Genomic DNA, 115,343 nt, shown 5'->3' on the forward strand with positions numbered 1-115,343 from the left:
ATGCTAAAGGGCAAGTCTCAAAATTTTCATATGATAAGCTGGGAAGATTGACGGCGCGCAATCAGTTTGATTTGATTTCTTCGTGGGTCTATGATAGTTGTGAGAAGGGCATCGGGAAGTTGTGCAAGGTTTCGGCAGATAATGGATATGCTGAAACTTTTTCTTATGACAGATTCGGCCGAGATAGTAGTAATGTCGTCAATGTTGATGCAGCATATACAACGTCGGCGACGTATGATGCCAACGGTAGGTTGTCTAAAAAAACATTTCCTGCCGGACTAGGCTTGAATTATGTATATACTCAAACAGGATACCTGAAGGAAGTGCGCGATTCTGATAGTCAAGCCTTGTATTGGGCGGCACAGGAAATGGATGCTGATGAAAGTATGCTTAAGCAGGTATATGGGAATGGCATTGTTACGACAAGGGAATACTATGATGGCAATAGACTTATTAAAAAGATCTATGCTGGCACTGGGAATGGTGTGCAAAATATCGCTTACGATTTTGACCCCATTGGGAATTTGCGCTCTCGGATAGATTATGTACAAGGTCTGACGGAATCTTTCTTGTATGATAATCTCAATCGTGTACAGACCTCCACTGTGAATTCTGGTGCAGCTGGTTTGGTAACGCAGACCTATAAGTACGATCAAATAGGGAATATTGATTCGCGCTCTGGTATCGGGATATATAAATACGATACTTCTCCCAAGGTGCTGCCGCATGCCGTGGGAACTATTCAGCTTGGCAATGGAGGGAGTCGTCGATTTGAATATGATGCTAACGGCAATCTATCGAAAGATTTTACAAGAAATGCAGCTGGAATCAATATCTCTGGTGCGGAGCGCATAATTTCTTATACCAGTTTTGATATGCCATCACGAATTTCAATGGCAGGTAAAAACTTGGATTTTTTATATGATGCGAGTCATGCAAGGATTAAGGAAGTCGGTCCGGATTCTACTACTTTCTATGTGCATCCAAATAATATCGGTGACCTGAATTATGAAAAGGAAATTAGGCGCGACGGAAGTGTGGAACATCGTCAATTTGTGTCAATAGGTGGCGAGATAATTGCTGTTGTTAAACAAAAATCAGGTGTCAAGTCTATTCAATACTTTCACCGAGACCATCTTGGATCTACCGTTGCAATCAGTAATGAGGCGGGGGCGGTGGTTGAAAGGCTTGCTTATGAGCCATTTGGAAAGCGTCAGTATGCTAACGGGGTTCAGGATGCTACTGATTCAATCAAAGGCGTTAACTCCGACAGAGGATTTACCAATCATCAGCATTTGGAGGAGGTTGGCTTAATCCACATGAACGGCCGGGTATATGATCCCGTGATTGCACGCTTCTTGTCCGCAGATCCAACGGTTTCTGATCCGGGAGATCTGCAGTCATTTAACCGCTACGCTTATGCTTATGGAAATCCATTGGCATTTGTTGATCCAAGTGGTTATGCAAATGAGCCGACAATGCCTAACGTAACAGTAACTGAAAGTCAGTGGCGTTATGATCCCATGACCTATGATTATTTCAATGGGCGGTATTGGTCCTATCAAGGCGGGGCTGCTATGACGCCCAATGGCCAAATAGTCAGTATGCGTGGTAGAAAAATAGAATCGGCAGTCAATGGCAGTTATGTCAACGCTAAGTCTGCTGCTCCACGTGCACCTCTTGCTATGACACAGGCGACACAGGCTAAAGAGGAAGGTTTTGTTGAGAAGCATGTCAATAATAGCCTCTGCGCTTTCCGCCAGTGCAACATTTGGGAACAGGCGCAATCTGCTTTCCTGGGAATGTTTGGGATGGTTGGAGATGCTGGTGCAAAGGTTACTATCACCGTTGCAACGGTGCTTCCAGTCGGGCAGGTAGGTTTGGAGGTTGGAACTGCACGACAATTGGCAAAGAATAAAGTTTTTGCGACAAAGAATGCCGGTGAGCTGAAGAATATTTATAATTGGGGAAATGGTCCGGAAGGGGTCGCAGCTGCGAGACAGTCCCTAGATGCAGCGGCGATGGCTAGGATTCAGGCGTCTGTCAGTCGAGCTGAAGTGGAGGCTACACACAAAATGTACATTAAGGTTGCTGAAGAGGGTAGGGGCGGTGTCGTTGCCCCTGAACGCGCAGCTTACATGGAAGATATTCTCAATCTTTGGAAATAGGTGATATATGTCGAATGCGCACTTGATGCTGCCACTACAAAACGAATGTTCTAGTGCTATGAAGATTCTCTTGGAGCCACTTTCGGAGTACTTTATTTTGAAACCTGGCGAAAAAGTTGAGATTCATGCAACATTTGATGAGCGTACAATCCATAATTCTTTTACTGTTGCGCCAAATGATTCATTTTTGACAGTGTATGCGCCTGGTGATATTGCGGGGTTTATTGACTGCTATATGATGCGTGATGGAATTCGGTTAACTCCGGATGGGAATTAAATTTTTCATTGGAAATTTTTAGAAAACTGCGGCTCGGCTATTTAGGGAAAGATTTCGAATTTCTTTGAATAGGCGAGCCGATATAGTAGATGGCATTGCTGATGTCGCGTTTATGTCGAATTATTTCTTGCGGGCAATATTTAAATTGTCTGACCACCCCGTTGTATTTTCTGAAGTATCAAATTGTCAGTCTCTAATATGAAATTCCGTAAAGTTGTATCTGCCACTGTTACTTTGCTCCTGCTGTCAGCCTGCGCCGGCGAACGCGAACATCGTTCGGGCCTGAATTTGCTTGCCGAGGGCAAGACGGAGGATGGGCTGAGCAATCTGGAAAGCGCCGTGGCGCAGGCGCCTGATAATTCGCAGTATCGGCTGGACCTGCTGAGTCGCAGGGCGGAGCAGGTTGGGCGCTTGCTGGCCTCTGCCGAGGTCGAGCGCGGTGCCGGGCGCTTCGATGAGGCGCAGTCGCTGTATGAACGCGTGCTGAAGATCGAAAAGGCCAACAGTCGGGCGTCGCATGGCATCGAGCTGCTGGCGCGCGAGCGTTTGCATGGACCGCTGATCGTGGAGGCGCGCGAGTCGTTCAAGCGGGGCGACCTGGATCGCGCGTTGGGGCTGTTGCGTCCAGTCTTGTCCGAGAGTCCTTCGGATGTCGAGGCGCAGGCGCTGAAACGCCAGATCGAGAGCAAGCAGACGCAGGACAGGACGGTCGAGCCGCTCTTGCAGATGGGGCAGCGCAAGCCGATCAACCTGGAGTTCCGCGATGCCAGCGTGCGCATGGTGTTTGAAGCGCTGGCGCGTACCAGCGGCGTCAATTTTATTCTGGACAAGGATGTCCGTCCCGATTTGCGCACCACCGTATTCTTGCGGCAGGCAACATTGGAAGACGCGATCGAGTTCATTCTGCAGACGAGCCGCCTGGAAAAGAAGGTCTTGAACAGCAGCACGATTTTGATTTATCCGAATACCACGGAGAAATTGAAGGATTACCAGGAATTGGTGGTCAAAGGCTTTTACTTGGCCAATGCCGATGCCAAGCAGACCCAGGCGATGCTGAAGGCTTTGCTGAAATCGAAGGATACGTTTATCGATGAAAAGCTCAACCTGCTGGTCATGCGCGATACCCCGGATGCGGTGCGCCTGGCGGAAAAGCTGATCGCCATGCATGACCTGTACGAGCCGGAAGTGATGCTGGAAGTCGAAGTGCTGGAAATCAAGCGTTCGCGCTTGCTGGAAATGGGGATCCAATGGCCGAGCCAGCTGGTGCTGGCGCCGATCGGCAGCATCGGCGGCACCACGCTGAGCGACTTGAAGGGGCTGAACGCTGACCGCATCACGGCCAGCATCGGTCCCACCACGGTGAATCTGCGCCGCGCCGTCGGCGACGCGAATATCCTCGCCAATCCCCGCATCCGCGCGCGCAACCGGGAAAAAGCCAAGATCATGATCGGCGACAAGGTCCCTGTGTCGACCTCGACGACGACGGCGACGGGCGTCATTTCCGAGAGCGTGCAGTATCTCGACGTCGGTATCAAGCTCGATGTGGAACCGACGATTTACCTGGGCGATGAAGTCGCCATCAAGATCGGCCTGGAAGTGAGCTCCATCAGCAACGAGGTGCGCACGCCCGGCGGTTCGCTGGCTTACCAGATCGGTTCGCGTTCGGCGTCGACCGTCCTGCGCCTGAAGGATGGCGAGACGCAGGTGCTTGCCGGCCTGATCAATGACGAAGACCGCATGGCCGCCAACCGCGTACCGGGCGTCGGCGATATTCCTGTGCTGGGCCGCTTGTTTTCCAGCCAGAAGGATGACCGCAACAAGACGGAAATCGTGCTGTCCATCACGCCACGCCTGGTGCGCAACATCAACCGTCCTGACGCCGCCGCCAGCGAATTCTGGTCCGGCACCGAGTCGGCCTTGCGCACGCGTCCATTGACGATGCAGGTCGCCAATGAAAAGCAGGGCCTGGACCCCGCTGCGCCTGGTGCGGGACAAGGCGTCATGGCGCGCGGCGCGTCTCCGATGGCTGGCCAGGAAGAGGGGCCAGGAGCGCCACGCAAGGATATCGAGCCGGTGGCGGTCAGTTTGCAGTTGCAGGCGCCCGAGCAGGTGAAGGCGGGGCAGCAATTCAAGCTTGCCGTGCGCATCAAAAGCGATGGCGACTTGCGCAACCTGCCGCTGCAGATCGCCTATGACACGACGGCCTTCCAGGTAATGGGCGTGGAAGAGGGCGGCTTCTTCAAGCAAAATGGCGGACAAAGCACGCTGTCGAGCAATGTGGATGCGACGACGGGCCGCATCTTCGCCAGTGTGCTGCGTTCAGGTACGGCGGGCGCGCGCGGCGAGGATGTGGCGGCCGTCATTACCTTGAAGGCCTTGAAGGCCAATCCGAAGGCGGAAGTCAGAATCCTGTCGTCGACACCGATTACCGTCAATAACAGGACGATTGAGCCCGTGATGCCGGCGCCGCTGGCGATCAAAGTTGTCGACGGCAAGTAGTTCGACTGCGGGGCTGTGGGTAGCCGATGGTGCTTGAACGGGACCTGCGCGGGAAGAGGCATGCTGCGCAGGGGCCGCGTATCGCCGGGTAATCACGGCGATTTGCGGCAGGTTCTTCCCGCGTTCTTTTGATGCGATGAGTGTAAATCATTGCTGAGGGATGTGATACGGCGTTGTATATGATGAATGACTTACCAGGAATTGGATGCTGATGAAATATCGTTCGAAAATAGCCAAATTGGCCGTGTGTCTTTTTTTATCGGCATTGAGCGGCAGTGCTGCAGCCGGCTGGACGGTTGCCAAGATATCCTCGATTGTCGTCTATGAGGATGGCGATGTCGTCTATGTGTTTCCAGAGGGTGGAGTCAAGGACGCACCTGCGTGTCATGGTAGCAATGGCGATTATTTATCGTTTTCCTTGAAGCGTCGGTATGCCAGGGAATATTATGCTGGCATGCTTGCCGCATATACCGCTGGGAAAACTGTCAGGTTTCGCGGGCTTGACGCGTGCAAGGATCAATCGATGTCAGAGACACTGATGTACTTCGAGCTGATGTAAGTTTTGATGGGCATGCCTATGTAGATGCCATCATTGATATGCGAGGGTGACCAGTATCTCATCAAATGCCTACTCCGAGGAGTAGGCATTTTTCATTAGAGGTGGCCGGTATCACAGCGCCTGGCCCTGCGTCGGGGCGTCAAGGCATGCCCGTGGCCCCACCGCAATCGCTTGCCGCCGACGCACACACTTCCCAGCCGCCGCCCAGTGCCTTGTAGATGCCGACGATGGCCAGCCGCTGCCCGGTGCGGGCGGCGGCCAGTGCGCGCCGGCTAGCGAAGTCGGCGCGCTCGGCGTCGAGCACATCCAGGTAAACGCCTGCGCCTTGCGCGAAGCGCAAGCGGGCAAGGCGGGCCGCTTCGCGCTGTGCCGCCGACTCTTGCAGGCGCAAGCCCAGCGTGTCGCCTGCGGCGGCATAGGCCAGGAAGGCGTCGTCCGTTTCCTGCAGCGCGCGCAGGATGGTCTGGTCGTAGACGAGCAGGGCTTCCCTGGCGCGGGCCTCGCTGGCGGCGATGCGGGCGCGCACGCGGCCCGTATCGAGAAAGGACCAGCGCAGCACGGGGCCGAGGAAGCCGGACAGGGCGCCCGCGTCGCCCATCGCGTCGAGACTGCCCGCCACGAAGCCGATCGAGCCTTGCACCTGCATTTCCGGGTAGAGTCCGGCCGTTTCCACGCCGATGCGCGCCGTCGCCGCGGCGAGACCGCGTTCGGCCGCCGCGATGTCGCTGCGCCGCGCCAGCAGGGCGGCGGGATCGCCCACGGCGAGCGGGCGCACCGCCAGCGTCGCAGCGGCGGGCGCGGCGGCCGGCAAGCTGAACAGTTGTGGTGTTTCGCCCACGAGGATGGCCAGCGCGTTGATGGCGGCCGCGCGGCGCCGCTCCAGTGCCGGCGCTTCCACCTCGACCTGGCGCAGCAGGGCGACGGCGCGCAGCCGGTCGACTTCGCTGGCGGAACCGGCGCCGACCTGCCGTTCGACCAGCGCCAGGCTGTCGCGCTGGCTGAGTCGCAGGTCGGCGACGACAGCCAGTTCGGCCTCGATGCCGCCCAGCTCGAACCAGGTGGCGGCCACCGCGGCGGCCACGCTGGCCTGCACGCCGCGCAGCAGCGCCTGGCGCGAACCGGCTTGTGCCTCGGCCGCTTCCACGGAGCGCCGCACGCGGCCAAACAGGTCGATTTCCCAGCTCGCATCGATGGCGCCGCGATAGCTGTCCGTGCGGCGCGGCTGGCCGGACGGCATTTCGGCGTCGCTGCGCCGGCGCTGCTCGACGCCGAGCGCGGCACCGCCGCGCGGCAGGAAGCCCTGGCCGCTTTCGCGCAGCATGGCTCGGGATTCGTCGAGCCGCGCGGCGGCGATGCCGATGTCGTGGTTGGCCGTCAGCGCGCGCCCGACCAGCGTGCTCAGCGCCGCATCGTCGAAGGCGCGCCACCACTCGGCCTCGACGGTTCCGACGCCGAGGCCGGCAACCGGCTGGCCGAAGCTGGCGGGCAGCCGCGACGCGGGCAGGGTTGGCGCGGCATAGTCGGGCCCGGCCGCGCATCCGGCCAGCAGGGCGAGGGCGCCCAGTGGCAATACAACTGTTTGATATAGATTTCTCATGACGTGCTTTCCTCCAGGTGCGGTTGGGGGGCGGGCTGGCGCCGCTCGAAACGGGCCGCCAGGCCGCGCATCGCCACATAAAACACCGGCGTCAGGAACAAGCCGAACAGGGTCACGCCGAGCATGCCCGCGAAGACCGCGATGCCCATGGCCTGGCGCATCTCGGCGCCGGCGCCGCTGGCCAGCACCAGCGGTACGACGCCGGCGATGAAGGCGAGCGAAGTCATGACGATGGGCCGCAGCCGCAGCCGGCACGCCTCGATGACGGCTTCCAGCGCGCTGGCGCCCTGCATTTCCAGGCTGCGCGCGAATTCGACGATCAGGATCGCGTTCTTCGCGGCCAGGCCGACCAGCACGACGAGGCCGATCTGCACGAAGACGTTGTTGTCGCCGCCCGTCAGCCAGACGCCGGCGATGGCGCTCAGCAGACACATCGGCACGATCAGCAGCACGGCCAGCGGCAGCAGCCAGCTGTTGTATTGCGCCGCGAGGATGAGATAGGCGAGCAGCACGCACAGCGGGAAGATGAACAGCGCCGCATCGCCGGCCAGTTTTTGCTGGTAGGTGAGGTCCGTCCACTCGAAGCTCATGCCTTCAGGCAAGACTTCCTTTGCCAGCCGTTCCATCACGGCCACAGCCTGTCCCGAGCTGACGCCCGGCATCGCGCCGCCCGACAGGTCGGCCGATGGATAGCCGTTGTAGTGCATCACGCGGTCCGGGCCGGAAGCGGGCGTGACGGTGATGAACGAGGACAGCGGCAGCATGGCGCTGGCCGCGTTGCGCACCTGCAGGCGGCCGATGGCTTCGGCCTGCATGCGGTGCTGCGCGTCGGCCTGGGCCGTCACCTTGTAGGTGCGGCCGAAGCGGTTGAAGTCGTTGACGTACAGCGAGCCGAGATACACCTGCAGCGACTCGAACACGTCGGCCAGGTGCACGCCCTGGCTCTTGGCCTGGGTGCGGTCGATGGCGACATCGAGCTGCGGTGCATTGATGTCCAGGCTCGTGAGCAGGCCGGCCACCTGGCCCGATTCGCCGGCTTTCGTCATCAGGACCTGGGTGTGCCGCGCCAGGGCGTCGAGCCCGGCGCCGCCGCGGTCCTCGACCTGCATCTTGAAGCCGCCGGTGGCGCCCAGTCCGGGCACCGGTGGCGGCGGGAATACGCCGAGGTAGCCGTCGGGGATGCTGGCGAATTTCGCCTGCAGGCGGGCGGCGATGGCCGTCGCGCCAAGCTCCTGCGTGGTGCGGTCCTTGAACGGGTCGAGCATGACGAACATGACGGCCGCGTTCGGCACATTGACGAAGCCGTTGATCGACAGGCCGGGGAAGGCGACGACGCTTTCCACGCCCGGCTCGGCCAGCGCGATCTTCGACATCTGCCTGACGACGGCGTCGGTGCGGTCCAGCGATGCCGAGTTCGGCAACTGGGCGATGCCGACCAGATAGTATTTATCCTGCATGGGCACGAAGCCGGGCGGCACGGCCTTGAAGCCGAAGAAGGTCAGCGCGAGCAGGCCGCCATACACGAGCAGCGCCACGCCGCTTACGCCCACGACCTTGCGCACCGTATTGCCATATGCGCCAGGCGCGCGCTGGAACGGCTTGCCCAGCAGGTGCAGCAGATGGTCGGCGCGTCCGCGCAGGCTGCGAGGATCGCGTGGCGGACGGGCGCTGCCTGTCTTGCGCGGGCGCAACAACAAGCCGGCCAGCGCCGGGCTGAGCGTGAGGGAGTTGACGGCCGAGAGGATGGTCGAGATGGCGATGGTCAGCGCGAACTGGCGGTAGAACTCGCCTTGCAGGCCGCTGAGGAAGGCGGTCGGGATGAAGACGGCGGCCAGCACCGAGGTGATCGCGATGATGGGGCCCGTGACCTCGTCCATGGCGCGCCTGGCCGCCTGCGCGGGTTCCTCGCCGTTTTCGATGTGGCGCTCGACATTCTCGACGACGACGATAGCGTCGTCGACGACGATGCCGATCGATAGCACCAGGCCGAACAGGGACAGGGTGTTGAGCGAAAAGCCCATCAGGTGCATGACGGCGAAGGTGCCGACCAGCGATACGGGCACGGCCATGAGGGGTATCAGCGAGGCGCGCCAGTTGCGCAGGAACAGCACCACCACCAGCACGACGAGCAGGGTCGCCTCGAGCAGGGTGGTGGCCACCGATTCGAGCGAGGCGCGCACAAACACGGTCGGATCATAGGCGATGCGCGAACTGAGGCCGGCCGGGAAGTTCGCTTCCAGGCGCTGCATGGTGGCGCGCACGGCTTGCGCCACATCGAGCGCATTGGCGCCGGGACTCTGTATGATTTGCAGGGCGACGGCCGGTTCGCCGTCAAGCAGGCTGCGCAGTGCATAGGCGTCGGCCCCCATCTCGATGCGGGCCACGTCGCGCAGGCGCGTCACCTGGCCATCACCGCCCGTGCGGATGATGATGTCGCCGAACTGTTCCTCGTCCGTCAATCGCCCCAGCGTATTGACCGTCACCTGGAAGGCGGCCGTCGAATCGGGCGCCTGGCCGACGGACCCGGCCGCCACCTGCACGTTCTGCTCGCGCACGGCGGCAATCACGTCGCGTGCCGTCAGGCCGCGCGCGGCGACCAGGTCCGGGTCCAGCCACAGCCGCATGCTGTATTCGCCGGCGCCCCATACGAGCACATCGCTGATGCCGGGGATGCGCGACAGCTCGTCGCGCACCTGCAGGTAGGCGTAATTCGAGATGTACAGCGGGTCATAGCGCTTGTCCGGCGACAGCAGGTGCACCACCATCAGGATGTCCGGCGAGGTCTTTTGTGTGACGACGCCCTGGCGCTGCACTTCTTCAGGCAGGCGCGGCAGGGCGCGCGCCACCCGGTTCTGCACCTGGACTTGCGCCATGTCGGCGTTCGTTCCCTGCGCGAAAGTGACGCTGAGTATCATCCTGCCATCGGTCGCCGATTGCGACGACATATACAGCATGCCTTCGACGCCGGTGATCGCCTGTTCGAGCGGCGCGGCCACTGTTTCGGCGATGACCTTGGGATTGGCGCCCGGATAGGACGCCGTCACCTGCACGGTGGGCGGCGTGACGGCCGGATATTCGCTGAGTGGCATCTGGAAGAAGGCGACGATGCCGGCCAGTACCATCAGCACCGACAGGACGATGGCAAAGATGGGGCGGTCGATGAAGAAACGCGGGAAGGACATCATGCGCCTCCCGAGGCGTGCGGCGCCGCGATGGGCGTGCCGTCGATGGCGGCCGGCTGCGGCGTCACCTGCATGCCCGGGCGCACGAGGCCCTTGACGACGATGCGCTCGCCCGCCTGCAAGCCTTGCTCGATCACGCGCAGGCCGTCGACCACGGGGCCCAGCTCGACCGGCCGGAATTCCGTCCTGTCGTCCTTGCCGACGACGAGCACGTAGCGGTGCCCCTGGTCCGTGCCGATCGACAGCTCGGAAATGAGCACCCGCGCTTGCGGCGCGCCCGTCTCCAGCTTGACCCTGGCAAACAGGCCGGGCGTCAATTTCCCATCGGCATTGTCGACGACGGCGCGGATGCGCACCGTGCCCGTGCCGCGCTCGGCGCTGTTGGCGAGGAAATCGACGCGGCCCGAGCGCGCATACGTCTTGTCGGTGGCGAGGGCCAGCCGCACCGTGGCCGCTTGCCTGCCTTGCAAGCTGGGCTTGTCGCGCTCCGCCGCGAGCGAGCGCAGGTAGGTGCGCTCGTCGACGTCGAAATACACGTGCAGGGGATGGGTCGAGACGATCGTCGTCAGCGGCGTCACGCCGCTGGCCACGTAATTGCCTTCGGTGACGAGGGTTTGGCCGACCCTGCCGCTGATGGGCGCCGTCACGCGGGTAAAACCCAGCTCCAGCCGCGCGGCATCGAGCGCCGCCTGCGCGGCATCGACCTGGGCCTTGCCTGCCTGCAGCGCGGCCGTTGCCGTATCGAGGCGGTCTCGCGCGACGATCTTTTGCGCGAACAGCTGTTCGGCGCGCGCATGTTCGGCCTGGGCCAGCAGCGACGCCGCTTGCGCCGCGCGCAGGCGCGCCGTGGCCGCATCGAGCGCGGCCTGGAAGACGCGCGGGTCGATACGGAAGAGTTCGCTTCCTTTCTCGACGTAGCGTCCTTCGGGCACGCTCACCTGCCGGATATAGCCGGCCACCTGCGGGCGCAGCTCCACGCGTTTGACGGCCGTCAGTGCGCCGGTGAATTCGGTAAACGGCGTCACGGGACGCACGATGACCTCGGCCACGGGAACGCCGGGCGGTGTTGCTGCGGCCGGTGGGGGCGCCGCCTGCCGGCAGGCGGAGAGGGTGAGGGCGGCGCCGAGCGCCGCCGTAATCACGCTGATGCGTTTGATTGTCATTTGTTGCCTTTCGCGACGGTTGTCGACCTGGTTTTGTCGAGCTAAAAACAGCTCCCATGGCCTTTATCCGACTTGCCACGCCGGGAAAGTCAAGTCTTATTGCCCGTGTCCGCAATTTTTCCGGGCGCTGCCGGCCGAGGCGAGACCGTGATGCCGATGCCGGGCGAGGCGGTACAGTGGAGGGACGGGGAAGGGGGATGGGCGGCAGGCACTGGTGAAAAACAATGCCTTTTTGATATAATTCCGTCTCGTCATCCGGTGCTCCGTTTTGCGATGCAAAACCAAACGGCGCCGGAGTTTACACAAATAGCGGCAGGACAGTCTAAAATAGATGGTTAGGCTAAGGCAGGCCCCAGGGCCGATACACGAGCCGTCCAGGGCAGGGTCAACCACCATGTGTTTGGAACGAAGTAAGTTAACCACCTGAACCACAGGCATCACCGCATACAAGGGAATGAACATGGCAACACAAAAATCCAAAATCATCTACACGCTGACTGACGAGGCGCCGCTGCTGGCGACGTATTCCCTGCTGCCAATCATCAAAAAATTCACCGCGCCGGCCGGCGTCGACGTGGTTTCCAGCGATATCTCGGTGGCGGCACGTGTCTTGGCAGAATTTCCCGAATTCCTGACGGACGAGCAAAAAGTCCCGAACACCCTGGCTGAACTGGGCAAGCTGACCCAGAATCCGGACACCAACATCATCAAATTGCCGAACATCAGCGCCTCGCAAGGCCAGCTGATCACGTGCGTGCGCGAACTGCAAGCCCGTGGCTACAAGCTGCCGGACTACCCGGAAGAGGCGAAGACGGACGAAGACAAGGCCCTGAAGGCACGCTACGGCAAGTGCATCGGCAGCTCCGTCAACCCGGTCCTGCGTGAAGGCAATTCCGACCGCCGCGCGCCGAAGGCCGTCAAAGAGTACGCACGCAAGCACCCGCATTCGATGGGCGAGTGGAGCCAGGCTTCGCAAACCCACGTCTCGCACATGCACCACGGCGACTTCTACCATGGCGAAAAATCGCTGACCCTGACCCAGGCGCGCGACGTCAAGATGGAACTGGTCACCGCCTCGGGCAAGACCATCGTGCTGAAACCGAAGGTATCGCTGCAAGCGGGCGAAATCATCGACAGCATGTTCATGAGCAAGAAAGCGCTGCTGGAGTTCTACGAGAAGGAAATCGACGACGCCTTCAAGACGGGCGTGATGTTCTCGCTGCACGTCAAGGCCACCATGATGAAGGTGTCGCACCCGATCGTCTTCGGCCACTGCGTGCGCATTTTCTACAAGGACGCGTTCGCCAAGCACGCCGAGCTGTTCGACAAGCTGGGCGTGAATGTCAACAATGGCATGAGCAACCTGTACGACAAGATCGAAACCCTGCCAGCGTCGCAAAAAGATGAAATCCTGAAAGATTTGCACGCTTGCCACGCCAACCGTCCGGAACTGGCCATGGTCGACTCGGCCAAGGGCATCACCAACTTCCATTCGCCGAACGATATCATCGTCGACGCGTCGATGCCAGCCATGATCCGTATCGGCGGCAAGATGTGGGGCGCCGACGGCCGTCCGAAGGATGTCAAGGCAGTCATGCCGGAATCGACCTTTGCGCGCATCTACCAGGAAATGATCGGCTTCTGCAAATGGCATGGCAACTTCGATCCGAAGACCATGGGCACCGTGCCGAACGTGGGCCTGATGGCGCAGCAGGCGGAAGAATACGGTTCGCACGACAAGACCTTCGAAGTGCCGGAAGGCGGCATCGCCAACATCACCGACCTGGCAACGGGCGAAGTGCTGCTGACGCAAACGGTGGAAGAGGGCGATATCTGGCGCATGTGCCAGGTCAAGGACGCGCCGATCCGCGACTGGGTCAAGCTGGCCGTCACGCGCGCGCGCAACTCGGGCATGCCTGCCGTGTTCTGGCTCGATACCTACCGTCCGCACGAGAACGAAGTCATCAAGAAGGTGCAAACCTACCTGAAAGACCACGACACCAAGGGCCTGGACATCCAGATCATGTCGCAGACGCGCGCCATGCGCTACACGCTGGAACGCGCGTTCCGCGGCCTGGACACCATTTCCGTGACCGGCAACATCCTGCGCGACTACCTGACCGACCTGTTCCCGATCCTGGAACTGGGCACCAGCGCCAAGATGCTGTCGATCGTGCCGCTGATGGCCGGTGGCGGCATGTACGAGACGGGCGCCGGCGGTTCGGCTCCGAAACACGTCAAGCAGCTGGTGGAAGAAAACCACCTGCGCTGGGATTCCCTGGGCGAGTTCCTGGCCCTGGCCGTGTCGCTGGAAGACATGGGCATCAAGACGGGCAATGCGAAGGCCAAGATCCTCGCCAAGACCCTGGACGAAGCCACCGGCAAGCTGCTGGACAACAACAAGTCGCCATCGCCACGCACTGGCGAGCTGGACAATCGCGGCAGCCACTTCTACCTGGCCCTGTACTGGGCGCAGGCGTTGGCAGCGCAGGCGGAAGATGCGGAACTGGCGGCGCACTTCGCGCCACTGGCGAAGGCCCTGGCGGCAAACGAAGCGAAGATCGTCGACGAGCTGAAGGAAGTGCAAGGCAAGCCGATGGATATCGGCGGCTACTACCTGCTGGATCCGGCGAAAGCGGACGCCGTCATGCGCCCGAGCGCCAGCCTGAATGCGGCCCTGGCCAGCATCTGATGCAGTCTTGATGTAGAGCAAAGCCAGCTTGCGCTGGCTTGCTTGCGGTAAATCAGTTTACTGCAGAAAAAACGCCGCCGGGAGCGATCCCGGCGGCGTTTTTTATGGCTTCACAGCTTTATTGATAGTGCTTGTAGACGCTGGTGCTGCCATTGTTTTTCACCAGCAAGACGTCGTACGGGTCCTTGCGCGGTCCTTCCATGCCAGGTGAACCCATCGGCATAGCGGGCACGGCCAGGCCTTTCGCCTTCGGTTTTTCGCGCAGCAGCTGCTTGATTTCGCTGGCCGGCACGTGGCCCTCGATGGCGTAGCCGTTGACGAGGCCCGTGTGGCAGGAGCCCAGCTGCTCAGGAATGCCGGCGAGCTTGCGGTACTGCGCCGGCATTTCCACGTTTTTCGCGCGCACGCTAAAACCGTTCGCTTCCAGGTGCTTGATCCATTCGGAACAGCAGCCACACGCGGCGCTTTTATACACTTCGATGACGGGCGCGGCCGCCATGGCGAACAGGGGCAGGCCCAGCATGCCGGCGCAGGCGCCGCGCAATAACAGATTCTTGATCATGGATAGGTCTTTCAAATAAGGAATGCAGATGGTGTAGCCGCCAGCATGGCTCCACGGTGACGGTGGCAATGCTGGTGGTTGAATGGAGTGCAGCCGCTTCGAGACGGCTTGAGCTTATGCGGCGCGCGTTTGCCGGGGTGGGCGGCGCGGGCCGTCGGGAATGTATCCCGCAGCCAGCGTGGCGGCGGCAATGCTGACGCTTTCCGAGGTCGCGCCATCTGGAACGGCGAGGCGGGCAGGCGGCGCCATGAGCGCACCCATGCAAAAGGCGGAGCAGGCATCGCAGGCGGAATGGCGGGCGGTGGCGTCGTCGCCGGCTGGCGCATCATCGGCCGTCAAGGGGGCGGCACGCTGGTGGCAAGGATGGACAGCTACTTCACTGGACGTGACTGGCGGCGCGTGTTGCTGGGCTGGCGCGCATGCCATGCCGATGCTGGCGGCCGCCGCGTGCAGCGGCAGCGCCGTGACCAGTATCAGCATCAGCCATGTTGTGAAGAGTCGTATCATGCCCGCAAAGTATAACATGCGGTGCAGGGGCGCCTGTCGCGATGGCAAAATGAAAAACTTTCATGCTTCACAATGCTCATGATTTGACTATACATGCCGTTATAGATGTGTCCGCTTCAGGTGTGCACCATCTCAGGTGGATCAAAAGTGCTCTTCAACTTAGTTTTCGTTTAGCAAGGCATAGCGACCATGACCTCTGTATCTTCCCTTTCCCCGGCGGCGGGCTGGACTCCGTCCGCGACCCGTGCAGCGGACAGCGCGTCCTACAAAACGCCAGCCGCCTCCGCCCCGGCAAGTACGCCATCGACCATCGTCGCCCTGAGCGGACAGGACGCCGCCGTCGATCCCACCCGCTCCACCATGAAGGGTTCGCCCATCGTGTGGGAAAGCGGCGCGCGCGACGGCGTCAGCGACCAGATCGCAACAAATTTCTCGGCGCGTTCGTTCGGCGGACGTTTCAGCGGCCTGGGCGCGGTCCTGCTCGACCAGCTCAAGGACGGCGTGCGCAACGTGTCGCAAGCCGTGCAGCAGCCGTCGCTGCGCGTGCAGCGCGATACCTACGCCGAACTGGCCGGCGTCGCGCCGGCCGGCCTGCATGGCAATGGCGAAGACCAGGTGACCCTCAGCGTGACCACCAAGAGCGGGGTCGAGGTCAAGCTGTCGCTCGACAGCCAGGGCGATGGCCTGGCCGTGCGCATGATGACCAGCGGTGAACTCAGCGATGCTGAAGCGAGCGCGCTGGGCGACCTGTCGGAAGCGTTCCAGGACGCCATCGACGGCATGGCGCAACAGCCGCCGAAGGCCAGGCTGGCCGGCTTGATGCAGTTCGACCAGGACGTGCTGGCATCGGTGAACCTGCATGCGGAAGTGCGCGTGCGCGGGGAGCAGGAAAGGTCGGAAACCCTCGACTTCCAGGCTGACGGCGCGCAGCGCAAGGTCAGCTTCAGCGGCGTGTCGGGCAGCCTTGACGTGAAGGTCGATACGAGCCAGCTGAGCGCCCTGGGCAGCCCGGAACGGCAGGCCAAGGCGCTGGGCAGCTACATGAAGCAGTTCGACCAGGCCGCCTCGCGCGGCCATGGCGATGCCGCGCTGATGGGCATGTTCAAGGAGGCGTTCACCGCCATGAGCAGCAATGCGGCCGCGCCCCCGGCCCCTGGCGCGCCGCCGGCGGACAAGTGGCGGCTGGCGGCCGAGGACCGCGCCATGCTGACGGGCCTGCCCGACTTCAGCGCATCCATCTCGCAAACGGCGAAATTCAGCAATCCCATGCGCTCGTCGGAACGCGATGGCTTCCAGTACGAAGTGTCGCAGAGCACGACCCAGACCGGCGCCAGCCAGGACGACCGCTCGGTGCGGCAGAAACAGCAATCCAGGCTCAGCGCCAGTTTCCACGAGACGCTGGTGCCGGGCGTACCCCTGCGCCTGACGGAAAAAGTGGAGTCGCAAAACTACACGTATCACCAGATCGAGGATACGGCCAGCAGCGATGCGCAAATGGCGTACAGGGAAGGCAAGCTGGTGAAGGCCAGCCTGCAGCAGGCGGCCAGCCAGTCCACGCACATCACGAAATTCATGATGGGCAAGGTCGAATCGGACGTCACGACGCCGACCAATCACGCGCTGATGCGCGACCTGCTGTCGGTGCTGGGACCGTACAAGACGGGCGAACTGGGCATGACGCCGGAGAAAAAGGCGGAGCAGCGCCAACAGTTGCTGCTGGGACTGAGCGACGACGTGCTGCTGCAATCGTATCCGGGCCAGATGATCAGCCTGTGGCAGGCCGACGTGCAGCCGAAAGTAGCGGACGCGGTCGCCGCCGGCTAGCCGCCCGCGCGGCGCCAGCTGTAAAAAAAGCCCGTCTTCCTGCGAGGACGGGCTTTTTGTTGGTGCTTGATGCGGCGCAAGGCGCGATCAGGCCCTGGCCTTGTTTTGCTTGATCCAGTAGCCGACGCCCAGCGCGGCCAGCCACACGGGTATCAGGTAGACGGAGATGCGCAGGCCCGGCGTCAGGTACATGATCACCAGGATGCCGGCCAGGAAGACCAGGCACAGGTAGTTGGTGAACGGGTAGCCGAGGCTCTGGAACAAGGTCGTCTTGCCTTCGATTTTCTTTTGCGCGCGGAAGCGCAGGTGGATCCAGCTGATCATGGCCCAGTTGATGATCAGCGCCGACACCACGAGGCCCATCAGCACTTCGAACGCTTCGCCCGGCATGAAGTAATTGACCACCACGCAGGCGCCCGTGGCCAGGGCCGACACGCCCAGGGCCACCAGCGGCACGCCGCGGCGGTTCAGGTGCAGCAGCGCGCGCGGCGCATTGCCCTGCTTGGCCAGGCCGAACAGCATGCGCGTGTTGCAGTACACGCCGCTGTTGTAGACGGAGAGGGCGGCCGTCAGCACCACCACGTTCAGGGCCGTGGCCACCAGGTTGCTGTCGAGCGCATGGAAGATCAGCACGAAGGGGCTGCCGCCGGTGACGACGTTCTGCCACGGGTACAGCGACAGCAAAATGCCCAGCGCGCCGATGTAGAAGATCAGGATGCGGTAGATGGCCTGGTTGGTGGCGCGCGGAATCGTCGTGCTCGGGTCATCCGCCTCGGCCGCCGTGATGCCCACCAGTTCCAGGCCGCCGAACGAGAACATGATGACGGCCATGGCCATCACCAGCCCTTGCCAGCCATTCGGGAAGAAGCCGCCGTGCTGCCACAGGTTGGCGACGGACGCCTGCGGGCCCGCGTCGCCGGAAGCGAGCAGCCAGGCGCCGAAGACGATCATGCCGATGATGGCGACCACCTTGATGATGGCGAACCAGAATTCCATTTCGCCGAAGGCCTTGACATTCAGCAGGCTGATGGCGTTAATCACGCAAAAGAAGATCAGTGCCGACACCCAGGTGGGCACGCCGGGCCACCAGTACTGCACGTAGATGCCGACGGCCGTCAGTTCGGCCATGCTGACCAGGACATACAGCACCCAGTAGTTCCAGCCCGACAGGAAGCCGGGCAGGTGGCCGCAGTATTTGTCGGCGAAATAGCTGAAGGAACCGGCCACCGGTTCGTCGACCACCATCTCGCCCAGCTGGCGCATGATCAGGAAGGCGATCACGCCGGCGATGCCATAGCCCAGCAGCACCGAGGGGCCAGCCATCTTGATGGTTTGTGCGATGCCCAGAAACAGGCCGGTGCCAATGGCGCCGCCCAGGGCGATGAGCTGGATGTGGCGGCTTTTCAGTCCGCGCTTGAGCTCTTGTGGTTCGGTAGTCCCGACTGCCGTCATAGTGTTTTATCCTGTTTTTACGGGCTGAGGTCGCTGATTCTAAAGCATGCACGCGCAAATCAGGAGCGAAATGCATGTTGCACTGCGGAGGCGCAAGAAAAGCCATGCATCTTCGTCGAACGGCGCGCAAAACCACTGCCGCCGGCGACGGCGGCGCGGTATCATGATGGCAAATTTTTGAGGAGCGTGTATGAATCTGGCGCAGCGCAGCCGCATGCAAGGCATCAGCCTGGGTTTTTTGGCCGGCTATGTTGACACCCTGGGCTTTGTCGCCCTGTTTGGACTCTTTACCGCCCACGTGACGGGCAACTTCGTGCTGATCGGCGCCGCGCTGGCGAATGCCACGCATGCGTCGATCGCCCTCAAGCTGCTGGCGTTTCCCGCCTTTATCCTGGGCGTGGCAGCGGCGCGCCTGTTGAGCGTGGCGGCGGAACGCCGTGGCGGCCCGGCGCTGCGCCTGGCACTGGTGCTGGAACTGGCGCTGCTGCTCGGCTTCATGGTGTGCGGCATGCTGGCCGAGCCGCTGACGGCCGAACCGGGCGCGCTGGCCATGGCGGCGGGCCTGTTCGGCGCGGCCGGCATGGGCGCGCACAGCGCCATCAGCCGGTTGCTGCTGGCGCACCTGGCGCCCACGTCGATGATGACGGGGAATGTCACGCAAGTGGTGATCGACACGGTCGACGTGCTGCGCGGCGCGGCGGACGGTGCCACGCGCGAGCGCTGCGTCAAGTTCTTCTGGCCGCTGCTGGGCTTTGCCGTGGGCGCCATCCTGGCCGCTTTCGCCTACCTGGCCGTGGGCTTTGCCGCGCTGGCCGTGCCGCTGGCGATCCTGCTGGTGCTGATCGCGCTGGAACCGGCGCGGCTGCCGGCCTAGTCCCGCACTAGCTGACCTAGTCCCGCACTTGCCGACCTAGTCCTGCGCTGGCCGGCGCGCCGCGACGATGGCCGGTTCGTACACGGCCAGGAATTCGGGCGGCAGGCGGCGCGCGCGGCCGCTGCTCAATTCGATGCAGATCAATTCCCAGCGTCCGCGCACGACGGTGGCGCCGTCGCTGTCGCGCACCAGCTGGAAGCGCCGCTCCATGCTGGAACGGCCGTCGCTGGCGCACAGCCAGGTGGCCAGGGTCAGCGCCTCGCCGGCCCGCGTCGGCAACAGGTAATCGTATTCGCCGCGGCGTATCGCCATGGCCCGGTCCAGGCGCCGGTAATCGTCGAGGTCCAGTCCCAGCGCGGCCGAGTGGTGCCAGGCGATATGCTCGCACCAGCGCACATACACGGCGTTGTTCGTGTGCTGCAAGCCGTCGATGTCGGCCGCTTCTGGCGCGACGGGCAGGGTATGGGCGTGCGGATAATCCCAGTTCAAGTGACTTCCTTTCAAGGCAATGGCGGCGATTGTACTTTCCCGCCGCATTTCGTGCTGGCGCCGCACACGCCATAAAACAGCGTTTTTTCTATTGATGTATGATGCATCATAATTTTTGAAGATACTCAAACGCGCATGAATCACCAATTCGACCACCTGGCGCACGTCAACCTGGGCAAGTCCGTGTATGCGATGCTGCGCGAGGCACTGGCGGCTGGCCGCTTCCAGCCGAACGACCGCCTGCGCATCCGCGACCTGGCGCTGCAGCTGGGCACCAGCGTCACGCCCGTGCGCGACGCCATGCTGCAACTGGTGCAGGAAGAAGCGCTGGTGCTGCGTTCACCGCGCGACTTCCGCGTACCCGTGCTGAGCGTGGCGCGCTACCTGGAAATCCGCGCGCTGCGGCTGGAACTGGAAGGGCTGGGCGCGTTTGAAGCGGCGCAGCGCATCGATGCGGCCACCCTGGCCGACCTGGAACGGCTGCTGCAGGCAAACGAAGACGCCATCGCGCGGCACGACCTGGCGGCGGCACTGCAATGCAACCAGGCGTTTCACCTGGGATTGGCGCAGGCGGCCGGCATGCCGACCCTGAAGCGCTTCGTCGATCACCTGTGGATGCAGACGGCGCCATTGATCGCCGCCGGCTATGCCGCATTTACGCCCGACATGCGGGTCGGTCACCACCGCGCCGTCATCGGCGCGCTGCGCCAGCGCGACGGCGCGGCGGCGCGGCGCGCCATCGAACAGGACATCCTCGACGGCGGCGCGCAGATGCTGGCGTACGTGATGCGCATGGAGCGCAGCCACGCCGTCCTAACGCAAGCAGACAAGGAAGAGCATGCACAAGACTGAACATCCAATCGAACAGAAAACCGAACAGAAAACCGCCATCGTCACGGGCGCCAGCCGCGGCATCGGCCACGCCGTGGCCGAACGCTTCCGCAGCCTGGGCTGGCGCGTCATCACCGTCTCGCGCAGCCCGATTCCCGGCGGCTGCCCGCGCAGCCAGGAACACAACACGCATGTCTGCATGGATCTGTCGGACCTGAGCCAGATCGGCCAGATGGTCGAGACGCTGCGTCCCATGCTGGGCGACTCGAAACTGCACGCGCTGGTCAACAATGCGGGCGTGTCGCCGAAGGGGCCGGGCGGCTCGCGTGTCAATTCGCTGACGACGGACATGCAGACGTGGCAAGCCATGTACAACACGAATTTCTTTGCGCCGCTGGCGCTGACGCGCGGCTTCGCGCAGGAATTGTCGAACGCGCGCGGCGCCGTCGTGAACCTGTGCTCGATCGCCGGCTACCGCGTGCATCCGTTTGCCGGCTCCGCCTACGCCAGCTCGAAGGCGGCGCTGGCGTCGCTGACGCGCGAGATGGCCAACGACATGGCGCCGCTGAACGTGCGCGTCAACGCCATCGCGCCCGGCGAGATTGACACGGCCATCCTGTCGCCCGGCACCTCGCACATCGTCGACACGCAGATTCCCTTGCGCCGCCTGGGCACGACGGCCGAAGTGGCCGACCTGGTGGAGTTTTTATGCAGCGAGCGCGCCTCGTACATCACGGGCGCCGAAATCCCCATCGACGGCGGCCAGCGCATCTGATACAGATCAATACACCACTTGTGGAGACATCGCCATGACCCTGCATATCGGCATCGTCGGCTGTTCCGCCGAAGGTGCGGCCCTGTGCTACCGCACCATCTGCGAGGAGGGCGCGCACGCGCTGGGGCCGTATGCGCACCCGGAGGTATCGCTGCATACGCCGTCGCTGGCGCGCTACGTCGCCTGCCTGAACGCGGGCGACCTGGCCGGCGTGGCCGAGCTGATGCTGGCCTCGGCGCACAGGCTGGCGGCCGCCGGCGCCGATTTCCTGATTTGCCCCGACAACACCATCCACCAGGCGTTTTCCCTGGTGGCGCCCCGTTCGCCGCTGCCCTGGCTGCACATCGCCGAGGTGGTGGCCGGCGAAGCGGCCGCGCGCGGTTTTCGCCGCGTCGGCCTGACGGGCACGCGCTGGCTGGTCGACAGCGCCGTGTATCCGGACATGCTGGCCGCGCGCGGCATCGATTGCGTGCGGCCCGGCGAGGACGAGCGCGCCGACATCAACCGCATCATCATGGAAGAACTGGTGCCGGGCGCGGTCAAGCGGGAAAGCGTGGCCCGCTTCCAGGCCATCATCGGCCGCTTGCGGGAACAGGGCTGCGACGCCGTCATCCTCGGCTGCACGGAAATCCCGCTGATCATCGGCGACGCCAACTCGCCGTTGCCGACGCTCGATTCCACGCGCCTGCTGGCGCGCGCCGCCTTGCGCAAGGCGCTGGCCGGCTGACCGCCCCGGTTATCTGGCCAGCTGTGCCTGCAGGGCGGCCACCACCAGCGCATGGTCGTCGGCCTGTGCCAGGCCCGACACGGTCACGGTGCCGACCGGTCCCACGCCGCGGATGATCAGGGGGAAGGCGCCGCCATGGCCCGCATATTCGACGTCGTCGAGGTAGGCCACGTCTTCGAAGGTGCTGCCGCGGCTTTTATACGAGATGCCCATGTAGTACGAGCTGCGGCCGAAACGCTGCACGGTGTTGTTCTTGCGGCGTATCCAGTCGGCCTGGTCCGGGGTGGCGCCCGCCATGGCGTGATGGAACAGGACCTGGCCGTTGCGCGTGATATTCACGGTGACGGCCTTGCCCCGCTTGCGCACTTCCTCGACGAGCCACAGGCCGACGGCCAGCGCGGCATCGTTGTCGAAACGTTCGAATTGCAGGGACTCTTCCTGTTGCGCCAGGGTTTGCAGCAAATCCGCGTAGTGATCCATCGTCGGTGAGTGTCGTAGTGGCAGGAAACGCTACTGTAGCGCACCGCGGCCGCGCCGCGCGCATTTTTTGCGCATCGCGCCGGCCCGATCAAGGCCGTTTACAATAGGCGGCATGAATCTGTCCCTGTTCGCCGACGAAGACCTGGCGCCGTCCGGCCCCGTGCCGCTGGTGCCCGGCACGCTCGCCTCCATGCTCTTGCGCGGCTTCGCGCTGCCCCATGTCGCGCAGCTGCTGCCGGCGCTCGACGCCGTCGTGCGGGCCGCGCCGCCGCGCCACATGGCCACGCCGGGCGGCTTGCGCATGTCGGTTGCGATGAGCAATTGCGGGCAGCTGGGCTGGGTCACGGACGGGCGCGGCTACCGCTACGCGCGCCTGGACCCGGCCAGCGGCCAGCCGTGGCCGCCGATGCCGCCCGTGTTCCTGCGCCTGGCGCAGGAGGCGGCGCTGGCGACCGGCTATGCGGATTTCATGCCCGACGCCTGCCTGGTCAACCGCTACGCGCCCGGCGCGCGCATGGCGCTGCACCAGGACCGCGACGAGTGCGACTTCACGGCGCCCATCGTCTCCGTGTCGCTCGGCTTGCCCGCCGTGTTCCTGTTCGGCGGCGCCGCGCGGGCCGACAAGGTGGCCCGTATTCCTCTCCTGCATGGCGACGTGGTGGTCTGGGGCGGCGCCGACCGCCTGCGCTTCCACGGCGTGGCCGCCCTGAAAGAGGGCGAGCATGCGCAGCTGGGCGCGCAGCGCATCAACCTGACCTTCCGCAAGGCCGGCTAGCTGGCGGGCGGCGGCACGGCATGGTCCATGGCGCCGGCCTCGGGGTGGGGCGCGTGGCGGCGTCCCCGGCGGGAGCGCGGCGTGCCTCAATACGCAATTGACTTGCAAATGCGATGAAAACTCTTCATGATATGCAATTGACTTGCATATTAAGGATGCCGTTCCATGAAGCGCGATCACCATCATTCTCCCTTGCCCGACGTGGCCCTGGGCGGCAACGCCGGCAGTCAGCTGCCGCTGGACTGGGTCGGCATGCAGGGCATCGCCTTGCCCTTGTGGCTGGAAGAGGGCGGGCAGGCGCAGCAAGTCCATGCCTGGGCCGACGTGCACGTGGATCTGCCCGATGCGCGCGTCAAGGGCATCCACATGTCGCGCCTGTACCTGCTGCTCGATGCATTTGCCGCCGCGCAGCCGCTGGAGGCCACGGCGCTGGCGGCCCTGCTGCGGAATATGGTTGCCAGCCACGCCGACTGCGCCAGCACCAAAGCGCGCGTGGCGCTGGCCTTTCCCGTGCTGCGGCGCCAGGCGGCGCTGCTGACGGCGGGGCTGTCGGGCTGGCGGTCGTACCCTGTGCGGTTGCAGGCGACATCCTCATCGGAAGGTTTTGCGCTGGCCCTGACGGTGGACGTCGCCTATTCGTCGACCTGTCCGTGTTCGGCGGCACTGGCGCGGCAATTGATCGCCGACGGTTTCGCGGCGCGCTTCGGGGAGGGGCCGATCGACGGCGCGGCCGCCCGCGCCTGGCTGCAGGAACACGCGAGCCTGGCCACGCCGCACAGCCAGCGCAGCATCGCGACGGTGACGGTGCAGCTGGCGCCAGACGCGGAGCTGGAACTGTTCCCCCTGATCGACCTGGTGGAGGGCGCGCTGGCGACGCCGCTGCAGACGGCCGTCAAGCGGGCCGACGAACAGGCGTTCGCGCGCTTGAATGGTGCTAATCTGATGTACGTGGAAGACGCGGCCCGCCGCGTGCAGGCCGCGCTGGCGCTGCGTTACGCGCAGGCGAATGTGACTGTACGGCATGTGGAAAGCCTGCATCCGCACGACGCCGTGGCGCAGGCCGGCAACGCCGCCTGAGGCGGCGCGCTGGCGTGCGGCGGCATTCGCCCGAAGCGCCTACACTTTTCAGTCACCCACCGCGAAGGAGCGCAGCATGCCGGAGAAAACCGTACGGGACGCCATTGATGACGACGTGGAAGAGGAATTGCAGCGCGAACGGCGCGAGCATGCGCTGATCGACGAGGAAAAACTGGGGATGGATGAGCTGGAGGAGGAACGGCTGAGGCGCGAGCGGGAGCCACAGCCTTTAAGTAAGCTCCAGGGGTAGTCAGGCTGGCCTGCGCAACTGGTGGCTAGGATTGCTTTTCTGAAGTAGATGGCATATTAATTGTTTCCCATGAAACTTAAAAAAATGATATCGTTACGGATAGGGGCGATATGCAATTATTTAAATGATCTTCAATATGGGAGAGTGTATGTCAGGAATTTTCAGCGGTATGCAGGATAGGGCTAAGCTGCATACCAAAAAAAATAATGCAAGCGGGAAATTATTATTGCTTTCTTCTTTATGCCTGGCCAGTTTGAATGTCGGCGCAACGCCATTTTCAATTTCTCCGCAACACCCGCGCATATTAACAACGCAGCTGGCAATAGATAATTTGAAGGGGCGATTGCCTTTGGGGCCAGCGGTTTTTCCTGGCGCGGCCGGCACCATCGCATTTGATTTTACCGCATCGAAAAGAAATCCGGCGGATGCGGTCGAGCAGTTCATTTTTGGCGAAATGAACGTCAATAATGGTAAGAACGGCATATTCATACGGCATATTGATGGCGATACGCCGGGAATTTCCAGAATTCAACTTGGCATGCTGCAAAAAGCAATCGGCGCCAAGCCTGCGCGTTACATTGCTTATAAGACGATCGAGATGCCTATCGGCGTGGCGACGCGGATTGAGTTCAGCTGGAATAGCAGTATGAAAACCACCAGCCTGAAAATCGGTGGCGCCAGTGTAGCGATGGGATTGGAATGGCTGAGTGAGGGTTCCGCCGGCAAGGTCGATTTTTCACCAGACCAGACCGCTTTTCAATTTCCTGGCAGGGTAAATGAACCTATCAGTAATTTCGTGTTGAAGGATGGTCAGGGAAATATCCTCGTCAACTATCCGGGTAGCCTCGATATGGCACTGGCCACCGCCTGGTTTGATTTTACACGGCTGGTCAAATCGGACGTGGTATCGTTGAATATGTGCCCAACCGCTGCCTCGCCCTGGACGCAGCCGAAAGTGTGCAATACCGCCAGCGGACATCGCAATGGCATTGTCGAGTCTGCACAGCAACTGGCACTGGCCTATAAGATCACGCAAGATCCCGCCTATTATTCGGCAATATTAAGTTATATCGACAAGTTGCGCATCGTTCCCTTGAATGCGGGCGGTGACATGTCCATGGGCGGACGCGTGATTGCGCTGGGCATCCTGTATGACTGGCTATATGCGGAACTGGGTGCCAGCGCGGTGCCGAATGATAATACACAGGCCAGCTATCGGACGGCCATGGCTGCCACCATCCGCAATACCATTGCGGCGCAGGCGGCACCGGGCGGCACCAACCTGTTAAGTGAAATTTGTGGCCCGCAAGGCATGGCACCCTCCTCGTTCGACTGCGCTGCCAAGCCCATTTTCAGTAACTGGAATCGCTATGCTTCGCCGCCCCAGCCATCCATCGCTACCGCTTATATGGCTGGCATGAATTTCAGCAGCGTATATGGTGCTGCGGTCGGCCTGCTGGCCATCGCCGGACCGCAAAATGACGACGTATTGCCGATGATAGAAACGGCGTATAGCCATTTTAACGAGGGGTTTCTGGCGGTGCGGCGTGATATCTCCATCGATGGCGGATACCATTCCGGATTTTCCTATAGCCTGACAGACTTGCCGTCCCGCCTACTGCTATGGAATACCGCTGTGCAAAATGCAGGCGACATGGGGCAAGCCTCGCAGTGGATGCCAAAAACCATCTACCCCTATATATATGGCCAGCGTGACGATAAAAGTTATCCAGCCAGTGGCGACAACTTCGTGACATTGTCAAATTTCCCGCTGGTGGGCAGCATTGCGCTATGGGCCGCCGCCCATGCAGGCGATGGCAATGCCTGGGATTATTACCAGAAACAGGTGCATGGCCAGCGCTATGCGCCGAATCGCTACCCGTACATCCTGGAACAATTGTTTTGGCCCGTCGATCAGGCAAGCTTGAATCAGCCTGTCGATCTGGATTTGTCGCGCCACTTCCGCCGTTCGGGCCAGGTGCTGATGCGCGACCGTTGGAATTACGCGGACGCGACCTTGCTGGAGTTCAAGTCCACGTCATTCATCACGGATAACCACCATCACCTGGATCAGAACAGTATTTCGCTCAATTACAAGGGACCGTTGCTGGTCGACTCCGGCAGGTATGACAGCTATGGCAGCGCCCATTGGGCCAATTACTACACGCGCAGCATTGCCCACAATACGGTGGTTGCGTTTGATGCCAATGAGCGTTTCCAGCGGGCTGGCAGCGGGACGAGCAAGCTGGAGTTCAGCAATGACGGCGGACAATGGGTGGGCGGTACGCGTGCGGCGTACCCAACCCTGGAAGAAATCCAGCCCGGCGCGATGAACGCCCTGGGGGGTATCGTCAATTATGAATATGCGCCTGGCTATACGTATGTTCGCGGCAATGCGAGCAAGGCTTATGCCGCATCCAAACTGGATCAGGCGAATGGTTTCTTGCGCAGTGTCGTCTACCTGCCGGCGCCAGCGACGGGTTCCCTGCCCATCGTCCTGACGTTTGACAGTGTGCGTACAAATGCCGCGCCTGCTACATTCTTGCTGCATACGGTCAACGAACCCGCCGCCGCAGTGTCGGCCACCGCACTTGGTAATGGGCAATACCGATTTACCCATGCGGCCACCGATGCGCGTAGCATTACCATTCGCAATGGCGGCGGTATGCTGATCGCTCAAACCTTGCTGCCCGAGAAGGCCGTAATTACCAAGGTCGGAGGCTTGAACGCGGGCGGGCTATGCGACCAGGTCAGCGCCGATTCCGCCTTCGGTCCTGGCACCTTGCTGCCTGGCGGGCCTACCGGCGATTGCCGCTACACGGTCCGGGTTTTGCAGGCGGATAATAGCTATAAATGGCGCAATTATCCACCCAGGGCCGTGGCCGATGCCACTGATACCAGCGTCACGGGCGATATCGGTGCATGGCGCCTGGAGGTGCAGGCCGAGGTGGCCGCTCCTGTCGGTACCCCCCAGTATTTCCTCCATGTCTTGCATGTGGCGGACAATGACTATGGCAGCGGCAGCGCTGGCAGCGGTAACGCGCGTCGCCTGGTGGCCGACAGCCATACGGAGGCTGTGCTGATCGGTACCCAGACGATGGTGGCTTTTAACCGCGACACGGCGCCATCGACGCGCATGAGCTGGAATGCGCCCGCATCGGCGACGAATGTGCTGGCTACAGGCTTGTTGCCGGATACAGACTTCCTGCTGAACCGGGTGGCGACGCCCGATGGCGATCAACTGGTACTGGCGCAGGCGGCAGCCAGTAGTGCAACTTATCGCAGCTCGGCTGAGGGTGTGGTCAATATCGGCATGTAGAATGGCGGTAGGCGATCTGTATCGCCTACCGGCTCCCGGCGGGTTTTGACTGGGCAACTGTCGACTACCTTTTATTAAAACGCATGAATCTATATTTGCATGGCGCGTTGTTGGCCGCATTGTCGGCCTTATCCATTACCACGGCCCAGGCCGCCACTATCTGCACCGCCATGGCCGACGCCAAAGCGGGCATCGTTTTGTTGCAAGAAGGCAATTGTTTTGACCGGGTCACGCCCGCGTCCACGTTCAAGATCGCCCTCAGCCTGATGGGCTATGACGCCGGCTTCCTCAAGGACGAGCACAAGCCCAGCCTGCCGTACCGCCAGGGCTATGTGGACTGGGGCGGCGACGCCTGGCGCCAGGAGACGGACCCGTCGCGCTGGATGCAGTACTCGGTGGTCTGGTATTCGCAGCAGATCACGCAGGCGCTGGGCGCCGAACGCTTCCAGAAGTATGCGAAGGCATTGCGCTATGGCAATGCGGATGTCTCTGGCGATCCAGGCAAGGAAAACAGCCTCGAGCGTTCGTGGATCAGTTCCTCGCTGAAGATTTCGCCGCTGGAACAACTGGGCTTCCTGCGCAAGCTGGTCAACGATCAATTGCCCGTCAGCAAGCAGGCGATGGAGCAGACGCGGCGCCTGACGCGCCTGGCGGACGTGGGCGGCTGGCAAGTGCATGGCAAGACGGGCGCGGCCTATCCGCGCAAGGCTGACGGCAGCTTCGACGAAGAGCACGGTTATGGCTGGTTCGTGGGCTGGGCCAGCAAGGGCGAGCGCACGATCGTCTTCGCGCGCCTCGTGCAGGATGAACGCAAGGGCCAGCAGTCGGCGGGCCTGCGCACGCGCGAGGCCATGCTGAAGGAATTGCCGGCCCTGCTGGAGCAGGCGCAGAAGTGACGCCGTCTGTCGTCACGGCCACCTTTCTCTGCACCGAAGGCGACTACCTGGAAGCCATCATCGAGGCCGATGGCCAGCGCCTGCATGTGATGGACGAGTTTGGCGGGGCGCAACTGGCCGCCGGCACGCAAATCCGGCTCGAGCTGTGGCCGCAGGCGAGCGAGGGCGGCGACTGGGACGCGATGTTCACGGCCAACCCCGGCCGGGAAAAGGGCCTGCGCCGGCTCGATGGCTGGCGCTACCTGGCGCTGGGCGTCGTGACCCAGGTCGATCCCGTCATCTGCGACTGCGGCTTGCTGCAGGTGGAGGACGCGTTTCACACGCGCGACGTGCGCTGCGTGGGCGCCTATGTCGGCGTCACCTTGTCCCGCCTCGATGCTTGCCTGCCGTAAATTCCAGCCCGCTTTGTTGCCCGCCCTATATACTTGCTGAAACGGATCATCCGGCATCAGACAAGGTACAGGCATGGCATCAGGCATGGAGCAGTTTCAGGAAAAAGCACGGCAGGCATGGACATGGGCGCGCGCGCAGGCCTTGCGCGTGGCGGGCATGGCGTGGGTGAGGGCAGTGGCGCTGTACCGGCGCGGCCACGCGCACTTGATGACCTTGCCGCCCGTGCGGCGCGCGCTGGTGCTGGGCCTGTGGTCGTTTCTGGCCCTGCTGGCGCTGCTGGTCCTGTACATGCTGCTGCTGATTCCCCTGACGCCCAGCATCCACGACTTGCGCCAGGCGCGCGCGGCCGCGCCGAGCACCATGGTCAGCGCGGACGGCAAGGAGCTGGCCCGTTTCGACCAGGGCTTGCAGGAACGCGTGACGCTGCAGCAGATTTCGCCGAACGTGATCAGCGCCCTGATCTCGACGGAAGACCACCGTTTCTACGAACATCACGGCGTCGATTTCACGCGCACGGCCGGCGCCATCGTGCATACGGCGGGAGGCAACCCCCAGGGCGGTTCCACCATCACGCAGCAGCTGGCGCGCAATATGTTTCCCGAAGAAATTGGCCGTTCGCGCAGCCTGAACCGCAAGCTGAAGGAGTTGATCACGGCCCTGAAGATCGAAGCCACCTACAGCAAGACGGAAATCCTCGAAGCCTACCTGAACACGGTGCCTTTCCTCTACAACACCTATGGCATCGAGATGGCGGCCCGCACGTATTTCGACAAACCCGCCGCGCGCCTCGATATCCTGGAAAGCGCCACCCTGGTCGGCATGCTCAAGGGCACGAATTACTACAATCCGGTCGGCAATCCCGAACGTTCCTTGCAGCGGCGCAATGTGGTGCTGGGCCAGATGCGCAAGCATGAGGTCATCGACGAGGCGCGCTACCGGCAGCTGGTGAAGCGTCCGCTGCGCCTGCATTTCGAGCGCCAGAGCGAACGGGCGCAGTCGGACAGCCACTTCACGGCCTATGTGCGCAAATGGCTGATCGACTGGGCCGATGAAAACGACTACAACCTGGAGCTCGACGGCCTGGTGGTGCACACGACGCTTGATTACGACTTGCAGCAGGCGGCCGAGCGGGCCGTCGAGCGCCAGGCGAATGCCTTGCAGGCGATTGCCGACGTGGAATGGAGCCGCGCCGGCGTGCCGTCGTCCACTTCGACGGGCATGTATGCGGGCATGCAGGCCGGCAGCGTGCCGTTCGACTATTTCTGGAAATCGCATCCGGGCTTGCTGGACGCCTTCGTGCGCGAGTCCGGCGACTACCGCAAGCTGACGGCGGCGGGCAGCGCGCCCGACGAGGCGCTGGAAAAACTCAAGGGCGACCGCGCCTTCATGGCGGGCCTGCGCAAGTCGAAGACGCGCCTGGAGGCGGGCTTTACGGCCATGGACCCGGCCACGGGCGCCGTGCGGGCCTGGGTGGGCAGCCGCGACTTTGCGCGCGAACAATTCGATCACGTGTCGCAGGCGGCGCGCCAGCCCGGCTCCACCTTCAAGCCCATCGTATATGGCGCGGCGCTGGAAAAAGGCCTGAGTCCCGACCACGTCTACCGCGACGCCGTGATGGATATCAAGGCGGCCGACGGCACGAAATGGCGGCCGACCGACATGAGCGGCACCACGGGGCGCGACATGACCATGCGCGACGGCCTCGTGTATTCGAAGAACACGATCACGGCGCAAGTGATGCAGGACGTGGGCTTGTCGCCGATTATCAAGCTGGCGCGCGCGCTCGGCATCCGCGACAGCAAGCTGGAAAAAGTGCCATCCCTGGCGCTGGGTACCAGTCCCGTCACCTTGCTGGAAATGGTCAACGCCTACGCCAGCATCGCGGCGCAGGGCGAGGCCCGTTTGCCGTTCGTCGTCACGCACATCACCGACCGCGACGGCAAGACCATCGCCCGCTTCGGCGAAGACAAGCCCAAGCGCGCCATGAAGGAAGAATCGGCGGCCACCCTGACGGACATGATGCGCGGCGTCATCGACCGCGGCACGGGCACGGCCATCCGCAGCCGCTTCGGCATCCGTTCCGACGTGGCCGGCAAGAGCGGCACCACGCAAAACAATGCGGACGGCTGGTTTATCCTAATGCACCCGGAACTGGTGGGCGGCGCCTGGGTGGGCTTCAATGACGCCCGGGTCACCATGCGCAGCAATTACTGGGGCCAGGGCGGCCACAACGCCGTGCTGGTGGTGGGCGACTTCTTCAAGACGGCGCTCGACACGGGAAAACTGTCGCGCGACGCCATCTTCCCCGGCGGCAAGCCACCACCGCCGCTGCGCCATGTGGAGCCGGTCGAGGAACCGCAGGATGAGCCGGTGGAAGAGCCGGGCGACCTGGTGCCGGAAGGCGCGCCAGCCGCGCCGCTGGCCATGCCGGCCGAAGGCGACGGCGGGCAGGAAGCGCATGGCAAGGCGGTGCCGGAGGCAGCACCTGAGCCGCAGACTGCGCCAGTGCCTGTACCGCAAGGCTGAATGGCCGGTCCGGCGCGGTCTTCTGATCGGCTGCATGATTGGCCAAGCCGACCTTGATGGCCTTCCATGGACAGGCCATCCATGCAGATTCGACGGCACCGTTGTTGCCGCGTTCTGGCCATGTGCTCAGGGCGTCATGGCCCGATCCGGCGGCGTGAAATCGGACTTTGCCACGGCGAGCATCCTGAGAGAGGGATGGGGTGCCCAATATCGGCGGGGGCAACAAGTCTGGGCTCGTCGCATCGATCAGTTATGCGTATGGCATTTTGCAGATCCAATTTATCGGAACGCAGCGGCAATATGACGCCATAGATGCACGGACAATCCAGGACAATATGATGCGCATCAAACCTCCCCATACTGACGACGGCTACGGCGCCGCATTGCGGGAGCCGAGTCCTTGATGTCCGCCGAATTCGGCGCGCCTGCAGGCGACCGCCTGGACGGACTGACCAGCTCGTCGATGCCTATGAACGCGGTAGATGCGCCGGGGATTCCGGCGGAAGTGCTGATACGGCAGGCGGTGGCTCAGGCATAGCTGCGCGGCCTGGCGTTTTACACCGTATTGCGCATCAACCCCGCCTGCCGCACGAACACTTGCAGCGCCGCCTGCGTCTGCTGGTGCAGCGTCTTCAATTCCTCTCTCAGCGTGGGCGTGATGGCCAGGCTGCCGTCCGCCTGGTGGTGCAGGGGCAGACCCAGCGCTTGCGCCATTTCTACTGGGTAATTCGTAAAGTTGCCATACGGTCGCTTGCCGTCCACGGCTGGCGTGGGCCAATAGCCTTCGGCCAGGTAGTCCTCGGCCGCGCCCATGCCCAGCATTTCCAGCGGCAGCCACGATTGCTGGCGCAGCAATTGCAGATGCCGGGTGGTAAACGTGAACGGCGTCTTGCCGTTCGCATAGCTGCCCGGCTTCAGGTTGGCCATTTGCACGAAGTGGGGCAGCAGTTGCGCCGCCTCCATCAGGCGCTGGGCGGCCAGGGCGGCATCCTTGCCGCCGATCGCCTGCATGGCCAGGGCCAGGGTATCGCCATCGCCGAGCGGGTGCGCGGGATTGAGCATGGGCGCACCGCTTTCCACGGGCGACCAGCCGATGTTGAAACGCTGTATCAGCGCCAGGTGGTGCACATTGAGCACCTTGGGCAGCGGTGCGTCGAGCGTGGCCAGGACGCGCCGGCGCACGGCGCCGGGCAGGCTGCGTTCGGCCGCGCGCGCCAGCATGGGCGAGCACAGCAGGGTGCCGGCCAGGCGCAGCAGCTGGCGCCGCATGGGATGGATCAGCCGCTGCATCATGGCGTCGTCAGGGATTGACGCTGGAATTCGATGCGGTTTTCCTGGTAGTCCCATTTGGTGTAGGGCCCGAACACGCGCCGGTTTTCCTTGCTGTCGGCATTCGACAGTTCGCGCTTCATGCGCCGTACCAGGGCGGGATCAACGAGCGGCGCGCTCGTCGCGGCGAAGACGTCGTGGCGTACGCTGGCCTTGGCGTCGGCGCCGCGCGAAATGATGGTGAGCTTGCGCGACGCCGGATCGAAATACAGGCGCATGGCGAAGGTATTCATGTCCTGCAGGTACAGGCCGTCATCGCGCTGCTGGGCATAGAAGTAATCGCCGCAGACGGCCTTCGGTTCGCGTTTCCATTCGCACGACAGGACGATCAGCAGGTGCTGGTCGTCGAGTTGCTTGACCGAAATGCGTCCCTTGGAATAGCCCCAGCTGCTGGCCGGCACGGTTGCCGACGAGGCGAGATTGTAGTCGCCCACCAGCGTGGACATGGGCGCTTGCGCCGAGGCGCTGGTGCAGAGCGTAAAGGCGGCTGCCGCTGCGGCGCCGAGCCTCTTGGAAAATGGTGTCATGATGGCCATCAAAAAAAATTTGTCATATTATAAGTGGCAACTTTCTTTGAGGAACGCGCGATTGAACGCGCCCGTGGCCGTTACTTCAGCTTGCTCAATTCCGCCACGTCGATCTTGACGACCTTGCCATCGGTGGCGGCCACCAGGGCATGGAAGTGGGGCGTCGCGTAGTGGGCCGTCAGGTGGGCCTTGTCGCTCCATTCTTCCAGCATGATGAAGCGCGTGGGAATGCTGTTGTCGAGGTGTAATTCATAGCGCAGGCAGCCGCTTTCAGCGCGGCTGGGCGGCACGACGGTTTCCAGCGCGGCGCGCACGGCGTCGATATGTTGCGGTTGGGCATCGATGGTGGCGACGACGATCAGTGTCATGGTAATCCTTGTGTATGGGGTGGAGCGCTATGCGTTGGGCGCATGCAGCTTAGCGCATCTTGCCCTTTCTTGCCCACCAGTACACTCTGGCTACGCCGAAACAGTTTCCGCCGCAGCCAGAAAATCCGCCGTGATTACGCCGCCTGCAGCATTCCGATCTGTTCGAACGCGGCGTCCAAGGCTTGCGCCCTGGCTTCGTCGCTGACCTTGACGCCTTCGGCGCGCACGATTTCGGGCTCGGTGATGCCGAGGAAGCCGAGGAAGCTGCGCAGATGGCTTTCCTGGTGTTCCAGGCTGGCCATCGGCGTGTCGGCGCCGTAGTAGCCGCCGCGCGACGAGGCGATGATTACGCGCTTGGCGCCCAGCAAGCCTTCCGGGCCGTTGGCGCCGTACTGGAACGTCTTGCCCGGTACGGCCAGCGCGTCCAGCCACGATTTGAGCTGGCTGGGGATGGCGAAGTTGTACATGGGGGCGCCGATGACGATGACGTCGGCGGCCAGCACTTGTTCGAGCGCAGCGGCAAGGACGACGCCATCGGCGTCGCTGGGGGCGGCCGTGAACTGCGGCAGCGGCTGCGCGGCCAGGTCGCGGTAATGGACGGCGGCGCCCGGCGCGGCCGCCTGCAGGTGGGCCACGATGGCGGCGGACAACTGGCGGCTGACGGAATAGTCGCCGAGGACGCTCGAATCGATATGCAGGATGTTCATGTGAGCCTTCTTGGGTGGTATGATCGGGTGGTATGGATTTGTTACCGAGGCTAATATAGTGACTATAAAATGAACGCACAAGAAGGCACTTTTTCCACACTGGGGCACACGGATGTGACTATTGGAGACGCGGCCGCGCAAAGGGCCGAGCTGGAGCGGCGCATGCGCGACGAGGGCGGCCATGCTGGCGTGGCAGATTCGTGCCGCCCCATCACGGATATCCTCACGCGCGTGGGCGACAAATGGAGCGTGATGGTGGTGATGTTGCTCGGTAATGGCACCAAGCGCTTCAACGAGATGCGCCGCGTGATCGGCGGCATTTCGCAGCGCATGCTGACCTTGACCCTGCGCGGGCTCGAGCGCGACGGCCTGGTGACGCGCACCGTGTTTGCCACCGTGCCGCCGCGCGTCGATTACGCGCTGACGGACCTCGGGCGCTCGCTCCTGATCCCCATCAGCGCGCTGGGCGCCTGGGCCTACGGCCACCGCGACGCCATCGATGCGGCGCGGCTGGCGTTTGATGCCCAGTTGCCGCCGGTCGGTGATGCAGGGAAACTGTCTTCACCGCAGGCATTGAGGCGTTAAGGCAGTTCGAGATCGACGGCTTGCTGGCTTTTTTTCAGGCTATCCTGCCACCAGCCATTGGCATAGGGGTTAGTCTGGCCGTTGGCATTGGCCTGGGCATAGATGTAGCGTATCCATTTGCTTTGCAGCACATCTTTTTCTTCGCGCTGCTTGCGTTCCTCCGCCAACCAGGCGCCTATCATGGGCGCCTTGCTCGCTTCCAGGGCAGCGTAGACGGCCGCGGAAACTTGCTTCATGGCTTGTTCGCGCTGTTCGCTGATGTCCTTGCCGGCCTGTGTCTTGGCCAGCTCCAGATCCCGCGTGCCCGCGACCAGTTCCCGTTTCGTCTTTTCCAGCTCTGTCATGGCATTGAACAGGAAGGTTGCCAACACAATGCCGAGCGCGCCCAGCACGGCGGCGACCGTCACGGTGATGTGCCACTTGTTTTGCAGTGCATGTACGGCTGTGTGCAGCGCGCTGTGCTGCTGTTGCAAGGCGACGATGTCCGGATCCATATTGTCCTCTCTGCGTGGATGGCCTTGGCAAGCGGAGGCAGGGCTGTGCGTGCCTGCCTGACGCCACCAAACCATTGGATCCGTGTCGAAGCCCGTGGTTCCTGCCAAGGACGGCCCGCTGGCGGCAATATGGCGCGGTATTGGGCCGCATCAACGCTGCTCCCTGCCGCCGTTGACGCGGATCAGGTTATCGCTTGACTGATCGCCGCCAGCATGGCGGGCCGGTCGCCAGGCTGGCCGCCCAAAACGCACCAGCGACCTCACCTTGCGCGGCGTGCGCCTGACGTATCCCTGTTCATGGGCGCGGTCGCTGTGGCGCCGGGCGCCGGCGGCGCGGTGGCCGCAGTCCAAATGGCGTGATGGCATATCCGCGCCAGCTCTTTCCCGTTCTTTTAACTGCTTTGCACGTCGTTGCGGTAGCGCGCGGGCGGCAGCTCGAACTGCGTCTTGAAGAAGCGCGTGAACGCGCTTTGCGAGGAAAAGCCCAGGCGGTCGCCGATTTCCGCCACGCTCATGCTCGTTTCACGCAGCAGCCGGCGCGATTCGCGGCTCTTGGCGCGCAATTCCAGGGCGCGGAACGATGTTTGCTCCTGCTGCAGCTGGCGCTGCAAGGTCCAGCGGTTCATCGCCAGGCCGTCGCACAGGGCCGGCAGCAGCGAGGCGCCGTCGGCGTCGCCCGCACCTTGCCGGCCCAGTAAATCGATGATGGCTTGCTCCACGCGCGCCGAAAACAGCTGCGCGCCGTGCAGCTTCTGCAGCTGCGCCTGGGCGTGGCGCAGCGCGTGCGGCGCCAGCATGGCGTTGAACTGGGCGAAGGGCCGGTCCATGCCCGGCGCGTCAAAGGTCAATGTATTGCGCCCCTGGCCATAGGTGGCCGCGGCGCCGAAGCATTCGGAGACGGCCGGCGCGAACCACGGCGCCTTGCCCTGGAAGCTCGCCTGGAAGGCTGTCGGCGCGCCCGTGTCGTAGGCGCGCGTGACCAGCGACAGCATGCGGAAATTGGCCAGCGCCTGCATGGCGCCGCCGACCGGGCAAAACTCGGACAGGTATTCGATCTCGATGCGCGTGCCGCTTTCGCTCATCAGCATGAAATCGAATTCGCCGATCAGGCCCCGCAAATGCAGCATCTCGTGCAGGGCGTTGCGCAGGGTGGGGCGGTTGAAGCAGACGTGGGCGACGCCGGAAAAATGCGCGAACCAGTGCGTGACGTCGAGATCGAGGATGCCGCGGTGCGCCGGCAACTGCTGGGCGTAGGCCGTCATGCGCCGGTGCCGGTCGGCGTTGATGCGGCCGCCAGGCTCGCTCAGCTGCGCCGGCGTGATGCCCGTCTGGCGGAAAAAATCGGCGGGATCGTGGCCATCGGCCTGCATGGCCCGCGCGTATTGCTGCGCAATGCGGTTCGAGACCGTGCGCGTATCGGCTTTGTGCAAGGGTGTCTCCTGCTTGTTGTAGTAATTTTTCACAAATATTAGCACTTTGTAGGAAATTGTTGGTTGTCGCGCCGTCTAACCAAAAATTGTTTTCGCCGGTATAAAACGCGTGCTGCGCGGTCAAGAAACTCACGGATTCTCACGCTATATTGGATCCGGGCTGCCCTGAAGCGGCCCGGATACCTACAAAAACAGTCTTGGAGATAATGATGAATTGCACATTGAAACCGATGGCCCGCGTGGTCGCCGGCTGCATCGCCACGCTTGCCCTGGCCGCCTGCGGCAACGACACCGTCAGCGAGGAATACACGCAGCCCGAGTTCGGCGCCACCACCTTCAATCTGGTCAAGGTTGACGGCTATACCTTCAAGGACATGAACCGCAGCGGCAAGATCGAGCCGTACGAGGACTGGCGCCTGTCGGCCGAGGCGCGCGCCGACGACCTGCTGTCGCGCATGACGCTCGATGAAAAGGCGGGCCTGATGATGCATGGCACGGCGCCCACGGCGTCCGATCCGTCCGGCATCGGCCTTGGTGGCGCGTATGACCTGGCGGCCTTGCAAGACCTGATCGTCAAGCAGTACGTCAACACGTTTATTACGCGCATGGCGGGCGATTCTGCCAACATGGCGGCGCAATACAACAAGCTGCAAGCCCTGAGCGAAACGTCGCGTCTGGGTATTCCCGTCTCCATCAGCACCGACCCGCGTCACCATTTCCAGTACACGGTGGGCGCCAGCGCCGGCACCAAGGGTTTTTCGCAGTGGCCGGAAACCCTGGGCCTGGCGGCCATCGGCGACGATGCGCTGGTGCGCCGCTTCGGCGACATCGCGCGCCAGGAATACCTGGCCGTCGGCATCACGCAGGCGCTGTCGCCGCAGGCCGATCTGGCCACCGAGCCGCGCTGGTCGCGCATCAACGGCACCTTCGGCGAGGATGCCGACCTGGCCAAGCGCATGGTGCAGCACTATATCGAGGGCTTCCAGGATGGCAACACGGGCTTGCATGACGGCAGCGTGGTAGCCGTCGTCAAGCACTGGGTCGGCTATGGCGCGACGAAAGAGGGCTTCGACGGCCACAATTACTATGGCCGCTACATGACCTATCCAGGTAATAATTTTGCGTATCACGTGAAGCCGTTCGAAGGGGCGTTCACGGCCAAGGCGGCATCCGTCATGCCCACGTATGCGCTGCCGGACGGCAATATCACGATCGACGGCATCACGCTGGAACAGGTGGCGGCCGGTTTCAGCAAGACCATGCTGACGGACTTGCTGCGCGGAAAATATGGCTTCGAGGGCGTGATCCTGTCCGACTGGGGCATCACTTCCGACTGCGACGCCAACTGCCGCAATGGCACGGCGCCGGGCGTGGCGCCGTCGTTCATCGGCTTCGGCACGCCATGGGGCATGGAAGACGCCACCAAGGCCGAACGCTACGTGAAGGCCGTGACGGCCGGAATGGACCAGTTTGGGGGCGTGACGGAAGCGCCGTACCTGACGCAAGCCGTGCAGCGCGGCCAATTGACGGAAGCGCGCATCAACGCTTCGGCGCGCCGCATCCTGGTGCAGAAATTCAAGCAGGGCTTGTTCGAGCATCCGTTCGTCGATGCGGCCAAGGCGGCGGCCACCGTGGGCAAGGCGGACTTCGTCGAGGCGGGCGTTGACGCCCAGCGCCGTTCGCTGGTCTTGCTGGAAAACAAGGACAAGGTCTTGCCGCTGGCCGCCGCCGTCAAGAAGGTGTATTTATATGGCATCGACGCGGCCGTGGCGCAAAAGTACGGCTACACGGTGGTCGCCACGCCGCAGGAAGCGGACGTGGCCCTGCTGCGCGTGGCCGCGCCATATGAAATCCTGCACCCGAACTACATCTTCGGCAGCATGCAGCACGAAGGGCGCCTGAACTATGTCGATGGCGACGCCGACTACGAGGCGATCAAGAATGCGGCGAAATTCGCGCCGAAGACGGTGGTCACCGTCTACCTGGACCGCCCGGCCATCCTCGGCAACGTGCAGGACAAGGCCAGCGCCATCGTCGCCAACTTCGGCGTCAGCGACGGCGCGCTGTTCGATGTCTTGACGGGCAAGGCCAAGCCGCAAGGCAAGCTGCCGTTCGAGCTGCCGTCGTCGATGGCCGAAGTGCAGGTGCAGAAGTCGGACGTGCCGTATGACACGGCCCATCCGCTGTACAAGTTCGGCTACGGCCTGGCGTACTGATAACGCCTAACAAAACCGTAGCGAGCGGAAGGGATGCTCGGCGCCCCCGTTGCTTCGGGACGCGCAACTGCACGATAGTGCAGTGAGCCTCGGAGGCCGTAAATCACGGCGCGCAGCAGGTTTTGATAGGCGTTCAGCACAGGGTGATCCAGCTGCGCTCCTGCACGGAGCGCAGCGCCCCCTCGATCACCCGGTCCACCTCGTAGCCATCGCGGAAGGTGGGCCAGACCGCTTCGCCGCCGGCAATCGCCTGCAAAAAATCGCGCGCCTCGATGACGATCTGCTCGTTGTAGCCGGTGCCGTGCCCCGCGCCCTGGGAAAATGCCAGGTAGTCGGGGTGGGCTGGGCCCATCAGCAGGCGCTGGAAGCCCTGGCGCTGCGCCGGGCGGCTGGCGTCGTACAGCCACAGTGCATTCTGGTCTTCCTGGTCGAAGGCAATCGCGCCTTTCGTCCCCGTGATGCGGTAGGTGTAGCCCATCTTGCGTCCGGCCGCCACGCGGCTGAAGGTCAGCGCGCCGAGGGCGCCGCTGGCGAAGCGCAGCATCAGGTTCCCCTGGTCGTCGTTTTCCACCGCTTCCATGCCCTGCGGGCTCTGGCGCTGCGCGTGCACGGTATTCATGTCCGCCACCAGCGCGTCGACGGGACCACCGAGGCGCAGGGCCAGGTTGATCAGGTGCGAGCCGACGTCGGCCAGCGCGCCGGCCCGCGTCGCCGTCGCCGCGCGCGTGCGCCATGAGGCGGGCGCGCGCGGGTCGTGCAGATAGTCTTCCACGTGTTCCGCGGCGATGTGGATGATCTCGCCGATTTCTCCCGACGCGATGATCTGCCGCGCCAGCTGGCTGGCCGGCGTGCGGATGTAGTTATAGCCGACCATGTTGGCCACGCCCGCCTGTTCGGCCGCCTGCGCCAGCTGCAGGGACTCGGCGGCGGAATAGCCCAGCGGCTTTTCGCAGAACACGGGTTTGCCCAGGGCCAGCGCGGCCAGCACGATGTCCTTGTGCGTGGCCGGCGGCGTGGCGACGACGATGGCGTCGATGGCGGGATCGTTGACGAGTGCGCGCCAGTCGCCCGTGGCGCGGTTCCAGCCCAGTTCCCGCGCGCTGCGGGCCGCGCTTTCTTCGCTGCTGGTGGCGATGCATTCGCACACGGGATGGCGTGCCGTGGGGAAGATGCTGCGCACGGCCTTGTAGGCGATGGTGTGGGCCTTGCCCATGTAGCCGGCGCCGATGAGGCCGATGTGGATGTTGTGCATGCGGGGAGTCTCCAGTGTGATGGCGGTGTCGGATTCAGGCTTGCTGGCGCCAGGCGTGGCTGTCCAGCGCATCGCGGAAGCGCGCCGGCGGCCAATCCTGCGCCAGCGCCTCGTGCATGAGCTGCTGCTGCGTGGGCGGCGCCATGCCGCCGATCGGCTGGTCGCGATCGAGGTTGCTGGGAAAGGCATAGCCTTCGGCGCAGGCGGCAATCGCGTGGGCGATGCCATCGGCGGACAGGCCGCCCTGCGCGCGCAGCGCCTGCAGGGCCGGATACAGGGTGGCGCTCATGGCCTTGCGGTCCAGCGCTTCCATCGCGCGGCCGAATGGCGACGACACTTGCAGCAGGTTGGCCATGCGCCGGATGTCGGGCGAGCGGTTATGCCCGGCCGCATGGAACAGGGCTGGGTTGAAGAACACGGCGTCGCCTTTGGACAGCGGCAGCTGCACGCAATGCTGCGCGAAATAATCACGGAAAGCGCTCTGCTGCCAGGCGAGAAAGCCTTCCCGATACGTCTGCGAATAGGGCAGGTACAGCGTCGGTCCCGATGCCAGCGGCATGTCGCCATGGGCGACGGCGCCCTGCAGGGTCAGGAGGGCGGACATCTGGTGCACGGGTGCGGGATACGCGGCGCAGGCGGCGGCGCTCTGGAAGCCCAGGTGGTAGTCGCGGTGCGGCGCTTGCGCGGCCCCGCCAGGGTTGACGACGTTCACCTGCGCCGTCATCTGGTAGGCCGGCCCCAGCCAGGCCTGCGATATCCAGGCAAAGACGGGATTGGCGTAATAGCGGGCGAAGGCGTCGGGCGCCCGCAAGCACAGCTTTTGCTGGGCGTTCCAGATGCGGTCGTTCGCGCCCGGCCTGGCGAAATGGTCGCCCGCCGCCTGGCCGCTGGCCTGCTGTTCGGCGATCAGGTCGCGAAACACGCCGCTCACCCGGTCCAGCGTATCGAGATCGTCGACGGCGCCTTGCAGCACCACCACGCCAGGCCCCTCCATCAGGGCCCGGCCCCATTCCGCCTGCAGCGCGCGCAGCGCGGAGGGACCGGCGGCCAGCGCGCGCACGGCATCGCAGTCGTAGACGAGGATATTCGCTTCCACCGCGGCGGCGTGCGGATAGTCGGCCAGCGCCGTGCGCCGTTCGACGGCGCGGATGAAATCCTCCAGCCGGCAGTCTTGCGGCGACAGCCAGCAGGGGGAGGGCGCGGAAGGCGACTCCGCGCCGGCGTCGGTAGTGTGCATGTTTTGTCTCCATTGTTTAAGTTGTAGAATCAGTATAGGGATGAAAAGCTGCATTTTTCATCAAGAAATCCATCAAAAAACCATCAATTCGAATTGGACATCGCATGACCCATCCTTTCCCCGTCAAGGTCGTGGCGCTGCAGGCCGGCGTCAGCGTGGCCACCGTCGACCGCGTGCTCAAACAGCGCGGCGGCGTGCACGCGACCACCGTGCGCCGCGTGATGCAGGCGCTCGACGAACTGGCGCGGCAAAGCACGCAGGTGGGGCTGGCGGGGAAAAAATTCATGCTCGACGTGGTGATGGTGGCGCCGCAGCGCTTTACCGATGCCGTGCGCGCGGCGCTGGAAGCCGAACTGCCGTCGCTGCACCCGGCCGTGCTGCGTTCGCGTTTTCACCTGCATGAAACGCTGGAAGTGGAAAAAATCGTCGCGCTGCTCGAACGCATCCGCAAAAATGGCAGCCACGGCGTGCTGCTCAAGGCGCCGGACTTGCCGTCGGTGGCCGAAGCCGTGAACCGGCTGGCGGCGGCCGGCATCCCCGTGGTGACCCTGGTGACGGACGTGCCGGGCTCCGCGCGTCGCGGCTACGTGGGCATGGACAACCGTGCGGCGGGGGAGACGGCCGCCTACCTGATCGGCCAGTGGCTGGGGGAGGAGAAAAAGCGCCAGAAGCAGCAGGTGCTGGTGACTCTCAGCAGCAACCGCTTTCACGGCGAGGAAGAGCGCGAGATCGGCTTTCGCCGCGCGCTGCGCGAGCGGCACCGCCATCTGAGCATCGTCGAAGTGAGCGAGGGCCACGGCATCGACGGCGCCACGGGCGCGCTGGTGCGCCAGGCCCTGGTCGGGCATACAGGCATCGCCGCCGTGTATTCGATCGGCGGCGGCAATGCCGCCATCGTGCAGGCGTTCGCGCAGGCGGGCCGGCCATGCCGGGTCTTCATCGGCCACGACCTCGATGCCGACAATGTGGCGCTGCTGCGCTCGGGCGCGATCCAGGCCGTGCTGCACCACGACCTGGGCCAGGACATGCGCCGCGCCTGCCAGGAAATCCTGCGCGCGCAGGGCGCGCTGCCGGCCCTGGCGCGGCCGCAGCCGCTATCCGCCATCCAGGTGGTCACGCCGTGGAACCTGCCGGCCCTGGGCGCGGTGAATTGACAGTCGTCCGGGCCTGGCCGATACTCGCCGCTTCGCTCATCGCTCACCCCTGGAAGGAATCCCCGATGTCCGTCATTCCGACTTTGCATCAGACCGTGCTTGCCGCGGCACTCTCCATCGCGTTCGCCATGCCCGCGCTGGCCGCCGCTCCCGCAGTGGCCAGCGCGTCGTCGGCCTGGGTCGATGCCAGCAACCGCAACGCCGCCATCGTGCTGGCGGCGCAGGCGCAGTTTTCGCCCGAAGACGCCTCCGACACGGGCCTGGCGCAATACGACGGCCTGGCGGCCGACCTGGGGCCGAACATCACGGAGCGCCATGTGGCGGCCATGCAGCAGGCGCGCGCGCAGCTGCAGCAAAAGCTGGAACTGGAGCGCGACGAACGCATTCGCCAGGATCTGGAAATTTTGATCGGCGCCGTCGACCAGGAAATCGCCGGCGTCCAGCTCGACGCCCAACACAGCTTGCCGTGGGTCGACGTGCCGCAAATGGTCTTTGGCAGCATGCAAAGCCTGCTGCAGGAGCAGCGTCCGGCCGCGCGCCGCGCCAAGGCGCTCGAACGGCTGCAGCGCTACGTGGGCCAGTATCCGGGCAACACGCCGATCACGGCGCAGGCGCAAGCGCGCTTCACGGAAAAGATCGGCCAGACGGGACTGGCAGGCCCAGTGCGCCGGCAGGTGGAGCAGTCGCTGGAAAACGTGCCGACGTATATCGCCGGCATCCGCAAGCTGTTCGCCGACATGCAGATTGGCGGCGCGGAGGGCGCGCTGGCGGCCATGGAACAGCAACTGAACGAGTATGCGGCATGGGAAAGGCAAGTGGTGCTGCCGCTGGCGCGCACGGATTTCCGCATGGCGCCCGAGCTGTACGCGTTCCGCCTGAAGCAGGTGGGCATCGACATCGAACCGCGCGCGCTGGTCGAGCGGGCGGAAGTGGCCTACCTGGAAACGCGCGCGGCCATGCAGGCGCTGGCGCCCGTGGTGGCGGCCAGGCTGGCCTTGAAGGGCGTCGACGGCGCGGATTACCGCCAGGTGCTGCGCGCGCTGAAAAGCGATTCCATTCCCAACGAGCGGCTCGAAGCGCACTACAAGGGCGTCAATACGCAGCTCGAGGAGCGCATCCGCGCCCAGCGCGTGGTCGACCTGCCGCAGCGCGCCATGACCATGCGCCTGGCGTCGGCGGCGGAATCGGCGGCCCAGCCGGCGCCGCACATGCGTCCGCCTCCGCTGATCGGCAATACGGGGGAACACGGCCAGTTCGTCCTGCCTGTCAGCAATCCGGCTGCCAGCGGCAAGGGCGAGGCCTATGACGATTTCAATTTTGCCGGCGCCGCCTGGACCTTGAGCGCGCACGAAGGCCGCCCCGGCCACGAGCTGCAGTTCAGCGCCATGGTGGAGCGCGGCGTGTCGCAGGCGCGCAGCCTGTACGCGTTCAACAGCGTCAACGTGGAGGGCTGGGCCCTGTACGCGGAAGCGGAAATGATCCCGTACGAACCGGCCGAGGGCCAGTTCATCGCGCTGCAGTTCCGCATGCTGCGCGCGGCGCGCGCCATGCTCGACCCGATGCTGAACCTGGGGCAGGTGACGCGCGAAGAGGCGGGCCGCATCCTGACGGAGGAAGTGATGCTGTCGGCGCCGATGGCGCGCCAGGAACTCGACCGCTACACCTTCAATGCGCCGGGCCAGGCGGGCAGCTATTTCTATGGCTATACGCGCATCCTGCAGCTGCGCGCGGAAACGGAGCTGGCGCTGGGCGCGCAATTCGACCGCCTGGCCTTCAACAACTTCCTACTGGGCCAGGGCTTGCTGCCGCCGGACCTGCTGGCCAAGGCCGTGCGCGAGCACTTCATCCCCGCGCAGCGCAAGGCCAAGGGCTGACGGCAGCCTGCGCCGCATGCCATACTGGCGTCCTTGAAATGATGACGTGAGTGGCGGGCATGTGGCGTGGGATCGTATTTGGTTTGCTGGCGGGCGCCTTCTGGGGCGCCGTTTTCATCGTGCCGGCCCTGCTGCCCGATTTTTCGCCGTTCGAGCTGATGGTCGGCCGCTACGTCTGCTATGGCGCGCTGGCGGCCGGCCTGATGCTGCCGCGCCTGTTGCCGCTGCTGCGGCGCTTGCGGCGCGGCGACTGGCTGGCCATGCTGCGCCAGGCCCTGGCCGGCAACGTCGTGTATTACCTGTTGCTGGCGTACGGCGTCAAGCTGGCCGGCGTGGCGGCCACCTCGCTGATCATCGGCCTGCTGCCCCTGAGCGTCACCATCCTGGGCCGCAAGGACCACGGCGCGCTGCCGCTGCGCCGCCTGGCCTGGCCGCTGCTGGTGGTGGCCCTGGGCATCGCCTGCATCAATCTCGATGTCTTCAGCCATGACGTGGGCGTGGCGGCGGGCGGCGCCAGCCTGGCGCACAAGCTGCTCGGCGTGCTGTGCGCCGCCTGCGCGCTTGCCTGCTGGACCTGGTATGCGCTCGACAATGCCCGTTTTCTCAAGCGCCACGCGCATTTCAGTTCCGTGGAATGGTCGATGCTGTATGGCCTGGCCAGCGGCGTCATCGCCCTGGCCGCCGGCGCCGTGGCGCTGGCCCTGCAGCAGGCGGGCGAGGCGGGCGGTCAGGCGGTCCCCGGCCGCGACTGGCCCGTCTTCTGGCTCGTGTGCCTGCTGCTGGCGCTGGGCGCTTCCGTGATCGGCAACTACCTGTGGAACATGGCCTCGCGCCTGGTGCCGGTGACGCTGTCGGGCCAGCTGATCCTGTCCGAAACCCTGTTCGCGCTGCTGTATGGCTTCGTCTACGCGCAGCGCATGCCACGTCCGCTGGAATGGGCGGCGATGCTCTTGCTGACGGCGGGCGTGCTGTGGTCCGTGCAGCGGCATGCGCAGCAGGAGCCGGAGCGCGGGGAAGGGCGGACATAGCGAAAAATACATGGTTGCCAGCCTGCCGTTTGCACTGGCCGGGCCGTATAATTACGACAATGATGCTTGCCTTCCATGGGAGTTCCGCTTGCAATTACCGATCCGTTATCCGAACATGCCGCAACTGCTGCTGAAGGCGCGCGACAGCCTGCTGCAGCACTTCCGTCCCATCCTCAATCACTTCGGCGTGACGGAGCAGCAGTGGCGCATCATGCGCGCGCTGAATGAAAGCCCGACCCTGGAGCCGCGCGAGCTGTGCGACATCTGCCAGATTTCCAGCCCCAGCATGAGCGGCATCCTGGCCCGCATGGAAGAAATCGGCTTGATCGGACGCAGCAAGTTCGAAGGCGACCAGCGCCGCCGCAAGGTGCACCTGTCGGAAGCGGGCGCCAGCCTGCTGCTGCAGATGGGCAAGCTGATCGACTTGCAATACGAAAACCTGGAAGCGGCCTACGGCAAGCAGGTGTTCGAGGACATGCGCCGCACCCTGGAAGCCTTCATTGCGCTGGAAACCCTGCCGGTGGCGCCCGCCATCCTGCGCTGAACGGCCGCACCCGCTACCTCTCTCCTTCCTCCTGAAGCACCAACCGGCGCATGTTTTCTGCATGCGCCGCCGCTGCTTTGTCCACGCCTGTCGTCATCATTTTCGGCATATGCCGGGCTTGCGGCCCCGTTTTTGTCTGTTTTGCTATAAGACACAAGAAAGTTTTGCTATAAGACTATGCCTTATAGTCAATCACTTACATGTGAGTAAATAAGCGTATAATTTGCCTCACTTGATCCAAATCAAGAAGAACAGCGGGCGCGCCGGTCAACGGATCGGGCGGCAACGCGGCGTCGAGGCCGGTACTGCGCCATCGCGGCGGCACTACTTGCCAGGCGTACAATAAATCAGGAAAGTCAGGAAAAATAATGAAGAATACTTGCATGCGCGCTACGGCGCTGGCCGCCTTTTCACTGCTTGGCGCAAACGTTTGCGCCCAAAGCAACGTCAGCATCTATGGCGTTGTCGACGCGGCCACCGCATACGCGAGCAACCAGGGCGGCAATTCGAACACGTATATGCGCAGCGGCAGTTTGTCTGCCAGCAAGATCGGTTTCCAGGGCGTGGAAGACCTGGGCGGCGACCTGAAGGCGCTGTTCCTGCTGGAAAACGGCTTTGAAAGCGATACGGGCGCGCAAAGTTCGGCCGACTCCCTGTTCAACCGCCAGGCCTACGTGGGCCTGCAATCGACGGCCTACGGCACCCTGACGGCCGGCCGCCAGTACACGCCGTACTACCTGCTGGTGGGATCTTTGGCATCGAGCAATGTCCTGACGGGCGCCACCGGTGCCCACCCTGGCGATATCGACGGCCTCGACACCACCGTGCGCATCAGCAATTCCCTGAGCTACAGCATGCCGGCGTGGCGCGGCCTGCAGGCCAGCGCGCAATACGGCTTTGGCGAAGCGGCCGACGGCAATGCCGTGGGCAGCAGCTTCAGCGCCGCCGTCAAGTACAGCACGTCGCCGGCCGAATTCGCGCTCGGCTATTTGAAACTGAAAAATGGCCGGAACGCGGCCAGCAGCATGGCCATGAGCGGCCAGGCCGGCTGGAACAGCAACGCCTCCGGCAGCTTCGGCGTGTCGGCCCTCAACCAGGGCTATGTTTCGGCCGACAGCATCGAATTCATCGCCGCCAGCGCGCGCTACACGATGGGCAAGTGGATGGTGGGTGCGAATGCCAGCAACGTGCAGTACCAGGCGGGCAGCCATTCCACCTTCCGCGACACGGCCATCTTCAACACGGCCGGCCTGATCTCGAGCTACCAGCTGACGCCGCGGTGGTTCCTGGCGGCCGGCTACAGCGATACCTTCGCCAGCCACGCCAACGGCATCGCCGACCGCGCGCGCTACCGCCAGCTGTCGTTCGAACAGACGTATGCGCTGTCGAAGCGCACCGCGATCTACCTGATCGAAGCGCGCCAGCTGGCGCGCGGCCAGACCCTGGGCCAGAACGGCGATATCGTCAACGCCGTCGCCTCGGTCGGCGATTCGCAGAACGGCACGCCGTCGTCGAACGGCGGCCAGACGGTGGTCATGGTCGGTCTCAAGCATTCTTTCTGAACGGTTGCTGAACTCACGGGAGCTTCAATTGGACGCTACACACAATAAGGAGGGCCGCGGCCCTCTCAATCCCGGCCGCCGCATGGTGCTGGCCGGTTTGCTGTCGGCTTCGGCCGCGGCGCTGATACCCTGGGCGCTGGCCGAACCGGTCGCCGACGTGGAGCAGGGCGCCTTCCTGGGCGTGTCGGCCATGCTGGTGGGGCGCCAGGTGCTCGATCCCGTGCTGGCCAGGCGCCTGTATGACGCGCTGGTGGCGCAGGACGCCGCCTTCCCCGCGAATGTGCGCGCATTGCTGGCCCTGATCAATGCGCAGGGCTTGCAGGCAGGCGGCCTGCAGGAAGCGCTCGATGCGCTCGATCCGGCGCAGTCGCCGCTGGCGGCCCTGCCGCGCCAGATCGCCAGCGCCTGGTACCTGGGCATCGTCGGCACGGGCGAGGCGGCCGTCTGCGTCGCCTACGAGCAGGCACTGAACGCGGCCGTCGTGGCCGACGTCCTGAAGCCTCCCACGTATTCCTACGGCGCCTACGGCAGCTGGGCCAGAAAACCAATTTAAGGAGCCATCATGGCTGAACAACTGACCGCCGATTACCTCGTGATCGGCTCCGGCATCATCGGCTCGCTGGCCGCGCGCAAGCTGGCGCTGGCCGGCGCCTCGGTGCTGATCCTGGAAGCGGGGCCGCGCGTGTCGCGCGGCGAAATCGTCGCGCGCTTCCGCAACACGACGCGCCGCAGCGACTGGATGTCGCCGTATCCATCGGTGGCCACGGCGCCGCACCCGATCTACCAGCCGAAGGATAACGGCTACCTGGTGCAGGCCGGCCCGTATCCGTATCCGGCCGAGTACATCCGCCAGTTCGGCGGCACCTCGTGGCACTGGGCCGCGCAGGCCTGGCGCAACGTGCCGAACGACTTCCGCATCCACACCCTGTATGGCGTCGGCGTCGACTGGCCGATCAGCTATGCAGACCTGGAGCCGTTTTACCAGGAAGCGGAAGAGATCATGGGCGTCTCGGGCGCCGACAATACCGGCTCGCCGCGCAAGCAGGCCTTCCCGATGGACCCCGTGACGGAGCCGTACGCGATGCGCCGCATCCGCGAGCGCCTCGACCCCTCGTTCAAGGTGGTCGGCAACACGGTGGCGCGCAACAGCGTCGGCTACGATGGCCGCCCGGCCTGCTGCGGCAACAACAGCTGCCAGCCGATCTGCCCCATCGACGCGCAATACCACGGCGGCATCGCCGCGCAGCAGGCGGAAGACGCGGGCGTGAAGATCGTCTGCAATGCCAACGTCTACAAGCTGGAACACGATGCGCAGGGCCGCATCACGGCCGCGCTGTACTACGACGTCGACAGGAAGAGCCACCGCGTCACGGCCAAGACTTTCATTTTGGCCGCCAACGGCATCGAAAGCCCCCGCTTGCTGCTCGTTTCCGCCTCGGACAAATACCCGAACGGCCTGGCCAACAGCAGCGACATGGTGGGCCGCAACCTGATGGACCATCCGAGCACCTCGATCACTTTCGACGCCGATGAAGACCTGTGGCTGGGCCGGGGCCCGCAAAGCCCCAATTCCATCAACACCATGCGCGACGGCGACTTCCGCAGCCAGCATTCGCCATACCGCCTGGACTTCACGAACATCTCGCGCGTCGATGGCGCCTCGAAGGAACTGATCGGCAAGGGCGTGTTTGGCGAAGCATTCGAACAGCAGCTGCGTTTCCGCTCGGCGCGCGAAATGAGCCTGAAAAACGTGCTGGAAGTGCTGCCGAACCCGGAAAACCGCATCGCCCTGAGCAGCGAAAAGGATGCCATGGGCATTCCCAAGCCGCAGGCGCACTATGCGATCGACGACTACACGAAGCGCGGCCATGAACGCTCGAAGCAGGATTTCGAGCAGATCGCGAAACTGATGGGCGGCACCAATCTGCGCCACAGCAAGGAAGGCGTGTTCGCCAACAACCAGCACATCTGCGGCACCCTGTCGATGGGTTCCGACCCCGCCAAGGCCGTGTGCGACCAGTGGGGCCGCACCTTCGACCACGCCAACCTGTTCCTGTGCAGTACCGGCGTGCTGCCGACGTCCGGCACCTGCAATTCGACGGAAAACGGCCTGGCCGTCGCACTGCGCACCGTCAAGCACATCCTCGACGAACAACAGGGAGGAACGGCATGATGGCGGCCTTCAGACTGGCGGCGGGCGCCGCCTTGCTGTCCCTGGCCTTGCCCGTGCTGGCTGCCGGCGCATCCAGTCCGGATGCGGCGGCGATCGAGCGTGGCCGCTACCTGGCCACGGCCGGCGACTGCATCGCCTGCCATAGCGTGCCCGGCGGCAAGCCGATGGCGGGCGGCCTGGCCCTGGCCACGCCGCTGGGCGCCGTCTATGCCACCAACATCACGCCGTCCAAAACGCACGGCATCGGCAACTACACGCTCAAGCAGTTTTCCGACGCCGTGCGCCATGGCGTGCGGGCCGACGGCGCCAACCTTTATCCGGCGATGCCCTACACGGCCTACGCCAAGGTGACGGACGAGGACACGGCGGCCCTGTACGATTACTTCATGCATGGCGTGGCGGCCGTGGACGCGGCGCCGGCGCAAACGACGGATCTGCCATTCCCGTTCAACATCCGCCTGTCGATGGCGGGCTGGAATTGGCTGTTCCTCGACAAGAAACCGTTCGTGGCCGATACGGCCAAGAGCATGGAGTGGAACCGCGGCGCCTACCTGGCGCAGGGCCTGGCGCACTGCACCACCTGCCATACGCCGCGCAATGCGCTGATGGCCGAGCAGTTGTCGAAAGAGCTGGGCGGCGCCGACCTGGGCACCTGGCATGCGCCGAATATCACCTCGGACGTCAACAGCGGCGTCGGCAGCTGGAGCCAGCAAGACCTGGTCGACTACCTGCGCACGGGCCGCGCTGCCAACAAGGCGCAGGCGGCCGGACCGATGGCCGAAGCCATCGACCATAGCCTGAAGCACCTGAGCGATGCGGACTTGAACGCCATCGCGCACTACGTCAAGAGCGTGCCCGCCATCCGCGACAAGGCCGACACGCAAGCGGTGACGCAATGGGGGCAGGCGGGCGACGCGCTCAATGCGATCCGGGGCGTGCCGCTGCCGCAAAACCTGAACAAGATGTCGGGTGCGCAGTTGTACGATGCGCAGTGCGCCAGCTGCCACCAGGCCAGGGGTGAGGGCAGTTTCGACGGCAGCCTGCCGCCGCTGTTCCACAACTCGGTGACGGGCCGCAGCAACAGCAACAACCTGGTGATGGCGATACTCGATGGCGTGGAGCGCCAGGATGGCAAAGGCAGTCATGCCGCGGGCCACCTGATGCCGGCCTTCCGCCAGACCCTGTCGGACGAGCAGATCGTCACCCTCGGCAATTACGTGCAGCAGATGTACGGCAATCCCGCCGTCAAGGTGACGGCGGAACAGGTGACGACCCTGCGCAACGGCGGCGCGCCGTCCAACCTGATCGGCCTGGCCCGCGCCGGCATCATCGTCGGCGTGCTGGTGCTGCTGGCGCTGCTGCTGTGGTGGCGCGGACGCCGGCGCAAGCAAGCGTAAACGCCGAAGCATACGCTGGGGCCAGGCTGGAAAGCCTGGCCCTTTTTTTATGCGGCAAAACCGCCGTCGATCTTCAGTCCTGCGCCCGTGACGAATGCCGCTTCTTCGCTGGCCAGGTAGGCCACCATGCCGGCGATTTCATCGGCGCTGCCGTGGCGCGGCAGGGCCATCAGGCCGTGCATCAGGTCGGCGAAGTCGCCCGTCGGCGGATTCATGTCGGTGGCGACGGGGCCCGGTTCCACGTTGTTGATGGTGATGCCGCGCGGGCCCAGGTCGCGCGACAGGCCTTGCGTCAGGCCGCTCAGCGCCGATTTGCTCATGGCGTAGGCGGCCGCGCCGCCGAACGGCATGCGGTGCGCATTCGTGCTGCCGATGTTGATGATGCGTCCGCCCGTCTGCATGTGCGCCACGGCCGCCTTGATGGCGACGAAGACGGCGCGCACGTTGACGGCCACGGTCTTGTCGAAGTCCGCCAGCGAAAAATCGTCGATGGCGCCGGGCAGGAAGACGCCGGCGTTGTTGACGAGGATATCGACGCGGCCGAACTGCGCCGCCACCTGGTCGATGGCCGCCGTCAGGGCTGCCGCGTCGGCCGCATCGGCCTGCACGGCCAGCGCCTTGCCGCCGGCCGCTTCCACCTTGCCTGCCAGCGCCTGCGCTTCGGACGCGGAACTCTGGTAAGTGAAGACGACGGTGGCGCCCTGCAGGGCCAGGCGGCGCACGATGGCGGCGCCGATGCCGCGCGAGCCGCCCGTGACGAAGGCGATCTTGTTCAGCAGTGATGGGGAAGTGGTGTTGGCTTGGGTGTGCATGATGTAACTTTCTGTGTGGGGAGTCGAGGAGTTCAGTATCTGCCTTTCATTCCTGGCGCGCTAGCCATGAATCGCTACAATCACTTTCAACCATTGCTATCAAATGAGCGGGTAGAATAGGCGCATGGACGCCCTCAATCATTTGCAATCATTCGTGCTGTCGGCCGAGGCGGGCAGCTTTTCCGCGGCCGCGCGCCGCCTGGGGCTGACGCCGGCTGCCGTCAGCAAGAACGTGGCGCGCCTGGAAGCGAGCCTCGGGCTGCGCCTGTTCCAGCGCAGCACGCGGCGCCTGACCCTGACGGAAGGGGGCGAACGCTTCCTGCAGCAGATCGGCGGCGCCCTGGCCACCCTGCGCGAAGCCATCGCCGACGTGGCCGAGGAGGGCGGCCAGCCGGCCGGCGTGCTGAAGATCAGCATGGCGCCGTCGTTCGGGCGCAGCTACGTGGTGCCGCTGCTCGGCGAATTCATCGCGCGCTACCCGGGCGTGATCCCCGACTGCCATTTCGACAACCGCCAGGTGGACCTCGTGGGCGAAGGCTTCGATGTCGCCATCGGCGGCGGCATCGAACTGACGCCGGGCGTGGTGGCGCGCGAATTGGGGCATGCGCACATCGTGGCCACGGCGTCGCCCGCCTTCATGCAGGGTAAGACCATGCCCGTGCATCCGTCGGACCTGGCGCCATTCGACGGCGTGGCGCGCCGTTCGGCCGGCAGCGGGCGCCTGCGCAGCTGGATACTGCGCGATGGCCGGGGCGGCGAGGGCGTGGCCGAATGCCGGCCGCGCGCCATCTTCGACGATCCGGAAGCGATGGCGCAGGCGGCCATCATGGGCGTCGGCGTGGCGCTGCTGCCCATGCCGCATGCGCTGCCCCATTTGCGCAGCGGCGCCCTGCTGCGGCTGCTGCCCGGCTGGCATGCCGATTCCGGGCCCCTGTCGATATACTATCCGAGCAAGAAGCTGCTGCCGGCGAAGACGCGCGTGTTCGTCGATTTCTTGCTGGAGCAGTTCCGCCAGCGCGATTTCGCCGCCCAGATGCGGCCCGACTAACGAAGAGAAAGCACGCATGCCTGCTAATTACAGCCTGTTTTACACCTTTGACGGCGATCAGCCGGCCCGCTTCCGCGAGGTGCGCGTGTTCGGCACGACGGTCTGGACGGCCGGCGGCGCCGCCATGACCTGGGGCGAGGAAACGCGCAGCGACTATGCCAGCGCGGCGCAGGCGCGCGCCGCGTACGCCGTCCATTGCCAGGCGGCGCTGGCCGATGGCCATGCGCTGGCGCGTGAAAGCTTGATCGACCCCGCCGCATTCGATGTCGCGCTGCTGCAAAGCCTGGTGGCGGACGCCGCGCGCCTGGCCTTCGATGCCGTGCGCGCCGCCCATCCCGGACAGCACATCAACGCGTTCGCGCTGGTCAGCGACGACAGTGCCATGACCATCGGCCCCATGGCGAATAGCCGCGAAGCGCTGGCGGCCTCGGAGTATGGCGACGAGATGCTGTGGAACCCTGCCGAATGGGCGTTTGACGATGGCGGCGCGTATTTCGACAGCGCCTACCGCCTGCTGTTGCAGGCCCACCGCGACTTGCCGTTCGACGTGGATTTCGCGACCTTCCGCACGGGCGTGTTCGAGGCCTGCATCGCGGCGCTGGCGCAGCTCGATGCCGAAGGCGCGTTCGGCGCCGGCGCGCAGCGCGACGATAGCGTGCTGCTGTTCGAGGTCAGCGACAGCGAAGCGGTGGAAGGCGCCATGGCGCGCTTGAATCCGCCGGCGGTGCTGGCACGTTTCGAGGCGTGGATGGCCAGCTGGGCCGACTAGGCTTCATGCCGCCACCAGCCTCAGTCTCGTGATCTCGGCCGGCGCGCCGATGCGCTTGGGCGGGCCCCAGTAGCCGGTGCCGCGGCTGACGTAAATCCACAGGCGGCCGCGCCGGTGCAGGCCGGCCACATACGGCTGCTGCAGCGGCACGAACAGATTCCACGGCCAGAACTGTCCGCCGTGCGTGTGGCCCGACAATTGCAGGTCGTAGCCGGCCAGCTCCGCTTCCGGCACGCTGCGTGGCTGGTGCGCCAGCAGGATGCGCGGGATGGCGGCCGGCGCGCCGGCGATGGCGGCCCGCGGGTCGCTCTTCTGGGCTGGATCGAAACCGGCCGCATTGAAGTCGGTCACGCCGGCCAGCGCCAGGCGCGCGCCGTCGTGCTCGAGGATCGCGTGCTCGTTCATCAGCACGCGCAAGCCCAGGCGGCGAAATTCCGCGACCCACGGGCCGGCGCCCGAATAGTATTCGTGGTTGCCCGTCACCAGAAACACGCCATGGCGCGCGCGCAGCTCGCCCAGCGGCGCCGTGTGCGCCCCCAGCTGCGCCACCGTGCCGTCGACGACGTCGCCCGTGATGGCGATGGCATCCGCCTGCAGGCCGTTGGCGCGCGCCACGATGGCCTCGACGTAGGCGCGCTTGATGGTGGCGCCGACGTGGATGTCGCTCAGCTGCACGATGGTGAAGTTGTGCAGCGCCGGCGGCAGGCCGGCAATCGGCACGTCGACATCGCGCACCCTGGCCACCCGGCGCGCGTTGACGAAGCCGGCGATGGTGGCCAGCAGCGCCAGGAGCAGGACGGCGATGGCGGACGCCTGCGCATGCGGGCGCGCGGCGGGAATGAACATCAGCAGTGCGCGCAGCAGCGTGAGCACGAACAGCGAGGAAAAAAAGCCCATGCACAGAGAACCAGCCCAGCTGAGGCGGTCGGCCAGGCGCGCATCGCCGGTGACGGCGCGGGCGAAGATCGTCATCGGCATCAGCATGGTCGAGGCCAGCAAGACGGCGCCGCCCAGCAGCCAGCCGGCCAGGCCGATGGGCAGCGCCGGCAGCAGCAGCCAGCCCAGCAGGGCGTGCAGGGCGCCCAGTATCATGGTGATGCGCAGCAGCGGCGTGCGGGTTTTCATGTCATGGTTCCAGAAATGGGGGCCGGGATAGGCGCGGGCGGTGCGCACGGGCTGCCGTCCGGGCGGCGGCGCGCATCGCTGGCCGCCGCCGCTGCCGCATCGCGGCAAGGCCGAGACCGTCGCGTTTCGCACGCGCCGATTATAGCCGAAGCGTTATGCGGGCGGGCCGCCGCTCCCGGGGCGGGGTGATGGCGCTCACTGGCCGATATGCAGTCCCAGCGTGGCCAGCTTGCCGAAATCGACAGGCTTGGCAAAATGCTCGTTGAAACCGGCCTGCATGGCGGCTTGCCTGTCGTGTTCCTGGCCGTAGCCGGTCAGCGCCACCAGCAGGAATTGCTGCGGGATCGGCAGCTTGCGCAGGGCGACGGCGACTTCATAGCCGTTCATGTCGGGCAGGCCGATGTCGAGGAAGACGATGTCGGGCCTGAATTCCAGCGTGCGCTCGGTGGCCTGGGCACCCGTGTAGGCCGTGCGCACCGTGTGGCCGTACATTTCCAGCAATTCGGCCAAGGTGTCGGCCGCATCGCAGTTGTCGTCGACGACGAGGATGCGCTGGCTGCCGCCAGCATCGGCTGGCGCCGCGGGTGGCGCCGGCAGCGGCACGTTGGCGTCGAGCGGCAGATGGACTTCAAAGGTGCTGCCCAGGCCCACGCCCGGACTGTGCACGCTGACCTGGCCGCCGTGCAGCTCGACCAGGTTGCGCACCAGCGACAGGCCGATGCCCAGGCCGTCCTGCACGCGGTCGGGCGAATGGCCGCTCTGGGCGAACAGGCCGAAGATGCTGTCGATGCTGGCGGCGGCGATGCCGATGCCGTTGTCGCTGAGGCGGATGGCCACGTTGTCGCCTTCGCGCGCGGCGCAAATGGCGATGCGCCCGCCCGGCGCCGTGAACTTGGCCGCGTTGAGCAGCAGGTTGGCGACGATCTGCGACAGCCGCACGGCGTCGCCGCAGACCCACAGTTCTTCCGAGGGCAGCTTGACGTCCAGCGCGTGGCCGCGCGCCTCGATGCTGTGCGAACTGGTCTCCAGCGCGCTGCGGATCACGCTGGCCAGGCTGACGCTTTCCCACTGCAGCGAGATCTTGCCCTGCGAAATGCGCGACACGTCGAGCAGGTCGTCCACCAGGCGCACCAGGTGGTCCGTATGGCGGGCGATGGTGCGGCGCGCATTGTCCTGCATGGCCGGCACGACGGGATCGAGCTTGCACAGCAGGGCCAGCGCCGTGCGGATCGGTCCCAGCGGATTGCGCAGTTCATGCGCGAGGGTGGCCAGGAATTCATCCTTGCGGCGGTCGACGTCGCGCAGTTCGCGCTCGACCTGGCCCAGGCGCAGCAGCGCCCGGACGTTGGCGATCAGTTCATCGGCTTCGATCGGTTCGACCAGGTAGTTGTCGGCGCCGCCGTCGAGGGCGCGGATCTTGTCGGCCGTGCCGATGCACGAGGCGGACGTCTGCAGCACCAGGATGGTGTTGGTGTCGGCGCCACCTTTCAGCTGGCGGCACACTTCCAGGCCGTTGATGTCGGGCAGCTTGACGTCGAGCAGGATCAGGTTGGGGCGGTCCTGGCGCGCGCGCAGCAGCGCGTCGCCACCGTTCGACGCTTCGATCACCTTGAAGCCGGCGCGGGTGAGGATGCGCGATTTGGCGTAGCGTGCGCCGTCGCTGTCATCCACGTTCAGGATCAGTGCATCGCTGTTTTTATCCGGTAGCATGCGCATTGTTCCAGGTGGTTGTGCCTTGCGGCGGGGCCGGTTCTTGCCGGTGGTGTGGATTGCCGATCAGGGCGCGCAGGGTGGACAGCAGCTGCTGGCGCAGCAGGGGCTTGACGTAATAGGCGTCGGCGCCCAGCGCCAGGCCCTTGCGCTGGTCCTCGATTTCGGTGGCAACGATGATCGGCACCTGGCGCCGCAGCGGGTCGTTTTTCAATTCCGCCAGCCAGTGCCAGGCGCTTTCGCCGTGCAGCAGGATGTCGAGGATGACGGCGGCGGGCCGCTGCTGTTCCCAGCGTTCCTCCGCTTCGCGCACGCTGCGCGCGGCCACCACGCGAAATTCGCTGCCGGCCAAAAATTTTTCATACAGCAGGCGGATGGGGGGATTGTCTTCCACCACCAGCACGGCGATGCGCTGGTCGTTGCCGTTGTCGTTGGCCGGCGCGCAGGGCGGCAGGCTGCCTTCGGGCGCGTCGTAGCGCACGGGCAGGACGACGGAAAACAGCGAGCCCTGGCCCGGCGTGCTTTCCACGGCCACCGTGCCATTGAGCAGGGTGGCCAGGTTGCGGCACAGGGGCAGGCCGAGGCCCGTGCCCTTGACCTTGCGCTGCATGTGGTTTTCCACCTGGCTGAATTCCTCGAAGATCATCTGCACGTCCTCGGCGCCGATGCCCAGGCCCGTGTCGGAGACGGAAAAGCGGATCGCGTCCTGTTCCGGCAGTGGCGTGGCGCTGACGACGATGGCGCCGGCCTCGGTGAACTTGAGGGCGTTGGAGATGAAGTTGCGCAGGATTTGCGACAGCTTGCCTTCGTCCGTATGGATCTGCAGGCCCGCATCGGGATCGAGGAAGGTGAGCGTGAGCGACTCGGACACCAGCAGCGGACGCAGCATGCCGCGCAGGGCGCTGAACAGGTCGGCCACCTGGAAGCTGTTGGCGTGCACGTCGACCTTGCCCGCCTCGATCTTGGCCAGGTCCAGCAAGTCGTTGACCAGGTCGCTCAGGCTGACGGCGCCCTGCAGGATGAACAGCACCTGTTTTTCCTGTTCCGCCGACAGCTCGCCATCGACCCTGTCGAGCAGCAGCTTGGCCAGCGCGCGGATGGAGCTGAGCGGCGTGCGGAATTCATGGCTCATGTTCGACAGGAAGCGCGATTTCATCTGGTCGGCGCGGCGCAGGTGGTCGGCCTTTTCATCGAGTTCGGCGTACAGCGCCACCACGCCGCGGTTGGTGTCTTCCAGTTCGCGCGTCAGCTGCAGCAAGTCTTCCTGGCGCGTCTTCAGTTCGGCCAGGGTGCCCAGCAGCTCGCGGTTCTGCTGCTGCACCTCGGCCACGGTGATGTCCGATGGCAGCGCCTGCAGGCTGCCGGAGAGGGTGCCGATTTTCTGCCCGTCGAGCAGGGGCGCATCGCGCGGGAACAGCTTTTGCAGCGTGATTTCCGTGCCCTGGCCCGGCACGCTGTGGATGTGACAGCGGTCCATCAGGCGCTGCGCGCCCAGGATGCCCAGCCCCATGCCCGTCGGCGAATGGTAGGTGCCGGCCAGGATGCGCTCGAGCTGGGCGATGCCGGGGCCCTGGTCCTCGATGCGGATGGTAAACACCTGCGGCGCCGTCTGGCCATCGATGGCGAAATGGACTTTGCCGCTGCCCGCGTAGTTATATACATTGCGCGCCAGTTCCGACACGGCCGTGGCGATGCGCACCTGGTCCTGCACGCCAAAGCCGCACAGGGCGGCGATCTGCCGCGCGCGCTGGCGCGCCCCGACGACATCGAGCTCGCTGGCGATATTGGCGGTCAATATGCGTTGTGTCATGCTGTCCCTTCTTCTCCGGTTGCGGCCTGGTGCTCCTCATGTTCGCGCAGCACCACCACGGTGACATCGTCGCGCCCGCGCGCAAAGTCGCGGTACAGCGCGGCGGCGACCAGGCTCGGATGGCATTGCGCCAGGCCCGGATACTGTTCCAGGTCCCAGCGCGTGTGCAGGCCGTCCGAATGCATGATCAGCATGGTGCCGACCTGCCACGGATAGCGGAATTCCTGCAGCTTGCGCAGGTTGCTGCCGACGATGCCGTTGTGCGACAGCAGGTGACGGCGCTGTTGCGGCGCAAAGGCGCAGGCGGCGATATTGCCCACGCCGGCGTAGCGCAATTCCTGGCGCGCGCTGTCGATATGCGCCACGGCCAGCGCCGCGCCGCGCGTGCCGCGCAGGGCGCCGTGGGCCAGTTCGATGAAAGGCGCGGGCAGGGGCGGCAGGCCGGGCGTGCTCTCTTCGAGCAGCGCGCTGGCCAGGTCCGAGGCGCGCGCCGCCAGCGGGCCATGGCCCAGGCCATCGGCCACCATCAGGCTCAGTTCATGGCCTTCGCACACCACGTTCCAGGCGTCGCCGCACACCTGCTCCGAGGCCAGCGGCAGGCAGACGGCGCCGACCTGCCAGTTCGGACTGGGGGGGATGGCGCTGCTGGCATGCGGACCCCACACCACCATCATCAGCAAGGTGCCCTTGCCGGGTACCGTGTACAGGTCGAATTCCTGGCTCAGGCGGCGGATCGCGCCCAGGCCCACGCCATACGTGCCCGTGGTGGAATGGCCATCCTGCATGTGCTGGCGCACGTTGGCCATGCCTGGCCCGCTGTCGATGGCCAGCACCTCGATGCCGCTGCAGCCGCCGCGCACCACCTTGCGCAGCAGGATCTCGCCGCGCCGCGCATGCTTGACGATGTTGGTGGCCGCCTCGCTGATGACGATGGCCAGCTGGCCCGCGCGCACGTCGTCGAAGCCGATGTGGCGTGCCAGTTCGTTGCCGGCGCGGCGGGCCGCGGCGATTTCGCTCGGTTCGCCGATGGGAAAACTTCTTTGCCTGAGGATGTCAGGGTACGGCTCTTGGTGGTTCAAAACAGCTTCCATTTCGCGATGGTGACGGTGGTGCCCGCGCCGGGCGCCGTGTCGATGTGAAATGCGTCGGCCAGGCGCTTGGCGCCGCCCAGGCCCAGCCCCAGCCCGCCGCCGGTGGTATAGCCATCGGTCAGCGCCTGGGGAATATCGTCGATGCCCGGTCCCGCATCGACAAAGCTCAGTTCCAGCCCGAGGCGCGCGCCATCGCGCACGCGCGCGATGCGCGCCTCGCCGCCGCCGCCGTAGCGCAGGGTGTTGCGCGCCAGTTCGCTGGCCGCCGTGATGATCTTGGTCTGTTCGATCAGGCCAAAGCCCATGGCGACCATGCTGTCGCGCACCTGCTTGCGCAGGCGCACCACGTCCTCATCGCTGCGCAGCGGCAGTACCTGCGCCGCTTCCTGCGCCGTTGCCGGCGCGGATGGCGCCCAGCTGGGCGATGCTGGCCAGGCGGGGCTTAGTCCCACAGGCTGCCCCGTTCCAGCAGCTTGATGCCCAGCTCCACGTTCAGCGCCGTGCTCACGCCTTCCAGCGCCAGTCCCAGCTCGACCAGCGTGATGGCGACGGCTGGCTGCATGCCCACCACCACCGTGCGCGCGTCGAGGATCTTCGCCATGGCCGCCGTGTTGCTGATCATGCGGCCGATGAAGGAATCGACGATGTCGAGCGCGGAAATGTCGATCAGCACGCCCGTGGCGCGTTCCTTGACGATGCGCGTGGTCAGGTCGTCCTGCAGGGTCATCGCCAGGCGGTCATGCATGTCCACCTGGATCGTCACCAGCAGCAGCCGGCCCATGCGTAAAATGGGGATTCTCTCCATGGACGCCTCAGTGTTGCTGCTGCTGGTAGGTGATGGTGGAGCCCGTACGCTTCAGGGCCACGACAAAGGCGTCGGCCAGGGTAGCCTTGGTGATCACGTCTTCCAGGTTCACGCCCAGGTGCACGATGGTTTGCGCGATCTGCGGACGGATGCCGCTGATGATGCAGTCGGCGCCCATCAGGCGCGCCGCGGCGATGGTTTTGAGCAAGTGCTGCGCCACCAGGGTGTCGACCGTGGGCACGCCCGTGATGTCGATGATGGCGATCAGGGCGCCCGTGTCGACGATCTTTTGCAGCAGGCTTTCCATCACCACCTGCGTGCGGGCGCTGTCCAGGGTGCCGATCAGGGGCAGGGCCAGCACGTTTTGCCACAGTTGCACTACCGGCGTCGACAGTTCCAGCAATTCCTGCTGCTGGCGCAAGATCACCTGTTCGCGCGCCTTTTGATAGGTGGCGATGGTCAGCAGGCCCAGTTCGTCGAACAGCTTGCTGGTGCCGATGATGGCGTCGCCCAGCGTCTGCGGCTGCTCGGCGAGTTCCTTGCGCAGGTAGGTAAATAGCGGTTCCTTGAGGGAAAACACGAAGCTGGCCGTGTCGATCGGCGAATAGCCCTGGCGCACGCGCGATTGCGACATTTCGCTGAGCAGCTGGCGCGTGTCGTCCCAGGCGCCGCCTTCGATATCGAAGGAATCGCTGCCTTCCAGCGCGCGCACCAGCAGCGGCAGGAATTGCGCCGCCTGCTGGCGCAGCTCGTTTTCCGCGATCTTGTCGCGCCGCACCAGGCGGGCGATCAGGTCGGCCATCCAGCCGTCCAGCAGTTCCGTGTGGTGTTCGCTGATGATGGCGGCCAGCTGCTGCGCCTGGCTCATGCCCGTCTTGTTTTTCATGCTCATCCTTGGCTGGAGTGGAGGGCGCCGGACTGCCTGCCATGCGCGCTGCGCGGCGGCGGCGAGATCCGGTTTGCCGATAGTAAATTATAGGCAGACATGGCCATATTGTTATGTTCTTTGGCGCACATAGTGGCGCATGTCAATCAATATTCTTGTCGGAAACTTTGGACGTGAAGGGAGTGCCTTAAAGATGTATGTGATTTGCATGTTTAAGGGAATTCCGCTACACTGGCTGCACTCAACCAGAGAAGAACGCCATGAATATCGACAAGTTCAAACAGCAGCACCTGGCCATCCTGGCCGCCATCGATGACTTGCGCCGGCTGGCGCGCGGCGGCGTCGCCGTGCAGGCCAGGGCGATCGCCGGCCAGATCGTCGCCATGAGCGGCTTGATCAAGCTGCACCTGGCCGTCGAGCAGCGCTACCTGTATCCGGCCGCGCAAGCGAGCGGCGTGGCCAAGGTGGCGCAGCTGGGACGCCGGTATGAAAGCGAGATGGACGGCATTGCCGGCGCCTACCTGGCGTTTGCCAGCCGCTGGAATACCCCCGTGCGCCTCGAAGCCGAGCCGGACGCTTTCCGCCGCGAAGCCAACACCGTGCTGCACGCGCTGTACCAGCGCATGCGCCGCGAAGACAGCGAGTTGTATCCCGCCGTCGAAGCGCTGGCCTAAGCGATTATTTTTTACCTCATACAGGAGTTTTACATGCTGACCCAAGAACAACGCGCCATCATCACCGCCACCGTCCCCATCCTCGAGCAGGGCGGCGAAACGCTGACCCGCCATTTTTACAAGAACCTGTTCCGCGACCATCCGGAAGTGCTGCCGTACTTTAACCAGGCGCACCAGCACAGCGGCGACCAGCAGCGCGCACTGGCCAATGGCGTGCTGATGTATGCCAAACATATCGACCAGCTCGAGGCGCTGGGCGACCTCGTCTCGACCATCGTCAACAAGCACGTGGCCCTGCAAATCCGCGCCGAGCACTATCCGCTGGTGGGTGCCAGCCTGCTGCAAGCCATCCGCGAAGTGCTGGGCGCGGAAGTGGCCAGCGACGCCGTCATCGACGCCTGGGGCGCGGCCTACGGCCAGCTGGCCGACATCCTGGCCGGCGAGGAGGGCCGCATCTACAAGGCGCAGGCGGCCGCGCCCGGCGGCTGGCGCGGCGCGCGCGATTTTCTCGTGCAAGCCAAGGTCGTGGAAAGCGACGAGATCACCTCCTTCCTGCTGGCGCCCGCCGATGGCCAGCCCGTGCTCGACTTTGCGCCAGGCCAGTATATCGGCGTCGTGGCGACGGTCGACGGCGTGCCCATGCGCCGCCAGTATTCGCTGTCGGCCGCCAGCAATGGCCAGACTTACCGCATCAGCGTCAAGCGCGAGCAGGGCGGCAAGGTGTCGACTTACTTCCACGACCAGGTACAGGCGGGCGGCATGGTGCAGCTGACGCCGCCATCGGGCGACTTCGTGCTGGCCGATGGCGACAAGCCGCTGGTCTTGATCAGCGGCGGCGTGGGCATCACGCCGACCCTGGCCATGCTGGCGTCGGCCCTGCGCGGCAAGCGTCCCGTGCATTTCATCCACGCGGCGCGCCACCATGGCGTGCACGCGTTCCGCGCGCAGGTCGACGCACTGGCCGCGCAGCATCCGCAGCTCAAGCGTTTCTATTGCTATGCGGAGCACGGCGGCGAGCAGGCGGCGCCGGACGCCATCGGCCTGCTCGATAAAGCCCAGCTGGAGCGCTGGCTGCCGACATCGCGCGACGTCGACGCGTATTTCCTCGGTCCGCAGCCCTTCATGCGCGCCGTGAAAGGCTATCTGCGCGACCTGGGCGTGCCCGAAAAGCAGACGCATCATGAATTCTTCGGACCGGCGAGCGCGCTGAACTGAAGCAGCGTCGTGCAGGCGTCGTTGTGGCTGGACGAGAAATAGCCGCGCCGTAAGGGGCGGGTAAGCCTCGCCCTGTACTGTGAAAACAAGCTCGAAGAAAAGAGCATGCTTTTACATAACAGGAGGCAACACCATGCACGACGATCTGGTTCAGAAAATCAAGGGCGACCCCGCCTATCATCAACTGGTCAAGGTGCGTTCCCGCTTCGGCTGGACGCTGACGGCCCTGATGATGGTGGTGTACTACGGCTACATCCTGCTCATCGCGTTCAACAAGGAGTTTCTCGCCTCGAAGACGGGCGAAGGCGTGATGACGTGGGGCATGCCGATCGGCCTGTTCGTCATCGTGTTTACCGTGGTGATCACGGGCGTCTATGTGCGCCGCGCCAACAAGCAGTACGACGACCTGACCCAGGCCATCCAGGCGCGGGTGCAGGCATGAGCGGCGCGACCTTGACGCGGCGCACGCTCTCCTGGCTGGCGGCGCCAGCCCTGCTGGGTGCAAGCAATGCCGTGCTGGCGGCCGGCGCCGACCTGGGCCAGGCCCAGCAGCAACCCACCAACTGGACGGCCATCATCATGTTCGCCGTCTTCGTCGTCTTCACCCTGTTCGTCACCAAGTGGGCGGCGGCCAAGACCAAGTCGGCGTCCGACTTCTACACGGCAGGCGGCGGCATCACGGGCTTCCAGAATGGCCTGGCGATCGCCGGCGACTTCATGTCGGCCGCGTCCTTCCTCGGCATTTCCGCCGCCGTCTTCCTCAACGGCTACGATGGCCTGATCTACGCCATCGGCTTCCTCGTCGGCTGGCCCGTCATCACCTTCCTGATGGCCGAGCGCCTGCGCAACCTCGGCCGCTTCACCTTTGCCGACGTGGCAGCCTACCGCTTCAAGCAGGCGCCGATCCGCATCTTTTCCGCCTCCGGCACCCTGGTGGTCGTGGCGTTCTACCTGATCGCGCAGATGGTGGGCGCGGGCCAGCTGATCAAGCTGCTGTTCGGCCTCGAATACTGGATCGCCGTCGTGCTGGTCGGTACCCTGATGATGATCTATGTGCTGTTTGGCGGCATGACGGCCACCACCTGGGTGCAAATCATCAAGGCGGTGATGCTGCTGGGCGGCGCCAGCTTCATGGCCATCGCCGTGCTGGCGCAATTCAACTTCAGCCCGGAAGCGCTGTTCGCCAAGTCCGTGGAAGTGCACGCCACCAAGGAAGCCATCATGGGTCCTGGCAGTTTCATCAAGGACCCCATCTCGGCCATTTCGTTCGGCATGGCGCTGATGTTCGGCACGGCCGGCCTGCCGCATATCCTGATGCGTTTCTTCACGGTGCCGAATGCCAAGGAAGCGCGCAAGTCCGTGTTCTGGGCCACCACCTGGATCGCGTATTTCTACGTGCTGACCTTCATCATCGGCTTTGGCGCCATCGTGCTGGTGAGCACGAATCCCGAGTTCAAGGATGCTGCCGGTAAATTGTTGGGTGGCAATAACATGGCGGCCGTGCACCTGGCCAAGGCCGTCGGCGGCGACGTCTTCCTCGGCTTCATGTCGGCCGTTGCCTTCGCCACCATCCTGGCCGTCGTGGCGGGCCTGACCCTGTCGGGCGCCTCGGCCGTGTCGCACGACCTGTACGCCACCGTCTTCAAGAAGGGCAAGGCGACGGGGGCCAGCGAGCTGAAAGTGTCGCGCGTGACCACCATCGTGCTGGGCATCATTGCCGTGGTGCTCGGCATCGTCTTTGAAAAGCAGAACATCGCCTTCATGGTGTCGCTGGCCTTCGCCATCGCCGCCTCGGCCAACTTCCCCGTGCTGTTCATGTCGGTGCTGTGGAAGGATTGCACCACGCGCGGCGCCACCATCGGCGGTTTCATTGGCCTGATCACGGCCGTCGGCTTGACGGTGGTGTCGAAATCCGTGTGGGTCGACGTGCTCGGCCATGGCGAAGCGCTGTTCCCGTACGCCTCGCCCGCCATCTTTTCGATGACGGCCGGCTTTGTCGGCATCTGGCTGTTCTCCGTGCTTGACAAGAGCCCGCGCGCGCGCATCGACCGTGCCGGCTACGAAGCGCAGCAGATGCGTTCGGAAACGGGCATCGGCGCGGCGGGCGCCAGCGCGCATTGAGTTATAAGTAGCCGCTGAAGGAAACAATGCCCGGTTCGCCGGGCATTGTGGTTTTTGGCGCAGGCCTTGCTTACCTTGCCAGGTGCAGCGGGATCACGCCCGGTGCCGGCAGCGGCGCATTCTGCGTTCCCTCGAGTATCGACGCCAGGGTCACGCTGTCGAGCACGGCCAGGAAGGCACCCGTGGCCTGGCCCAGCTTGGCCTTCAACTGGCAATCCGGCGTCAGCGGGCACGTGTTGCTGTCCTTGTTGAAGCACTCGGCCATGAAGAAATCGCTTTCCGTCTCGCGCACCACGGTGCCGATATTGATCTCGGCCGGGTCGCGCGCCAGGCGCAGGCCGCCATTTCTCCCGCGCACGGTTTCCACGATGCCCGACAGGCCCAGCTGGTGCACCACCTTCATCAGGTGATTCTTCGAGATGGCGTGCAGGTCGGCGATGTCCTGGATGGTCACGAGCCGGTCGCGGTGCGTGCCCAGGTACATCAGGGTGCGCAGGGTGTAATCAGTATAGGCAGTCAGTCGCATGGGGCGGAGGAGTAAAACACCTGACAAAGCGATTGCGCGTCGCGATTTGCGGCCTCCGGCGCGCACTGCGCATGCGCACAGCTCCGCTTCTCGGTCGCAACTCACAGCCGCTCGCTACGTTTTTGGCAGGTGTGTAGTAAAGATGTGGAATACATCCTTGTTTCAAGCCGCCAGCATACAGCAAAAGCGCTTCGCGACGGCCGCCAGCCTGTGCGTGTCAGCGTTACATTTCAGCCGCGAAAGACAAAAGTTGTTTGCCTTTCGTTCAAATGCGTAGTAAATTTTCATATTGTTGCCACGGCAAACAGCTTGCACGCCCTTTAAAGCCCTTTGAGTACGGATTTTATGGATGAAAATCAAGAGGATGGTGAAACAATAAGGTAAATTTACTACAAATTGGACGATGGGCGTTTCCCGGGCCGGGAAGCGCGTACTACGCAATCTGTGCGGTGCCGCCGTGGCCGCCCCAGGAATGAATACCATGCAAATGAATGAAGTGAAAGACGAGCTGCTGAGCAGCGATATCCGCCAGCTGGGCCGTCTGCTGGGCGACGCCATCCGCAATCACCTGGGCGACCCTGCCTTTGACCGCATCGAGCACGTGCGCCAGCTGGCCATCCGTTTCCGCCGCGACAATGACGAAACCGCCCGCGTGCAGCTGTCGGCCGCGCTGCAAGCGCTGTCGCAGGAAGAAACCACGCAATTGACGCGCGCCTTCAGCTATTTCTCGCTGCTGGCCAATATTGCGGAAGATCAACACCACATCCGCCGCACGCGCGCCCATCTGATCGCCGGCTCGCCGCCGCGCCAGGGTAGCCTCAGCCACGCCGTGGGCAATGTGCTCGACGCGGGCCAGGCCGATGCGCTGGAAACCTTCTTTGAAGATGCGTTTGTCAGCCCCGTGTTTACGGCGCACCCGACGGAAGTGCAGCGCAAGAGCATCCAGAATTGCCAGATGGCCATCGCGAGGCTGTTGAACGAACGCGACCGCGTGCAGATGACGCCGGAAGAAGCGGAACAGAATGAGGAAGCGCTGGGACGCGGCATCGTCACCCTGTGGCAGACGCGGCTGTTGCGCACGAGCAAGCTGTCCGTGATGGATGAGGTGGCCAATGGCCTGTCGTTCTACGATCACACGATCCTGCGCGAATTGCCGAAGTTGTATTCCTCCCTGGAAACCATGCTGGCCCAGCGCGATGCGCGCTGGGAAGATGTGGAATTGCCCAATTTTATGAAAGTGGGCAGCTGGATCGGTGGCGACCGCGACGGCAACCCCTTTGTGACGGCCGATATCCTGCGCAGCACCCTGCAGACGCAGGCCGACAAGGTCCTCGATTTCTACCTCGGCGAATTGCGCAAGCTCGCTTCGCAGCTGTCGCTGGCGCAAATACTCAATGCCTGCAGCGAGCCGCTGCGCGCGCTGGCCGAGCGCTCGGCCGATGCTTCGCCGCACCGTGTCGACGAGCCATACCGCCGCGCCCTGCATGGCATCCATGCGCGCCTGGACGCCACGCGTTACGTGCTGTGCAGCAAGGGCAGGCAGGCGGACGGCGTGCAGCCTTACGCTTCCGCTGCCGAGCTGCTGGCCGACCTGGACGTGGTCCAGCATTCGCTGGTCAGCAATGGCTTGCGTTCGCTGGCGCGTGGCCGCCTGCGCCAGCTGCGCCGCGCCGTGAAGGTATTCGGTTTTTCGCTGGCGCCGCTGGACTTGCGCCAGAATTCCGACGTGCACGAGCGCGTCGTGGGCGAACTGTTTGCCGGCGCCCAGCCGGGCCTCGTCTACCTCGACCTCGATGAAGAGCAGCGCATCGCCTTGCTGCTGGCCGAGCTGGAGTCGCCGCGCCTGTTGACGTCGCCATATGCGCAATACTCGGAGGAAACCACCTCCGAGCTCGACATCTTCCGCGCCGTGCGCGAGGCGCACGCCAAGTACGGCCGCGAATCGGTGCCGAACTGCATCATCTCGAAGGCGGCCAGCGTCTCGGACTTGCTGGAAGTGGCCTTGCTGCTCAAGGAAGTGGGCTTGCTGCGCCAGGACAGCCGGGAAGTGGACGTCAACATCATCCCCCTGTTCGAAACCATCGACGACTTGCGCGCCGGCCCCGCCATCATGGCGCGCGCGTTCGGCTTGCCGTTCTACCGTGGCTTGCTGGCGTCGCGCGCGGACCAGCAGGAAGTCATGCTCGGCTATTCGGACAGCAACAAGGACGGCGGCTTCCTGACGTCGGGCTGGGAGCTCTACAAGGCCGAGATCGAGCTGGTGTCGGTGTTCAGGCAATACCAGATCAAGCTGCGACTGTTCCACGGCCGCGGCGGTTCCGTCGGCCGTGGCGGCGGCCCCAGCTACGAAGCCATCCTGGCCCAGCCGGCCGGCGCCGTGCAGGGGCAGATCCGTCTGACGGAGCAGGGCGAAGTCATCACGGCCAAGTATGCGAACCCGGAAGTGGGGCGCCGCAACCTGGAAGTGCTGGTGGCCGCCACCATCCAGTCCACCCTGCTGCCGCAGGCCCAGCTGCAGCCGAAGGCCTCGGCCGGCGCGGGCCATCTGGCCGCGATGGACGAGCTGTCCGGCACGGCCCTGAACGCCTACCGCGACCTCGTCTATGGCACCGAAGGCTTCGAGCAGTATTTCTGGGAATCGACCGTGATCGCGGAAATTGCCGCGCTGAACATCGGCAGCCGTCCCGCCTCGCGCAAGAAATCCACGTCCATCGAGGATTTGCGCGCCATTCCCTGGGTGCTGAGCTGGGCGCAATGCCGCCTGATGCTGCCGGGCTGGTTCGGTTTCGGTTCCGCCGTGCAAGCCTATCTGGCCGCCCATCCGGCCGATGGCGCGGACGTGCTGCGCGGCATGTACACGGACTGGCCTTTCTTCACATCCCTGCTGTCGAACATGGACATGGTGCTGGCCAAGAGCGATATCGCCATTGCCGGCAAGTATGCGGAACTGGTCAAGGACAAGGCCTTGCGCGACGCCATCTTCACGCGCATTCGCGCCGAATACGCGGCCACCCTGGACGCCCTGAAGCTGATCACGGGCCAGGAAGAATTGCAGCAAGCCAATCCGCTGATGCAGCGCTCGATACGCAACCGCTTCCCGTATATCGACCCGCTGAACCACGTGCAGGTGGAGCTGCTGCAGCGTTTCCGCGAGGGCAAGCAGGATGCGGCGGCGCGCACGGGGATTCATTTGTCGATCAACGGCATCGCGGCTGGCTTAAGAAATAGTGGTTGATTCTTTTTAACCCAACAACAAATGCTGGGGTCGGAGCTCAAGGTCTGCCCCCGGATTTTGCACCTGGGTTGCTTTTAAGTAAAACAACAAGGAGACAGCATGACCATCAAAGTTGCCATCAATGGCTATGGCCGCATCGGCCGCAATGTCTTGCGCGCATTTTACGAAGGCGGCAAGCAGCAGGATATCGAAATCGTCGCCATCAATGACCTGGGCGACGCCAAGTCGAATGCGCATCTGACGCGCTACGATACGGTGCACGGCAAGTTTCCCGGCGTCGTCACCATCGATGGCGAGAACATGGTCGTCAATGGCGACCGCATCCGCGTCTTCGCGCAGCGCGACCCGGCCTTGATACCGTGGGGCGAGCTCGGCGTCGATGTCGTGCTCGAATGCACGGGTTTCTTCACGACCAAGGAAAAAGCTGCGGCGCATTTAAAGGGCGGGGCAAAGAAAGTCATCATTTCCGCGCCGGGCGGCAAGGATGTGGACGCCACCATCGTGTTTGGCGTCAACCAGCATGTACTGAAAGCCACGGATACGGTCATTTCGAATGCCTCGTGCACGACAAATTGCCTGGCGCCACTAGTAAAACCGCTCAACGACGCCATCGGCATCGAATCGGGCCTGATGACCACCGTGCACGCCTACACGAACGACCAGGTATTGAGCGACGTGATGCATGAAGACTTGCGCCGCGCCCGTTCGGCCACGCATTCGATGATCCCCACCAAGACGGGTGCGGCAGCGGCCGTGGGCCTGGTCTTGCCGGAACTCAATGGCAAGCTCGACGGTTTTGCCGTGCGCGTGCCGACGATCAACGTGTCGCTGGTCGACCTGTCCTTCATCGCCAGGCGCGACACTAGCGTCGAGGAAGTCAACGCCTTGCTGAAAACGGCCTCGGAAGGCGCGTTGAAAGGCATTTTGACGTACCAGACGGAGCCGCTGGTATCCATCGACTTCAACCACAACCCCGCCTCGTCGAATTTCGATTCGACCCTGACCAAGGTGTCGGGCCGCCTCGTGAAGGTGTCGTCGTGGTACGACAACGAGTGGGGCTTCTCGAACCGCATGCTCGACACCACGGTCGCCCTGATGGCGGCCAAGTAACAAGGTTTCACCGCTGATCCAGCGCACCAGGACGGCCGGCCCACAAGGCTGGCCCTTGTAGCAACTTATTATAGAAAGCAGCACACCATGACCATGCAAGTACAGCAACGCGCCACCAAGATCGTTTCCACCATCGGCCCCGCTTCGAACGATATCGATACCCTGGTCCGCATGTTCAAGGCCGGCGTCGACGTCGTGCGCCTGAACTTCTCGCATGGCAAGGCGCAAGACCATATCGACCGCGCCCGCATGGTGCGCGAAGCGGCAGCCCTGTGCGGCCGCGAAGTGGCCATCATGGCCGACTTGCAAGGGCCAAAGATTCGCGTCGGCAAGTTTGAAGAAGGCAAGATTTTCCTGGAAAACGGCGCCACCTTCATCCTCGATGCGAAATGGGGCGAGAAGGGCGAGCTGGGCAACATCGAGCGTTGCGGCCTCGACTACAAGGAATTGCCGCGCGACTTGCGCGCCGCCGATGTACTGCTGCTCAACGATGGCCTCATCGTCTTGACGGTGGACAAGGTCGTCGGCAGCGAAATCCATACCACCGTGAAAATCGGCGGCGAATTGTCGAACAACAAGGGCATCAACCGCCAGGGCGGCGGCTTGTCGGCGCCGGCCCTGACGGCGAAGGACATGGAAGACGTGAAAACGGCGATGAGCTTCCAGGCCGACTACGTGGCCGTGTCGTTCCCGAAAAACGCCACCGACATGGTGATGGCGCGCCAGCTGGCCAATATCGCCGGCGAAGCGTGGGACCACAAGCCGATGATGATCGCCAAGATCGAGCGCGCGGAAGCGATTCCCGCCCTGCAAGAGATTCTCGATGCGTCCGACGGCATCATGGTGGCCCGTGGCGACCTGGCCGTGGAAGTGGGCAACGCGGCCGTGCCGGCCCTGCAAAAGCGCATGATCAAGATGGCGCGCGCGTCGAACAAATTGGCGATCACGGCCACGCAGATGATGGAATCGATGATCGTCAACGCCGTGCCGACGCGCGCGGAAGTGTCGGACGTGGCCAATGCCGTGCTCGATGGCACGGACGCCGTGATGACGTCGGCGGAAACGGCGTCGGGCCGCTATCCGATCGAAACGGTGGAAGCCATGGCCGCCATCTGCCTGGATGCGGAAAAGTGGGATACCTGCAAGCTCGACGCCGACTTCCTCAACGCCACGTTCTCGCGCATCGACCAGTCGATCGCCTATGGCGCGCTGTTTACGGCCCACCACCTGCGCGTCAAAGCCATCGCCACCCTGACGGAATCGGGTTCCACGGCCTTGTGGATGAGCCGTTGCAACATCGACATCCCCATCGTCGCCCTGACGCCGAGCGTGGGCACGCGCCGCAAGCTGGCCCTGTACCGTAACGTCAGCACGCTGGAGCTGACGTCGGGTACGGATCGCGACAAGGTCTTGCAACAGGCGGAAGAATTGCTGCTGGAACATAAAGTCGTGGCCAAGGGCGACACCGTCGTGCTGACCTGGGGCGAGCCGATGGGCAAGGTCGGCGGCACGAATGCGCTGAAAATCATGAAGATCGGCCAGCACTGATCATCGATTGCAGGGTGGCGCGCGGCAAGCCTGCCGTCACCCGATTGGCGCCATCACTAGCCGCAGGCCGGCTCGGCGCCGCAGCAGGCGTGGCGGAGTATGCGCCGCAAGCTTAAGAATTCCTGAAAATTCCGCCTTCCACGGCAAGCTGTCGGGCGGATGGCAATCCGCCCATTGCGGTATCGCCATTTCCGTGCCAGCATGCATTTCCTGCCGTGTAAGGCGTTTCCGGAGTCCATGATGACCGCATACCTGCCTGTCTTGATCTGGTCGCTGTCGGCCTTTGCCTGCCTCTTCATCGCCAAACGCCGCCGCGTCCGGACAACTGCCGTGCGGGCCGCCCTGGTGGTCCTGCTGGGTCCGTTGGCCATTCCCTTCGTGCTGGCCGCAAGGCCCGATCCGCTCAAGCCGGCCTGACGCATGCACCGTTAAACGTGCGGGCTGGGCGCGCTGTCCTTTGCTATATTTTCGCCTTTTAGCAGAGAGACATGCTTATGCAACGCAGCGCGACCTTGTTAATGATGAGTATCTTGCCCTGGTGTCTCGCCACGGCCGCTTGGGCGGCGGAGCCGGCACAGCGCCTGCAGCGCGCCACGGGCTTGTGGAAGGTGACGCCAACGACGTCGCCTTTTTCCTGGGAAATCTGCGTCGACCAGGACCGCGACCGCCTGATCGACGATGACTTGTGGAGCGACTTCGAGCAGGAATGCACGATAGCCTCGCAAGCCCGCGATGGCGACAGCTATGTCTTCCAGTCCAGCTGCCCCGGCGCCATGCTGGCAGGCCATTTCAAGGGCGACCTTGCCAAGGCCTACACGCTGAGCAGCGACACCACCATGGAACTGAACGGCAAGACCGAGGTGCAACACCTGGAGCTCGAGGGCGTCTTCCAGGGCGCTTGTCCGGCCGGCCTGGCGCCGGGCGCCAAGAAAATGCGTGGCGGCATGGTGATGAAGACCTTGTACACACACCGCTAGGAACGGCGTCGACCCCGCTGCACGCCGCGCTGACCGCGTGGAACCGGCTTGCCGCGCCCGCGTCACGCTGCATGAAACAACAGTTTCCATGCCTGGGCAGGCGCCAGGATTGACGCGGTAGGCGATGATTTGCGATAATGAGAATTATTCTCAATTGAGCTGCTTGTCATGCAGCTGCTCACCATCCCAGGCAGCGCCTCGCTTTGAGCGCATCGGAGTTTCTAGTGAACATTGCGCATTCCAGCGACACCATCGCGTGTATGTATAGCAACCACCATGGCTGGCTGATGCGCTGGCTGCGCGCCAAGCTGCAATGCGCCGACCATGCGGCCGACCTGGCGCAGGACACCTTCGTGCGCCTGCTGGCGGCGCCGCCAGAAGGCCGGCAAAGCTTGCACGAGCCGCGCGCCTACCTGACCACCGTGGCGCAGCGCCTGCTGATCGACCATTACCGCCGCCTGTCGCTGGAGCAAGCGTGGCTGGAAACGCTGGCACAGCAGCCTGAGCTGCTGATGCAGTCGCCGGAAGAACGCCTGCTCGTGCGTGAAGCCTTGCAACGCATCGATGCCATGCTCGACGGCTTGCCGCCGCTGGTGCGCAGCGCCTTTTTGCTCGCGCATGTCGATGGCCTCGGCTATGCGGAAATCGGCCTGCGCCTGGGCGTGAGCGAGCGCAGCATCAAGCGTTACATGGTGCAGGCCTTCGAGCGCTGCATCCTGCTGATCCTGTGAACGGCGCCGCCGCCATCGACCCGCGTGCCGCGCGCGCGGCCGCGCAATGGCTGGTGCGCCTGCATGCGGGCGCACTGACGGCGGACGAGCAGCGGGCATTCCAGGCCTGGCGCGCCGGCGACCCGGCCCACGAAGCGGCCTGGCAGCGGGCCGAGCTGGTGTGCAACACCCTGGCCAGCGTGCCGCCCGCGCTGCGCCAGGCGGCGGGCGAGGCGCCGCCGTCGCCGCGCCGCCGTGCCTTGCTGGGCAGCCTGGCCGCGTTGGGCGTTGCCGCTCCCACCCTGTGGCTGGCCAGCCAGTCGGCGCCCTGGCAGGCGTGGCGCGCCGGCATCCGCACGGTGCGCGGCGAGATTCGCCGCATGAACTTGCCTGACGGCACGCAGCTGGTGCTCAACACGGATACGGCCATCGACGTGCGCTACGACGCGGCGGCGCGGCTGCTCGTGCTGCATGCCGGCGAAATCCACGTCGGCACGGCGCATGACGGGGCGCTTCCTGCGCGACCGTTCCTCGTGCGCAGCAGCAATGGCGTCGTGCGCGCGCTGGGCACGCACTTCAGCGTGCGCCAGGGCGGCAGCCTGCTGGCGCCGCGCACCGAGGTGAGCGTCAGCCAGGGCGCCGTCGAAGTCCGGCCAGCGCAGGCGTCCGCCGCCGCGCGCCTGGTCGATGCGGGGTTGCAGGCCAGTTTCGACGATGGGGCCGTTTCCCCGCTGACGCCGCTGGCGCCCCATGCGGGCGCGTGGCTGCAGGGCGTGCTGATCGCCGAGCGCATGCCGCTGGGCGAAGTACTCGAGCACGTGGCGCGCTACCGTTATGGCGTGATCCGCTGCGATCCGGCGCTGGCGGCCATGCCCGTCGACGGCATCTTCCAGCTGACTGAGCCGGACAAGATCCTCGCCTTGCTGCAGCATTCGCTGCCGATACGCATGGCGCGCCGCACGCGCTACTGGATCAGTGTCGAGCCGGCCTGAGGCAGTTATTTACCGTTTGCCTGTCCCTTTTTCCGGATTGCTTCGTCATACAAGGTAGAGAAGGAATCATCCGAACCATCGAAAGGGTTTTACATGGCTGTGCAGCACCGCTTATTCTCACCATGGACGCCGCCCGCGCTCCATCCCACCACGGGCGCCGTGCGCGCCGCGCTGGTCTTGCTCCTCGCCGTGGGCGCCGCCGGCGCCAGCTTGCCGCAGATGGCGCTGGCGGCCGACGCCGGCCAGGCTGCCGGCGTGCGCGACTACCATATTCCCGCCGGCAGCTTGCGCGGCGCGCTGTCCTCGTTTGCCATTGCCGCCGGCATCAACCTGTCGACGCAGGGCGTGGCGCTCGACGGCCTGGCGACGCCGGGCTTGCAGGGCCGCCATGCCGTCACCGCCGGTTTGAGCAAGTTGCTGCAAGGCAGCGGCCTGGAAGTGACGGACGGCGGCAATGGCAATTACCTGTTGCGCAAAATCAATGCCAGCACGGCCGATGGCGGCCTCGACAGCATGCCGGCCGTCGTCGTCAGCGCCGAGGCCGACCGCGCCACGGAAGGCACGGGCTTATATACGTCGCGCAATATGTCGACGGCCACGGGGCTGACCCTGTCGCAGCGCCACACGCCGCAAACGGTCAGTATCATTTCCAGCCAGCAAATGGAGGATTTTGACTTGACCACCTTGCAGGACGTGGCCCGCGCCACGCCTGGCATTTATGGCAAGTCGCAGGGCGTTTCCGACCAGGAAACCACGTATTTCGCGCGCGGCTTCGCCTTGAGCCATGTCAATGTCGACGGCTTGCCGCTCGATGTGACCGGTTTCAACGAGCGCAACGTGTCAGCCGACATGCTGATGTACGACCGCGTGGAAGTGGTGCGCGGCGCCACCGGCCTGATGGAAGGGGCGGGCGCGCCAGCGGGCAGCATCAACATGGTGCGCAAGCGTCCCTCGGCCACGCCCCTGCTGAATGCCTCGGCCCATCTGGGCAGCTGGAAAGACCGGCAATTGACGGTGGACGCCAGCAATGCGCTCAATGCCACGGGCAGCGTGCGCGGCAGGGTGGCAGCCAGCTGGCGCGACAGCGACAGCTTCGTCGACGTCGTCAACAACCGCAACAGCACCGTGTATGCGATCGTCGAGGCGGACCTGACGCCGTCGACCACGGCCGGCTTCGGCTTTTCGCGCCAGCACAGCCGCACCGATGGCGTGTTCGTCGGCTTGCCGACGTTTGCCGATGGCAGCCACATGCCCTTGCCCCGCTCGACGTTCCTGAACAACGCGGACTCGTTCCAGAAGCGCGACAACAACGTCGTCTTCGCCGACCTGGAAACGCGGCTGGAGCAGGGCTGGCGCAGCCGCTTCGCCATCACGCACATCGATGCCTCGTCGAGCACGCGCAACACGACGAATAGCCGCATCGACGGCGAAACGTATTTATTGAACCAGTCGGAAACGGGCTGGAAGTACGGCACGAAGCAAGTGGTGGCCGACTGGCGCTTGAGCGGTCCCGTCAGCTGGTTTGGCCGCCAGCACGACGTCATCGTGGGCGCCAGCTACCGCCACGATAATTCGGACGCGGGCCAGAGCTGGGAGGGCGCCGGGACGCGCGTGATCGACATCCGCAACTGGAATCCGTACGCCTTTCCCATGCGCGGCACGGCGTTCGAGCCCTACAACTGGGGCCGCAAGACGGACGAGAAGGGCATCTATGCGGCGGGCAACTTCAGCCTGGCCGAGCCGCTGCACCTGGTGCTGGGCGGGCGCTTCGGCTGGTATGCGCAGGACGTGACGGGCTGGTATGCGAGCAATCCGGCATGGCGCCGCAGCCTGACGGAAAACGCCAAGTTCACGCCGTACGCGGGCCTCGTCTACGATGTGGATCAGCATCATTCCGTGTATGCGAGCGGTACGCAGATTTTCGAGCCGCAAAGCTCGCTGGACGTGCGCGGCAATACCTTGCCGCCGCTGAGCGGCACCAACCTGGAAGTGGGCGTCAAGGGCGAGTATTTCGGCGGGAGGCTCAACGCCAGCGGCGCCTTGTTCCGCATCAAGCAGAACAACCGCGCCATGGCCGACGAGCTCAATTGCCCCACGGGCGGCGCCATTTACTGCGCCCGCGCGGCCGGGCAGGTGAAGAGCGAAGGCATCGATCTGCAATTGTCGGGCTCGCCGCTGCCGGGCTGGCAGGTCGCGGGCGGCTACACCTATGTGCTGGCCAGGTATACCAAGGATAGCGTGGCGGCGAATATCGGCCAGCGCATCGCCACCGATGAGCCGAAGCAGTTGTTCAAGGTGTACACTAACGTGCAGCTGAGCGGCAGCCTGGCGAAATGGAATCTGGGCGCCTCCGTGTATGCCCAGGACAAGATCTACCGCCGCGACCCCGGCTACCTGACGCGGCAGGGCGGCTACGCCATCGTCGGCCTGACGGCCGGCTACCGCCTCAGCGAGCAGCTGCAGCTGCGCGTGAATGTCGACAATGTGCTGGACCGCCATTACTACCAGGGACTCGGCTATTCCTGGTCGGGCGGCCTGGAACGCTATGGCGCGCCGCGCAGCGTGCTGGTCTCGCTGAACTACAAGATGTAAAGGCTGTGCTAGCGGAGCGCGCCCCGCGCGGCGCCTCTGCTACACTGCCGCCGTCCTCATCTTTCCACTTTTCCATGACCGCTACCCCTGTCCTGACGCCCCTGAAAAGCGCTTTCCAGCAATCGCGCGCCGAAAATAACATCGAGCTGATCCTGCCCGAACTGCTGGCCGCCCAGCTGCACGTCGTCATCGGCGGGCAAAGCGAGCAGATCGACCTGTTCCTCGTGCCGTCGCCGAATCCCGAGCGCCGCTGCGTGACGGTGGCGGAAGACCCGGCCTTCCTGGCCGGCATCGCCTTCCCCAACATTCCCGTGACGGGCGCGCAATTGCTGGCCTCGATCCCGGCCGAGATCGAGGTCGTCATCCTGCATGGCGATGGCGCCAATTACCTGACGCGCGAGCAGCTGGCCTGGTTCCGCCGCATGCTGGCACCGGCCGCTTGAGCGGGGAGGCGGGACCCGGGCTGAAGCCGGCGCGCGCGGAATGGATATGCTTTGCGCCGGCCGAGGATGCGGCGGCCCAGGCGGCGCTGGCGGCGGATATGCGTCCCGTGCTGTCGCGCAGCGTGCTGCTGGGCGGCTGCGCCCTGATCCTCGCGTTTGTCGGGCAAGCCGTGTGGCGCAACGTGCCATATGCGGGCGAGGCAGTGTTGTTCGCTCCGCTGGCGCTGGCCGCCTGGATCGCGGGCCTGGTGCTGTTTCCCGGACGCGCTCTGCTCTTTCATGTGGAGCTGGGCGACGCGGGCCTGCTGCTGCGGCGCCATGCACGGCGCCTGCCCGGCTGGGATAAAAGCGTGCTGCTGGAGCTGGCGCAGCTGCAGCGGCTGGAAGTGGTCACCCATGCAGGCGCGCTGCAGGTCTACCGGGCAGCGCCGCCGCTGTCGCGCGTGGAGCTGCTGCTGCACACCGGTCTCGCGGAGTGCCCGCTGGTGCGCGTGGTGGGTCTGGACTTGCCCGTGCCGCAGCGCTGGTCGCTGTGCCAGATCAAGGAGGAGCTGAGCCGCCGCTGTAGACTGGCCGGTATCCCTGTCAGCGAGACGGCTGGCCCGCCCAGCCAGCAATCGGCGGCCCTCCGCGCGCGCTGGCCGCAGGCATAGCGCGGACATACGATGGCCATAAACACGTCGTTGTCGCATCGGCGCCGCAATCACTGTCATTTTTGATAACTGTATTGCTGAAGTCCTATGAATATTTTTGTAAAGCAACTATACTCATGGCTCTTTAAAAAAATCATCGTCACGCTGGTGGCCAGCTATCCGCGCCAGAGTTCGTACGCTTTCCGCTTTTTCTATCTGAAAAAGCATCTTTTCCCCGCGCGGCAGGCGCGGGCGTGATGACCGAGCCTTGCCCTGGTCGACTCGTACCGTTGTCATTTTCGCTGTGTTGCCGCTTTGTTCAAAGTGCGGCGCCGGCACGCGGTGCGCCGTCATGTTTTGCGACGTCACGTTTCACTCACCTTATGCCACGACCGTATGTTTAGCTCCATGTTCGCCGTATCGTCCGATACGCTGCCGTATATCTATGGCACGCACAATTACTGGCTGGTGCTGTTTTCCATCGCGATCGCCATCTTTGCCTCGTTCATGGCCCTGCAGATCGCCGGCATGGCGCGCAGCAGCGAGCGCGGCTTCCAGCGCCAGACCGCCATCGTCACGGGCGCCATCGCGCTCGGCGGCGGCATCTGGTCCATGCACTTCATCGGCATGCTGGCCTTCGACATCTGCACGCGCGTTTCCTTCGATCCCAGCCTGACCCTGCTGTCCATGCTGCCCGGCATGGCGGCCTCGTGGGTGGCGCTGCACTTGCTGGCGCGGCCACGCATCAGCTGGCGCCAGCTGGTGGTGGGCGGCGTGCTGGTGGGCGTGGGCATCGGCTCCATGCATTACAGCGGCATGGCCGCCATGCAGACTTCGCTGACCCTGCACTACGAACCGTGGCTGTTCGCGCTGTCGCTGCTGGTGGCCGTCGTCATGGCCATGCTGGCCTTGTGGATACGCTTCGGCCTGAACGCGCTGCGCCAGCGCCTCAATCCGCTGGCATCCTTGCTGGTCAGCAGCGTGGTGATGGGCCTGGCCATCTCCGGCATGCATTACACGGGCATGCTGGCGGCGCGCTTTTCCGGCACGCCCACGGTGGGCGACAACACGATTACCGTGCAGGCGTCGTTCGTGGCGCTGGCCGTGGCCCTGATCACCGTCACCCTGACCGTCTTCGTGGCCGCGGCGAACGGCTTGCTGCGCTACCGCCAGCTGCTGCGCCACGCCAGCGCCAGCGAGTCGCGGCTGCGCGCCATCGTCGACACGGCCGCCGACGGCCTGATCACCATCGACGGCCAGGGCAAGGTGCGTTCCTTCAATCCGGCCGCCGAAGCCCTGTTTGGCTGGCGCGAGGCCGATATCGTGGGGCGCGACGCGAGCCTGCTGCTGCAGGCGGCCGATGCATCCCAGTACCAGGGCTATCTGCGCGACTACCTGGAAACGGGCGCCTCGCGCATCCTCGACAGCGGCCGCGAACTGGAAGGCCGGCACCGCGACGGCGCCGTGCTGCCGATGCGCGTGGCGATCGGCAAGATCGAGACGCCGGGCCAGCCCCTGTTCGTGGCCTTTGTGACGGACATGCGCTCCTCGCGCAACATGGAGCAGGCGCTGAAGGACAGTGAGCGCCAGTACCGCACCCTGATCCGCAATATCCCCGGCGTGTCCTTCCACTGCAGCTTCGCGCCCGAGTGGAAGATGATCTTCATCAGCGACGCAGTCTTCAACCTGACGGGCTGGATGCCGCAGGACTTCATCGACGGCCGCGTCAGCATCTTCGAGCTGGTGCATCCGGACGACCGCCAGCGCGTCAATGACATCTGCGTGCAGGCGGCCGGCGAAAAGCGCGACTTTGAAAACGTCTACCGCATGATCCACCGCGACGGGCGCGAACGCTGGGTGCGCGAAAGCAGCGGCCCGGTGCTGGACAACGACGGCGTGGTGCGCTGGATCGACGGCGTCATCCTCGACATCACGGAAAGCGAATTGCGCAACGCCGAATACGAGGGCAAGGTGACGGCCATCTCGCGCGCGCTGGCCGTCATCGAGTTCGACCTGCAAGGGCGCATCCTGGAAGCCAACCAGAACTTCCTCGACCTGGTCGGCTACCAGCTCGACGACGTGCGCGGCCTGCATCACAGCATCTTCTGCGAACCGGCCTATGTGACCTCGCCCGCGTATGCGGCTTTCTGGCAGCAGCTGGCGCAGGGCGAATTCAATACGGGCGAGTACAAGCGCATCGACAAGGCCGGCCGGGAAGTGTGGATACAGGCGTCGTACAACCCGATCTTCAACACGGATGGCAAGCCGTTCAAGGTGGTCAAGCTGGCCACCGACATCAGCGAGCGCCGCGCCATGCAGGAAAACCTGCGCGCGGCGAAAGACCGCGCCGAACTGGCCGCCGAGTCGAAGACCAGCTTCCTGGCCAATATGAGCCACGAGATCCGCACGCCGATGAACGCCATCATCGGCTTTACGGAAGTGCTGCTGGGGACGGCCCTGGACAGCCTGCAGCGCCGCCACCTGGGCACGGTGCGCCAGTCGGCGCGCTCCTTGCTCGAACTGCTCAACGACATCCTCGACACGGCGAAGCTGGAAAAGGGCGCCACCGAGCTGGAACTGGTGGACTTTTCGCTGCCTGACCTGGTCGACCATGTGGCGGCCTCCCTGCGCATCACGGCGCGCGCGCGCGAGCTGGTGCTGCTTGTCGACGTCGACCCGGGCATGGGCCAGTTCTTCCTGGGCGACGCGCGCCGCGTGCAGCAGGTGCTGACGAACTTGATCGGCAACGCCGTCAAGTTTACGGAAGCGGGCCATGTGCGCGTGGCGGTCGACATGCAGGGCGCCAGCGTGCATATCGCCGTGCACGACACGGGCATCGGCATACCGGCCGACCGCCTGGAGAAAATCTTCGCGCCGTTCACGCAAGCCGATTCCTCGATGAGCCGGCGCTTCGGCGGCACGGGCCTGGGCACGACGATTTCGCGCCAGCTGGTCGAGCTGATGGGCGGCACCATCACGGTGGAAAGCACGCTGGGCGTGGGCAGCGTGTTCCACGTGCTGCTGCCGCTGGCGCCGGGCAAGGCCGTCCTGCGCCGCAGCGAGCAGCCCGTGGTAGCCTTGCCGCCGCTGCGCATCCTGGCGGCCGACGACGTGCCGCAGAACGTGGAGCTGCTGCTGATCAGCCTGGGCGCTGCCGGCCACCAGGTGATCGCCGCCAGCGATGGCGAGAGCGCCGTGCGCGAATTCAGCAAGGGCAGCTTCGACATCGTGCTGATGGACGTGCAGATGCCGCGCATGGATGGCCTGGAGGCGGCGCGCCTGATCCGCGTGCACGAGCGCGAACAGGGCCTGAAGGCGACGCCCATCATCGCCCTGACGGCCAGCGTGCTGGAACAGGACCGGCGCGCGGCGCAGACGGCAGGCATGAACGGCTTCGCTTCGAAGCCGCTGGAAATGCACAAGCTGACGGCGGAAATCGCGCGCCTGCTCGACATCTCCGTCGTCCAGGCGGCGCAAGCGGCGGCCCCGCCGGGCGCCACGGCCGGCCAGGTGGACTGGCAGCGCGGCGTCGCGCTGTGGGGCGGCCGCGACACCCTGCAGCGTGCCATCGCGCGCTTCGTGCAGGCCAATGGCGGTTGCGCGGCCTTGCTGGCCACGGAACTGGAACGGGGCGGCAGCAGCGTGGCCGGCCACCTGCTGCACCGGGTCAAGGGCGCGGCGGGCAACCTGTGCCTGGTGCAGGTCGAGCGCCTGCTGGGCCGGATCGAGCAAGCGATCGCGCGCCAGCAGCCCGTTACCGAATTGTTGGCACAGCTGGCGGCCGCCTTTGCGGCGCTGGGCGCCGAGCTGGAAGAGGGGACTGAAACGCTGCCGGCCGCGGTCATGGAAGCGCCCGCGGATGCGGCGCCGCTCGACGGCGTCGCCGCCGGCGCCTTGCTGCGGCAAGCCATCGCCAGCCTGGAGGGCGGGCAGCTCGACGACGCCCTGATGGCGCAGATCGCCGCCATGCTGGCGCCGCATGGCCAGCAGCTGCGCCTGCAGGCGCTGGCCGGCGCCATCGACGACTTCGAATTCGCGCGCGCCGCGGGCGTGCTGCGCCAGCTGCTGGACTGGCTGGATGCTCCTGCGCCGGCCGACCATTCCTGATATTGGGCTTGAGATGACCTTACACGAAGACAAACCAACCCTGTTGCTGGTTGACGATGAAGCGACGAACCTGCAGGTGCTGCGCCAGATCCTGCAGGACGACTACCGCCTGCTGTATGCCAAGGATGGCGAGAAGGCGCTGGAACTGGCGCAGAACAACCCCGTCGAACTGATCCTGCTCGACATCATGATGCCGGCCATGACGGGCTATGAAGTGTGCCGGCAGCTGAAAGCCATGCCGGCCACCGCAGCCATCCCCGTCATCTTCGTCACCGCTCTGTGCGACGTGAAGGACGAGGCGGACGGCTTCGACGCCGGCGCCGTCGACTACATCACGAAACCGGTCAGCCCGCCCATCGTGCGGGCCCGCGTGCGCACGCATTTGTCGCTGGTGGACGCCGAGGAATTGCGCCGCTCGCGCCTGCAGGTGATCCAGACCCTGGGCCAGGCGGCCGAGTACAAGGATAACGAAACGGGCATGCACGTCATCCGCATGAGCTATTACGCGCGCCAGCTGGCGCTGGCGGCCGGCTACAGCGCGGCTAGGGCCGAGGATCTGCTGAATGCGGCGCCCATGCACGACGTCGGCAAGATCGGCATCCCCGACGCCATCCTGCAAAAGCCGGGCAAGCTCGATGCGGACGAATGGAAAGTCATGCGCAGCCACGCCGAGATCGGCGCGGCCATCATCGGCGAGCACGCGGGCGGCCTGTTGAAAATGGCGCGCACCATCGCCCTGACGCACCATGAAAAATGGGATGGCAGCGGCTATCCGCAAGGCTTGAAAGGCGAGGAAATTCCCCACGAAGGGCGCATCGTCGCCATCGCCGACGTCTTCGACGCCCTCACCAGCGAACGCCCCTACAAGCCCGCCTGGACGATCGACGAAGCCATCGCCACCATGCAGCGCGACAGCGGCACGCACTTCGACCCGGACCTGCTGGCGCTGTTCATCGACCACTTGCCGGCCATGCTGGAGATCAAGGACCAGTGGCGCGAGCCGGCGTGAACGGGCTGCGCACCGTGCTGTCCCGTATAGTGATGGCTTGATTTTGAGCGCAGGATTGCCCATGGATTACCGGAACCGCATCGCCGACTATCTCCAGCAATGGTCATTGCAGGCTGATGGCCTGCCCGTGCACACGCACGGCGCATGCCTGCTGCCCGTGCTGCGTGGCGGCCAGCCGGCCATGCTGAAACTGTCGGCGGGTGGCGACGAGGGGCGCGCCGGCGCCGTGCTGCGCTGGTGGGATGGCGAGGGTGCCGTGCGCGTGCTGGCAGCAAGCCCTGACGATGACGTCCTGCTGCTCGAGCGGGCGCCGGGTTCCCGTGCGCTGGACGCGCTGGCGCACGCGGGGGAGGCGGGCGACGCGGCCGCCACCGGCATCCTGTGCGCCGTGGCGGCACGCCTGCATGCGCCGCGGCCCGTGGCGCCGGCGCTGCCTGCCTTGTCCGGCTGCTTTGCCGCGCTGGCTACCGCCGCTGCGCACGGCGGCGTGTTTTCCGCCTGCCACGCGGTGGCGCAGGATTTGCTGGCGGCGCCGCAGGACAGCGTCGTGCTGCATGGCGACCTGCATCACGGCAACGTGCTCGATGGCGGCGCGCGCGGCTGGCTGGCCATCGATCCGAAAGGCTATGTGGGGGAGCGGGGCTTCGATTTCGCCAATATCCTGTGTAACCCGGATGCTGCGCTGGCCACTGCGCCTGGCCGGCTGCAGCGGCAGGTGAGCGTGATCGCCGGTGAGGCACGCCTTGATCCGGCGCGCCTCGTGGCGTGGGTCGCCGCGTGGGCCGGCCTGTCGGCGGCCTGGCACCTGGAGGACGGCACGCCGCCGCAGACGGCGCTGGCGGTAGCCGCCATTGCGCTGGGCGCCTTGCGGGCGTGACGGCGCCTAAGGCAGGCTGTCGGGCTGGCGCAGGATGCGCCGTATCTCCAGAATCGCCTGCGGACTTTCCTGCACGCTGTGCCACGAGGGGATGACTTTTTCGGACAGCGCGCCATCGAGGTGGGCGCTGGCGTAGGGCACCACGCCGTCGCTCGACTCAAGCAGGGGCAGTTCCGGCGTGTCGTTGCCCATGATGGAGTAGTAGCGCACTTTCGGGCTGATGGGCAGGTCCGCCACCAGGCGCACGAACGGGTCCTTGTCGCTGAGGTTATCGATGCTGTTGGGGATGCGCAGCGGTTCGCTGCTGCCCGTGTCGAGCTGCGCCAGGCTGCCGGCGGCGTCCGACAACTGGTCGAGCATGGTGATGGGCAGCGTCACGAGGTTGGCGATCCAGCGCGCCACCTTGTGGTTGGCGAACGAGGTGCCGCGGTGCGGCGCGGCGATGAAGATGGCGCGGTTCACCTGCGGCATGGCCGTGAAATCGAGGTAGGGCTGCAGCCCGGCGCGCACTTTCTCGGCCTTCTTGCCCTTCAAATTGTATTCTTCCGTGATGGCGTCGAGCAGGGTGTTGCTGGCGTCCGAGACCATCAGGCGCGCCAACACGCCGCCCATGCTGTGGCCGATCAAGACCATGTCGTTCGCGGCGGCGGCCTTGGCCGACGGGTCGAAATGCGCCAGGGTGGCTTCCAGCGCCTTGCGGATGGCGACGTTGTTGGCGGCCAGCGGCGCGTTGCTGGGGTAATACACCTGCCAGATCTGGTAGCGGCGGCGCAGCTGCTCGTCGCCCATCAGTTCATTTGCCACGTTGATCCACGCTTCCGGGCTGCTGGCCAGGCCATGCAGCATGACGATGGTGCGCTTACTCGGGTCGTACGGCTGCATCAGGTGCACCTGCGGGCGCGAAATGCCGTCGGCGCGGCCGAACAGCGTGCGCAGCGCCTGCACGCCGAAGCCGGAACGGGCCAGCCACAAGCCATAGCCGGCCGTGAAGTTGGCTGCGACAGGCAGTTCCTGGCCCGCCATGCGCGTCGCTTCGCTGCGCGTCGGGTCGACCAGCATCACCATCAGCTGCTGCGTGGCCAGCACTTCCTGCAGGCTGTTGCCGTCGAAGCGGATCAGCGCCGTGACGACGGGAAAACGCGTTTCCTGGTATGGCACATACTCGCCTTTCGATGCCTGTGGCTTGGGCATGACGGCCACCAGGTCGGCGCCGAAGCCGTCGCGCCGGTAGACATTGCGCAGGCCGGAAAACGACAGCGAGGTGGCCGGCAGCAGTTCGTCGGGCAGGGTGCCGTCTTCGGGCAGGCGCAGCGCCGACAGTTCGCTGTCGATTTCCCAGCCGGCGGCGCGGATCACGTGGCCGTCCGGCCGGTATTCGCCGCGGTGGCGGAACAGGTTGCCGACGGCTTTTTGCACGGCGTAGTTATAGTAGTCGCGGATCTGCGTCTGGCGCTCCTCGAAGGCGCGCTGGCCCGGCGTGCGCGTCGTGTAGAACAGGTAGGCGTAGGCGTAGCGGGCCGATTCCAGCCAGGCGGCCAGCAGTTCGGCGCTCGGGCGGCCGACCTGTTTTTCTTCCGCCAGCGCGCTTTCCAGCCACAGTTCGGACAAGGTCGCCAGGCGCTGCTCGTCGCTGAGCAGCTCGGAACGGGCCAGGTCGGCGCGGCAGCTGCCCGTATTGGCTTCGCAGGCGGCGATGTCGCTGCCGATGATGCGCAGCACCTCGCTGGCCGAGGCACTGAGTTTGCCCGTGGTGAGGATGTCGCCGCGCCGCTGCTGCAGGTAGTCGGCCGGCGAAATGGCGCTGACGGTGACGGCGGCGCAGCCGCTCAGGAGCGCCGCGGCGCACAGCAGGGCGCATACGCGCAGACGCCGCATCAGCATGGGCGCGCGTCCTAGAACGAGTAGACCAGCGTCAGCGAGGTTTGCGTATCCGTGTTCTTCTTGTCGTCGGGCACGCGCGTGTCGTTGCGGGCGCTGAAGGCCGCCTTCATCTGCATGGTGCCGTTGATCTTGGTGCTGAGGGCCGTCTCGGCGATCGAGTGGGTGTTCGAGGTGCCCCGTTCGACGCTGATCGTTTGCGTAAACATCGCCGACTGGCTGATTTTCCACTTCATGGCGGCCGCGCCGCGCACCGTCAGGCCGTGTTCCGATTCGCCCGCGTCATTGGTGCCGCTGAAATAGCCAGGACCGATTTCCACGTCGACGCTCTTGTCGTTCGACTGGTACCAGCGCGAGCCATGACCGACGGCCAGGGTCGAGTATTTGGTGTAGGCGCCAAACTTGTCGTTGACGTGCGAGGCCAGCACGAACAGCTTTTCGTGGTCGGCCATCAGCTTGTAGGCGGCCTTGGCGGAGGCGGAAAAGCGCTCGGCCGAGCGTTCGCGCACCTTCTTGCCGTCGTCGTCGGTGGTTTCGTCTTCCTTGAAGTAGCCGCTGAAGATGTACTGATTGCTCCAGTCGTCGAGCTCCTGGCGCGCGTCGATCTTGCCCGTGACGGAGGTGCCGACCGTGTTGCCCGAGGTGGTGATGGCGCCCAGCTCGGCCGAGGTGCTCCAGCTGCCGATGGCGATTTCGTCAAACAGCATGCTTTGCTTGGTGTCCTTGGCGGCAGCGGCGCCGCAGGTGATGGCCATGGCCAGCGCCAGTGCGAGAGAGGGGGTCGATTTCATGGCTGTATTTGTCTGTGGCGCGCGCCAGCGTGGCGGCGAGCCTTTTGTTCGTTAGTGGCGATGGTGTCGATGCAGGCCGCGGCAAACCTGACGCCGCCGGTAAAACATGCGCACATGCGCGCGCGGGCGCGGCCATACATTGTCGAGGCTGTATTGTACCCGACCCTGCCATCGGCCGCCGCACGCGCGCAGCGCCGCACTGGAACCGCGATGGCGGGGCGCCTTGCCAGGCTGATATGCGCCTGGTGCGCGCCGCCGGCCACGCAGGGTGCCTGCGCGCGGGGCTGGCAAGTGGCGCGCGCCTGGCGTATGCTGCGCGTATCTGCCGCCCCGATTTTTACAAGGAACCACTGTGCGCTGCCTGGTCATCGAAGACGAAGCTGAAACTTCCCGCTACATTTGTGCCGGCCTGCGCGAGGCGGGCCACGACATCACGGCTTGCGACAACGGCATCGACGGCATGCGCCTGGCCTGCGGCGAGGACTGGGATGCGCTGGTGCTGGACCGCCTGCTGCCCGGCGAAATCGATGGCCTGGCCATTGTCGCGCGCCTGCGCGGCATGGGCCGCAACACGCCCGTGCTGGTGCTGTCGGCCCTGTCCAGCGTCGACGAGCGCGTGCGCGGCCTGCGCAGCGGCGGTGACGACTACCTGTCGAAACCGTTCGCCATTGCCGAACTGCTGGCGCGCATCGAGGCGCTGCTGCGCCGCGCCGCGCCCGTGCCCGAGTCGACGCAGCTGCAGGTGGCCGACCTGGTGCTCGACATGCGCACCATGCGCGTGACGCGCGCCAACCGCCAGATCGCCCTGCAGCCGCGCGAATTTCGCCTGCTGGAATACCTGATGCGCCATCAGGGCCAGTCCGTCACCCGCGCCATGCTGCTCGAAGCCGTGTGGGACTACCATTTCGACCCGCAGACGAATGTCATCGACGTGCAGGTGAGCCGGTTGCGCACCAAGGTCGACAAGGAATTCACGCCGCCGCTGATCCACACGGTGCGCGGCGTCGGCTATACCCTGGGCGTGCTCGATAGTGCGTAGCCTACACCGTTCGATCGCGGCGCGCCTGGCGCTCGGCTATGGCGTGCTGGTGGCGCTGTCGATCGCCGTCGTCTGCGGCCTGTTCTATTTCGGCACCATCGGCGTGCTTGATCGCAGCGTGGACCGCAAGCTGGTGCTGCTGTCCGAGCGCCTGGCCGCGTTGTACCGGCCGGAGGACGCCAGCCGCACGGCGGCGGAAATCGCCCATCTGCTGACCGACCGCACCGACAGCGACACGGAAATCTTCTTGCTGGTGGGCGCCGATGGCCATCGCGTGGCAGGCAACCTGTCGGCCTGGCCCGACACCGCCAGTCCCGTGGGCCAGCTGCTGCACCGCGACGTCACGCGCGAAGGCCGGCGCGTCCCGGCGCGCCTGCTGATCCGCGACCTCGATGGCGGCGCGCGCCTGTTCGTCGGGCGCGACATGGAGGAGGGCGAATCGATCCGCACCCTGGTACTGCGTTCGCTGGCCTTCGGCGGCGGCGTCGCCGTCCTGCTGGCCGTGGCGGGCGCCTGGCTGTTCCGGCGCCAGCTCGAGGCGCGCATCGGCCAGATACGCCGCACGGCGGCCGAGATCGAGGCAGGGGACCTGAGCCGGCGCATTCCCGTCTCCAGCGAAGATGAATTCGGCTTGCTGAGCCGCGACATCAACCGCATGCTCGACCGCATCGAACACCTGATGGATGGCGTGCGCCATGTGTCGAACGCCATCGCGCACGACTTGCGCACGCCACTGGGACGCATCCGCAACAAGCTCGATGGCGCCCTGCGCCAGCAGCAGAGCGTGGCCGCGTATGCCGGCGCGGCGCAGGCGGCCATCGACGATATCGACGACCTGACGCGCGTGTTCGACAAGCTGCTGCAGATCGCGGCGGCCGAATCGGGCATGCGTCCCGAGAATTTCGATGACATCGACCTGCAGCAGATCGGCGCCGATATCGTGGAAATGTACGAAGCGACGGCCGACGAGCAGGGCGTGCTGCTGGTGCAGATGTATGGCGACGGCGTGCCGGCGCGCGGCGACCGCAACCTGCTGGGCAGCGCACTGGCCAGCCTGGTCGATAACGCCATCAAGTACGCGGGACCGGGCGCCACGGTGGAAGTGTCGGCCGGCAGCGATGCGCAGGGCAGCTGGCTGGCCGTGCGCGACAACGGCCCCGGCGTGCCGCCGGAAGAGCTGCCGAAGCTGACGCAGCGCTTTTATCGCCTCGACAAGAGCCGGCATTTGCCCGGCAATGGCCTGGGCCTGTCCATCGTGGCCGCCATCGCCGTCCTGCATGGCGGCAGCCTGGAAATCGAGGACGCGGCACCGGGATTGCGGCTGAGGCTACGCCTCGTCTAAACGCGGGTCTGGATGCACGGCCACAGGTTTATAGGCCTGCGGATGTGCTCGAAGGTTTGCTGCGCGGCCTGCCGGGCTTTTCGGCCGGCATCTTGTTGTTTTATCACCGCAGGCAAGCCTGGATATTCGCTTATTCTGCGGCGCTGTCCCTGGCCGTCCTGCTTGCCCGCAAGGGGCAGAGCGTCGACCTGATGCTGGATGTCGTCGCGATCATGGCCCTGTTTCCGGCGCTGCTGCGGCTGCTGGCCGCCATCCGTCCGCGTATCCTGGAAGAGAAATGTCGGCCTTCCTCGGCGATATTTCCTATGCGGTTTATTTGCTGCATGTGCCCCTGGGTCTGATACTGATCAATCCCTTGCTGCGCCTGATACCGGGTGCCGGCATGGCGCCGACCGCCGTCCGCGCCGCCTTGTTTACGGCCGTGCTGATCGCCTTGAGCAGCCTCAGCTACCATCGGCTGGAAAAACCGGCGCGACGCAGGCTGGTGGCCCGTTACGGAAAACCGGGCCGGCCGATGGGCGCTGCCGCGACGCCGTGATCCCCCTGCGGCACATTACCAACTTGTAACCCCCTTTGTTTTCGCTCCCACCTATCATCCGCTCTACCCGGCGTAGAGCGGCTGCGTGCGCGCAGCCGCCTGTTCCGGGCTGCCCGCGGTGCGCCGCGGATTGCCTGTCCCGATCCGTCGTAGAGCCGTTCCATGCATACTTTTACCGTCAGCGGGGAATCCGCCGCAGCGCCGCAGCAGGCACTGCACCAGCATGGTCATCGCATCAAAGCCGCGCTGGGTGCGCTGGTGTTCCCCGTGCAGCGCGCGCGCTGGCAAGCCTTCATCACCGAAACGCCGGGCCTGGCGGCGCTGGCGCAAGCCCATCCCAGCCTGCTATACAAAATCTACCGTCCGTACGCATCGCGCCAGCTGGGTTGCGCGGCGCGCGTCAGCCTGCTGCAGGCACATTACCGCTTCCTGTGGCAGGCGGGCGCACGGCCACTGGTGGAATATGCGGCGCGGCGCCCGCTGGTGCTGGCCGCCATCGAGGGCAAGGACGGCGCCACCTACCGCCTGCAGCTGACGGCCATCCACGACAGCCACCGCGAGGGCGACCTGTGCCTGCGCCTGACGCGCGATGGCGTCTCGCTGTACCTGGCCAGTTTCCTGTTCCGGCCGCAGCCCGGCGGCGGCGCCATCGCGCTGGGCGCGCTGCAGGGCTTGCGCTCGCAGGCGGGCGCGCAGGCCGTGCGCGACGCGACGCGGGCGCTGCACGGCTGCCGGCCGAAAAACCTGATGGTGGCCGCCTTGCGCGACCTGGGCGACTTTTTCGGCTGCGACCATGTGAGCCTGGTCAGCAATGCCAACCGCATCGCGCTGAACTGGCGACGGCGCCGCCACATCAGCTGCGATTACGACCAGGCGTGGCGGGAGCTGCATGCGCTGCCCGCCAGCGACGGCAACTATCGCCTGCCATGCGGTCCTTGCCGGATGCCGGAGCTGGACCAGGTGCCGTCGAAAAAGCGCGCCGATGCGCGCCGCCGCGGCGCCATGCTGGTGCAGCTGGCGGCGGACATGCGCTGGCAACTGGCCGCCATGCTGAGCGCGCCATGAGCAGGCAGGCGCGCGTTTCTTGACCTGGGCGGCTTTTTTGGCGGGCGACCGGGCGCGATCGGCGCGATCGGCGTATACTTACCGGCGTTCTCAACCTGAAGCCAGTCACCCCATGCCAGCACAATTTCCCACTTCGCGCATGCGCCGCCTGCGCGCGACCCCGCAACTGCGCGAACTGTTCCGCGAAACCGAGATCAATCCGCGCGACCTGGTTCTGCCGATCTTCGTCGACGAAGGCGCCAGCGATTTTATCGACATCACGTCCATGCCCGGCGTGCGCCGCATTCCCGAGGCGAAGCTGGCGCAGGAAGTCGAGCGCTATGCGCGCGCCGGCCTGCGTTCCGTCATGACCTTCGGCATTTCGCACCACAAGGACAGCCACGGCACGGACACCCTGAACCCGGACGGCCTGGTGGCGCGCATGTCGCGCATCATCAAGGATGCGGTGCCCGAGATGGTGGTCATGTCCGACACCTGCTTCTGCGAATACACGGACCACGGCCATTGCGGCATCCTGCATGGCGACACGGTCGACAATGACAGCACCGTGCTGAACCTGGGCAAGCAGGCCGTCATCGCCGCCCAGGCGGGCGCCGACATCATCGCCCCATCGGCGGCCATGGATGGCCAGGTGGCGGCCATCCGCAGCGCGCTCGACGCGGCCGGCTTCCACGACACGCCCGTGATGGCGTATTCGACCAAGTTCGCCTCCGGCCTGTACGGCCCGTTCCGCGACGCGGCCGGCAGCACCCTGAAGGGCGACCGCAAGACCTACCAGATGGATCCGATGAACCGCCGCGAAGCGGTGCGCGAATCGCTGATCGACGAAGCGGAGGGCGCCGACGCCCTGATGGTGAAACCGGCCGGAGCCTATCTGGACATCATCCGCGACCTGCGCGAAGTGACGCGCCTGCCGATCGGTGCCTACCAGGTCAGCGGCGAGTACGCGATGATCAAGTTCGCCGCGCAGGCGGGCGCCATCGACGAGCGACGCGTGGTGCAGGAAACCCTGGGCGCCATCAAGCGCGCGGGCGCGGACATGATCTTCACGTATTTCGCGATGGATGTGCTGAACAATCCGTACTAAGCAAACCAGGGGCAGGGCCGCCGCCTTTTCAGCTATCATGCGCGCTGCCCAATCCGAAGCTGCGATTTGTCGCCGTTAGTCTATCCATGCCCCTGAAAATCTCCCGCATCCTGCACGCCGGCTATGTCTTCGAATGCGAAGGCACGGCCATCGCCTTCGACCCCATCGTCGAAAACCCGTTCAGCCGCAATTGCCACGCATTCCCCTCCGTGCGTTTCGACCTCGATGCGGTGCGCCGGCTGCGCTGGGATGCCGTCTTCATCTCGCATTTCCACGACGACCACTGCTCGCTCGACAGCCTCGATGCGCTCGACCGCGCCACGCCCATCTACCTGTACTGCGTCTTCGACGAACTGTTCGCCATGCTGCGCGCGCTCGGTTTTACCGCCGTCGAGCGCCTGCACGTGGATGCGCCGGTGCGCGTGGGCGCCATCGAGGTGATACCGCGCCGGGCGCTGGACGACGATGTCGACTCGCTGTTCCAGGTGCGCGCCGCCGGCTTGAACGTGCTCAACGTCGTCGATTCCTGGATCGGCCCGGAGACCCTGGCGCAACTGGCCGCGTTCGCGCCATGGGACATGGTGTTGTGGCCCTTCCAGACCATGCGCGAGATAGCCGTCATCGCGCCATCGCAGGCGGCGCGGGGCCAGGTGGAACTGCCCGACGACTGGGTGCCGCAGCTGCGCGCGCTGGCGCCCCGTTACCTCGTGCCCAGCTCCTGCCAGTTCGTGCAGGAAGACTGGTCGTGGTACAACCACGCGATGTTCCCCATCACGTACGCCCGGTTTGCGCGGGAGATCGGCGCCGCGCTGCCCGCGGCGCACATCTTCCGGCTCGATCCGTCGACGGCCGTGCTGCTCGACGCGCAAGGATTGACCGCTGCGGCGCCGCTGCCCTGGGTCATCCCGGTGGGGCCGCAGGACGTGGATTTCGACTACCGTCCGGAGGCGCCGCCGCCCGCCACGGCGGACATCGCGCGCCATTTCGCGCCCCTCGATGCCGAGGATACGGCGCTGGTGCTCGACTTTTGCCGCCATGGCCTGCTTGAGCGCTACCGCGACATGGAGCTGCCCGAGGACAGCTACTTCCAGCAGCCGCGCCTGTGGCGGCTGTCGCTGTACGGTCACGACGGCGAGGCCACGGTCCTGCATTACCGCACGCATGGCGACTTGATCGACCTCGTGCCCGATACCGGTGAAGCGCCCGGCTGGACGACGCAAGTGCCGCTGGTGAAATGCCATGCGGCGCTGGTGCTGGGCGAATCGCTGACGTCGATGTACATGCGCATCAACGATGGCGCTTTCGACGCCGCCACGCAGGCCGAACTGAGGGATGCCGACCTCGTCGACGATCCCCTGATCCGCTGCCTGTTCAACGACGCCATCGGCGCCTACCAGGCGGCGCAGCTGAAACGCCTGCTGGCCCGCTGAAGAAAACGCGGCGACAGGGTAAGATAGCTGTTTCTGACTTTGATCTGGAAAGACACCATGGCACACGACAATGAAACCGCAATCCTGGCCGGCGGCTGCTTCTGGGGCGTGCAGGACTTGCTGCGCCGCTATCCGGGCGTGCTGGCCACGCGCGTCGGCTACAGCGGCGGCGACGTCGCCAACGCCACCTACCGCAACCACGGCACGCATGCGGAAGCCATCGAAATCATCTTCGACCCGCAAGCCATCAGTTACCGCAAGATCCTCGAATTCTTCTTCCAGATCCACGACCCCAGCACGCCGGAGCGCCAGGGCAACGATCGCGGCAGCAGCTACCGTTCGGCCATCTTTTACACGAGCGACGAGCAACGGCGCGTGGCCGAAGAGACCATCCGCGACGTCGACGCGTCGGGTCTGTGGCCGGGCAAGGTGGTGACGGAAGTGGCGCCGGCCGGCCCGTTCTGGGAAGCGGAGCCCGAGCACCAGGATTACCTGCAGCGCTTGCCGCACGGCTATACCTGCCACTACATCCGCCCGGACTGGGTCTTGCCGCAGCGCGCACAGTAAGCGCACGGGGCAGGGGAGACGGCGATGCGCTATTGGCGGGTGGAGCGGCGGCAGGCGGAAGGGCAGCTGGACCTGGGGCGCGCCCTGGACCTGGTGGCGGCCATCGGCCATGCCGACGTGAATGCCATGGCGGGCGCCATCCTGAAGACGGTCGGCACGGCCGCGCCGATCGCCCAGTGCACGATCTTCGCGTATGAATTCGGCAACCGGCCGCGCACGGTGGCCGTCGCCGACCGGCGCGGCGGGCGCTTTCTGCAGGATATCGCGGACAGCTACGCCCGCCACTACTACGCGCTCGACGGCAACCAGAGCGTCATCGCCCCCGCCGCCCAGCCGAAAATCGACCCCGCCATCGTGCTGCACCAGCAAGCGAGTGACGAGATCCGCCATCCCGGCTACCGCGCCGCCTGCTACCAGCGGCCGAATGTGTCGGACCGGCTGTCCTTGCTGGTGCAGCCGGCCAGCGATATCTGGCTGTCCGTCAATTTTTACCGCGACAGTAGCCAGGGCAAGTTCCAGCCCGGCGAAATCGCCGGCATCGAAGCCCTGTCGCCGCTGTTTGCATATGTGGCCAGGCACCACTACAGCTTGAACGGCCAGCCGGCGCAGGGCGTCGCGCCCATGATGCTGGCCCGGCTGCGCCAGCATGGCCCGCAATTGAGCAAGCGCGAACTCGATGTCCTGCGCGGCGTGCTCGAAGGACTGACGGCCGTGGAGATTGCCGAGACCATGGGCGTGCAGCCGGCAAGCGTCATCACCTACCAGAAGCGCGCGTACAAGCGCCTGGGCATTGCCAGCCAGCGACAATTGTTTGCGCTATGTCTAGGCCCGCAAGCGGCATAGATGCTAGCGCTGCCTGGTTGCCGGGGCCTGCATAAAATAGCTGAAATTCAAGGTGATAATGTGCGCGTATTGATACGGGAATACGGCCTATGCTGCTTGCAGAGTGTTGACGCGTTGAAACAAAACAACCGTCGGCAAGGCTGATAGCCAGCGCCTGTCGCAGCCCGCGATCTCCTGTTTCCCTGGCTCAGGAACCACCCCGAAGGAGTTCATTGTGTCCACATCTGAATTGAATGCGGTAGAACACGTGTATTTGATCGCCGGCAATCTCGGCCTGCCAGGCGCACCCATCCTGAATCTGGCCCTGTTCTACAACCCCGACGACGGCACGGTCAGCGGCGAAGCCCTGATCACGCAGTCGATCGCGCCTCCGCACGGCCGCGTGGTGATCCGCCCCGTCAGCGGACCCGTGCATGGCCTGGGCGTGGGGAAAACCACGCGCGTCTTCAGCCTGCGCGGCGAATATGTCGTGTCCGTGCCGCCACCGGCCATCGGCAGCTACCTGGCACAGTTCGAAGCGACGTTTGCCACCGACAACAACTGGAGCGGCCACGGCTCCTTTATCTATGACCAGCAAAAGGTCGATAACGTGCCGATCAAGAAACGCGGCTAAGCACGCCGCCCGACGGCATCGGGCCATGAGGGCGGCAGTCCGTGCGGACCGCCGCCGTTGCCCTGCCCACTAGTTCTTTTGGCGGCCAGCTGTCCCCAAAATGGGGACAGCCTTGAGCCTGCCCGTCTGCATACTGTGTCTCAAGCCGGATCAGCCGGCGGCTCCCACCCCATAAAAACAGCAAGGGGGGAGCGACACCTTATGGAGACAAGCATGACCATCGCCCCGGCGGCTCCCCCCGCCATCCATGCGCCCGTCCTCGACGCGGCCACCGTGCAACTGGAACAGCAGGTGATGCGCAAGGTATCGCGCCATCTGCTGGGATTTTTGTTCCTGCTGTTCGTATTCTCCTTTCTCGACCGCATCAATATCGGCTTTGCCGGCCTGACCATGATGCAGGACCTGGGCCTGTCCGGCACCCAGTTCGGCTTTGCCACCACCCTGTTTTACATCGCCTACATCGCTTGCAGCATCCCCAGCAATATCGTGCTGGCGCGCATCGGCGCGCGTCGCTGGATAGGCTCGATGATGATCGCCTGGGGCCTGGCCTCGACGGCGACCCTGTTTGCCAGCGGCCCGGCCAGCCTGTATGCGTTGCGCTTCCTCGTCGGCGTGACGGAGGCGGGCTTTTTGCCCGGCATGCTGCTGTACCTGACCTACTGGTTTCCCAGCGCCTACCGCGCGCGGGCCAACGCCCTGTTCATGATCGCCATGCCCGTCACGGCCGCCATCGGCTCGGCCCTGTCTGGCCTGATCCTGGGCCTGGACGGCCACTGGGGCTTGAAGGGCTGGCAATGGCTGTTCTTGCTTGAAGGCATGCCTTCCGTGCTGCTGGGTCTGATGGTGTATGGCTACCTGGACGACGCGCCCCACAAGGCGAACTGGCTGGGCACGCTGGAACGGCAGGTGCTGGCGCGCATGCTGGCGGCCGAGTACAAGCCGACCGCGCCACAGGCCGCGGCACAGGCGCAGGCCTCCGTGCTGGCGGAAATGTGCTCGCCCACGGTGCTGAAATTCGGCATCGCCTATTTTTGCCTGGTGAACACCCTGGCGATGGTGGCCGTGTGGACGCCGTTGATCGTGAAAAGTTTCAATAGCGGCGCCAGCAATACGCAGATCGGGCTGCTGGCGGCCATCCCGCAAGTGTGCACGGTGATCGGCATGATTGCCTGGGGCCGCCGCTCGGACCGCCTGCAGGAACGCCGCTGGCACATCGTCTGGCCCATGCTGCTGTCGGCCCTGGGCTGGCTGTTGACCGCGTATGCCGGCAATCCCGTCGTCCGGCTGCTGGGCGTGTGCATGGCCTCGACGGGCGCCTACACGGCCATGTCCGTCTTCTGGACGACGCCGGACCGTGCGCTGAGCCTGGGCGCGCGCGCCATCGGCATCGCCGTCATCAATGCGACGGGCAATATCGGCTCGGCCCTGAACCCCGTCGTCGTGGGCTGGCTGAAGGATTTCACGCACAGCTTTGCCACGGGCTTGCTGTACGCCAGCGTGCTGCTGGTGGCGGGCGCGGCCATCGTGCTGACCCTGCCGATGGCACGCGGCAAGGAACATTCTTGAAGAGGACACCATCATGAGCGACACGTTTCACCCCTATCCCCATGTGCCGACAGTCTATCCGCCCGGCAAACCGGCCGCTACGGGCACGCAGCATGTGCCCGTCGTGATTGCCGGCGGCGGCCCCGTGGGCCTGGCCACGGCCCTGGGCCTGGCGCGCCACGGCGTGCGCTCGGTGCTGATCGAAGCCGATGACGGCGTCTGCACGGGCAGCCGCGCCATCTGCATTTCGCGGCGCAGCCTGGAAATCATCGAACGCCTGGGCGCGCTCGACGGTTTTCTCGCCAAGGGCTTGCCGTGGGCCGGCGGGCGCAGCTTTTACCGCGAGGAAGAAGTGCTGCACTTTACGATGCCGCAAGACGCGCACCAGAAATTGCCGCCGATGCTCAACCTGGCGCAATACCATATCGAACAATTCCTGCTCGATGCGGCCGAACGCCTGCCGGAATTGATCGATATCCGCTGGCAGACGCGGGTCACGGGCGTGGCGCGGCGCGCCGACGGCGTCACCGTCAGCGTGGCCACGCCCGATGAAAGCTACCAGATCGAGACGGACTGGCTGGTGGCGGCCGACGGCGGGCGCAGCGCCGTGCGCGAGGCGCTGGGCTTGAAACTGCAGGGCACCAGCTATGAGGGCCGCTATGTGATCGTCGACATCCACCTGAACAGCAGCCGTCCGACGGAACGCCTCGCGTATTTCGATCCGCCGTCGAATCCCGGTTCGACCGTGCTGGTGCACAAGCAGCCCGACGACATCTGGCGCATCGACTACCAGCTGCGCGACGACGAGGATGCGCAGGCGGCCGTGCTGCTGGAAAACGTGGCGCCCCGCGTGGACAGCCTGCTGGCCATGATGGGGGAAACGGCGCCGTGGCATCCCGTGTGGATCACCATCTACAAGGCAAACGCGCTGACGCTGGAGAAATACCGCCACGGCCGCGTGCTGTTCGCGGGCGACGCGGCCCACCTGGTGCCGATCTTCGGCGTGCGCGGAGCGAACTCGGGCATCGACGACGCCGACAACCTGGCCTGGAAGCTCGCCTATGTCGTCCAGGGCCAGGCGCCGCACGGTTTGCTCGACAGCTATTCGGACGAGCGCGTGTACGCGGCCCATGAAAACCTGCGCCACGGCACGAAAAGCACGGAATTCATGGCGCCGCCCACGTTGGCCTTCGAGTTGATGCGCACGGCCGTGCTGGGCCTGGCGGGCCGGCATGCGCACGTGCGTTCCCTGATCAATCCGCGCCAGACCAGCGCCATCGCGTATGCGCGCTCGCCGTTGAACGGGGCGGATGCGGATGCGTTCGGCGCCGGTCCCGCGCCGGGCACGGTCTTGCCCGAGTGTCCGCTGGCGCTGCTGCAGGACGGCGCGCGGAAAGCCGGTTATATTACCGATCTGGTGCGGCTGGGGCAGGGGCGGTTTGCGGGCTTGTACTTCAGCGACGATGGCCAGGTGCCCGAGGAATTGCTGGCGCTGCGCGGCACGCTGCCGCTGGCGACCGTGGCCATTGCCCGCAATCCCGTGCGGACAGGCGGGGAACTGTGCGCCTGGGACCATACGGCGCAGGTATGCTCGCTGTTCGATGCGCAGCCCGGCACGTTTTACCTCGTGCGCCCGGACGGCCACGTGCTGGCGCGCTGGCGGCAGGTGCAGGCGGGGCAGGTGGCGGCAGCGCTGGCGGCGGCAGGCATCGGCACACAATCGTAACAAGGAGATAATATGACGGACATCGAACTCGATAATCTTTATACCGAGCTGTGCCATACCATGGGCGGCGTGGGCGAGCAGCGCGCGCCGCTGCTGCTGGCCCGCTTCGCCTTGCTGGCCATGGGCGCCATCGGCAAGGCCGACGTGGTGCAGGGCTTGCTGCGCGACGCGGCCGAAGGCCTGGCGGAGCCCGTATGATAGGCGCCGGTTATCAAAGCGGCTTCGGCAATGAATTTGCCACGGAAGCCGTGCCCGGCGCCTTGCCGCAGGGACAGAATTCGCCGCAGCAGGCGCCCCTGGGCCTGTATGCGGAACAGTTGTCGGGCACGGCCTTCACGGCGCCGCGCGCGCAGAACCGGCGTTCGTGGCTGTACCGCATCCGTCCGGCCAGCCGGCATCCGCCGTTTACCCTGCTGGCGAATCCCCGCATCGTCAGCGATTTCCATGCGATGCCGCCGACGCCGCCGAACCAGCTGCGCTGGGATCCGCTGCCGCTGCCCGGTGCCGGCCAGCCGACGGACTTCATCGATGGCCTCGTGACGATGGCTGGCAATGGCAGCGCCGAAGCGATGAGCGGCTGCGCCATCCACCTGTATGCGGCGAACCGGCCCATGCAGCGCTTCTTTTACTCGGCCGACGGCGAGCTGCTGGTTGTGCCGCAGCAGGGCCGGCTGGCCATCGCCACGGAACTGGGCCTGATCGAGCTGGAGCCGCAGGAAATCGCCGTCATTCCGCGCGGCGTGCGCTTTCGCGTGACCCTGCCCGACGGCCAGGCGCGCGGCTATGTGTGCGAAAACTTCGGCACGGCGTTTCGCCTGCCGGACATGGGGCCCATCGGCTCGAACGGCCTGGCGAATGCCCGCGATTTCCTCACGCCGCATGCCGCGTACGAGGATATCGAGGGTGAGTGCGAGCTGGTGGCCAAGTTCGGCGGCCATTTGTGGCGCACGACGCTCGATCATTCGCCGCTGGACGTGGTGGCCTGGCATGGCAATTACGCGCCGTATAAATATGATTTGCGCCGCTTTAACACCATCGGCTCGATCAGCTACGACCACCCGGACCCGTCGATCTTCCTCGTGCTGCAAGCGCCCAGCGAAAACCCGCAGCTGGGCGCCATCGACTTCGCCATCTTCCCGCCGCGCTGGCTGGCCGCCGAACACACGTTCCGCCCACCCTGGTTCCACCGCAACGTGGCCAGCGAATTCATGGGGCTGATCCACGGCGTGTACGATGCCAAGGCGGCCGGTTTCGTGCCGGGCGGCGCCAGCCTGCACAACTGCATGTCCGGCCATGGCCCCGATGCGCAGACCTTCGAGCGCGCCTCGCACAGCGACACGTCGGCGCCCGTGAAGGTGGGCGACACCATGGCCTTCATGTTCGAGACGCGCACCATCATCAAGCCGACGCCATTCGCCTTGAACGGCGGCCTGCTGCAAAGCGATTATTTCGAGTGCTGGCAAGGCTTGCGCAAGCACTTCGACCCGGACCAGGCCTAGTCAAGCGCTGCTCAGGCGGCCCGCGCCCGCGTGTGCGGGTTGACGGGCCGCGCCAGTCCCAGGTGGTCGCGCAGGGTGTTGCCTGCATATTCGGTGCGGAACAGGCCGCGTCGCTGCAGTTCCGGCACCACGAGGCGGGTAAAATCCTCGAAGCCTTGCGGCAGCAGGGGCGGCACGACGTTGAAACCGTCCGCGCCCCGTTCCGTGAACCACTGTTCCATCTGGTCGGCCACCGTCCTGGCGGAGCCGATCGCTTGCAAATGGCCGCGCGCGACGCGAAAGCGCAGCACCAGCTGGCGCAGGGTCAGGTGCTCGCGGCGCGCCAGTTCCAGCTGCTGCGCAAAGCGTCCCTTGCCGTTGTCTCCCGCCTGGTAGGGCAGGTCGGGCAGGGGACCGTCGAGCGGATAGCCGGAGAGGTCAAAACCGCCAAATTCCAGGTTGCTGAAGTCGACCAGCGATTGCAGCTCGCCGAACTGGTCCTGCGCCTGCTGGTCGCTTTCCGCCACCACCACCGACAGCCCTGGCGTGACCTTCAGCTGATCTTCGGCGCGGCCGTATTTCGCCATGCGCCCTTTCACGTCCGCGTAATACGCCTGCGCCACGGGCAGCGAGGTGGCCGAGCAGTACACCATCTCGGCCTGGCGCGCGGCAAATTCGCGGCCCGTGTCGGAATTGCCCGCCTGCACCAGCACGGGGTGGCCCTGCACGGGCCGGGGCAAGTCCAGCAAGCCTTGCGAGGCGAAATGCTCGCCGTGGAAGTCCAGCGCGTGGCCCGCCGCCGGCTGGTAGAACTGGCCGCTGGCGCGGTCGGGCCGGTCGAAGGCATCGTCATCCCAGCTATCCCACAGGGCCCTGGAGAGGGCGACGAATTCGTCGGCGCGCGCATAGCGCTCCGCGTGACTGCGCGGTGCATCGATGCCGAAATTGCGCGCCGTGTGTTCGCCGAACGAGGAAACGACGTTCCAGCCCGCGCGCCCGCCGCTCAGGTGGTCGAGTGAACTGAATTTGCGCGCCACGTGATACGGATGTTCATAATTGGTGTTGACGGTGGCGATCAGGCCGATACGGCTGGTGACGGCGGCGATGGCCGACAGCAGGGTGAAGGGCTCGAAGGGCAGGCCGATGGCGGCGCGGCCCGTTTCCGGCGCGACGTCGCCGGCGCGGCCGATGAAGTCGGCAATGAAAAAACTGTCGAATTTGGCCGCCTCGGCCAGCTGGGCGGCGCGCAGCCACCAGGCCAGGTCGGGCCGTCCGCTGGCGCTGGCGGACGGGTGGCGCCAGGCGGCAGGGTGGTGGCCGTGGCGTTGCAGGAAGACATTCAGGACGAGCTGGCGTGGCGGCATGGGAGTTCCGTGGTGGGCAGGCGACATTGCCTGCTCCACTGCCATTGCAAGGTTCGGGCCAGCACCGGAGCCGCACCTGAGCAGCAGCGGGCATATGCAAAATCCGGATAAGCTAGAACGGCACCATTCGTTCACGCCGGCGCTTTTTGCGCGGTATAGTCGGCGCATGGAACTCCTAGCCCACAATTTCAGCAGCGACTTTGCGCGCAGCGCCCACCTGGCCCGCGGCGCGGGCAGTGCCGATGACGACGGCGCGCTGGTTGCCTTCCGCGACCCGCAGCAAATGAGCTTGCTGGTGCGCGCCACGGCGTTTGTCTTTGCCGACCCCCACTCGCGCCAGTTGCACGAACTGATCGAACGCATCGCCCCCAGCGAGGCGACGGTGCTGATCACGGGCGAGACGGGCACCGGCAAGGAGCTGATCGCGCGCCACGTGCATGGCTTGAGCGGGCGCGCCGAGCAGCCCTTTGTGGCGATTAACTGCGGCGCGTTTTCCGAAACCCTCGTCGAGAGCGAACTGTTCGGCTATGAACGGGGGGCGTTCACGGGCGCGCAGCAGGGCAAGCCGGGCTGGTTCGAGACGGCCAGCGGCGGCACCCTGTTCCTCGATGAAATCGGCGACTTGCCGCTGGCGATGCAGGTCAAGCTGCTGCGCGTGCTGCAGGAGCGCGAAGTGGTGCGCCTGGGCGCGCGGCGCGCCATTCCCATCGACGTGCGCCTGATCGCCGCGACGAATGTGGACCTGGCCGAAGCCGTGCGGGCCGGGCGCTTCCGCGAGGACCTGTATTACCGGCTGCAGGTGATCGGCCTGCCGCTGCGGCCCCTGCGCGAGCGTCCGGGCGACGTCATGCCGCTGACGCGCCACTTCATGGCCATCTATGCGCAGCGATTGCACCTGGGCGAGGTGGAGCTGGGGGCCGATGCGCAGCAAGCCTTGCTGGCCTATCCGTGGCCGGGCAATATCCGCGAACTGGAAAACGTCATCCACCGCGCGCTGCTCGTGTGCCGCAGCGGCGTCGTGCGCGCCGAGGACTTGAGTTTGTCGGGCTGGCACCGCGCAGTGGCTGCCGCACCCGCGACGGCCCCTGTGCCTGCTCCAGATGCCTGGGCCGGCGGCGCCGACATCGCCTACGCGGCGCACGGCGCGGCCGCGCAGGACGACTCGCTGGCCGCCGAACGCTTCGCCCGCGCCTGGCAAGCCTTGCTCGACTCGGGCGAAGCCGTGGCATTCGAAGCCATGCAGCAGGAGCTGGTGCGCGCCGCGTGGGAGCGCAATGAGCGCAACCAGGTACGCACGGCCAAGCACCTGAACCTGAGCCGCAACATCCTGCGCACCTTCCTGAAAAAAGCGGGCGCCATCGATTAGCCTTGCGACTTCTCCCCTGGAGCCGGACCCGCAGCCATGCGGGCTCCGGCTTTTTTCATGGCTGCTGCCTATGCAGCAGTCTGCTGGCCAGGGTGCAGCTGCTTGCTGCATAGGCAGCAGTGTCGGGCGCCGGTGGGTGTCCAGCACATGGCATGTTTTCTGCGAGGAGGGTGGGGCAGGCCGCGGCGCGCAATGTGCGGCGGTATTTTCTTCTATCCACGACAGGAGTCCATGCATGACCATTGAATTCATCTGGCAATTGCCCACCAGCGGCGACGGCCGCCATGCGGCGCCGGGCGTCACGCGCCGCGGCGAACGGGCCGCCGGCGCGCCCAGCCCCCTGCAGGCGGGCGTGAGCGACCCGCGCGGCGCGCGTCCGCCATTCAATTATTACGACTACCTGCACCAGATCGCCCGCGCGGCGGACCTGTCCGGCTTCGACGGCATCCAGGTACGCCACGATACGCAGGGCGATGAAAGCTGGATCGTCGCCGGCTACCTGGCGCGCAGCACGCGCCATTTGAAACTGATCGCCGAATTCGATGCGGCCTGGGGTTCGGCCGTGTACGCGGCAAAGAACGCCGTCAGCTTCCAGCGCTTCACGGGCGGGCGCTTCGCCTGGCAGATCGCGCATGGCGGCGATGCGGCAGCGCGCCGGCGCCAGGGCGATGCGGCGCCGGACGCCGATATCGTGCCGCGCATCGATGAATTCATCACGGTGGCGCGCGGCGTGCAGAATGCTTCTCCCTTCAGCTTCAAGGGCAGGTTTTTCGAAGTGCAGGATGGCGGCTTCAAGGGGCCGCTGGCGAACCACCCGCTCAACGGCATCTACCTGACGGGCGATAGCCCCGAGGCGCTGGCCCTGTCGGCGCGCCAGGCCGACGTGCACGTGTTCGACGCGGCGCCCGTGGCGGCCCTGCAGCCGGCCATCGACAGGCTGCACACGCAGGCGCTCCAGCTGGGCCGCACGGTGGCGGCGGGCTTGCGCATCGACGTGCTGGCCCGCGAAACGCTTGAAGAAGCCTTGCGCGATGCGCGCCGCTACCGCCGCGGGGCGGGGCTGGCCGACGATGCCCCGTTCGACGATGGCGCGGCCGCTTTCTGGCCCGGCTTTGCGCAGGCGCAAACGGGCGCCCATGGCGCCCTGGTCGGCAGCTATGCGCAGGTCGGCGCCGCGCTGGAGGCATATGCGCAGGCCGGCGTGTCCAGCTTCGTGCTGGCGGCCATCCCGCATTTCGAGGAAGCCTACCGCATCGGCGAGCATGTGCTGCCACGCGTGCGGGCAGCCTTGAGCGCGCAACGGCAAGCGGCCTGAATTCCTGTACCCACCTTACTGAAGGAGCATCCCTGATGGCAATCGATTTTTTCTGGCGCATTCCCACGCATGGCGAACCGAGTTCGCACCGCGCCCGCACGCCGTTTCGCGGCGACTGGTTTCCCGGCAACGACAACCTGCGCCAGGCCGGCCTCGGTGGCGGCGGCGCCGACGGTTTCACCTACATCGACTACCTGGCGGAAATCGCCCGCGCGGCCGAAATATCGGGCTTTCAGGGCGGCCTGATTCCCTCGTTTCCCATGACGGACGAGCCGTGGGCCATTTCCGCGCTGCTGGCGCGCGAGACGCGCACCTTCCGCTTCATGATCCCGTTCCAGCCCGGTTTCCTCAACCCCGTGGTGGCCGCGCGCATGACGGCCAGCCTGCAGCGGGCCACGGGCGGGCGCGCCCTGTACAACGTCATCACGGGCGGCGGCGGGCCGGCGCAGCTGTGGTGGGGCGATGCGGCCGGCCACGACGACCGCTATACGCGCACGACGGAATTCCTCGACGTGGTGCGCGGCGTGTGGCGCGGCGGGCCGTTTTCCTACCAGGGCAAGTTCTACCAGGTGGAAGATGCGGGCCTGGCCACGCCGCTGGCGGAGCAGGACTTCCCCGAGATTTATTTTTCCGGCTCGTCCGACGCGGCCCTCGGTTCCGCGTCGAAGCATGCGGATTACTACCTGACGTGGCTCGAGCCCTTCGAGCAGCTGCGCGAGAAATTCGCCCGCGTGCATGAAAAGACGGCGCTGCTGGGGCGCAAGATCAAGTGCGCCGTGCGCGTCGACATCGTCGCCCGCGCCACGGAAGAAGAGGCGTGGGACGAAGTGCGCAAGGGCTTCGACGCCGTCGATGCCACCACCCTGCGCCAGTTCCTCGGCGCCGATGGCGGCGATTCCGTGGGCGCGGCGCGCCAGCGCGGCAACCGCCCGACCACCCTGAACAGCTACAAGGACTTGATCACGGCGCCGAACATCTGGTCCGGCTTCAACCTGCTGCGCGGCGGGCAGACGCAGGGCATCGTCGGCAGCTACCAGCAGGTGGCCGAGCGTCTCGACGAGCTGGTGCAGCTGGGCGCCGACGCCTTCATCCTGGCCAGCACGCCGCACCTGGAAGAGGCCTACCGCGTGGGCGAGGAAGTGCTGCCGCTGGTGCGCGGACATACGTCGGCCCTGCTGCGCGCCGCCTAAGTATCCCCTGTTGCCGCGACAGCAGCGCCATGGCCTGCTGTCGCGCAGGCAGCACGCGGCAGCGCCGCTGCTGCCAAATCAACAGCACTATCATCATGCTAGTCTTCCTTTGAAATCAAGCACTTGACTCCCATTTTGCTGCGCTGCGGCAGCGGGCATGCGCCTTGCAATGACAGTCATCACCATCTCGCGTTTTGACTTTACTCAAGGATAATTACCCATGCGCCGTTCGACTGCCCCCGCCGCCATTTCTTCATTCCCCTTCCATTTGACGCCAGTGCGCAGCGCGCTGCGCTCGGCCTTCGCCATCGGCGGCTGGATGCTCGTCCATGGCATGGCCCATGCGGAAACGCCTGCCGCCGATGTCATCGCCACGGCCGACGCGAACGGCGCCGGCGAGGGCGCCTCCTTGCAATCGGTGACGGTGACGGCGCAAAAGCGCGAGGAATCCGCGCAGAAGGTGCCGAGCGCGATCACGGTCCTGGGCGGCAAGGAGCTGCTCGACACGGGCATCGGCCGCTCGGCCAGCGAAATCCTCAATTACGTGCCGAACGCCTCGGCCGGCACGCAGCAGCATGGCCGGCCGCGCTGGTGGATACGCGGCGTCGGCGCGGGCCAGCAGCAGATCGACTTCCCCAATCCCGTCGGCTTCTATCTCGACGACGTCTACATCAGCAACTCCAGCGCCACGGGCTTTCCCCTGTTCGACCTGGACCGGGTGGAAGTGCTGCGCGGGCCGCAGGGCACCTTGTGGGGCAAGAATACGACGGGCGGTGCCATCAACGTCATTTCGCGCAAGCCCTCGTTCAAGTCCAGCGGCTACGCCAAGCTGGACTACGGCAGCTACGACACCAAGCTGGCCGAAGGGGCCATCGGCGGCGCGCTGGTCGACGAGGTGCTGGCGGGGCGGCTGTCCTTCCACACGGAGCAGCAGGACCGGGGCCGCTTCCGCAACCTGTTTACGGGCGAGCGCGACGGAAAACTCAAGGACAGCGCCATCCGCGGCCAGCTCAAGGCCCTGATCGGGCGCGACCTGACGGCCAATCTGAACCTGCATTACCGCGACTACACGACCAAGGGCGCCACCACCACGGTGGCCAGCTATGGCGCCAATGGCGTCTACCGCAATGGCTACGTCCCCAGCACGAATCCGGACGACGTGAGCACGAACGCGCCGGCCGACAGCGACGTGAAACAGGGCGGCGCCCAGCTGAACCTGGAATACGCGCTGGGCGAGCTGACCCTGACCTCGATCACCGGCTATGAAAACTTCCGCAACGAGGCGACGGGCGACAGCGATAACACGCCGCTGGAAGTGGGGCGCAGCCGCTCGAAGGCGAGCAGCCGCCAGGTGTCGCAGGAGCTGCGATTGACGTCGCCGCAGAACGGCGCCGTGAGCTGGGTGGCGGGCCTGTTCTACTTCAATGAAAAGATCGATTCCGATGCGGCCGGCGCGCGCCTGCCCAACGGCACGGTGCCGGGGCTGGCGGGCAGCACGCAGCCCGTCGGCTACAACCGCACCATCTACCAGCACAAGGCGCGCAGCGCGGCCATCTTCGGCAGCACGACCGTCAACTTCAGCGAGCAGCTGCTGTCCACGTTCGGCCTGCGCTGGACCACGGAAACCAAGGACCTGGACCTGCGCCGCGTGCAGGCCGCATCGAACACGGTGACGTTCGGCGATCCTTCCAACTGGTGGAACACGGTCCGGGGCGGCAATTACGCGGCCGCCTCCGTGGCCAACAACAACTTCACGTCGAATCCCTCGACCACGTGGAATGCGCTGACCTACGACGTGACGCCCGAGTACCGCTTCAGCCGCACCCTGCGCGGCTACCTGAAATACGCGCACGGCATCAAGTCGGGCGGCTACAACACGAGCGCCACGGACGTGCGCGCCCTGAACACGGTGAAGCCGGAGACCCTGAACTCGTTCGAGGCGGGCATCAAGTCCGAATGGCTGGATGGCCGCCTGAATTTCAACGCCAACGTCTTCCACTATGACTACAAGAACGTGCAGGTGAATATCACGGGCGTGTACAACGGCGACCCCACGCAAAGCGTGAATTATCTGCAGAACGTGCGCAAGGCCCACGTGAACGGCGCAGAATTCGAGGTCGAGGCGCAGCCGACGGACAATCTGCACATCAACGCCAACGTGGGCCTGCTGCGCACAGAATTCGACGATTTCGCCATCCAGAACAATGGCGGCGACCGTTCCGGCAATGAATTCGTGCGCTCGCCCCACGTGACGGCCCTGCTGGCAGCCGACTACCGCTACCCGCTGGGCAATGGCGCGCAGCTGGTCTTCAGCGGCGACGTGCGCTACACGTCCAAGCAGTACTACTATGTCGACCCGCAAAGCGACGCGCGTGGCTTGCTGAACCAGGGCGGCTTCGCGCTGGCCAATGCGCGCCTGTCGTATGTGCTGCCGGGCGGCAAGCAGCGGATCACGGCGTATGCGAACAACCTGGCCGACAAGGTCTACCGCAACCATACGCTCACCAGCTTCGTGCCGGGCGCCGTGAATGGCGACACCGTCATCATCGGCCAGGGCCGCACGGTGGGGGCGTCGTACACGCTGCAGTTCTAGGCGCGCGGGGCAGGGACAGGGGCGATATGCTATAGTCGCCGGGCGTGGCTGCCGCACCCTGTGCGGCGGCCACGCGACGTTCTCAGGGCGGGGTGCGATTCCCCACCGGCGGTAATGGCATGCGTGCCTAGCCCGCGAGCGCTTGCCGGCACGGTCTTCGGACCGGGACGGCAAGGTCAGCAGACCCGGTGCGATTCCGGGGCCGACGGTATAGTCCGGATAAAGAGAGAGCGGGATGTATCATTGTGTTGCTGCCGGCCTGCGCCCGGCGCATGGACGGCCTGCGTTTGCCGTCGGTGCGCGTGCGTATGTCTGCATGCCCAGTAGGGCGCGGCTGTTCTGCGCCTGTCATATCCCCTTCGATCCCATGCCCTGTTTTTATCATTCTTGAAAACAGGAGTTTCTTATATGTCACAACCTTCACACGCCGCACCCGGCAAGCGCATCGCTTTCATCCAGGCGGGCTGGCACCGCGACATCGTCGCCCAATGCCGCCTGTCCTTCATCGCTGACATGGCGGTCCTCGGCTTTGCCGAAAACGAGATCGATGTCATCGACGTCGCCGGCGCCTTTGAAATCCCCCTGCATGCGCAAGCGCTGGCCAGGAGCGGCCGGTACGCGGCGATTGCCGCTTCCGCGCTGGTGGTCGACGGCGGCATCTACCGCCATGACTTCGTCGCCGACGCCGTCATTTCCGGCATGATGCAGGTGCAGCTGGCGACGGGCGTGCCCGTGCTGTCGGCCGTGCTGACCCCGCACCACTTCCACGCGGGCCACGAACACCAGGAGTTCTACTTCCAGCACTTCAAGGTCAAGGGCGCGGAACTGGCCACGGCTTGCGCGGCCACCATCCATTCGCTGCAGCGGCTGGCGCAACCGGCCAGTGCGCCGCATGCGGCGCTGGCCGCCTGAGCGGCAATGCCGGGGCCAGCGCATGCGAATGCGCAGGCCTTTTTTACGCCGCCTGCAGCAGCAGCGCTGCCAGCCGCCGCTGCGCTTCCTCCAGGGGGCGGCGGTCGATCCAGGCATCGATGTCGACGTCGCGGTCGAGGAAACCGTGCTGCAGCTGGAAATCCTTCTGCTGGCGGAACAGGGCCACCTTCTCGTCGGACAGGTCGGGCGCCAGCGTCAAATGAAAACCGTCGCGGTAGGCTTCGGCCACGGCGTCGGCGCCGGCCCGCGTCTCGCCCTGCAGGATGGCCAGCACGTCGGCCTGGTGGTTGCGCGCCCAGTGCGCGGCGCGCAGCGTCTGCGTCAGAAAGCGCACGACCAGCTCGAAGTGCTGCTCCAGCATCGTTTCATGCACGGTGATCGGGCGCGGCGTGCCGTTATTCACGCGGAAGCGGCGGTCGGGCAGGGCGTCGATGTCGATGCCCACTTCCAGCCCCGCCGCGCGTGCCGCCTCGGCCGCCGCTGCGCCTTTCACGTAGACGGCGTCGACTTCGCCGCGCAGCAGCGGGCCTATGCCTTGCCATAGCCCCGCGCCCAGGTTCTGCGCCGCTGGCGCCTCGCCTCCCACTTCCACCAGCCGCACGTCGTCGAGCGTCAAGCCGGCCGACGCCAGCACGCCCTTGTAGCCGGCCAGGCTCATGCCGCGCGCGATGCTGCGGCCGCGCCGGTTCTCGCGCAAATCCTCGGCGCGGAAGGCGGGCAGCGCCAGGCGCTTGCCCTGCAGCTGCGCCGGCGTCGCGATGCCGGCGCCGGGGCGCACGAGGATGGCTTGCCATTCGTCTATCCATGTGAGGCCGATCAGGCGCGTGGGCGCCCCTTGCGCGCGCGCGGGCAGGGCCAGCAGGTTGCCGCCTTCGCGCACGAGCGTGGACAGGCCATGGTCGTAATGGTGGCGCGCCAGTTCGCCGCCCACTTCCTGCAGGGTTTTCAGGGCGATGCCGTCGCGGGCGAATTCCTCTTCCAGCCAGCCCAGCTTGTAGGCCAGGCCCGTGGCCGTGGGCACGGGGCAGCGCGTGAACCAGACGGTATCGACGGTATCGGCGCCAGCGGAGGTTGCGGTAGTCATGGGATTCCTTGGTGAGGTGAGGGAAGATCAGGCGCTGCACGAAACATGCCCGCTGCCGGGGCCTGGTCCGCCGGATCGGGCGCGGCCCTGTGCTTGCTGGCTGGCCGACAGCGCCGGCGCCTCGCGCTGCTGCCGCGCCAGCAGCCGCTGTTGCGCCAGCAGCAGCCATCCGCCATTTCCCCCGGCCCTGGCGCTGGCACGCGTCTTGCGAAAGTAGGGGCAGGAGCGACCCGTATCCCTAACCCAAACTGAATGGAGCATGACATGACGGACGTGGCACAAGCGGAAGCACAAGCAGAAACCCAGGAGCTGACGGCGGCCGAACTGGCCTTCGTGGAGCAGGTGCGGCGCGATGCGCAGACGGCCTTCGACGGCTTGCGCGAGACGGGCAGCCTGACGGCCAACGGCACGGTGGGCTTCGTCGAGCGCACGCCGGGCGGCGACAAGGTGGTGGTGGTCAACGATCCGGGCCCGTTCCGCCGCGGCCAGCCCCTGAAGGCGGCCGTGCTGGCGCTGGACGGCACGGTGATCGTGGGCGACGCCAACAACGGCGGCGCGCGCTATTTAAAACTGTTCCGCGAGCGGCCCGAGGTCACCTCGATCTCGCACGTGCATTCGCCGGCGCTCGGCGCGTGGGCGCAGACGCACCGCACCCTGCCGATCCGCTACGTGCCCGTGCAGCGCTACCAGCTGATACGCGAAATTCCCATCTATATCGACCGCCGCCAGCCCGAAGTCGAATTCATCCTCGGCGAAATCGCGCGCAACACGCACGCCACGGCCATCCTGGAAGCGAATGGCGGCGCCACCGTGTGGGGCAAGCAGGGCTTGCTGAAGCTGGCCGAATTCATTTTGCTGCTGGAAGAGGGCGCGCAGATCCAGATCGCGGCCGAAGCCATCGGCGGCTCGCGCGACTTCGGTCCCGGCGTGCTGCTGCAGCAGTGGAAGATGAGCAAGCTGATCGACACGGCGCGCGCTCTTTCCCTGCTTCCTGCCACCGACTTGGTATAACTTTCAAGAACAGGTCCGCAATGTCATTGAAATTCTTACGTTTGACCTGGCGCAAGGCAGTCGCCGCCGCTTTGGCGGCCAGCCTGCTGGCGCCGTCGATTGCGGCCGCCGCCGAGCCGCTGCCGGCCGCCGTGCGCATCGCCGTCGTGGCGCGCACGGCGCCATCCGGCAAGACCGTGTTTGCCGGTTCGGCCGCCCAGGTGGCCGCGCAAGGCTGGCTGGCCGCCGAACTGGGCAAGCTGGGCGTGAAGCTGGAGTGGGTGCCCGTCACCACCAATTCCGTGGCGACGCAAGTCAACGAAGCGTTTGCCAACCGTTCGATCGATCTGGCCCAGTATGGCGACTTGCCGTCGATTATCGCCAATGCCTCGGGCTTGCAGACGCGCCTGATCCTGCCCGGCGGCAGTTTCAGCAATACCTATCTGGTGGTGCCGAACGGCGCCACGGCCCGCTCGATCAAGGACTTGAAGGGCAAGCGGATTGCCCTGCACCGTGGCCGGCCGTGGGAATACCCGTTTGCGCGCCTGCTGGAAGCGAATGGCATGACCTTGCGCGACGTCAAGATCCTCAACCTCAATCCGCAGGCCGGCGCGGCGGCCGTGGCGACGGGCGGCACCGATGCCTTCTTTACCCTCAGCGACGCCTTCCTGCTGGAAGATAAGAAGGTCGGCAAGATCATCTGGTCCAGCAAGGCGCCGCCGCAGGACTGGAAGATGCGCGCCGAACTGTGGGCCGACAGCGGCTTCCTGAAAAGCTATCCGCAGCTGGCCCAGCTGGTGGTGACGGCCTATGTGCGCGAGCACCACCGGGCCGCCGGCGCCGGCGGCGAAGACGAATACGTGCGCATCGAGGCCGCGTCCGGCCAGGTGGAAAGCGTGGTGCGGCGCGAACTGGCGGGCGACCACACGCCGTGGCAGGCGCGCTGGTCGCCCTTGTTTACGGCCGGCCTGCGCCAGCATTACCTGGGCGAGGCGGCGTATGCGAAGAGCGCGGGGCTGATCGCGCGCCCGCTGCAAGTCGATAGCCTGTTCGCGCCGCAGTTCGTCAACCAGGCGCTGGCGCAGTTGAAATTGCAAACTTACTGGACGCCATGACTTCCATCGTCAACGCCATCCCCTTGCCACGCGCCAGGCCGGCGCCGCCAGCGCAGGCTGCGGCGGCGCGCACGCCGTGGCTGCGGCGCTTCGTGCGCTCGCGCTGGTCCGTGTGGGCCTCGCCGCTGGCCTTGCTCTTGCTATGGAGCATAGCCACCAGTTATGAATGGATGCCCGCGCACATTTTGATGTCTCCCTGGCAAGTGCTGCTGACGGCCCGCGACCTGGCCGAGAGCGGCGAACTGGGCCAGCACCTGGGCATCAGCCTGTTCCGCCTGCTGGCCGGCTTCGGCCTGGGCGCCAGCGTCGGCCTGGCCTTCGGCGTCGTGCTGGGCCTGTCGCCGGGCTTGCGCAGCTATGTCGATCCCACCTTCAATGTCTTGCGCCAGTTGCCGACGGTGGCCCTGATTCCCCTGTTTATCCTGCTGTTCGGCATAGGCGAGAGCTTCAAGGTGTTTATCGTGGCCAAGGCCAGCTTCTTCATCGTGGCGCTGGCCGTGCATGACGCCATCCGCAACCTATCGCTGCGCTACTTCGAGGTGGCGCAAGTGTATTGCTTTTCGCGCTGGCAGCGCATCCGCCTGATCGTCTTGCCGGCCATCGTGCCGGCCGCGCTGACGGGCATGCGCATCGCGCTGTCGCGTTCGTGGATGGTGCTGGTGGGGGCGGAATTGCTGGCCGCCGACAGCGGCCTGGGCCAGATGATGGAAATGGGCCGGCAAATGTTCCGCCTCGACGTGGTGATGGTGGGCGTGGTGCTGACGGGCGTGATCGGCTTCGGGCTGGATCGTGCTTGCCATGCGCTGGAAGCACGGCTGATGCGCTGGCAGCGCGGCGCCAAGGGAGAGTCGGCATGAGACAACGCCTGATCCGTATCATCAAGGGCGCGCTGTTGCCGCTGTTCTTGCTGGGCGCCTGGCAATGGGCGTCCGGCCAGGGCGCGGCCGCCGCCTATATCTTTGTCTCGCTGGGCGACCTGGCGCACAGCCTGCGCGACCTGCTCGTGACGGGCGAGCTGTGGGTGCATTTGCGCGCCAGCCTGGGCCGCACCCTGGCCGGACTGCTGCTGGGCGGCAGCGCCGGCATCGCCACGGGCGCGCTGATGGCGCAGTCGCCGCTGGCGGAGCGCCTGATCGGCCCGCTGTTCCACAGCATCCGCCAGGTACCCCTGCTGGGCCTGATTCCCTTGCTGGGCCTGTGGGTGGGCAATGGCGACGGCGCCAAGCTGCTGGTGATCGCCATCGCCGCCTTTTATCCGACCGTGCTCAACACGTATGCGGGCATGCGCCAGGTGGAAGGACGCTTGCGCGAAGTGGGGCAGGTGCTGACCCTGACGCGCTGGCAGACCCTGCGCCGCATCCTGCTGCCGGGCGCCATGCCGGCCATCGTCACCGGTGTCACGCATGCGCTGGCGTTCGCCTGGCTGGCCTGCCTGGGCGGCGAACTGCTGTTTGCGGCCGGCCCCGGCATGGGTTCGCTGCTGCTCAACGGCGAAGTGTCGGGCCGCATGGACGTCGTCCTGCTGGCCGTGCTCGTGATCGCGCTGCTGGCGCAAACGATGAACGTGGCGTTTGCGCGCCTGGCGCGCCTGCTGGTGAAGGGGCGCAGCAGTGAGTGAATCCCTGCCATTCCAGCCGGACGCGGCCATCATCGCCCGCGACGGCGAGCTGCGCGCCTTCCTGCTGCGTTTTATCGGCCTGACCCTGCTGTCCGGCGTGACCATCGGCATGAACAAGGTGCTGGCCACCCTGCTGGGACTGCACCTGCACGTGAGCAATTTCCAGCTGGCCATGATCAGCAGCGCGGAAACCCTGGCCATGGCGCTGGGCACGATACCGGCCGGCTACATCCTGTCGCGCGGCAACCCCAGGCACCTGTACGCCGGCGTCAGCCTGAGCCTGGCGCTGGCCTTTTGCGTGCTGCCGTGGTTGCCGGGCTGGCAGTGGGTGGCCCTGCTGATGTTCCTCGTCGGCCTGTGCATCTCGCTGCGCATCGTGGCCATGAGCACCGTGTTTCTCGTGCGCCTGCCGGAACTGGGGCAGGGCAAGGCGGGCTGGTACAAGGGGACCTTGATCCTCGGCATGCAATTCCTCGGGCCCCTGTGCGGCAATTACCTGATCGCGCAGCTGGGCCTGAAGGCGGGATTCTTGATCTCGGCCCTGATGTTCGCCATCCTGGCCGTGCTGGGCTGGCACGTATTGCCCAACAATACGTTGCCAGGCAACACGGCACCCCGCAGGCAGGCCGGCCAGGCGCCGTTGCCGGGCGCGGCCAGCCTGCGCCAGCTGTTGCGCCTGCCCATCGTGCGCAGCACGTATCTGTTTGAAATCCTCGCCAGCTTCACGGCGTCCAGCGTGGGCGTGTTTTCCATCCTGTTGGCCATCCGCGTGCTGCACTGGCCCGCGCACCACTCCGTCTGGCTGATGGCCGTGCAGGGACTCAGCTGCGTGCTCGTGCTGCTGTTCCTGGGACGCTTCGTGCTGGCCAGCCGCCACCGCGAGCAATTGTACGGCGGCGCGCACCTGGCCATCATGGCCGCCTTGCTGATCCTCGGCCTGTGGCCCGGCAGCATCGCTTACCTGGGCGCTTCCGTGCTGCTGGGACTGGGGCTGGGCGTGAATAACCTCGTCAATACAGACAATATCGCGCGCGCGCCCGTCGACAAGGCGCGCGTCTCGGCCCATTTGACCCTGTTCGGCATGGTGGGCGGCACGGCCGGCGCGCTGGCGGCGGGCCGCCTGGCCGACCTGGCGGGCTTGCGCAATGTGTTCCTGATCTGGCTGGCTCCCTGGCTGGCCGCCTGGCTCGTGTTCCACGGCAGCCGCTGGCTGCGCCGCGCGTCGCCCGCCGCTGTTT

The 115,343-nt window shown here is 65.1% G+C and carries 100 protein-coding genes and 1 riboswitch (2 of these 101 only partly in view); of the genes, 70 read left to right on the forward strand and 30 right to left on the reverse strand.

Annotation, left to right across the window (positions count from 1 at the left end; genetic code table 11):
- From YQ44_RS28220 to YQ44_RS10640, 4 genes are all read left to right on the forward strand, one after another.
- Positions 1-2,168, forward strand: partial view of an RHS repeat domain-containing protein gene (locus YQ44_RS28220; protein ID WP_083411759.1) — the 3' portion only. The gene continues 1,195 nt to the left of window position 1, outside the view; the window shows 2,168 of its 3,363 coding nt (coding positions 1,196-3,363); its start codon lies off the left edge, out of view; it ends in the stop codon at positions 2,166-2,168.
- 25 nt (positions 2,169-2,193) lie between these two features.
- Positions 2,194-2,445, forward strand: a complete 252-nt coding sequence (locus tag YQ44_RS28855) for a hypothetical protein (RefSeq protein ID WP_156894779.1) — start codon at positions 2,194-2,196, stop codon at positions 2,443-2,445.
- A 234-nt stretch (positions 2,446-2,679) separates the two neighbouring features.
- Positions 2,680-4,944: a type IV pilus secretin PilQ gene (locus YQ44_RS10635; protein WP_232251249.1), complete on the forward strand. Its 2,265-nt coding sequence runs from the start codon at positions 2,680-2,682 to the stop codon at positions 4,942-4,944.
- A gap of 205 nt (positions 4,945-5,149) precedes the next feature.
- Complete coding sequence (locus YQ44_RS10640) at positions 5,150-5,503, forward strand: hypothetical protein (protein ID WP_198043909.1); 354 nt, start codon at positions 5,150-5,152, stop codon at positions 5,501-5,503.
- A 139-nt stretch (positions 5,504-5,642) separates the two neighbouring features.
- Here the strand turns inward: YQ44_RS10640 and YQ44_RS10645 are convergent, their stop codons facing one another.
- Genes YQ44_RS10645 through YQ44_RS10655 form a run of 3 tightly spaced genes read right to left on the reverse strand, consistent with a single transcriptional unit; the run spans position 5,643 to position 11,445 of the window.
- Complete coding sequence (locus YQ44_RS10645; protein ID WP_071323355.1) at positions 5,643-7,100, reverse strand: efflux transporter outer membrane subunit; 1,458 nt, start codon at positions 7,098-7,100, stop codon at positions 5,643-5,645.
- On the reverse strand, positions 7,097-10,282 hold the full coding sequence (locus YQ44_RS10650) for an efflux RND transporter permease subunit (RefSeq protein ID WP_071323356.1): 3,186 nt from the start codon (positions 10,280-10,282) through the stop codon (positions 7,097-7,099). The genes YQ44_RS10645 and YQ44_RS10650 overlap by 4 nt, the downstream gene beginning before the upstream one ends.
- Positions 10,282-11,445 (reverse strand): efflux RND transporter periplasmic adaptor subunit, encoded by a 1,164-nt coding sequence (locus YQ44_RS10655; protein ID WP_071323357.1) that lies wholly within the window; start codon positions 11,443-11,445, stop codon positions 10,282-10,284. The genes YQ44_RS10650 and YQ44_RS10655 overlap by 1 nt, the downstream gene beginning before the upstream one ends.
- 460 nt (positions 11,446-11,905) lie before the next feature.
- On the opposite strand from YQ44_RS10655, the gene YQ44_RS10660 reads away from it, so the two are divergent.
- Positions 11,906-14,137 carry an NADP-dependent isocitrate dehydrogenase gene (locus tag YQ44_RS10660; protein ID WP_071326395.1) on the forward strand — a complete coding sequence of 744 codons (2,232 nt, stop codon included), beginning with the start codon at positions 11,906-11,908 and terminating at the stop codon, positions 14,135-14,137.
- A gap of 118 nt (positions 14,138-14,255) precedes the next feature.
- On the opposite strand, the gene YQ44_RS10665 is transcribed toward YQ44_RS10660, so the two are convergent.
- Together YQ44_RS10665 and YQ44_RS10670 are read right to left on the reverse strand one after the other, a co-directional pair.
- Complete coding sequence (locus YQ44_RS10665; RefSeq protein WP_071323358.1) at positions 14,256-14,699, reverse strand: DUF411 domain-containing protein; 444 nt, start codon at positions 14,697-14,699, stop codon at positions 14,256-14,258.
- 114 nt (positions 14,700-14,813) lie between these two features.
- Positions 14,814-15,179, reverse strand: coding sequence for a hypothetical protein (locus YQ44_RS10670; protein WP_071323359.1), 366 nt, complete (start codon positions 15,177-15,179; stop codon positions 14,814-14,816).
- Between the two features lie 216 nt (positions 15,180-15,395).
- Here YQ44_RS10670 and YQ44_RS10675 point away from each other — a divergent pair, with 216 nt between their 5' ends.
- On the forward strand, positions 15,396-17,030 hold the full coding sequence (locus tag YQ44_RS10675; protein ID WP_071323360.1) for a hypothetical protein: 1,635 nt from the start codon (positions 15,396-15,398) through the stop codon (positions 17,028-17,030).
- Positions 17,031-17,117: 87 nt separating this feature from the next.
- Here YQ44_RS10675 and YQ44_RS10680 read toward each other — a convergent pair whose 3' ends face one another.
- Positions 17,118-18,482: an amino acid permease gene (locus YQ44_RS10680; protein WP_071323361.1), complete on the reverse strand. Its 1,365-nt coding sequence runs from the start codon at positions 18,480-18,482 to the stop codon at positions 17,118-17,120.
- A gap of 190 nt (positions 18,483-18,672) precedes the next feature.
- On the opposite strand from YQ44_RS10680, the gene YQ44_RS10685 reads away from it, so the two are divergent.
- On the forward strand, positions 18,673-19,356 hold the full coding sequence (locus YQ44_RS10685; protein WP_071323362.1) for a YoaK family protein: 684 nt from the start codon (positions 18,673-18,675) through the stop codon (positions 19,354-19,356).
- 36 nt (positions 19,357-19,392) lie between these two features.
- Here YQ44_RS10685 and YQ44_RS10690 read toward each other — a convergent pair whose 3' ends face one another.
- Positions 19,393-19,845 (reverse strand): acyl-CoA thioesterase, encoded by a 453-nt coding sequence (locus YQ44_RS10690; RefSeq protein ID WP_198043910.1) that lies wholly within the window; start codon positions 19,843-19,845, stop codon positions 19,393-19,395.
- Between the two features lie 135 nt (positions 19,846-19,980).
- Between YQ44_RS10690 and YQ44_RS10695 the strand changes: the two genes are divergently transcribed.
- Genes YQ44_RS10695 through YQ44_RS10705 form a run of 3 tightly spaced genes read left to right on the forward strand, consistent with a single transcriptional unit; the run spans position 19,981 to position 22,178 of the window.
- Positions 19,981-20,697: a GntR family transcriptional regulator gene (locus YQ44_RS10695; protein ID WP_071323364.1), complete on the forward strand. Its 717-nt coding sequence runs from the start codon at positions 19,981-19,983 to the stop codon at positions 20,695-20,697.
- Positions 20,684-21,451 (forward strand): SDR family NAD(P)-dependent oxidoreductase, encoded by a 768-nt coding sequence (locus YQ44_RS10700; RefSeq protein WP_071323365.1) that lies wholly within the window; start codon positions 20,684-20,686, stop codon positions 21,449-21,451. The genes YQ44_RS10695 and YQ44_RS10700 overlap by 14 nt, the downstream gene beginning before the upstream one ends.
- 34 nt (positions 21,452-21,485) lie before the next feature.
- Positions 21,486-22,178 carry an aspartate/glutamate racemase family protein gene (locus YQ44_RS10705; protein WP_071323366.1) on the forward strand — a complete coding sequence of 231 codons (693 nt, stop codon included), beginning with the start codon at positions 21,486-21,488 and terminating at the stop codon, positions 22,176-22,178.
- Positions 22,179-22,187: 9 nt separating this feature from the next.
- Here YQ44_RS10705 and YQ44_RS10710 read toward each other — a convergent pair whose 3' ends face one another.
- Positions 22,188-22,658, reverse strand: coding sequence for a heme-degrading domain-containing protein (locus YQ44_RS10710; RefSeq protein ID WP_071323367.1), 471 nt, complete (start codon positions 22,656-22,658; stop codon positions 22,188-22,190).
- 112 nt (positions 22,659-22,770) lie between these two features.
- Here YQ44_RS10710 and alkB point away from each other — a divergent pair, with 112 nt between their 5' ends.
- The 7 genes from alkB (at position 22,771) to YQ44_RS10740 (ending at position 31,894) form a co-directional block, all read left to right on the forward strand.
- Positions 22,771-23,433: a DNA oxidative demethylase AlkB gene (alkB, locus tag YQ44_RS10715; protein WP_071323368.1), complete on the forward strand. Its 663-nt coding sequence runs from the start codon at positions 22,771-22,773 to the stop codon at positions 23,431-23,433.
- A gap of 165 nt (positions 23,434-23,598) precedes the next feature.
- Positions 23,599-24,510 (forward strand): GTP cyclohydrolase FolE2, encoded by a 912-nt coding sequence (gene folE2 / locus YQ44_RS10720; RefSeq protein ID WP_071323369.1) that lies wholly within the window; start codon positions 23,599-23,601, stop codon positions 24,508-24,510.
- 76 nt (positions 24,511-24,586) lie between these two features.
- Positions 24,587-24,760 carry a hypothetical protein gene (locus YQ44_RS28860; RefSeq protein ID WP_156894780.1) on the forward strand — a complete coding sequence of 58 codons (174 nt, stop codon included), beginning with the start codon at positions 24,587-24,589 and terminating at the stop codon, positions 24,758-24,760.
- Positions 24,761-24,908: 148 nt separating this feature from the next.
- The gene (locus YQ44_RS10725) at positions 24,909-28,079 is read left to right on the forward strand and encodes a heparinase II/III domain-containing protein (protein WP_198043911.1); all 3,171 of its coding nucleotides are present in this window, start codon (positions 24,909-24,911) and stop codon (positions 28,077-28,079) included.
- An 83-nt stretch (positions 28,080-28,162) separates the two neighbouring features.
- Entirely contained in the window at positions 28,163-28,975 is an 813-nt protein-coding gene (blaOXA, locus tag YQ44_RS10730) for a class D beta-lactamase (RefSeq protein WP_071323371.1), read from the forward strand.
- Positions 28,972-29,367, forward strand: a complete 396-nt coding sequence (locus YQ44_RS10735) for a hypothetical protein (protein WP_071323372.1) — start codon at positions 28,972-28,974, stop codon at positions 29,365-29,367. The genes blaOXA and YQ44_RS10735 overlap by 4 nt, the downstream gene beginning before the upstream one ends.
- A gap of 85 nt (positions 29,368-29,452) precedes the next feature.
- Positions 29,453-31,894, forward strand: a complete 2,442-nt coding sequence (locus tag YQ44_RS10740; RefSeq protein ID WP_442905913.1) for a penicillin-binding protein 1A — start codon at positions 29,453-29,455, stop codon at positions 31,892-31,894.
- Between the two features lie 555 nt (positions 31,895-32,449).
- On the opposite strand, the gene YQ44_RS10750 is transcribed toward YQ44_RS10740, so the two are convergent.
- The 4 genes from YQ44_RS10750 to YQ44_RS10765 all read right to left on the reverse strand — a co-directional run bounded on the left by YQ44_RS10750 (position 32,450) and on the right by YQ44_RS10765 (position 34,825).
- Entirely contained in the window at positions 32,450-33,187 is a 738-nt protein-coding gene (locus YQ44_RS10750; protein ID WP_071323375.1) for a hypothetical protein, read from the reverse strand.
- Positions 33,184-33,750: a hypothetical protein gene (locus YQ44_RS10755; RefSeq protein WP_071326396.1), complete on the reverse strand. Its 567-nt coding sequence runs from the start codon at positions 33,748-33,750 to the stop codon at positions 33,184-33,186. The genes YQ44_RS10750 and YQ44_RS10755 overlap by 4 nt, the downstream gene beginning before the upstream one ends.
- Positions 33,751-33,830: 80 nt before the next feature.
- Entirely contained in the window at positions 33,831-34,118 is a 288-nt protein-coding gene (locus tag YQ44_RS10760; RefSeq protein ID WP_071323376.1) for a putative quinol monooxygenase, read from the reverse strand.
- Between the two features lie 134 nt (positions 34,119-34,252).
- On the reverse strand, positions 34,253-34,825 hold the full coding sequence (locus YQ44_RS10765; protein ID WP_071323377.1) for an FMN-dependent NADH-azoreductase: 573 nt from the start codon (positions 34,823-34,825) through the stop codon (positions 34,253-34,255).
- A gap of 162 nt (positions 34,826-34,987) precedes the next feature.
- Between YQ44_RS10765 and YQ44_RS10770 the strand changes: the two genes are divergently transcribed.
- On the forward strand, positions 34,988-35,410 hold the full coding sequence (locus YQ44_RS10770; RefSeq protein ID WP_071323378.1) for a winged helix-turn-helix transcriptional regulator: 423 nt from the start codon (positions 34,988-34,990) through the stop codon (positions 35,408-35,410).
- On the opposite strand, the gene YQ44_RS10775 is transcribed toward YQ44_RS10770, so the two are convergent.
- Together YQ44_RS10775 and YQ44_RS10780 are read right to left on the reverse strand one after the other, a co-directional pair.
- Positions 35,407-36,012 (reverse strand): hypothetical protein, encoded by a 606-nt coding sequence (locus YQ44_RS10775; RefSeq protein WP_156894781.1) that lies wholly within the window; start codon positions 36,010-36,012, stop codon positions 35,407-35,409. The two genes, YQ44_RS10770 and YQ44_RS10775, sit on opposite strands and share 4 nt — an antisense overlap.
- Before the next feature lie 284 nt (positions 36,013-36,296).
- Positions 36,297-37,334: a helix-turn-helix transcriptional regulator gene (locus YQ44_RS10780; protein WP_071323380.1), complete on the reverse strand. Its 1,038-nt coding sequence runs from the start codon at positions 37,332-37,334 to the stop codon at positions 36,297-36,299.
- A gap of 206 nt (positions 37,335-37,540) precedes the next feature.
- Here YQ44_RS10780 and YQ44_RS10785 point away from each other — a divergent pair, with 206 nt between their 5' ends.
- Positions 37,541-39,550, forward strand: coding sequence for a glycoside hydrolase family 3 protein (locus YQ44_RS10785; RefSeq protein WP_071323381.1), 2,010 nt, complete (start codon positions 37,541-37,543; stop codon positions 39,548-39,550).
- A gap of 133 nt (positions 39,551-39,683) precedes the next feature.
- On the opposite strand, the gene YQ44_RS10790 is transcribed toward YQ44_RS10785, so the two are convergent.
- Entirely contained in the window at positions 39,684-40,802 is a 1,119-nt protein-coding gene (locus tag YQ44_RS10790) for a Gfo/Idh/MocA family protein (protein ID WP_071326397.1), read from the reverse strand.
- Between the two features lie 34 nt (positions 40,803-40,836).
- Complete coding sequence (locus tag YQ44_RS10795; RefSeq protein ID WP_071323382.1) at positions 40,837-42,039, reverse strand: phytanoyl-CoA dioxygenase family protein; 1,203 nt, start codon at positions 42,037-42,039, stop codon at positions 40,837-40,839.
- Positions 42,040-42,143: 104 nt separating this feature from the next.
- Here YQ44_RS10795 and YQ44_RS10800 point away from each other — a divergent pair, with 104 nt between their 5' ends.
- The 8 genes from YQ44_RS10800 (at position 42,144) to YQ44_RS10835 (ending at position 51,771) form a co-directional block, all read left to right on the forward strand.
- A complete protein-coding gene (locus YQ44_RS10800) occupies positions 42,144-43,193 on the forward strand; it encodes a LacI family DNA-binding transcriptional regulator (RefSeq protein WP_071323383.1) in 1,050 nt (349 codons plus the stop codon).
- A 65-nt stretch (positions 43,194-43,258) separates the two neighbouring features.
- Positions 43,259-45,067 (forward strand): DUF885 domain-containing protein, encoded by a 1,809-nt coding sequence (locus tag YQ44_RS10805; protein ID WP_071323384.1) that lies wholly within the window; start codon positions 43,259-43,261, stop codon positions 45,065-45,067.
- 59 nt (positions 45,068-45,126) lie between these two features.
- On the forward strand, positions 45,127-46,095 hold the full coding sequence (locus YQ44_RS10810; RefSeq protein WP_071323385.1) for a DMT family transporter: 969 nt from the start codon (positions 45,127-45,129) through the stop codon (positions 46,093-46,095).
- 88 nt (positions 46,096-46,183) lie between these two features.
- Complete coding sequence (gene hpaR / locus YQ44_RS10815) at positions 46,184-46,639, forward strand: homoprotocatechuate degradation operon regulator HpaR (protein WP_232251255.1); 456 nt, start codon at positions 46,184-46,186, stop codon at positions 46,637-46,639.
- A gap of 368 nt (positions 46,640-47,007) precedes the next feature.
- Positions 47,008-48,201, forward strand: coding sequence for a porin (locus tag YQ44_RS10820; protein WP_071323387.1), 1,194 nt, complete (start codon positions 47,008-47,010; stop codon positions 48,199-48,201).
- A 28-nt stretch (positions 48,202-48,229) separates the two neighbouring features.
- Entirely contained in the window at positions 48,230-48,754 is a 525-nt protein-coding gene (locus YQ44_RS10825; protein WP_232251256.1) for a sorbitol dehydrogenase family protein, read from the forward strand.
- A gap of 9 nt (positions 48,755-48,763) precedes the next feature.
- Positions 48,764-50,374 (forward strand): GMC family oxidoreductase, encoded by a 1,611-nt coding sequence (locus YQ44_RS10830; protein WP_071323389.1) that lies wholly within the window; start codon positions 48,764-48,766, stop codon positions 50,372-50,374.
- Positions 50,371-51,771 carry a cytochrome c gene (locus tag YQ44_RS10835; RefSeq protein WP_071323390.1) on the forward strand — a complete coding sequence of 467 codons (1,401 nt, stop codon included), beginning with the start codon at positions 50,371-50,373 and terminating at the stop codon, positions 51,769-51,771. Before YQ44_RS10830 ends, YQ44_RS10835 begins: the two co-directional genes overlap by 4 nt.
- A 47-nt stretch (positions 51,772-51,818) precedes the next feature.
- Here YQ44_RS10835 and YQ44_RS10840 read toward each other — a convergent pair whose 3' ends face one another.
- Positions 51,819-52,583 carry an SDR family oxidoreductase gene (locus YQ44_RS10840; protein WP_071323391.1) on the reverse strand — a complete coding sequence of 255 codons (765 nt, stop codon included), beginning with the start codon at positions 52,581-52,583 and terminating at the stop codon, positions 51,819-51,821.
- Positions 52,584-52,707: 124 nt separating this feature from the next.
- Here YQ44_RS10840 and YQ44_RS10845 point away from each other — a divergent pair, with 124 nt between their 5' ends.
- Positions 52,708-53,631 carry a LysR family transcriptional regulator gene (locus YQ44_RS10845; RefSeq protein WP_071323392.1) on the forward strand — a complete coding sequence of 308 codons (924 nt, stop codon included), beginning with the start codon at positions 52,708-52,710 and terminating at the stop codon, positions 53,629-53,631.
- A gap of 16 nt (positions 53,632-53,647) precedes the next feature.
- Positions 53,648-54,400, forward strand: coding sequence for a DUF4303 domain-containing protein (locus tag YQ44_RS10850; RefSeq protein WP_083411762.1), 753 nt, complete (start codon positions 53,648-53,650; stop codon positions 54,398-54,400).
- 3 nt (positions 54,401-54,403) lie between these two features.
- On the opposite strand, the gene YQ44_RS10855 is transcribed toward YQ44_RS10850, so the two are convergent.
- The 7 genes from YQ44_RS10855 to YQ44_RS10885 form a co-directional block, all read right to left on the reverse strand.
- Positions 54,404-55,525: a metallophosphoesterase gene (locus tag YQ44_RS10855; RefSeq protein WP_071323393.1), complete on the reverse strand. Its 1,122-nt coding sequence runs from the start codon at positions 55,523-55,525 to the stop codon at positions 54,404-54,406.
- Between the two features lie 195 nt (positions 55,526-55,720).
- Positions 55,721-57,235 (reverse strand): ATP-binding response regulator, encoded by a 1,515-nt coding sequence (locus tag YQ44_RS10860; protein ID WP_071326399.1) that lies wholly within the window; start codon positions 57,233-57,235, stop codon positions 55,721-55,723.
- The gene (locus YQ44_RS10865; protein WP_071323394.1) at positions 57,222-59,045 is read right to left on the reverse strand and encodes an ATP-binding protein; all 1,824 of its coding nucleotides are present in this window, start codon (positions 59,043-59,045) and stop codon (positions 57,222-57,224) included. The genes YQ44_RS10860 and YQ44_RS10865 overlap by 14 nt, the downstream gene beginning before the upstream one ends.
- The gene (locus tag YQ44_RS10870) at positions 59,042-60,124 is read right to left on the reverse strand and encodes an ATP-binding SpoIIE family protein phosphatase (protein WP_232251257.1); all 1,083 of its coding nucleotides are present in this window, start codon (positions 60,122-60,124) and stop codon (positions 59,042-59,044) included. Before YQ44_RS10870 ends, YQ44_RS10865 begins: the two co-directional genes overlap by 4 nt.
- Positions 60,121-60,507 (reverse strand): ATP-binding protein, encoded by a 387-nt coding sequence (locus YQ44_RS10875; RefSeq protein WP_071326400.1) that lies wholly within the window; start codon positions 60,505-60,507, stop codon positions 60,121-60,123. Before YQ44_RS10875 ends, YQ44_RS10870 begins: the two co-directional genes overlap by 4 nt.
- 71 nt (positions 60,508-60,578) lie before the next feature.
- Entirely contained in the window at positions 60,579-60,941 is a 363-nt protein-coding gene (locus YQ44_RS10880) for an STAS domain-containing protein (RefSeq protein ID WP_071323396.1), read from the reverse strand.
- A gap of 7 nt (positions 60,942-60,948) precedes the next feature.
- On the reverse strand, positions 60,949-61,827 hold the full coding sequence (locus YQ44_RS10885; protein WP_071326401.1) for an STAS domain-containing protein: 879 nt from the start codon (positions 61,825-61,827) through the stop codon (positions 60,949-60,951).
- A gap of 260 nt (positions 61,828-62,087) precedes the next feature.
- Between YQ44_RS10885 and YQ44_RS10890 the strand changes: the two genes are divergently transcribed.
- From YQ44_RS10890 to YQ44_RS10905, 4 genes are all read left to right on the forward strand, one after another.
- Entirely contained in the window at positions 62,088-62,501 is a 414-nt protein-coding gene (locus YQ44_RS10890; RefSeq protein ID WP_071323397.1) for a hemerythrin domain-containing protein, read from the forward strand.
- Positions 62,502-62,534: 33 nt separating this feature from the next.
- Positions 62,535-63,716 carry an NO-inducible flavohemoprotein gene (gene hmpA / locus YQ44_RS10895; RefSeq protein WP_071323398.1) on the forward strand — a complete coding sequence of 394 codons (1,182 nt, stop codon included), beginning with the start codon at positions 62,535-62,537 and terminating at the stop codon, positions 63,714-63,716.
- Between the two features lie 133 nt (positions 63,717-63,849).
- Entirely contained in the window at positions 63,850-64,158 is a 309-nt protein-coding gene (locus tag YQ44_RS10900; protein ID WP_071323399.1) for a DUF485 domain-containing protein, read from the forward strand.
- A complete protein-coding gene (locus YQ44_RS10905; RefSeq protein ID WP_071323400.1) occupies positions 64,155-65,837 on the forward strand; it encodes a cation acetate symporter in 1,683 nt (560 codons plus the stop codon). Before YQ44_RS10900 ends, YQ44_RS10905 begins: the two co-directional genes overlap by 4 nt.
- A 70-nt stretch (positions 65,838-65,907) precedes the next feature.
- Here YQ44_RS10905 and YQ44_RS10910 read toward each other — a convergent pair whose 3' ends face one another.
- Entirely contained in the window at positions 65,908-66,363 is a 456-nt protein-coding gene (locus tag YQ44_RS10910) for an RrF2 family transcriptional regulator (protein WP_071323401.1), read from the reverse strand.
- A gap of 481 nt (positions 66,364-66,844) precedes the next feature.
- Here YQ44_RS10910 and ppc point away from each other — a divergent pair, with 481 nt between their 5' ends.
- The 10 genes from ppc (at position 66,845) to YQ44_RS10960 (ending at position 78,623) form a co-directional block, all read left to right on the forward strand.
- The gene (gene ppc, locus YQ44_RS10915; protein ID WP_198043912.1) at positions 66,845-69,598 is read left to right on the forward strand and encodes a phosphoenolpyruvate carboxylase; all 2,754 of its coding nucleotides are present in this window, start codon (positions 66,845-66,847) and stop codon (positions 69,596-69,598) included.
- Positions 69,599-69,697: 99 nt separating this feature from the next.
- Positions 69,698-70,708, forward strand: a complete 1,011-nt coding sequence (gap, locus tag YQ44_RS10920) for a type I glyceraldehyde-3-phosphate dehydrogenase (protein ID WP_071323402.1) — start codon at positions 69,698-69,700, stop codon at positions 70,706-70,708.
- A gap of 87 nt (positions 70,709-70,795) precedes the next feature.
- Positions 70,796-72,256, forward strand: a complete 1,461-nt coding sequence (pyk, locus tag YQ44_RS10925) for a pyruvate kinase (protein WP_083411763.1) — start codon at positions 70,796-70,798, stop codon at positions 72,254-72,256.
- Positions 72,257-72,493: 237 nt separating this feature from the next.
- Positions 72,494-72,673 carry a hypothetical protein gene (locus YQ44_RS10930; RefSeq protein WP_071323403.1) on the forward strand — a complete coding sequence of 60 codons (180 nt, stop codon included), beginning with the start codon at positions 72,494-72,496 and terminating at the stop codon, positions 72,671-72,673.
- Positions 72,674-72,744: 71 nt separating this feature from the next.
- Positions 72,745-73,233, forward strand: a complete 489-nt coding sequence (locus YQ44_RS10935; RefSeq protein ID WP_198043913.1) for a DUF3617 domain-containing protein — start codon at positions 72,745-72,747, stop codon at positions 73,231-73,233.
- 260 nt (positions 73,234-73,493) lie between these two features.
- Positions 73,494-73,964, forward strand: a complete 471-nt coding sequence (locus YQ44_RS10940) for a sigma-70 family RNA polymerase sigma factor (RefSeq protein ID WP_071326404.1) — start codon at positions 73,494-73,496, stop codon at positions 73,962-73,964.
- Positions 73,961-74,935, forward strand: coding sequence for a FecR domain-containing protein (locus tag YQ44_RS10945; RefSeq protein ID WP_071323405.1), 975 nt, complete (start codon positions 73,961-73,963; stop codon positions 74,933-74,935). Before YQ44_RS10940 ends, YQ44_RS10945 begins: the two co-directional genes overlap by 4 nt.
- A 93-nt stretch (positions 74,936-75,028) precedes the next feature.
- Positions 75,029-77,527, forward strand: coding sequence for a TonB-dependent siderophore receptor (locus tag YQ44_RS10950; RefSeq protein ID WP_156894783.1), 2,499 nt, complete (start codon positions 75,029-75,031; stop codon positions 77,525-77,527).
- A gap of 74 nt (positions 77,528-77,601) precedes the next feature.
- Positions 77,602-77,970, forward strand: a complete 369-nt coding sequence (locus YQ44_RS10955) for a hypothetical protein (protein WP_071323406.1) — start codon at positions 77,602-77,604, stop codon at positions 77,968-77,970.
- On the forward strand, positions 77,967-78,623 hold the full coding sequence (locus YQ44_RS10960) for a hypothetical protein (RefSeq protein WP_071323407.1): 657 nt from the start codon (positions 77,967-77,969) through the stop codon (positions 78,621-78,623). Before YQ44_RS10955 ends, YQ44_RS10960 begins: the two co-directional genes overlap by 4 nt.
- A gap of 114 nt (positions 78,624-78,737) precedes the next feature.
- Here the strand turns inward: YQ44_RS10960 and YQ44_RS28865 are convergent, their stop codons facing one another.
- On the reverse strand, positions 78,738-78,971 hold the full coding sequence (locus tag YQ44_RS28865) for a hypothetical protein (RefSeq protein WP_156894784.1): 234 nt from the start codon (positions 78,969-78,971) through the stop codon (positions 78,738-78,740).
- Between the two features lie 27 nt (positions 78,972-78,998).
- Between YQ44_RS28865 and YQ44_RS10965 the strand changes: the two genes are divergently transcribed.
- From YQ44_RS10965 to YQ44_RS10975, 3 genes are all read left to right on the forward strand, one after another.
- A complete protein-coding gene (locus YQ44_RS10965; protein ID WP_071323408.1) occupies positions 78,999-82,709 on the forward strand; it encodes a PAS domain S-box protein in 3,711 nt (1,236 codons plus the stop codon).
- Between the two features lie 13 nt (positions 82,710-82,722).
- Positions 82,723-83,718 carry a response regulator gene (locus YQ44_RS10970; RefSeq protein ID WP_071323409.1) on the forward strand — a complete coding sequence of 332 codons (996 nt, stop codon included), beginning with the start codon at positions 82,723-82,725 and terminating at the stop codon, positions 83,716-83,718.
- Between the two features lie 61 nt (positions 83,719-83,779).
- Positions 83,780-84,595 carry an aminoglycoside phosphotransferase family protein gene (locus YQ44_RS10975; RefSeq protein WP_071323410.1) on the forward strand — a complete coding sequence of 272 codons (816 nt, stop codon included), beginning with the start codon at positions 83,780-83,782 and terminating at the stop codon, positions 84,593-84,595.
- A 6-nt stretch (positions 84,596-84,601) separates the two neighbouring features.
- On the opposite strand, the gene YQ44_RS10980 is transcribed toward YQ44_RS10975, so the two are convergent.
- Together YQ44_RS10980 and YQ44_RS10985 are read right to left on the reverse strand one after the other, a co-directional pair.
- Complete coding sequence (locus YQ44_RS10980) at positions 84,602-86,476, reverse strand: esterase/lipase family protein (RefSeq protein WP_083411765.1); 1,875 nt, start codon at positions 86,474-86,476, stop codon at positions 84,602-84,604.
- 11 nt (positions 86,477-86,487) lie between these two features.
- The gene (locus YQ44_RS10985; protein ID WP_071323411.1) at positions 86,488-87,264 is read right to left on the reverse strand and encodes a DUF481 domain-containing protein; all 777 of its coding nucleotides are present in this window, start codon (positions 87,262-87,264) and stop codon (positions 86,488-86,490) included.
- Positions 87,265-87,616: 352 nt separating this feature from the next.
- Between YQ44_RS10985 and YQ44_RS10990 the strand changes: the two genes are divergently transcribed.
- From YQ44_RS10990 to hmgA, 14 genes are all read left to right on the forward strand, one after another.
- Positions 87,617-88,303, forward strand: coding sequence for a winged helix-turn-helix domain-containing protein (locus tag YQ44_RS10990; protein WP_071323412.1), 687 nt, complete (start codon positions 87,617-87,619; stop codon positions 88,301-88,303).
- Complete coding sequence (locus tag YQ44_RS10995; RefSeq protein WP_071323413.1) at positions 88,296-89,645, forward strand: sensor histidine kinase; 1,350 nt, start codon at positions 88,296-88,298, stop codon at positions 89,643-89,645. The genes YQ44_RS10990 and YQ44_RS10995 overlap by 8 nt, the downstream gene beginning before the upstream one ends.
- A 44-nt stretch (positions 89,646-89,689) precedes the next feature.
- Positions 89,690-89,986 carry a hypothetical protein gene (locus tag YQ44_RS11000; RefSeq protein ID WP_071323414.1) on the forward strand — a complete coding sequence of 99 codons (297 nt, stop codon included), beginning with the start codon at positions 89,690-89,692 and terminating at the stop codon, positions 89,984-89,986.
- Positions 89,962-90,183 (forward strand): hypothetical protein, encoded by a 222-nt coding sequence (locus tag YQ44_RS11005; protein WP_071323415.1) that lies wholly within the window; start codon positions 89,962-89,964, stop codon positions 90,181-90,183. Before YQ44_RS11000 ends, YQ44_RS11005 begins: the two co-directional genes overlap by 25 nt.
- A gap of 162 nt (positions 90,184-90,345) precedes the next feature.
- Positions 90,346-91,248 carry a VirK/YbjX family protein gene (locus YQ44_RS11010; protein WP_071323416.1) on the forward strand — a complete coding sequence of 301 codons (903 nt, stop codon included), beginning with the start codon at positions 90,346-90,348 and terminating at the stop codon, positions 91,246-91,248.
- Positions 91,249-91,360: 112 nt separating this feature from the next.
- Positions 91,361-92,335, forward strand: a complete 975-nt coding sequence (gene hemB, locus YQ44_RS11015) for a porphobilinogen synthase (RefSeq protein WP_071323417.1) — start codon at positions 91,361-91,363, stop codon at positions 92,333-92,335.
- Positions 92,336-92,421: 86 nt separating this feature from the next.
- Positions 92,422-93,765, forward strand: a complete 1,344-nt coding sequence (locus YQ44_RS11020; RefSeq protein WP_071323418.1) for an MBL fold metallo-hydrolase — start codon at positions 92,422-92,424, stop codon at positions 93,763-93,765.
- A 57-nt stretch (positions 93,766-93,822) separates the two neighbouring features.
- Positions 93,823-94,332, forward strand: a complete 510-nt coding sequence (gene msrA / locus YQ44_RS11025) for a peptide-methionine (S)-S-oxide reductase MsrA (protein ID WP_071323419.1) — start codon at positions 93,823-93,825, stop codon at positions 94,330-94,332.
- A gap of 24 nt (positions 94,333-94,356) precedes the next feature.
- Positions 94,357-95,175, forward strand: a complete 819-nt coding sequence (locus tag YQ44_RS11030) for a helix-turn-helix domain-containing protein (RefSeq protein WP_071323420.1) — start codon at positions 94,357-94,359, stop codon at positions 95,173-95,175.
- A 214-nt stretch (positions 95,176-95,389) separates the two neighbouring features.
- Positions 95,390-95,788, forward strand: coding sequence for a DUF1842 domain-containing protein (locus tag YQ44_RS11035; RefSeq protein WP_071323421.1), 399 nt, complete (start codon positions 95,390-95,392; stop codon positions 95,786-95,788).
- 213 nt (positions 95,789-96,001) lie between these two features.
- Positions 96,002-97,354 carry an MFS transporter gene (locus tag YQ44_RS11040; protein ID WP_198043914.1) on the forward strand — a complete coding sequence of 451 codons (1,353 nt, stop codon included), beginning with the start codon at positions 96,002-96,004 and terminating at the stop codon, positions 97,352-97,354.
- A gap of 13 nt (positions 97,355-97,367) precedes the next feature.
- Positions 97,368-99,059 carry an FAD-dependent oxidoreductase gene (locus YQ44_RS11045; RefSeq protein WP_071323423.1) on the forward strand — a complete coding sequence of 564 codons (1,692 nt, stop codon included), beginning with the start codon at positions 97,368-97,370 and terminating at the stop codon, positions 99,057-99,059.
- 12 nt (positions 99,060-99,071) lie between these two features.
- A complete protein-coding gene (locus tag YQ44_RS11050; protein WP_071323424.1) occupies positions 99,072-99,257 on the forward strand; it encodes a hypothetical protein in 186 nt (61 codons plus the stop codon).
- Entirely contained in the window at positions 99,254-100,558 is a 1,305-nt protein-coding gene (gene hmgA / locus YQ44_RS11055; protein ID WP_071323425.1) for a homogentisate 1,2-dioxygenase, read from the forward strand. Before YQ44_RS11050 ends, hmgA begins: the two co-directional genes overlap by 4 nt.
- 11 nt (positions 100,559-100,569) lie before the next feature.
- Here the strand turns inward: hmgA and YQ44_RS11060 are convergent, their stop codons facing one another.
- Positions 100,570-101,901 carry an LLM class flavin-dependent oxidoreductase gene (locus tag YQ44_RS11060; protein WP_071323426.1) on the reverse strand — a complete coding sequence of 444 codons (1,332 nt, stop codon included), beginning with the start codon at positions 101,899-101,901 and terminating at the stop codon, positions 100,570-100,572.
- Positions 101,902-102,067: 166 nt separating this feature from the next.
- Between YQ44_RS11060 and YQ44_RS11065 the strand changes: the two genes are divergently transcribed.
- The 5 genes from YQ44_RS11065 to YQ44_RS11085 all read left to right on the forward strand — a co-directional run bounded on the left by YQ44_RS11065 (position 102,068) and on the right by YQ44_RS11085 (position 109,277).
- The gene (locus YQ44_RS11065) at positions 102,068-103,267 is read left to right on the forward strand and encodes a sigma-54 interaction domain-containing protein (protein WP_083411766.1); all 1,200 of its coding nucleotides are present in this window, start codon (positions 102,068-102,070) and stop codon (positions 103,265-103,267) included.
- A gap of 235 nt (positions 103,268-103,502) precedes the next feature.
- Complete coding sequence (locus tag YQ44_RS11070) at positions 103,503-104,582, forward strand: LLM class flavin-dependent oxidoreductase (RefSeq protein ID WP_071323427.1); 1,080 nt, start codon at positions 103,503-103,505, stop codon at positions 104,580-104,582.
- Between the two features lie 35 nt (positions 104,583-104,617).
- Positions 104,618-105,772, forward strand: a complete 1,155-nt coding sequence (locus YQ44_RS11075; protein ID WP_071323428.1) for an LLM class flavin-dependent oxidoreductase — start codon at positions 104,618-104,620, stop codon at positions 105,770-105,772.
- 220 nt (positions 105,773-105,992) lie between these two features.
- Positions 105,993-108,365 (forward strand): TonB-dependent receptor, encoded by a 2,373-nt coding sequence (locus YQ44_RS11080; protein WP_071323429.1) that lies wholly within the window; start codon positions 105,993-105,995, stop codon positions 108,363-108,365.
- Positions 108,366-108,439: 74 nt separating this feature from the next.
- Positions 108,440-108,601, forward strand: a riboswitch (FMN riboswitch).
- Positions 108,602-108,773: 172 nt separating this feature from the next.
- A complete protein-coding gene (locus tag YQ44_RS11085) occupies positions 108,774-109,277 on the forward strand; it encodes a 6,7-dimethyl-8-ribityllumazine synthase (RefSeq protein WP_071323430.1) in 504 nt (167 codons plus the stop codon).
- Positions 109,278-109,320: 43 nt separating this feature from the next.
- Here YQ44_RS11085 and YQ44_RS11090 read toward each other — a convergent pair whose 3' ends face one another.
- Positions 109,321-110,382, reverse strand: coding sequence for an ABC transporter substrate-binding protein (locus tag YQ44_RS11090; protein WP_071323431.1), 1,062 nt, complete (start codon positions 110,380-110,382; stop codon positions 109,321-109,323).
- A gap of 264 nt (positions 110,383-110,646) precedes the next feature.
- On the opposite strand from YQ44_RS11090, the gene YQ44_RS11095 reads away from it, so the two are divergent.
- The 5 genes in view from YQ44_RS11095 to YQ44_RS11115 are tightly spaced (at most 20 nt apart) and all read left to right on the forward strand, a layout consistent with a single transcriptional unit that may run on beyond the window.
- Entirely contained in the window at positions 110,647-111,393 is a 747-nt protein-coding gene (locus tag YQ44_RS11095; RefSeq protein ID WP_083412130.1) for a class II aldolase/adducin family protein, read from the forward strand.
- Between the two features lie 20 nt (positions 111,394-111,413).
- Positions 111,414-112,487: a PhnD/SsuA/transferrin family substrate-binding protein gene (locus YQ44_RS11100; protein ID WP_071323432.1), complete on the forward strand. Its 1,074-nt coding sequence runs from the start codon at positions 111,414-111,416 to the stop codon at positions 112,485-112,487.
- Positions 112,484-113,344 carry an ABC transporter permease gene (locus YQ44_RS11105; protein ID WP_083411767.1) on the forward strand — a complete coding sequence of 287 codons (861 nt, stop codon included), beginning with the start codon at positions 112,484-112,486 and terminating at the stop codon, positions 113,342-113,344. The genes YQ44_RS11100 and YQ44_RS11105 overlap by 4 nt, the downstream gene beginning before the upstream one ends.
- Positions 113,341-114,105 carry an ABC transporter permease gene (locus tag YQ44_RS11110; protein ID WP_071323433.1) on the forward strand — a complete coding sequence of 255 codons (765 nt, stop codon included), beginning with the start codon at positions 113,341-113,343 and terminating at the stop codon, positions 114,103-114,105. The genes YQ44_RS11105 and YQ44_RS11110 overlap by 4 nt, the downstream gene beginning before the upstream one ends.
- On the forward strand, positions 114,098-115,343 hold the 5' portion of the coding sequence (locus YQ44_RS11115; RefSeq protein ID WP_071323434.1) for an MFS transporter. The gene runs 35 nt beyond the window's last position; only the first 1,246 of its 1,281 coding nucleotides appear in the window; the start codon lies at positions 114,098-114,100; its stop codon lies beyond the right edge, outside the window. Before YQ44_RS11110 ends, YQ44_RS11115 begins: the two co-directional genes overlap by 8 nt.

This window comes from Janthinobacterium sp. 1_2014MBL_MicDiv (assembly GCF_001865675.1).
In the GTDB taxonomy this organism is placed as follows: domain Bacteria; phylum Pseudomonadota; class Gammaproteobacteria; order Burkholderiales; family Burkholderiaceae_D; genus Janthinobacterium.

Coding starts and splice junctions, on each gene's coding strand:
- YQ44_RS28855 (WP_156894779.1), top strand. CDS start 2,194: ATGCTGCCACTACAAAACGAATGTTCTAGTGCTATGAAGATTCTCTTG.
- YQ44_RS10640 (WP_198043909.1), top strand. CDS start 5,150: ATGCTGATGAAATATCGTTCGAAAATAGCCAAATTGGCCGTGTGTCTT.
- YQ44_RS10645 (WP_071323355.1), bottom strand. CDS start 7,100: ATGAGAAATCTATATCAAACAGTTGTATTGCCACTGGGCGCCCTCGCC.
- YQ44_RS10650 (WP_071323356.1), bottom strand. CDS start 10,282: ATGTCCTTCCCGCGTTTCTTCATCGACCGCCCCATCTTTGCCATCGTC.
- YQ44_RS10655 (WP_071323357.1), bottom strand. CDS start 11,445: ATGACAATCAAACGCATCAGCGTGATTACGGCGGCGCTCGGCGCCGCC.
- YQ44_RS10660 (WP_071326395.1), top strand. CDS start 11,906: ATGGCAACACAAAAATCCAAAATCATCTACACGCTGACTGACGAGGCG.
- YQ44_RS10665 (WP_071323358.1), bottom strand. CDS start 14,699: ATGATCAAGAATCTGTTATTGCGCGGCGCCTGCGCCGGCATGCTGGGC.
- YQ44_RS10670 (WP_071323359.1), bottom strand. CDS start 15,179: ATGCTGATACTGGTCACGGCGCTGCCGCTGCACGCGGCGGCCGCCAGC.
- YQ44_RS10675 (WP_071323360.1), top strand. CDS start 15,396: ATGACCTCTGTATCTTCCCTTTCCCCGGCGGCGGGCTGGACTCCGTCC.
- YQ44_RS10680 (WP_071323361.1), bottom strand. CDS start 18,482: ATGACGGCAGTCGGGACTACCGAACCACAAGAGCTCAAGCGCGGACTG.
- YQ44_RS10685 (WP_071323362.1), top strand. CDS start 18,673: ATGAATCTGGCGCAGCGCAGCCGCATGCAAGGCATCAGCCTGGGTTTT.
- YQ44_RS10695 (WP_071323364.1), top strand. CDS start 19,981: ATGAATCACCAATTCGACCACCTGGCGCACGTCAACCTGGGCAAGTCC.
- YQ44_RS10700 (WP_071323365.1), top strand. CDS start 20,684: ATGCACAAGACTGAACATCCAATCGAACAGAAAACCGAACAGAAAACC.
- YQ44_RS10705 (WP_071323366.1), top strand. CDS start 21,486: ATGACCCTGCATATCGGCATCGTCGGCTGTTCCGCCGAAGGTGCGGCC.
- YQ44_RS10710 (WP_071323367.1), bottom strand. CDS start 22,658: ATGGATCACTACGCGGATTTGCTGCAAACCCTGGCGCAACAGGAAGAG.
- alkB (WP_071323368.1), top strand. CDS start 22,771: ATGAATCTGTCCCTGTTCGCCGACGAAGACCTGGCGCCGTCCGGCCCC.
- folE2 (WP_071323369.1), top strand. CDS start 23,599: ATGAAGCGCGATCACCATCATTCTCCCTTGCCCGACGTGGCCCTGGGC.
- YQ44_RS28860 (WP_156894780.1), top strand. CDS start 24,587: ATGCCGGAGAAAACCGTACGGGACGCCATTGATGACGACGTGGAAGAG.
- YQ44_RS10725 (WP_198043911.1), top strand. CDS start 24,909: ATGTCAGGAATTTTCAGCGGTATGCAGGATAGGGCTAAGCTGCATACC.
- blaOXA (WP_071323371.1), top strand. CDS start 28,163: ATGAATCTATATTTGCATGGCGCGTTGTTGGCCGCATTGTCGGCCTTA.
- YQ44_RS10740 (WP_442905913.1), top strand. CDS start 29,453: ATGGAGCAGTTTCAGGAAAAAGCACGGCAGGCATGGACATGGGCGCGC.
- YQ44_RS10750 (WP_071323375.1), bottom strand. CDS start 33,187: ATGATGCAGCGGCTGATCCATCCCATGCGGCGCCAGCTGCTGCGCCTG.
- YQ44_RS10755 (WP_071326396.1), bottom strand. CDS start 33,750: ATGACACCATTTTCCAAGAGGCTCGGCGCCGCAGCGGCAGCCGCCTTT.
- YQ44_RS10760 (WP_071323376.1), bottom strand. CDS start 34,118: ATGACACTGATCGTCGTCGCCACCATCGATGCCCAACCGCAACATATC.
- YQ44_RS10765 (WP_071323377.1), bottom strand. CDS start 34,825: ATGAACATCCTGCATATCGATTCGAGCGTCCTCGGCGACTATTCCGTC.
- YQ44_RS10770 (WP_071323378.1), top strand. CDS start 34,988: ATGCGCGACGAGGGCGGCCATGCTGGCGTGGCAGATTCGTGCCGCCCC.
- YQ44_RS10785 (WP_071323381.1), top strand. CDS start 37,541: ATGATGAATTGCACATTGAAACCGATGGCCCGCGTGGTCGCCGGCTGC.
- YQ44_RS10790 (WP_071326397.1), bottom strand. CDS start 40,802: ATGCACAACATCCACATCGGCCTCATCGGCGCCGGCTACATGGGCAAG.
- YQ44_RS10795 (WP_071323382.1), bottom strand. CDS start 42,039: ATGCACACTACCGACGCCGGCGCGGAGTCGCCTTCCGCGCCCTCCCCC.
- YQ44_RS10800 (WP_071323383.1), top strand. CDS start 42,144: ATGACCCATCCTTTCCCCGTCAAGGTCGTGGCGCTGCAGGCCGGCGTC.
- YQ44_RS10805 (WP_071323384.1), top strand. CDS start 43,259: ATGTCCGTCATTCCGACTTTGCATCAGACCGTGCTTGCCGCGGCACTC.
- YQ44_RS10810 (WP_071323385.1), top strand. CDS start 45,127: ATGTGGCGTGGGATCGTATTTGGTTTGCTGGCGGGCGCCTTCTGGGGC.
- YQ44_RS10820 (WP_071323387.1), top strand. CDS start 47,008: ATGAAGAATACTTGCATGCGCGCTACGGCGCTGGCCGCCTTTTCACTG.
- YQ44_RS10830 (WP_071323389.1), top strand. CDS start 48,764: ATGGCTGAACAACTGACCGCCGATTACCTCGTGATCGGCTCCGGCATC.
- YQ44_RS10835 (WP_071323390.1), top strand. CDS start 50,371: ATGATGGCGGCCTTCAGACTGGCGGCGGGCGCCGCCTTGCTGTCCCTG.
- YQ44_RS10840 (WP_071323391.1), bottom strand. CDS start 52,583: ATGCACACCCAAGCCAACACCACTTCCCCATCACTGCTGAACAAGATC.
- YQ44_RS10845 (WP_071323392.1), top strand. CDS start 52,708: ATGGACGCCCTCAATCATTTGCAATCATTCGTGCTGTCGGCCGAGGCG.
- YQ44_RS10850 (WP_083411762.1), top strand. CDS start 53,648: ATGCCTGCTAATTACAGCCTGTTTTACACCTTTGACGGCGATCAGCCG.
- YQ44_RS10855 (WP_071323393.1), bottom strand. CDS start 55,525: ATGAAAACCCGCACGCCGCTGCTGCGCATCACCATGATACTGGGCGCC.
- YQ44_RS10860 (WP_071326399.1), bottom strand. CDS start 57,235: ATGCTACCGGATAAAAACAGCGATGCACTGATCCTGAACGTGGATGAC.
- YQ44_RS10865 (WP_071323394.1), bottom strand. CDS start 59,045: ATGACACAACGCATATTGACCGCCAATATCGCCAGCGAGCTCGATGTC.
- YQ44_RS10880 (WP_071323396.1), bottom strand. CDS start 60,941: ATGGAGAGAATCCCCATTTTACGCATGGGCCGGCTGCTGCTGGTGACG.
- YQ44_RS10885 (WP_071326401.1), bottom strand. CDS start 61,827: ATGAAAAACAAGACGGGCATGAGCCAGGCGCAGCAGCTGGCCGCCATC.
- YQ44_RS10890 (WP_071323397.1), top strand. CDS start 62,088: ATGAATATCGACAAGTTCAAACAGCAGCACCTGGCCATCCTGGCCGCC.
- hmpA (WP_071323398.1), top strand. CDS start 62,535: ATGCTGACCCAAGAACAACGCGCCATCATCACCGCCACCGTCCCCATC.
- YQ44_RS10900 (WP_071323399.1), top strand. CDS start 63,850: ATGCACGACGATCTGGTTCAGAAAATCAAGGGCGACCCCGCCTATCAT.
- YQ44_RS10905 (WP_071323400.1), top strand. CDS start 64,155: ATGAGCGGCGCGACCTTGACGCGGCGCACGCTCTCCTGGCTGGCGGCG.
- YQ44_RS10910 (WP_071323401.1), bottom strand. CDS start 66,363: ATGCGACTGACTGCCTATACTGATTACACCCTGCGCACCCTGATGTAC.
- ppc (WP_198043912.1), top strand. CDS start 66,845: ATGCAAATGAATGAAGTGAAAGACGAGCTGCTGAGCAGCGATATCCGC.
- gap (WP_071323402.1), top strand. CDS start 69,698: ATGACCATCAAAGTTGCCATCAATGGCTATGGCCGCATCGGCCGCAAT.
- pyk (WP_083411763.1), top strand. CDS start 70,796: ATGACCATGCAAGTACAGCAACGCGCCACCAAGATCGTTTCCACCATC.
- YQ44_RS10930 (WP_071323403.1), top strand. CDS start 72,494: ATGATGACCGCATACCTGCCTGTCTTGATCTGGTCGCTGTCGGCCTTT.
- YQ44_RS10935 (WP_198043913.1), top strand. CDS start 72,745: ATGCTTATGCAACGCAGCGCGACCTTGTTAATGATGAGTATCTTGCCC.
- YQ44_RS10940 (WP_071326404.1), top strand. CDS start 73,494: ATGTATAGCAACCACCATGGCTGGCTGATGCGCTGGCTGCGCGCCAAG.
- YQ44_RS10950 (WP_156894783.1), top strand. CDS start 75,029: ATGGCTGTGCAGCACCGCTTATTCTCACCATGGACGCCGCCCGCGCTC.
- YQ44_RS10955 (WP_071323406.1), top strand. CDS start 77,602: ATGACCGCTACCCCTGTCCTGACGCCCCTGAAAAGCGCTTTCCAGCAA.
- YQ44_RS10965 (WP_071323408.1), top strand. CDS start 78,999: ATGTTTAGCTCCATGTTCGCCGTATCGTCCGATACGCTGCCGTATATC.
- YQ44_RS10970 (WP_071323409.1), top strand. CDS start 82,723: ATGACCTTACACGAAGACAAACCAACCCTGTTGCTGGTTGACGATGAA.
- YQ44_RS10975 (WP_071323410.1), top strand. CDS start 83,780: ATGGATTACCGGAACCGCATCGCCGACTATCTCCAGCAATGGTCATTG.
- YQ44_RS10980 (WP_083411765.1), bottom strand. CDS start 86,476: ATGCTGATGCGGCGTCTGCGCGTATGCGCCCTGCTGTGCGCCGCGGCG.
- YQ44_RS10985 (WP_071323411.1), bottom strand. CDS start 87,264: ATGAAATCGACCCCCTCTCTCGCACTGGCGCTGGCCATGGCCATCACC.
- YQ44_RS11010 (WP_071323416.1), top strand. CDS start 90,346: ATGCATACTTTTACCGTCAGCGGGGAATCCGCCGCAGCGCCGCAGCAG.
- hemB (WP_071323417.1), top strand. CDS start 91,361: ATGCCAGCACAATTTCCCACTTCGCGCATGCGCCGCCTGCGCGCGACC.
- YQ44_RS11020 (WP_071323418.1), top strand. CDS start 92,422: ATGCCCCTGAAAATCTCCCGCATCCTGCACGCCGGCTATGTCTTCGAA.
- msrA (WP_071323419.1), top strand. CDS start 93,823: ATGGCACACGACAATGAAACCGCAATCCTGGCCGGCGGCTGCTTCTGG.
- YQ44_RS11030 (WP_071323420.1), top strand. CDS start 94,357: ATGCGCTATTGGCGGGTGGAGCGGCGGCAGGCGGAAGGGCAGCTGGAC.
- YQ44_RS11040 (WP_198043914.1), top strand. CDS start 96,002: ATGACCATCGCCCCGGCGGCTCCCCCCGCCATCCATGCGCCCGTCCTC.
- YQ44_RS11045 (WP_071323423.1), top strand. CDS start 97,368: ATGAGCGACACGTTTCACCCCTATCCCCATGTGCCGACAGTCTATCCG.
- YQ44_RS11050 (WP_071323424.1), top strand. CDS start 99,072: ATGACGGACATCGAACTCGATAATCTTTATACCGAGCTGTGCCATACC.
- hmgA (WP_071323425.1), top strand. CDS start 99,254: ATGATAGGCGCCGGTTATCAAAGCGGCTTCGGCAATGAATTTGCCACG.
- YQ44_RS11060 (WP_071323426.1), bottom strand. CDS start 101,901: ATGCCGCCACGCCAGCTCGTCCTGAATGTCTTCCTGCAACGCCACGGC.
- YQ44_RS11065 (WP_083411766.1), top strand. CDS start 102,068: ATGGAACTCCTAGCCCACAATTTCAGCAGCGACTTTGCGCGCAGCGCC.
- YQ44_RS11070 (WP_071323427.1), top strand. CDS start 103,503: ATGACCATTGAATTCATCTGGCAATTGCCCACCAGCGGCGACGGCCGC.
- YQ44_RS11075 (WP_071323428.1), top strand. CDS start 104,618: ATGGCAATCGATTTTTTCTGGCGCATTCCCACGCATGGCGAACCGAGT.
- YQ44_RS11080 (WP_071323429.1), top strand. CDS start 105,993: ATGCGCCGTTCGACTGCCCCCGCCGCCATTTCTTCATTCCCCTTCCAT.
- YQ44_RS11085 (WP_071323430.1), top strand. CDS start 108,774: ATGTCACAACCTTCACACGCCGCACCCGGCAAGCGCATCGCTTTCATC.
- YQ44_RS11090 (WP_071323431.1), bottom strand. CDS start 110,382: ATGACTACCGCAACCTCCGCTGGCGCCGATACCGTCGATACCGTCTGG.
- YQ44_RS11095 (WP_083412130.1), top strand. CDS start 110,647: ATGACGGACGTGGCACAAGCGGAAGCACAAGCAGAAACCCAGGAGCTG.
- YQ44_RS11100 (WP_071323432.1), top strand. CDS start 111,414: ATGTCATTGAAATTCTTACGTTTGACCTGGCGCAAGGCAGTCGCCGCC.
- YQ44_RS11105 (WP_083411767.1), top strand. CDS start 112,484: ATGACTTCCATCGTCAACGCCATCCCCTTGCCACGCGCCAGGCCGGCG.
- YQ44_RS11110 (WP_071323433.1), top strand. CDS start 113,341: ATGAGACAACGCCTGATCCGTATCATCAAGGGCGCGCTGTTGCCGCTG.